This is a genomic window from Janthinobacterium sp. SUN100 (assembly GCF_030397705.1).
In the GTDB taxonomy this organism is placed as follows: domain Bacteria; phylum Pseudomonadota; class Gammaproteobacteria; order Burkholderiales; family Burkholderiaceae_D; genus Janthinobacterium; species Janthinobacterium kumbetense.
On the sequence record NZ_JAPUBU010000007.1, the window covers coordinates 1 to 115,343 of the forward strand.

Consider the following 115,343-nt stretch of genomic DNA (forward strand, 5'->3'; position numbering starts at 1 on the left):
GTAGGTCTTGCCGCCCGACAAGATCAGGTCGGCCTTGTGGATGGTGGCCGTCACGCCGGCCGGCTGCACCAGGTTGTAATTGCCCGCATCGGCCCCCGTCAGCGCGTAGCCGCTGACGGTGACAGTTTTCCCGGTTCCGGCATTGGCGTCGGCGAACGTACCAGTGGCGGCGCCCCCCGCCAGGGACACGATATCGCCACCCACCAGATCTGACGACGAAATGCCCGCCCCCGTGAGCGTGGCGCTGGTGGTGCCATCATAGGTCTTGTCACTGGCAGACAAGCCGCCGACGTTGATGCTTTTGGCTGTGATCGTCCCCGTCTTGCTGTCGAGGCCATTCAGATAATAGTTCTGGCCATTGTGGGCAATCGTGGTGCCGCCACCACTGAACTTGACACCAGTGATCGTCACAGTCTTATCGATGCCAGCATTCTTGTCGGCAAAAGTAGCCGCCTGGCTGGCAGTATCGAGCGTCAGCCCGCCCGGCATGGTCAGCAGGCTGCTGAGCCCGGCCAATCCGGCGTTCGTCGTACCGTCATAGACCTTGGGTGCTATCGTACCGCTCAAATTGACTGCCATATAGGCGGTCAGCTGACCGGGATTGTTGATGTACGCAGTATAGTCCGTCGGGGTGTCATAACTGCTCGGGTTGTAATAGATGCTGACGGCGCTTGCGCCACCTACGAGAAAAATATTGCTTTGAATGGCGCTGGGGTCGTCAAATATGACGGTGCCCATGCCCCTAGCGCCATTGTCGGCCCGCAGCACGATGTTGCCGCCCCCTTGCGCCTCGATGCCACCGCCAATATCGTTGAGCGATCCGCCGAAAGTGACGCCATTTGTCAATTTGAACTGAACATTGCGATAGGCGCTCAGCGTCAGCGTTGTATTGCTGGTCCAGTTAGGTATGCTGGGATAGCCGACAACGGAGTAGTCATTGCCGAAACCGATACCATCCAGGATGATGATATCGCCATTGCCGCCCCCCCAAGGAGTACACGTCGTGCCCGTACAACTGGCCGATGAGCCTGTTGTCTTGATGGTCACATTGCCGTTATTGAGCGCCGTCGACAGGACGCGCGTGTCGACATTGATGCCGTATGAATTGCCCCAGATACTTGCATTGCCAATCAGGATATCGTCCGGATCGAGCAGCCATTCTCCCACCGTGCCACGGGGCGCTGCGGTAGTGACGGAGGCGCTGGCGTTGATCTTCAAGGCCTTGCCGGAGGTCTCCACCTTGCCGCCGTTGCCCGACACCATGCCGCCACGCGCCGTGATACTGCCGTTGAATAGCGTGCTGTTATCGGACCAGACCGCGACGTTGCCGCCATTGCCGCGGGTGATCGCATCGGCCTTGATCGAGGCGCCAGCGTCGACCGTGGTCGTATGCGCACGTTGCTCGCTGCCGCTGCCGAGGAAGTTACCGCCGACCAATGCCGTGCCGCCGCCTTCGCCCGACACATCAATCGCGCTGCCTGCCGCCAGCCTGACCGTGCCGCCCAGCACCTTCACGGTGCCGCCGCTTAGGCCTTCGCCGCTGCCCGACGCATCGAGCGTTCCGCCATTGGCTGCGGTGCCGGCACCGCCAGCCTCCAGCACAATGGAACCGTTGACATTCCTGACGCTGCGCGCCTGCACGATGCCCGTGTTATTGATCACGCTGGCCAGCACGGCGTTCCTGGCGCCGGCCGACAGCCAGACCGCGCCGCCGTCGGCCTTGATGAGGCCGCCATTTTCGGCCAGGTTGTTCAACGTGCTCTGGTTGACCTGCAGATTGACCAGGCTATCACCGGAAAACGACAGCGTGACGTCGCTGCCCGCGCCCAGCGCCACCGTGCCTGCCTCCACGTTGATGCTACCCGGATTGCTGACCGTATTGCCGACGAAGGCGACATAGCCGCCCTGGGCCGCATTGATGGTGCCCTGGTTGATGATGCTGCCCGTGCCGGTGCCGCTGAAACGGCGCGCCGCGCCATTCAGGCCCGCATCGCTGATGTCGAGCGTGGAGGCAACCAGGCCACCGACATTAACTTGCGATCCGGCGCCAAACAGCACGCCATTCGGATTGATCAGGTAGACCTGCCCATTGGCATTGAGCCGGCCGAAGAACTGCGTGGCGTTTGTGTCACTGATACGGTTGACGGCAATGGCACTGGCCGATGGCTGGACGAAATTAACCGTCTCCTGGCTCGTAGTATTGAACGACTGCCAGTGCAAAGACAGGTTCTGGCTACCTTGCGTCACCGTGGTGGTGGCACCGTTCTGGCTGATGGAGCCGTTGCCGGCGGTCACCTGTCCGCCTGTCGGCCCCGCCATTGCGACAGGGGCGACCGCCAGCAAGGCGCTGAAGAGAATACTGCGATTGGCTGCCTTGCCCCGGCCCCTGGTGCGTTCCGGGACGATCACCCAGGCGTGGTGCACATGGCTCCAGATGAGTCGATAAATTCTGTTCATGGAAGCATGGCGCATGGTGGTTTTCTCGGGTTGTCGGTTCGATGCTCAGATGGCATGCCGCTTGTTGTATAGACGTTAGTTAGCAGAAAATCTGCCGAGATGCTCGGCAACCCGGCGGTCAAGCGCGGGCTTCCACTCTGCCGGCATCACTTGATTGACCAGCCGGGCAATACGTTCGATTTCGGCAAGTTCCGCCGCATTTTTTATGGTGGCTCTGGCAGCGCTGTTCCACATATATATCTTCGCCAGGCTGACAGGCGTCAGCGCGCCAGTAGCCGGGTCCGGCGTGCTGTTGGCGTACAGAATGGCCACTGGCAAATAGGCCGGTGCATACCCTTCGGAAGCGGCATGTTCCAGCCAAGACAAGGCCAGCGCCGGATTGGCGTCGCCACCCTCGCCCTGCCCCAGCATCACGCCCAGGCGGTATTGCGCCAGATGGTCGCGGTTTTCCGCGGCCTGTTGATACCAGGAACGCGCGGCCGCTAGATTTTGCGGCACTTCCGTGCCCTCCTTGTAATAATCGGCGATGCGCAGCATCGCCGGTGCCGAACCTGCCTGCGCCGCTTGCGCGCACAGTCCCAGGCCGTGCTCGACATCCTTGCCGACGACCTGCCCGCGGATGTACAGTTGACCGGCAGAACACAGCGCATAGACGATGCCCGCCTGCGCCGCCTTGCGGTACCAAGCTTCGGCCGCCTTGCCGTCGGCCGCCTGGCCGATCCCGTCAGCCAGGCAATCGCCAAAAAACTGTTGCGCAGCAGGAATGTTGCCCTGTGCCGCCTTACCGAACCAGGCACAGGCGGCGGCTGGATTGCGCGCACGCCCCCACCCTTCGCGCTCGATCAATCCCAAGCTGAATTGCGCCAGGGGGTTGCGGGCGGCGACGCGCATGTATGCTTTGTAGGCGAGCGCATATTCGTGATCAGCCAGTGCCTTGTCGGCCTGCTTCAATTCAGTGCTCAGCTCGCGCGGCGCGGCGCCGGCCTGTAACGCGACAAGCAGCGCTGCAATCAGCGCTGCAACAGCCAGGATACGCAAAATAAATACTCCAGATAAAGTCATCAGCGGTGGCATGCGCCTCTACATGCCACCTGTTCAACGACGATGAGATCGTCAAGGGCAAGCCTAGTCCCGGCTTGGATACAGGCCATTGGTGGCCGCGATGTAGTACGTCAATGCAATGTAGGACGGTCTGTTATCAAATGCTTCACCACTGCCGACGATGCTCGTTTGGCCAGTGGCCGTTGCGGTGCCGCTAATGGTGCCTGTCAGCTTCTTGGCGGGTATCGACATACTGGCCGTGGCGGCAGGAACCGAAACCGAAACGCTGCCGCCGCTGATGGCGCCAGCATTCAGCGTCGCATCCGGTGCCGACGAGGAATAGATGCTGGAGGAAGCAGCAGGAGCCTTGCCCAGGTAGGCACCCGACGGCGAAGCGACGCCGTTGGTCGTATTGGCCACATTCATTTTCAAGTCCGTTACCGTGCCGGTGGCCGTGGCAGCGGCAATGGCTGTCGTGACGTTCAGCGCAGGCAAGTCCACGCTGACCACCATATTGCTCAGCCCGACGGGAATGGCGCTCACCGTGAACAAATGCGGTGGCAACTGTGCGACCGACAGCTTAATGGCATCGTTCCCCGCCGTATTGCCGGTCAGGTAGGTCGTGCCGTTGGCGCCAACCACGAACCTGCCGCGAAGGTCTGGCAGCTTGAACGTCGTATTGGTAGTGGGGCCATAAGTATTGCCGATCAAAGAATACAACGCCGCATTCGTACTGATAAGCATGTCCTGGCCGGCGGCCACCACGTACTGCCGATTGAAACTGCCAAAATGGAACGGCACGGCCATGATGCAGATGCTCGCCAGGACCGGGCTGTCGGTACAGGCATAGCTGTTCGGCGTCCAGGCGGCCGATACGATGCCGGCGATCAACGCGGCGCAAGAAAAGTGCTTTTTGACTACAGATTTCATTTCTTATTTCCCTTGATGTAAAGCAAACGTTTTATGTGATACATAAACTTTCTGCATTGCCAGTGCGCTTTGACGCCATCGATGCACCTTCCCTTCACTAGCCGCTAGCCGCCGGCGCCAGGATGAAGAATTTTTTCCAGGAACCTGACAAGCTCCGCGATACGGCGCTGTGCATCCACGAATTCGATGACGCCAGGAACAGTTGGCGCATGTTCAATAGCAAGAAAATCCGAGCCGAGAATTGCGGAGATATACGTCTTGACATGCTGGATCCCTGCCATGCTTAGATACTCGACGGCAGTTGCAGGGGCAGGCCCTGGAGACCCGCACGAAAATGCCGCGTTTGGCAAAGCGGCGTAGAGTGTTTTCGAAGCGGCGGAATCGGCCAATGCGGCAAGCACCACGCCATAAATCTGCTCAGGCAGTTTTACCCCGCCCTCGGCATCGGAATTGCCGTAAACAGTCAATAATTGAAGAAGCGTGCTCAGGCTCCATGCATGTGGCACGATATCGTACTGATTGTGGATCAGGACATTCCAGCTCTGCCAAGGCTGCTCTCCGGCAGATTTCCGCGGAAAGGCTTGGCCAAACCGATTGGAAAAGGTTTTATTTCCGGGAGATGCTCCTGCGGTCGGGTAAACCTGTATCCGCTCAAATGCCGACAATGCGCCATGTTCCTTCAGGTACAAGGCAAAAGTTGGAGCCAGCGCACCGGCAAGGCTATGCCCGGTGAAGATAATGCGCGCGCCGGCGCCTGCCGTGCCGTTGAGCTGCCCGATAAAATCGGAAAGACTGGTCTGTCCGTGGGCCGGATCCGTCGGCGTCAATGCGGCAATGTGCCTGACGCCCGTCGCGGTCCCCTTGGAAATGACCGGCATGAGAGAATTGTGCGAAACGACGGTGGCAGGCTGTCGTGCCGGGTTATAGTGCGTCCAGCTAACGGTAGAAGACACCGTAAAATCTTCCACGATCCAGTCATAGCCGGATATCAAATTGGTTGCGGCAATAGCAACCACATAGCTTGCCGTCGTGGTCCCATCTTCAAACGTGACTTCGGGATTGTAGAAAACAGCCGCGGCATTTTCCATGACTCTGGAATCTGCTCCGCGCCAGACAGCTGGCCCCCATGCGATTTTCCAGTCGTCCCCCAGGCCTGCCACCACCACTGGCGTCGACAATGCCACCTGTATATTTTCCGCAAGCTGGGCTTCAAGCGGGTCGCCATGCGTGCCCGGAACATAGCGATCTTTTGCTATATAGTTGGAAGCTAGATTGGATAATAAAGACAGGGCAAACGTTTTCTGAAAAACATCGAAATTTGGTGGCATAATTTCTTTCTTGGTCAAATTTTTACAGGAAGAAGACTACGTACCAGCAGGTAAAAAACTATTTTTCTGTAGGTATTTTGAGATCTTGTGTTCGCGTTGATATTTTGATTCACCTATATCGCTAGGACTCCTACAAAGGCGTTCCCGCGCGAATATTGCATTGTTGTTTTAATTGGTGACAAGTAAGAAAGAAGCGGAATCTACAGATGAGGAGCATCATTGAATAACATTCCCTCTTGTGTTGGACTTAACCATTGCCTTGCTGACGATGGGATTTTGTAAGTATAGTGACTGAGTTACTGAAGTGACAAACCACCAATACCCACCAGAAGTGACCAATTGTGACGAACGTATTTTGTAGCAAGAAGCAAGGCAGAATAAAACGGCGGTTTGCACGAAAAAAATCAGAAGAGTACTGTCGCTTTATTCATCCGAGAAAGTAATTTCTCAAGCGGAGAATTGCGGCGTTTTAAAGTAGACGGACCTACGCCTCCAGTGCATAGAGTTTGCCTGTAAACGATATTGCAATCGCGCCGTCAAGTGCGAACTGGCCCGTGCGGATCCTATACATGAGTTCGATGCCCGCGAGCAGGTTACCAGCGCATCGGAACGACTTAAAGTTGAGCATTGGCCTGGTCATTCGCTTGATGGAACAATGCTCCGGTTCCACGATGTTGTTAAGGTATTTGACTTGGCGCACGAGAATTGGCACGCTCCGGCAGGTATTGACCGCGTCAGCTGCAGCCATGTTGGCTCAGCTCTTGTCCATTGCGACCTTTTCGGGATAGTCATTCATACCTAGAGCCTTGTTAACAAAGCGCTTTGCAGCAGCCAAATCGCGTTTTATCGTCAGCAGAGCGTCGACAGTCTTTCCCAGTTTGTCGACAGCGCGATATAGCAGCAGTGTGCCTGCTTCGGAGCACTACGACGGCACCGTTGGATATAACAGCCTGGTCCATCACCTGCATAAAGCGCTTGATGAGATCGATGATTTTTCTCGCTGGCGGTGGACTTGCCATCACGCCCGGCGCAGCATGATGCTCCAGTGCGCCATGTCAAAATAGAGGCTTGCCTGGGACGCTTAATGAATCGCCACCCGTCGCTTACACTCTCCTGATCCATAGTTCTCAGAAGATGAAAGATCGATGGATCGTGTTGGGCATGGGCGTCTTGCCAGGCGCCTGGTGCGCGATCTCGTAACTGCTAGATCCAACGACGAGATCGGGTCTAGGTCTATCTCCCCTGCCCCGTACAGGCTCCTACCGCGCGCTAGCACTAGCTCCTTGAGCTTCGGCGGGTTCCTGCATTAACGTTCCAGCGGCAAAACGCCTTGCGACGGTAATCTCGGATTTCGCGGGTCGCGGCGCCATTGATTCGATTCTTCGTTCGCATCATTTCCACTTTGCAACGATGCATTTAAGTTAAAGTGTTGCGTTGATAGATGGAATCCGCAAGCGGCACCCGCCAACGACCGCAACCGGCCAACAAGCGGTCATTCGCGACAGCGTGACAATGTGTGAGTTTTGCTGCTTGGCAATCCGCTATGCTCTGGTGCCGCTATCGGCGAGAAGCGGCAAGAACCTTTAAATATCACCTTACAAAAACTATGAAGATACGCTCTAGTCAATATGGGGCTCTCATTTTCTTTGTTTTTCCAACTATAGCTATGGCTTACGATCTACACATTACAAAAGCCGGGGAGTGGTCGCAGAGCTCGCAAACGCCAATTTCCGAGTTGGAATGGAAGAGTGCTGTCGCCGCCGACGGATTGCTGAAAATGGATACAACTGCTACGGCTGCGAACCCTCAAACACGTGAAATAATTCAGGTCAGCAATCCATTGATGGCGGCATGGATTGATCCAAAGACGAACGACAAGCACTATTTCTACTATCATCGTGGTGAGATTTCGGTAAAGAATCCGAGTGAGAATGCGATCAAGAAAATGAAGGAATTAGCGGTAAAGCTCGATGCCCAAGTTTTTGGCGATGAGGGCGAGCAGTATTGAGGAACGACAGCAATCGCCCATAAGTGCAAGTTCACGACGTTATTGAAGTGTAGTTAAAGGTTGTCCTATGATTAGTAAAGATAACGCTCCAGCAGCATGGGCCACACTGATGTACGAACTTGAAGATGCGCAAGAACACTTGGCCACGCTCATATCGGAGATGAGTAGCCAGGTTGACTATGGTGAGGTAAATCTTCGCGTTGACCTCGGCCATGTGTTTACGCACTTGAACAGGGCTTGGCATCTGCGTGACTTAACGGAAGACCTCGATCAAGAGCAATGGCAGCGAGCCAGCCAATTTCCCAAGGACTTAGACCCGATATAGATCGTGGACGATGGGCTGGATACTGCCCAAAACATACATTCGCGTTCATGTGACAATGTGTGTTTTTTTCGTTTGGCAATTCGTTATGCTCTTCGGCGGCTACTGGTATATTTTGATTCGGACCGTTACCACTAGCTGCCAATCACTGACATTAAGGAGTTGAGTTTGGGATTATCTACAGCGGGGTTGGCATTTCGGCCTAACGCATTCACGATGGACGAGCAGGAGCTAGTGCAGAGGGTCTTTGGAAGTAGCTCTTTCAAGCCGCCAGAAACGCAAAATGCGCATGATATCCGTGTGCCTGGTAATGTGGCAGTCGAGTCAAAGAACGGTGCGACCTTTCTTTATAACGGTGAGATTGCGGGAGAAATTCTCTTCGATGGGCAATCGCTCGAGCCTTCAGTATTTGCGGCACTCGGGGCGCCAGAGCTAATTGTCGTTTTCTGTCATTATGATTCGGGCGGCTCGTTTGGCTATGCCATCGTTAAAAACGGCATCACGGTTCGCTCACGAGTTCACACCATGGAAAAGACGACGGATGTAGGAACGCCAAATAAATTCGAGCTGCCGTGGCTGCAAGCAGAGCCGTTTATTGAGGAAGAAGGTGAGCCACCGGTTTACCGCAATCTAAGTACGGGGGAAGTCACCTCTGATTTCTACCTTACGGCGCTTCTGCTCGTTCAGGTGATGAATGCGTTCTTTGGCCTCGTACCTTGGGATGAGTGGAGCTATAGGACCAAGCTAAATTTCTACAGTAGTTAGCCTTCTGCGAAAATGGCTGTGTCATCGGCGGGGAAAGCGCGGCGGAAGTTCCTGTGATGGAGTCTCGGAAGCATTCAAGTCGCTATAGCACTTGGCCGATATCGGCCACAAGCGGACGTTCGCATACTTGATGAAAGTGAAGGTATGGACCTAAAGATGAGAGATGCCGATGAAGCATCTCGACTAATAGTTGAACTTGCATCAACGCTCATCAAGACAATGCAGTCGATGCAAAAATCTTGGCTCCGTGCCTTCATGCGCTTCGAAATGACCAGCTCAAACAACTGGGGATGCAATGGTTCATATGAAACGCCTGTTGGGGTGGTGCTGTTTGATCCATTCAGCGACGGCAGAGAGCTATTTGCTGCTGTGAACGATCTAGGACCTAAACTTCGACAAGTTGCATCCACGCCCGAAAGAGAAATTCTGGTTTTTCTTGTCGTCGTGGATAGCGACTTCAACTACAACATACATTTTGACAGCACGGATGCCGACCGCTGGAAAATTTCAAAGCTGAACAGTGCTACAGGCATACCTGTAGGGCTCAGCTGACAATTGCAGGCAAAGTTTCGCCGTTTACCGCCGACAGCCTTAATCCAAAGGTCAGCTTCGGGGCGGAAGCGGACGGTGCCATTGAATCGCCACCAGCAGCTTAGTTTCTCCTGGTCCACGGGTCTTGAAAGATGAAAAAACGATGGATCGTGTTGGGGCCATGGTGTTCTGCCGAGCGATTGGCGTGCGATCTCGTCGCTGCCTGATCCACCGACGAGATCGGGACTGGCCTGTCTAGCCTCCCTGCCCTGCAGAGACTCCTGTCGCGCACCAGCAAGAGCTGGTTGAGCTTCGGCGGATTCCCGTATGAACGTTCCCGCGACAAAATGCCTTGCGACGTTAATCTTGGGCTTCGCGTGTCGCGGAGCAATCGATTCAAGTACTTTTTTGCATCATTTCCACTCTGCAACGATGCATTTAAGTTAAAGTGTTGCGTTGAACGATTGAATCCGCAGGCGTTATCCGCCCATCGTGATAAGCACAATCCGGTTCCCATGACTCAAGCCGTCAGAGCGCGAAGGTCGGCTCGTACCAGCCCGTCATACTCGCCTCTGATTGCCAAAAATACCGGGCGTTGCCCTCTGCGAAGGCGTTTGACTGCGGTTGCTGCGACATTGCACATTTTGGGCGTGGTAGCTTCGCTGCGACGACCTAGCGGTCCTTAAATTCCGGGCGTCTTCAGTAGTTACAACTGCTTACCAGTGATACAGCTCTACAGCTACCGAGTTGACGTGGCGCGTATTACTCTGTCCGTACACTACATCACATGTACATTTACTGGTGCCCCGGCGAGAAATGAATCAAATTGTTGCGGCCATCGGTAGATGGATATGTTGGCAGTGTCGCCAAATGGAATCCCTAAATTTAATCTAAACCAATGCTGCGCGCCCCAAACCAACAATTTTTGGGATATCGATGCGATGGTGATGAGGTTGCCGAACCGTTTCAAATTCATATGATTACCCCCATGCTAAAAACTAAACTCGGCTGGATAGCTGTCCTCGGCCTGTCCTTGACGGGCTGTGCCACCCAATATCGGAGCGCGGAACAGCCCTGGCCCCGATATGGTACCGTTGGACAGCCGGAATACCAGACCTTCGAACAACCACGAACCGAATATCGGACCGTCGAGTCTCCTCGGCAGGATTGCTGGAACGAACAAGTTCCGGTCCAATCGGCAGACTCGGGCTACGGCGGTGCCATTCTCGGCGGTATCGCCGGGGGAATTCTGGGAAATCAGATTGGCCGCGGTAATGGCAGGACAGCCGCCACCGCGGTAGGTGCTATCGCCGGCGCAATGGCCGGTGACCGCATATCTTCGGATTCGGCCGGCTACAGGACGGTTCAGCGGTGCCGCACGGTAATTGACCGGAAACAAATTCCTGTGGTAATCGAACAGGGGCGCGTCCTTCGCGAGGCTCCTGATGAGGAACGTTATTACAACGACCGCGATGACCACCGCCGTCGCAATGAAGGGAACTATTGAATATTCTTGTGTCCCGTGACGGGGGCAGGCAAGTGACTCGCGATTCCGCCCAGAAGGAGGGCGGAATTTTCCACTTTTTGTTGTCGGCGAAATAGTAAAAGCTGTGGTTCTTCAGTTTCGCACTGTGCGGCTTCCTGACATTAAACAAACGGCTGTCAAATTCGCTATCCACATCCACGCCAGCCCGAAAAGCTTGCTGCGGGATACACCAGGGTGTCGGTATTGCCATAGCTTCTGGAATGCCCTCGCGACGGCACATCCATTCTTCTATTTGTACAAGTTACATCCCTCGGGCCAAAGTGCCCCCTACCATTTGCACTTTGCAAACGTCGCACGTTGACCCGATGGTTTAGCGATATTTTCTGCCAAACCGCACGAGCATTCTGGGTCACGCAACTGCGCCAGAACCGTAAGCCAGACTTTAAGCGGATGTTGCCCGCTCCTACCTCACCTCTAGCTTCTGCCCAGTGTGCGCCTTTGGTATCCCGCTTGGCGCTCTTACTTCTGTCGGCCGCGGGGTGTTGAGCCCTCTCCTCCAACAAACTCGTATGCGATTCACAGTTATATCCGTTGGCCTTTCCTCTAGGTGCATAACCCTTCTCAAACCCAAACGGCTTCCGATAGTGCAAGCAGCGAGCCAGCTCAAAGATTCGATTGAAAGAGCACTCTTCTCAGACGAGACGAGAAGGCGCCACGACCGTCGTGCCGATTCACAAGCCGAAGCTCGATTTCTCCGACAAGAAGGTCTTGTGCTCGGCCGTGTGCAAATGCAAAAGCATGCCGGCAATCGGTGCAGACGGCCGGTCGCTTAAACAAGAATGCGTCTCGGCTCGATTGAAAGCTCTCGATGTGGCTCTTGACCACCGAAGTCTATACAAGGCAGAGTTCACATACGATATGACAAAACGGCCGCCAGAGCCTTTTCTGGATAAGGTCGTGGATACGAAGAGCAGAACCCTATGGCCCGGCTGGACGAAGACACTTTGGCCGAAAGACTCAAGCCACCCTGTGCCTTATAAGCCCGGCCGGGGCTACACACGGAGGCCTGACGTCATTATCGTCAAGGACCCGACGAAGCCTCCAACGCAGGACAATATCAAACAAGTCGTAGAAATAAAATTCCCTGGAGACCCGTTCCGCCCCCGCCAGCGAGAGGACTATATCGTCATCGCCGGAGACGAAATGAAAATGGTGCCGTTGGCATCTGATTAGTGTGACTGCGACCGGGCCGAGCTCGAGCCCTCAAAAATCCCGGTCGAGCAGCTCGGGAAGGCAGCCGCTCTTCTTAGGTTAATCTATATGGTTGTTGTTAAAAAACGGCCACCGCTTGGTGGCCTGCCAGCGTATTAAGGAATGAACATGACTGAATTACCATTGGACTTGCTGGAACTTCTGCGCGAGAACCCTGATGCAATGAATGTACCTGGGGGCTTGCTCACTAAGCAGGGGCCACAGGACTATGTCGGCAGCGTGCCCGCAATCGCCGGCACGCTCTTCTTCAAGGATGCACATCTCCCGGCAGTTCGCGATGCCATCAGCGCTTGTTTCGAAGAGTTCCAGGTCAAGGCTGAGCCTAAATTCACCTGGCTCTACCGGGAAGACCCGCCAGAAGGGCCGGATAAGGCGGCCTACGCGGAGGCAAAACCGGTGAACAAAATGCTGGTACGTATGGACCCAGACGATGCGGTGAATTTTCATTACACCAGTGGCGTGCTAGCGCAGGACGCGGGTCCATGGGAGTTTCAGGTCGTCGGCCTACCCGCTTGGCGGGCGGAAATGGGAGGCTGGGGCTTATGCGGGCTGCGGTTTAGCGTGCCCATTTTGTTCGTCGAAGAAAATCCCGGAGTTTTCCAGACGCTCTTCGTGAGCTTCGCCCGACGCCTATGTGCCGTCCACGGGTACGGCGGCCACAGTCTAATACTGTCGGCCGCTCGGTACGACGAAAACCAGGCAATCGAAGCATTCCTGGCGTCCAAGCTCCGGGGGTTTGATGCCGGCAACCTTGTCAGCGGCGCAGTCAATGCGCACCTGGGCATTAAAACAGTTGGCTGGCTCACAGCGATAGACAATGATTATGTGGATAAAGTCGGAGGTATATCGGCCATTCGTTCGGCATTACCGATGGACTGGTTTGGCCTATTCGATTATGGAACTGGGCTTGTAATCCAGGGCGGCGCCCAACCCGAAGCCGCACCTGCTGACTCGCCGATGCCCGCGCGGCTGGTGCTTCCCAATATGCTCCTCAAGCCCAGCAGGACACCGAAAATCCGGATGCATTACGCATCCGCTGGGAGCGAGCCGCGGTTGATTGGCCACGCTGCGGAGGAATGGCTGAACCGTTTCGATGTGGCGGACAATGAGCTAATGGCGTACAAGGCTAAGCTGCTAGACGAGCCGAAATTTGCCGAGATACCCGACGTACCAACTCGCCTCTGATTGCTAAAAACAGCGGGAATTCTCCCCGGCCGACATGAAAAACCTCCACGGCGGTTAGCCCGTGTCGGGGAAGTCTGGCGGTGTGCGCGCCGGCCACGCCTCCAATGATTGCTGCACCGTGATATAGCACTTGAACCTGCTCGTTTCTCCACTTTAGCGACAAAGTTCGGCTCAAAAAAGTTCGCGCTGCTTTAAAACAGGTGTCTTCGGCGCCGGCTCTCCGCACATCAGGTCGGCCGGATACGGCTGAAGATATGTCCTTGCGAATTCTGGGTCGTTGCAACCAAGCCACTCGTCGTATTCGCCGGTAGGGACAATGACTAACGAACGCTTCTCCTCTCCAGGGCGATGGAAACGACTCATAAAGGGATGGTTGTCGGCGTTAATGGTCAATTGGGTGAACGAAAATGCGCTCTTCCCATCCACCTCGACCCACTCCCGGTAGAGGCCGGCGACGGCAAATGGTTCGCCGGTGGCCATTCCAATAGACCATCGCACATGCGTTGGTTGTTCCCAATTTGGTTCGAAGAAGCGGACCATTGGGACGAGGCAAAGTTGAGATTTTGCCCAAGCGGACTTGTACGTCCTCAATTGGCCAACGGTCTCGGCGCGGGCGTTCATCGTCGTGAGGCGCTGGCCAGGTGGCATGTGCCGCTTGGGGATGAACCCGTATGTGCCAGTCAGACCTTTGCGATTGCTGGCTGCATCATGAACGATGATTGGGCCAACGTAGTCCTGGTAGAGTTCATCACGCCAATCGTCGCTCTCCTCCATGGAAGTGCGGAAGAAGTCGAAGGCCAGTTGCCGTGAGACAGTTGCGTAGTTGACGCACATGGGGTTCTCCGAGTTGAATGCAGATTGGTGATTTTATCTGGCATTCTGGCCGACGTGGTGGCTGTCGTTTAGACTTGCGTGCCCACTTTTCCTGCCGGCGAGGACTGAGCATGTCAGTCTTGGATAACGTACAATTGTCCGCAATCGGCCAGGAGCAGTCTTTTGCAGTGCGGCGGAAACGGCGATGGTGACTAAACAATGAAGAGATTTGCGATTGAAGGTCCACTGCGTGGAGAAGGGCTAATCGTCCGACAAGCTGGCGGCATGCATCGCTACGGTCACGTAATCCTGTCAGTCGAACCGGCGCAAACGGCGCTTTCATTCACATGGGAAGTCTCGCCTACAAGGATCCCTGAGGAATTTAAGGCAGCGATTTACAGAGGCATCGAGGCACAATTCCAGCCTCACGCAAGGTTTGGCACATACAGCACGGAAGGTCTCCTGATTCGAATATTAGATGGGTCATCACATGCCATTGATTCGAACGAGGGAAGCTTTGAAATTGCGGCATCGTTGGCTTTGTTGAGAGCACTGGACCAACTGGCTCAGGGCTCGACATAAGTTAGGCGAGTGTCGGCTATGGGGCGGAAGCGGACGGTGCCTTTGAATCGCAGCCAGTAGCTTAGGCTTTCCTGATCCATGGTTCTTGAATCTTGAAAGATGAAAAACCGATGGATCGTGTTAGTGACCTGGGTGTGCTGCCACACTCCATGTGTGCGATCTTGTAGCTGCCTGATCCAACGACGAGATCGGGTCTGGCCTGTCTATCTCCCCTGCCCCGCAGAGACTACCCTCGCGCGCTAGCAAAAGCTGAGCGTCCATCTCCATAACGGATGGCAAAGATGGCATATCCGACCGTGGTAGTAGCAGAGCGCCTACCGCGGAGCGCTATGACGGCACAGTCAGTGAAGACGGCCTGGCCCATCATCTGCTTTGTGCTCATAACGAGATCGGGAATGTTGCACGCTGGTGGTGGACTTGCCCTTATGAGCTGACTAATATGGCATTTGGTGGCATTACACCAAAACATAAGCTTGCCCTTGCCGCTTAACCTCTACTTTTAGCGCGCTCTAAAAATGGGAAGATTATCGAGGGATAAGTATAATCAAGGTACAAAATCGAACTATGCATGAAAAAAAGCGAACAACGACGAAATTTCTGCTGAGTAAATTGAAAAGCCTTGTTATAGGGATTGTTGCCTTGTGCATATACGCTGAAGCGCACGCATGTGATGGTTTGATCGGAAGTTATGCGGTGCAAGAAGGCGAGCTCGCCCGGATCTGGATAGAACATCAGGAGCAGGATTATGTCTTGTCGACATACGATCCGGAGCAAAAAGCGTGGACCTCTTATCAGGTGCCGCTCACGCCAATGACGCGTGAGCAGTTCAGCCAGATTCCCGTGCAAATGGATGCCGCTTCCTGCGCACTGGCCGGTGCCGGTGTGTTTTTTGTAAAAACCTTTTCTGGGGCTCAATTCTCCGGCGTGGCTGCAAGTCAGAATGTCGCCGCCCCCATGCGTACGAGCAAGACGGGCACCGTCCTGGTTTCATTGGAAGGATTTGCACCGGGCGGCATGGATTTGTTCCCCGTGCGGCAGGCGATCAAGCCACCGGCAGCGGCAAAGAGCGAATATTGTGCCCATGGCATGGCTACGGATATGAGCCTGTCCGCATTCCATGCGCTGCCGCCTGACCTTAAGCGACTCCGTCAGTCCGAGAACTTCCAGCGCGAGGTGATGTGTGGCCAGTATCTGCATGGATTGATGGCAGGGAGCGAAAATCCAACGTCCAGTCCGGCCAATGATGCCCTTGCGCGCGCTGCCGTGCTGCGGCACATCCGTGTTTTGCTGGCCGCTGGATCAGTTCCGCGCACCGCCAACGGCGAATCGGCATGGTGGGAGGCATCCCGGCGTTTCTTGGCGGGCAGCGAGCCGCCAATATTCCCGAACCAGACCATCCCGGCCATGCGGCAAGATTATTATGCGTTTTTTGCCGAGGAGATTTTGCCCCGCCTGGCCGCTAGCCGACCCGATCCGGCCGACCATGGAAATACCTGGCTGCTGGCACGGCACACGGTCAATTTGCCTGACGATGTGGCATTGCGCACGCTCGATGTCATCAAGACCATGCAAGTGCCTGGCGAACTGGTGAAATTCCACAAGTATCTGGTCGATGAGGTGCTGGGAAAAGTCCGCGTCGGCGCGATAGCCAAGCCAGTATTCGACTGGCTGACGCGGGAGGCGGGGATGGCAGCGCTCGACGCCTCCAGTGTGCTTGACCACGTGATCGTCCATGATGATGTCGCTGGCGTGCGGCGCCTGCTGGCTGCGGGCGCCAGCCCTCTCAATCGCTGGGCTGCGCCGAATGTGCTGAGTCAGTCTGCCGCAGCCACGGCGTACAAGTCCGCCCTGATCGAATACATCCATGGCGGCAAAGGCAAGTTGCAGCCTGACGTGGCCAACGATCTGTTGCGGCGAGCGCTGGACGACTGCAATGGCAATGGCAATGGCAATGGCAATGGCAATGATGCCATCTCTCTGGCGTTCCTGCTGGGGGCTGACCCGACGCGTTTTTTCCTGCATCCGACTATTCCGAAAAATGTGCTTGCGGTCAGATTGCTATACTGCCCCAGCGTGCTTGGCCCACTCTTGAAGGCAGGCATGCGGCTGGATCAGCGCTATCCGCTGTCGATCGCGCGCGATGGGGAAACCGACACGCCGCTGGGCGGCTACTTGAGAATGCGCGATCCGGCCGGCCGTTTGTCGGCGCAGTCGGCAGACGTGGTGCGTATGCTGCTGAGCAGCCATAACAATGCCAATGAAGTGGCAAACAATGGCTCCGGCAACCCGCTACTAAAATATGCAATTGACACGGGCAGCATGGATATCGTCAAAACGATGCTCGATTTCGGCGCCGCCCCACAAGCAAAAGACACTGAAGGCTTCCCCGCCTGGCTACGCGTCCTTGATGGCGACAAGGACGATATTCTCCTCCAGATCATGCAAGCTAGACCCGATCTCGACCTGAACGCATCGCCGGATGAGCGGATAACCCCGCTGGCGTATGCCGAGTGCTTGGGTGCGCCGCGCGTAGCATCGATATTGCGCCAGCGAGGCGCACTGGAAAAGGGAACGGCGCTTTGCCGGCAAGCAGGTAAGAGGACCTGACCATCGCCAAAGTTCGCATCCATCGGCGATATGCTCGGATAAAAAATAGGACCTTTGGTCGATTTACAAAAGTGTGACTGTTCAGCAGCTATGCGGTGAATCGCCACCCGTAGCTTAGCTCTCCTGATCCATGGTTCTTGAAAGATGAAAAACCGGTGGATTGGGTTAGTGACCTGGGTGTGCTGCCACACTCCATGTGTGCGATCTCGTAGCTGCCTGATCCAACGACGAGATCGGGTCTGGCCTGTCTATCTCCCCTGCCCTGCAGAGACTCATGCCGCGTTCAAGCAAAAGTTGCTTGAGCTTCGGCGGGTTCCTGCATTAACGTTCCCGCGGCAAAGCGCCTTGCGACGGTAATCTCGGGTTCCGCGGGGCACGGCGCCATTGATTCGGTTCTTCTTTCGCATCATTTCCACTCTGCAACGATGCATTTAAGTTAAAGTGTTGCGTTGAACGATTGAATCTGCAGCCAGCAGCAGACGTTCAGTTCTTAGCCTCGGAGACCGAAACCTTGCAAGGAGCGTAAGTGGATTTCACGGAATTAGCTTTTAGGAGAGTTGATGATCGTTGGATAAAAGCCGATGACTATGTGGATTGGGCAAGTGAATTACTCGAATGTGGTTGTGACGCCCCGAGCATTTGGGAGCTTGCGGCTTGCCGTTGGGATGCCTATGTCGCCCCGGATCAAGTTGAACGATTATTTCTTTCTTCCGTAGTAGAGTTAGGTTTCGAATTGCCGAACGACTGGTACGCTGCTCTATGCGCATATTCCAGTAGCTTATGTGAAAAAATGTTAAGTGGTGTTACTCAACCATGGGACTGCTTGAGCGAAATGCTGGCTCTTGCGGAGGATCATAACGAACCATATATGCATTGGATATGGATAGACCTATCAAGTGACCTTGAGCCGATCGAAAGGAGGGGACAGGGGTACGTTAGATTCAATGACGCATTGGACCTTAAGAACCCTGATGACTGCATTCGCAAAGTTGCGCAACAGTTCATTGCCCTTTGTGCGATGCCTCATCCCGATAAATTCCCATGGGTCTGGATTTGCCAAGAATGCGACGCAATTAGCGATAAAAGCACATTTACTGAAATAAGCGCCTGTACATGCCAAGTGTGTGGCGCTATTTCTGGAATGAGAAATTTGCGCTACTTCGAGCACCGAGAGGAATTTGTTAAGCGCTGCGCAATGCAGTGAGCAGGAAGGGCGACTGGGTTAATTTGTAGATTTCAATCACTGCGCCAATGTCTGCAATGGGGCGGAACCTCGCAACGACGGCAACCGGCCGGCAAGCAGCGGACGCCCAACTAGCAACTTAAAGGAACTAAGTGGCCTATCATCTGATGATATTTAAACAGTCTACAGCGATTGAGCCAACCATCGATCTCTACTTAGGTTCCGCTCGCACGGTGAATCTCTATTGGGAAGCCGCCAGCATCGATATCGGACTGCCAACGATTAGTGCAATTACGGAACGAGCTGATTCCGAGGCGGGATTCTGCCTTTCGGGTACCATGCTTACTGCTTTTAAGGTGGAGTTGGAGCTGCTTTACAAACACTGGAATACATCACACAAAGGCCACGAATTACCACCTACGCATTCTGAACTGATGCATGCCGTGATTTTAGCATTGGACGATGAGTCGTTTGATAACGCAACGCTGATGATCGCATAGCTCGCTAGTAGATTCGAGAGGCCGCTTTATAGCGTAACCTGCCAACGACGGCGACCGGCCACAAGCAGACAGCCAGTACCTTACTTCAACCTCATCAGATTTGTAATGACCTCAACGTTCGTATTCTCACCGGATTCATTTTGGCTACGTATTCCGGCACAAGTAGAAACTATTTCGATAAAGCCGTTTGTCACGTCCTTCGGAGAGACTGACGAATTGCTTTGCTATGTGGGCGAGACTTTGATTGGCAAGCTTGTGAGGTGTGGCGATGGTGAGGGAAAAGTGATTGCTCTACTCCCTACACTTGATCGTAATCGTGCATATCTCTGGCCAAGCCCAGATATGTTTTTGCAAGCGTTGTTGCATGTTCTGCGCTACGAATCCAACGCGGTCTTGTCTTGTGAGCGTGATACCGATCAAGACAAGGTTTTGTCGCTGACCGAGTATCATGACGTCGCCGCTGTGCTAACTCAGGTGGTTAAATTTAGCAAAGATGGGGCGGGAACGTGTCCAACATTTCTGTATCAGAAACTGTGATGCCGGTTCCGGCCGAAAGCGAACGGTCCATGTCCGCTCACAGGGCATTAATTATTACTTTGGTACCTGCGACCAGAAAGAATGACGATGTGTATTGATAGTTCTGACGTTGTCGACGGGTTAGGAATATCGAAGGCCGATCGAAAAGCCGTCCTTATAATCTCGGATCACCTTCCTTGGGACGATCAAGAGGCGCACTTCAGTCTGATCGAGAGAAAAATCGGAGCCTATCTCGCGCTTATTGCCAGTGGACAGGTGGTCGAAACGTTGCCAGCAGCAAAGGGCAAAGCTGTTCGAATTGAGCTGGTCTACGAGCATGTACCTACTACGGCAGCAGGACGATTCTTGACGGCGACCCGAACCCAACTGCAGTCCAATGGAGTCGAGTTCATTGCAATGAGTCTGCCCAACGTGTATTGATGCCAGTTGCAATCAGTCAAGGGAAGGTCTGCTGTGAGGCGAAAGCTGCCAACGACGGCAACCGCCCAAAAACGGAAATTCTCCTTAGCAAAAATATTTTGTCGCTACCTAGAGCTTGATGGTAGCGTTTTGCCCCTTTTACCTAAAGCGATGCACTAATGTTTCAGAAAATACTCGCCGCTTTCGGCATGTCTGCACTAAAGACACCTGCAGCAGCAACGGATCGCACAGCGATAGAATTCATTGAGGCCGCGAAACACGGCTTGATGCAGCAGACTTCAGCTCATGCAACTACCTGGCACCTAGGGGAGGAGGACCGTTGGTCTGCTGACCTGGATGACGGTACGATCACATTGCATTTTAAAAACGGCATGGTCGCGAGCGCGTCGATTCAGGTCGTTGGCACCTATAACATGTCGGATGGGACGTTCCTTTGGGGATGGGATCATCCGTCGGTTCCCGAAAATTTACGTCACCACGCACAACTCGTGCAGGCGTGGGGCGATGAAAATAAAATAACGGCCTTTACCACACGGACAGTACAGTGCTCCGAAGACGACGCCTGGGCCTTTGCGGCAGTAGCGAACCGCTTAGGGAACGCCAATGGCGTATATCGTGGCCCAGATGGCACCGCATTGGTCTTTATGACTTTCGGAGAAATCCAGCTTAAAACTTCTGATCCCTGTTAATTCATGAACTGGCTGTAGCCGGCCAGAAGCGGACTATCGAAAGTGAAGCGCAGCAAATGGGGGATGCATGTCTCACGTGACCAAATTGATTCTGATATGCCTGGCTCTTATCATTGCGATCACGCTGGCGCTCCTGTCAGCATATGTCGAGCGCATCGGTCCTGAATTGGCCGTGTATGGGAATCTGTGCGGGCCGAGTGGTTCCGATTTCTGCTACAAGCCGGTATTGAAAGGCGGTTTCCCGTTTGCGTATCTGTTCGATGCGACAGGCGTTTCAGTCGAGCGACAACTTGCGTTCGTCGAAGACGATCTGTCCGTTGGTGCTCTGATCCTCGACATTGCCACCTATCTCGCGATTGTTTTGTCGACGATGATGGCTATCTCTCGTTGGCGGTCAGGTCACATGCAAAGCGCAAGCTTTGATAGAACGTGACGTAAAACCCATGTTTCAGCTTGGTCCGCTTCGGGTCGGATGCTCCCTGTCGCGCCACCCCACCAACTTTTTAAGTTGGCCATCAGCTATGCTGGACCCAACAGCCGAGTCCGGCCACAAGCGGCCAGTCAGCATACATCCTTTGGACCGATGATTATGAGCAATCTTGAACGGATCGATGAGTACAAGTATCTATGGGATGGATCTCAGCCAGGGTGGGTTTTGAAGCGGTTCTGCGGTAACTATATCGATCTTTCGCTGGCTTTTCCTAGCACCGGTCCATCGACACGTGAGCTAATGGCTGTAAGGCGGACTGTTGCGCCCTATAGGGCCCTGCCAGTGAAAGAAATAGTGACCCAGTTGCGTGGGCAGGAATCGCTGCTTCTAGGGCGATTTGAGCCGAAAGAAGCCCGCGTAATTGCTGCAGCGTGTCGCCGCGAGGATTTGAACCTCGTCGAGAGTATCGTCGACGCGCCAGAATTTCTACCGATGAATGAGTTAACCGGCGTCGCATTGATCATCGAGGATGATCTACTTGCCGAGCATGTATATACCGAAGCGCTACTTCACGGGATACCTGTGCGTCAGGTTGAATTGTGAGAGCAGTGACTCACGCAAACAACGCGAACGGCTGCTATGGGGCTATTGTGTTGAAAAACGCGAGTACGTTGATATTTAGATAGAAATCTGGCCAGCCTAGACTGGCCAGAACCGCCGCTATTGAACGATCACCGACTGCTTGGAGCTCTGAGGCATCCCGAAATGGTTGCCGCTCGACATTTTCAACACAATAGGGCGAAAACGGACGGTGCCATTGGTGCAAATCGCTGCAGGTACCTACGGCACACCTGATCCATCGTTCTTGGCTGATGAGAATCCGATGGATCTTGTTAGGAGCCTGGGCGTGCTGCCAGGCACATGGTGTGCGAAACTCGTAGCTGGCTGATCAAACGACGAGATCGGATCTGGCCTGTCTATCTCCCCTGCCCTGCAGAGACTGCGGCGGCGCGCTATTACTAGCGCCTTGCACTTCGACGGGTTTCTGCATTAACGTTCCTGCAGCAAAACGCCTTGCGACGTTAATCTCGGGTTTTACGGGGCGCTGAGCAATCGATTCGAGTTATCTCTCGCATCGTTTCTGTTCTGCAACGATGCATTTAAGTTAAAGTGTTGCGTTGAACGATTGAGTCCACAGCCTGAAGCGGACATTGCACGACCAATATCTATATCCCTATGACAAACGACGAACCGCTCAGCAACTCGGATCTCATTGCGTATCACAAGGCAACCGGCTGCCCCGTGATGACGGCAAAGACAGCATTGTTGTCAATGGAACCCTTGTTGCGGTCGAGAGTACTCAAGGCTGCACTAAACCAATCTGGAAAGAGCCAGTTGTACGACCCAATCGAAGATGAACCAACGCTGTGGGAACAAATTCGCGCTGCGAAGGAGGAAGCGAAGATCGTTGCTGGAGCGGTAGCCAATCGTGGTCAATGTCACCAAATATGGGTTGAGCAAGCACGTATATTGACTGCACAGGGAATAACCTGGTTCTCTCCGGCAGTAATGAATCCCTGGACGGTCTTTGATTAACGCCATGGTTCGCTCGGGTACGACTGCTTAGGGGCGGAGCCTGCCAACGACGGCAATCGGCCCAGGCTGTGTAAAAACGCAAAAACTTGAAATTTTCATGGGTAGGGTTACCCTTCCCGACCCTGAGAAAATCGCATAGCGAGCGTTTTGAGAGGCCGATTTTTTTGTTCGCGGTTTTTCCTCACGTTTTTACACAGCCCGGGCCAGAAGCGGACAGTCGGCAATTGACCAATAAAGCTTTACTCAGAAAGTCAGCATGTCTCACCGTGATCCTTTTGATGTTATTTCATCCACCGTTGATCTGGATGATCCGGTAGAGCACGGTGATGCTCAACGCTTTATGGTTAACGCCCTGGCTCGGGTGATCGAATGTCTACCCGTTACCGCGCAGTCTTCTGTTTTGGCTGCTAAACGATATCTTGAGGGCGCGGCAACGGATAGCGAGGCCTTAGCTGTCCGGGTGAGGCTTTGGGAGACCATCCGAGGACGCGATATGTCGGATGACCCTGAGGTGTTGCGTATCAGAACCACGATTTGTGCGCTGCACGGCATGGACGCTGAAGCACCTTACGACAAGTTGGAATACTTTCTGTTTTTTTGGGAGCGCAGCGGCTTAAGCATGGTCGAGCTAGCTGGAGCTATGTTCGACACATACGGCGTTGTTTATCACGACGCTTAATCGGCTGCGGTGGCATATGTCGAATGCGTCAGATCTATGTCTGCTTCGGGGCGGAAGCGGACGGTGCCACTGAATCGCCGCCAGTCGCTTAGGCTTTCCTGATCCATGGTTCTTGAAAGATGAAAACCCGATGGATCGTGTTAGGGCCGGGGTGTCCTGCCTGGCGCGTGGCGTGCGATCGCACAACTACCTGATCCAGCGATGAGATCGGGTCTGACCTGACTATCCCCCCTGCCCTGCAGAGCCTTCTGCCGCGCGCTAGCAAATGCTGGCCTTCCCTACCCGCAACCGCCGGAGAAGGATGGTTTATCCGATCGAGGCAACAGCAGAGCGCCTGCTTTTGCGCGCGATAGCGGCACAGTTGGCTACGATAAACTAGCCCGTCATCTGCTTCGTGCGCTCGGCCAGATCGGAGACTTTGCGCGCTGGCGGTCGAATTGCCATCACGGCGGCTGGATATGGCACCTGACGGCATCACGCCAAAACAGAAGCTTGCCATGGCCGCTTAACCGTAAGCGTCTTCCCTGTGCCGTCTGGACGGCCTGAACCGCGTCATTTATGATCGACTTTTGTCACAGTATTTGTGCCCACAATTTTCGATTTTAGACACAAATTCTCAAACGATCATTTCCACGAATACACGCGGCCACTATCGCCAGCATCCCTTGGAGTTTAAACGCGCATTGGTGGCGCTGTCGCTGCTACCGGGCGCCTCGGTAGCTCGCACCGCCCGCGAACACGGTTTCAATGCCAACCAGGTGTTCAGCTGATGCCGTCTTTACGAGCAAGGGCGCCTCGGCGTACCCGCGTTAATGCGTGACGATGTGATCGGTCGGCGGGGCGTGACCAGGGTAAAGCTGGTCGCACCCATAGTTCCAGAGAGGGGACGGTCGAAGCGTCGAAGTAGGCGGCGTGCCCGTCTCTTACTAAGGCCGTATCAAATCCGGTCAGCGTGCAGCTACTGCAGATTAGGACGATGTACCAAAGGCCAATTGACTTGACCTTGTTGTCGAACAGTGATTGTCCCCTGCATGGCAGGACATTTTCGTACCATCGAAGTGAGTTATCCTTCGTCAAATATCGACATAGCGAGGCAGCAAGTCCTGATCGACCAGGCGAATTTCAATGGCATTAGCGATCTTGACGTGCTCGGGATTCTCATCAGAAAAAGGCTCGTCGGTGACACTCACGATGATGGTGCCGATCTGCTGGTCTTTACCTTGCTCGCCCGTCGCCATGACCGGTACCAAGGCGCGGGCTTCTGGCACTTGCTGGGTCGTCAGTACACGCGGCAGGTACAACATCCAGCCAACACCTGGACGATCCTTGAAAACTTGTTTTTCAAAATAATCGTTACGTGCAACTGTGATCAATACCGGCCGCAGAGAACCCGCGATAATGGACAGTAGCTCTTTCACTCCATGTATGCCAAGCCGTTTCGCCCCGACGCCTTTGTAGCTGATCTTAAACGACCAAGCGGGCCAGTCACTGTCGCTAAACCCAAGCGCCATAGTCGCGCCCTCACCCTCTCCGAGTTCGCCATTCCAGGCGCTGAGAAAACGGAATTTCTCGCCCTTGAACTCCGTCTCAAGTACGGCTTCGGCCGCTGTGGTGAGCTCTCCCGAAGCGTCGAAAACCGGATACAGAAACGACTTCTCTTTAGTATCCTGCGACAAAAACCAGTTCTTTCCAAGCGTCTCGGTTTTCTGCAAGAAACGGGCTACCATTGCGATTTTTTTGACGGTAGGTCGGAACGCAATGGATGGGTTCACAGCATCACGTTTAAATAAAGATTTTATTATCATGTTATGGAATGTAAAAAGTGGTAATACCCAGCTCAGTTAACTGGGGGCGCATGTGCTTATAAGCGAGTGGCGTTTGGAAGTACCATGACAGCGAAGCTGGCGGGTTATTCTTGACAATGTTGGACTGAGCCGCGGCCTGCTTCAATGCCATATTCTCGAATATTTGTTCTTGAAAGTCGTATTTAAACTCACCGTTTGACTTAAAAAACTGGTCATAATCCGCTTTTGCTTCCTGCAACAAGCACAAGCGGGATTGGAAGCCGTCAAAGTCTCTCTCCTCAAACAACCATTCCATGCCTATCAGAAAACCAGTGATACGGGCTTGATAATCACGCGCGGCGGGCGACATGCTGTGTTTAACAGCCATAAGCGTACCCTTGTCTGGCGGGCACCGGCATCTTTCCTTGGCTTCGCTTCGCGTCTCGGCACGCGCAATGGGCGTGACGCGGGCGTCTTTTGCCTCTTCTGCCTCTTTTTTGCGTTTGCGCAATGCCTCGTCCGTGATCACGGCTCCTGCGGCGGCGACACCCAAGGCTAACAAAATTTTCTCCACGACTGCTGGTATAACTAATATCGGTAGCGCGGGCATTATTGCTCCCCTTCCAGTTTTTTATCCATTACCGCGATCAGTTCGTCGAACCGCTGCTCCGGCGTGGCGCCGGGCTTGCGCAGGTAGGCATCGACCAGCGGGTCGTCATGGATCCCGGGCGCGTCGGCTGACAGGTACATCAGATGTACGATATGCGGCGTGGACCTGAAACCGATTCGAATGGCGTAGGTGTACGCCGCCAGCATGCGCTCGATCACGGTCGCCCGGCCTGGCTGGCTTGCCATGTCGGCACGCTTGGCCAAAAATTGGTCCGCCACTGCGATGACGAAATCGCTCATGTCGCCCGTCTGCACTGCACGCCATTGCTCCTCGCTAAACGTCAGCATCGCGCCTCCCTATGATTGCCCGCTTGCCGTCGAGCAGCAAGTGCCATTCGTGAATATGACCAAACATCGCCTCCCGCTGTGCCGGCTCAAGTATTTGTGCCAGCTTCACCAACACGCGCGGATCCCAAAAGCGAAGCAGCGCTGCGCGGCCGTCCGGTAGCCGTGTTTCCAAGTGTAGTTGCAGCAACTGCGCCAGGCCACCAAGGTCCTGCACGGCGAACAGCCAGGTAACCGAAGGTGTTTCTTGCTCCAGTGCGGCCAGGTCTTCAAGAAACGAAGGCGCTGCTCCCGCCATGTCGACCAACCAGGGGCCTGCATGCGCGAGCGCAGCGTCGGGTGTGCCGGTAAATAGCGGGTAGCGCGTCCCATCCTCCCTCATGCGCGTTTGGCGGTGTGTCTCATATTGAACACCGTCGACCAGTGCGTATAAGCACAGCGCCGAGTGATGTTGCTGAAGTTGCTTCAGGCGTTCTGTGACGTCGAGCAACATTGTTACTCCCGGATAACGGTGGTCGCGCCGGCGGCCGCCGCAGACATCAAGCATTCGAGGCAAATGCCGGAGTCGGTATTTGCGGCAATGTTGCCGGCGGTTTCCATCACGTCATTGTCGTCGACATCAGCCGGGTCGCCCACGCTGGACTGGTCCAACCAGATCGTCGTGATTTGGCCGGAAATCAGTTTTGCACCGCAAGCGGTCGAATCCATGTGACGCGCATAACCATTGCCACTGCCGTCCACGACGTCGGTCGGTCCAGATGTGATGGGGAACGTGCCCTTGCATTTGGGGCATACCGTCATGTCGCCGACGCGCGCTATATTCTTGCCATTGATGTCACAGGTGAAATCGGCGCCGATGACCGTACCGCCATGACTAGTCTTGTCGCCCATGACAATGAAAGGTCTGCTCAAATGATGCTCCTGAATGTGTGCTGCAACGCAATAAGTTGCATTTATAGCATATTTTCCAGATACGTCAGGTAAGCACGATTCAAAATAAATAATAATGCGGTTGGATCGGAGCGCAATGAACTTTTCTTTGTTCTAAATGCGACTTGGGACATTGATGCCGATGTAAAAGGTAGACTTGGACCTTCCCCGGCATAACGGATGGTAAATGGTGTTATTTTCGATCGAGCAACCACGGCAGAATGCCTGCTTCTGAGCGGTATAACGACACAGTTGGCTTCGACAGCCTACCCCTCATCTACTTGAGGCGCGAAATGGGATCGACGATTTTGCATGCTGGCGGTAGAGTTGCCATCACGGCTGACGCGACATGGCACTTGGCGGTATCACGCCAAAACAGAAGCTTGCCATGGTCGCTTAACCTCTACTTTTATCGCGCTCTAGCAGTTGGTGTATTCATTTAGAGTAGAGTGTTGCGGCCCCTGATTGAATCCGCAAGTCGTTGGTGATTTTCGAGTAACGACTTATACTATGCATCTCTACTAATAATATTTAATCTGTCGCCATGTTTAAAGTCCACGTTTTAATGTATTGTGGTTACTCTGTTTTTAGTAGCTATAGTGCGCTTGTGAGTAAAGATGGAAAATTAAAGATCCATGAGGTCAATAAATCCCATCCGCTAACGCACTATATGATATGTCAGTCTAATAGACTAATATTTAAAAATCAATTCATATCTGATTCTAATCCACGGTGCGTGACTTTGCAGTTCTTGGAGCACGTATCAACAACTGGGGTTGTAGAGCATGAGTTGATACTTCCAACCACGCTTAATGGAAAGAACTTGGCCGTTTACGTCGCGGCCCATCTCTCTGGTTTTGTTGTCTGGTCGGATAATGACGAACCAGCAAATACATATTCAACGTTCTTTGAGGCGTTAGTATCCATAGCGACACCATTTCATTTCGATGAAAGCCACATGCTTACTAAGTTATTGAGTTTGGAAGTGCTGTATGTTGGCCGGACTGAAATAAAAAAGAACTATCTTAGAATAGATGGGCATGAAAAGTATGCGCGAGCAGCTGATGATATTATTCGAAGCCGTCCATATAAGGAACTTTTCCTGAAATTGCACAATTTCGAAAACCCAACATGGATGGTTGCAGAGAATGAAGAAAGTGCAGAAAGAAAGCTGAGGTCGATTCGAGATCTGGCAAAAAAGCATGACCATCCGGCTTGGGTTACGCTTTTTGAGGCAGCGTTGATTTATCATTTGAAGCCATACTTGAATGTTCATTTTAAGAATATTTTTCTTTCTCCAAAACACATCGGGTATAAGCATCTATTAGACATAGGAATCAATACCGCGGATATTGTTATCGATGAGAGCTTGCGCTCCTATTGCACAAAGCTTACCGATAATAGCTATACTCGGAAGCTTCAATTTACTTTCCCGCTTGATTCATAAATATCAAACTCTATTTGAGCGTAGGCTTGTTTAACGGGAAATCACGAACTTCCTAGACGTACGTGAAGTGCATAAAATATTGCTTTTCGAAATCAGCCGGGAGCAGCTTGTTGTTGAAGCTATGACGGAGTTGCAGACTGTGGAATATCTCGGCGTTCCCTTACTACAACGGACGGTGAGGGACGACATATCTGGCCGAGGCAGCATCATCACGCCTGCTTCACAGCACTATAAAGGCACAGTTGGCTACGACAGCCCGCCCATCATTTGCTTGAAGCGCTCGATGAGATTGCTGATTTTGTTCACTGGCGGTGGAATTGCCGGCATGGCTGGCCCAGTATGGTATTCAGTTGCGTCACTCGCTATGCAACGACATAAATCCCCTTCCCTAGTTTTACAACGTTTTCTGCCCGTAGATGTACGTTGATTGCCAACGCAACAGTGCTACGCCATCTGGCGCTGTTAAAACCAAGCTCCTCTAAATCTTGGTGATAGGTTCCTATTGAAATCTCGGAGAGCTCGAATTTCGTACCCGCGGACAGCAGCATCAGCCATGCGGTGACAAGAACCTGTGCTGCGCGATAGATTGCACTTTCTCCTGACGGCTCAAATCCATCAAATACCTGAGGTCGACGGTTGTTCCTGAAGGCATACTCTCCCAAGGCCGCAGTCGCGAGAAAGAATGGAAGTTCGTTTCTCGTCGCTAGTATTTCGCTCCAGGAGGATGAGTTCAATAGGGAACGAATTTTTTCATCGAAGTCAATCAGTTTTAAAGCCAATCTTTGCGTTAGTGAGGTTGTTTGGTTTCCCATATCCCCATCGCAAACGAGGCACGAACGCGCAGGCCATGTTGCTGGAGTCATACGATCACAGGCGACACAATATTCCAAGTCCAACTCTCTAAAGTACGCTTCTTTGTCCGAGTCAGCGCGTGCCAAAACGACGCTTCGCAGAGAGTCTTCGAACCATGTTAATGCTGGCCACGGATGTGAGCGAACTAAGTGTTCAAGCCACAGAGACATCGAACTCCCCCGCTCATGTTGTACCAGCCAGCATTCCAAGGAGTAGCACCACGTCAGATTGATGGTCTCAATCCCCGTGAGTTTTTTTGTCTGATGACCGGCCAACAGTGTTCTAGGGTGTAGCCTGTGCCTTATGTTGGTCAGCGCATTGATGTTTGCAGGCATTGTGAGGATTTTTTCCAAAAAGCCTCTCGCCCCGGAACGCCCAATATATTCCGCAGAAAACATTGACATGCAAACGGTCGTGGCCCGGGAATATGCGCAAAATAATTCTATGTCTGATAGCTCTTCTGCGCATATGATCATGACGATGGGTGACTCCATGCCGCGAAAACGAGAAATTGCCTGAACCTGAATGCCATCATGTTCAAGCAAGAAATGCTGTATTGACTTGGGTAATCGTTCGAATCCGAATTTGCTCAACACAGTGATTTCACCAGGTGCGATTCCTCGTTCAAACAAGTCGCCAGTGATGATAGGCAAGACATCCTCCCAGTGCTCCACAACCATCTCTCTAACGGTATCAATCTCTAGCATGCGGGGAGTGCTTAACTGCAATTGAGTCGATCGAACCTCTTGCAAGCGATCGGTGACAGCTTTCGGCATGCGCATTACTACTGTCATGTGAAAAGGCAGGACACCATCGAGTAAAGTGCTAAGTGTTGCCAGTGTCGTAGAGTCCTTCTCAAACGCAAAAACCTGGGTTTCATCACAAAGCGCAATCATTTGACGATCTGCAAACCAGGTGGCAAGTACTGCGCACCAACGAGGTTTCAATGCCTGCGCTTCGTCCAAGATCAGTGAATCATATGAATCAAGAAGACCTTGATCAATTGCCGCCGAGAGATCCCCGACGCAATCACCTTGACTCCATTCACGAAACTCTGCATCGTCCAATAACGACAATCCCAATTTCGATCTAGCAATTCGGCACAATTTATGCCATGTTAAAACCGTGCAATTCGTCTCATTCAGCTGATTTCCCCAGTACTCACTTAACAGTGAATTGAACGTCAAGACGAACACACGACGTCCAGCTTTGTGAAGCCGGCGCGCTGCTTCGATTCCAATCAGCGTCTTACCAGTTCCTGGCCATCCGGTTACAATAAATTTTTCTGACGTCAAAATTTTGTTGGTTACCGATGCCTGTTGAGGCGTAAGTCTCAACCAAAAATGGTTGTCATATTGAACCTTCAGCCCCCAATCTGGAGTGCCGTCAAAGTTAGGGCATAGCGCCTTTACTAGCTGTGCGATTTTTACGGGGCCAAGTGGCCGTGTCTGCAGCGCTCTCCCCCAGTACCTCATCAATCCGAGTACTTTCGCGCCCAGGTCAACCATGGCGCTCATATCAAGCACTATGGATTGACTTTCTTCTATACTTGCATCTACAAGGGATGGCGGAAGGCTATCAGTTGGCAGTGAGCTATCTGGAAAACACATGGCATATCCAATACGGCATCGTAGCGAGCTGTTACCTGCGAGCCAGCGTGCAAGGCCGTGGACGTTATCACGGGTTTGTTTTACAACGCCAATATGTTGATTATTTCGCATTAATACAAAAGCCGCACCTTCAATCCTGTAGCGCCCCCCCTTTACTTCGATTGCCAAAATACCAAGATCGGGATGCAGGATTAAGAAATCAATTTCACCTGTGGGCGGCCTAAATTCTCCGCCAAGTTGACGAACTGCCGCCGAAAGCCAAGGTAGACTGTGTATAACGATGAAATCGTCGGAGAGTTGCGACTTAAGCTGACTGTAAACAAGAGGTTCACTCGGGCTATCAGTTTCCGCAGGCCCAAAATCGGGAATCATTTTTGCCATGAGCTATTCATTTTTTTGCATTACTCAATTTTTTGGGGGCATTCAACGCGATTCGCTACCAGTAGCTTAGACTCTCCTGATCCATGGTTCTTGAAAGAGGAGAACCCAATGGAGTGTGTTAGGGGCCTGGGTGTCCGGCTAGGTACCTGGTGCGCATTCTGGTAGCTGCCTAATCTAACGACGAGATCGGGGCTGGTCTGTCATCCTCCTGCCTTGCATAGGCTTCTGCCGCGCTCGAGCAAGAGCTGCTTGTGTTTCGGCGGGTTCAGGCGCTGTCGCGAGGTTTGATTGCTACGGCTCAGCGCTGCGATGGCTTGAGTTGGAGCGCGCCATCCGTTCCTTGAGTTGGATATCGGATAGCTTGGCAAACCCAAGTTATTCGCTGTAACGTTATCCTTTAATGCCGAAGTCGGCGGTTTTGATCTTTGCCATTCGCCCGTCAGGATGGTGCCAAACAACGCCCTCAATGCGTCTTGTCGCCAGATAATCGCGGATTCCCTCGAAGGTGCGCGGGCAATCTTCGAGTATGTCGCGCCCATGAGGCACAAGAATGTGTTCGGTTAAGTTTTCAGGATTAGGGCCATGCCGTGTGCCAATCTTCGGGCCGCATACCTCATAGGTACCATCGGGAACCGACAGGTTGTGAAACAGGTTTTTGCTACCCCATGCAATTCCCTCCATGATTCTGGCAGAATCAGGGCCGATAGCTGGTACCCACCCCGGCCAATGTCCGCTGACAGGGTCGGATTCAGGCTGAGCTGGAACAAATTCGGGCGGTGGCTTGCGCCCAGCTTTGGCATCGTAACGTTTAAATACCTTACCCGATTCCACCAGGACGGCCATCCCGTCCCATTTGCGCGTAGCTACGCCATGCCCTTCCATTACCCATTCCGATCCTGGCACCACCTCGTTGCGAACGCAGCGGTCGCCATCATAGTTGCGCTGAAAAACTGAAGCGATCTTTTTCACGTATTTCCAATACAAAATTAAAAAGTCGAGTATGTTAGTTTGCAATCAATAGTAGATGATACTCCAGCCGCCGTCGAAATTGAATTGCCGGAAACTTTTGCATTCTGGTCAGGCCACACAGATTTAGGATATGGAGATGGAGCAGTTGATATTTGGTTGCTTAAAGTTTAACCAATTCGGCAAAGGCGGTTAGATGTTGATATGTGCCCACAATCCGAAATGCTGTCACAGGATTGGTAGCAAGCCTATTCTAGTCGGTTACAAAAAGAAGCTGCTTAATCGGCTAGTCAGAACTTAGTGAGCTCGTGGCAGTTCAACACTCATGCGACACCTAGCCAACGATGATGTATGTCAAGGGAGAGGTAATTTTCTTCGAAAAATTCCATTGCCAACCTTGTATGTATCTGAAATTATGGCGCCCTTCGGAAATTTTTCATCATTGCAGGGTAATTCGCAATCTATTGTTGCGATCCGCTCAAACTCATTAAGATCAATTTCAGTTGAGATGGATGCATTAATCGGGTATTCAGAGTTCGGTTGGCTCCATGTGCCGTCTGATCTTTTTGATACACGCTCTGCTTTTGTCATCATGACATTTTCTCCTTGTTCATGTTCCACATTTCCTTCCTCGTTGATTGCTTCAGTCGTGCGAGACCTATAGATTGATAATACGTTAGGACTGTCACGTAGGAGAGGAGCTGAAGGTCTCGAGTCTTGCCTTCCTGGAGGAAACTAGATATGGATCGCCAGGTGAATCTTCCTGCCAGAGGCTCGGGTACCGGCGGCTCCACACCAAAATAGACACTTGCCCGGGCCGCTTGATTAATCGCCATCAGTAGCTTAACCACTCCTGATCCTCGGTTCTTGAGAGATGGAACACCAATGGATCGTGTTAGGTGCTGCCAAGCACTTGGTGTGCGATCTCGTAGCAGCCTAATCCACCGACGAGATCGGGTCTGAGTCTATCTCCCCTGCCCCGCAGAGACTCCTATCGCGACCTAGTAAAAGCAGGCTTTCCTTGGCTATAGCTGCCGGCGAAGGATGGTTTATCTGATCGAGGCAGCAGCAGAGCGCCGGCTTTTGCGCGCCATTGCGGCACAGTTGACTACGATAAACCAGCCCGTCATGTGCTTCGTGCGCTCGGCCAGATCGGGCACGTTGCGCGCTGGCGGTGGAGTTGCGATCACGGCCGGCGCGACATGGCACCTGACGGTATCACGCCAAAAACAGAAGCTTGCCGTGGTCGCTTAACCTCTACTTTTAGAGCGCTCTAAAAATGGGGGATTACCCGTCGTGCTGATATCCACCAGACTTTTTTCTCGATTGTCTGGGTACTTATCTGCTGGCGATATATTCGGAGATTTTCCTAGGCCTTCTTAGTCTATCTTGTCTTGGCATCGATATTGGTTAATGAGACTGAACCGTGTAAGGTGTGGTATACAGCGGTGAGCCGCATTCCAATTTTTCTTATTTGGCAACTTGCCATCGTCGTAGTTTGGAGCAATATGAGGCATCCGTATCCACCGTATTCTGCCATTGAGCTTGCGCTGAACGAGGTTATTCTAGCTGCTCGCTTGAAAGGGGTGAGCTTCAAGAATACTGAATTGATTACTACATCAGAGGAGTGGGATAGAGAACTTGTAGTTTTATTTTTTTATCAAAATGACACTGATGTGCAATGGAATCAAGAAACCGGCATTAATGAATGGCTGCAGCGAAAATTCGTTCATGAACTGAATGCCACCAAAGTCCGCTATGGTTTTTCTGAATTTCCAGAGATCACTTTCATGTTTGACTCTGAAGAAAATGTTAAGGCGAATTTTCAAGGGGATTATTTTTTGCGGCTAAGGTAGCGTCTCGCGACCACCGTTTAGTTCGCAATCCAGTTGCTGACACTCATTTTGGAAGGGGTGAATTGCCACCCGTCGCTTACACTCTCCTGATCCATAGTTCTCAGAAGATGAAAGATCGATGGATCGTGTTGGGCATGGGCGTCTTGCCAGCCGCCTGGTGCGCGATCTCGTAGCTGCTAGATCCAACGACGAGATCGGGTCTAGGTCTATCTCCCCTGCCCCGTACAGGCTCCTACCGCGCGCTAGCACTAGCTCCTTGAGCTTCGGCGCGTTCCTGCACTAACGTTCCCGCGGCAAAACGCCTTGCGACGGTAATCTTGGGCTTCGTGTGTCGCGGAGCAATCGATTCAAGTACTTTTTCGCATTATTTCCGCTCTACAACGATGCATTTAAGTTAAAGTGTTGCGTTGATCGATGAATCCGCAGCCAATAGCAACCGTTGAGTACCTCGACTAACTGCGAAGAGTCAACAAGGTAAAACTATTTGCTCAACCGGACGGCGATAGCGCTATGCGCCTCCGCCGCCAGTTAACACAACGTTGATTGATCCAGCATGGACATTATCGCCATCTTACAAAAGAAGATTTCCTTACTTGAATCTGGGGTACACTCGGCTGGGCTTAAGGCGACGCTTTCCCACATTGAGATTGCATTCCGTCACCTAAGGCGCGGTCAAAAAGATGAAGATCAAACTGCATTCACCGATGCTGTTTACAGAACGAATCAAGCGTTCGAGGGGGGCATAAAGGAAGCATATCGTGTTCTTACCAAGAAAAACCCTGAGAATGTCCGCCCGTATGACATTGAGTTGCATTTCTCCAAATCTGGAACATTCAGGCAGCGCGTTTTGGATCAATTCACTAACTACAGGAAGGAATGGAGAAATCCATCAACACATGACTACAAGTTGGATTTTAACGAGAGCGAAGCATTTCTGGCGATAGTCTCTGTTACTGCATTTTCTTGTCTCCTTCTAGATGAAATAGCCCGACAGCTTGCGTACGATAGGGAGGTGATTGCAGTACAAGAAATTGCAGGCAAAGTAAGGCAAGAAGTTAACGTTAGCAATGGTGATCTCCTTACGAGAACTGTAGAGGCCCTAAAAGTCTATTTCTTGCGACGCACTCATGAGCATGTCAAGAGTGGTACAGCAGCTCAATGGCTCGGGTCTATTAGTGGCTTTTTGTCTGCGATCATTCCAGACGTAGCAATTACGATCGATGCACCGCTGGGAAAAGAGAGCCTTCATATAACTGCCGATCTGTTGATTGAGTGTGGCAATGAAAGAGTGATAGTTGAAATAAAGAACAGGTTAAACATCCTGACTTACAAACACCTTCTCAACCAAGTAGAACAATTGATGCTTTCATCTGGAATCAGCGACGGAGTGATATTTTTCCTACCGACAATGCTCGAATCAGAAAAAATATACGAGGCCGAAAATGTACTTCTTGATGGAAATGGTAGACTGCGCACCATTAGTCCGATAGCAATCTAATTTGGCGCTTAACGTCGCTCGCTATGGTCACTGGACGGTGCGCGATGAAACGGCGCAGTGCCGGTTAGCTCCATGTCGAACGAGCACATTGTAGAACTGCGACCGTCCGAAAAGGGGCCATAAACAGACAATGCTCATGACGTTGGGACGCCTAAAGTTCACCACAGTTCAGTTTAGCCCAGTGAGGCTAGCTTAAAGTGTGTTATTGCGTCATACTGGAAATCTCAAAGGCGTCATTTTGAGATCCGCTTTACGTTAGAATGTAAGCACAAACTGTAATTTTTGAGCCACAAAGGAGAGCATTCATGGCACTTAAACCAGGACCAAAGCCGATAGCAAAATCAACAGGGCAGCCGGATCAGCGCCGCCGTGATAACAAAACCACACCAGGGAATACACCATCCCTCAAACCTAGCAAATCTAGCAATCCCCCAAAAAGTAAATGATAAGGGGGCGTTAACCCGGCAGTCGACCACGTGTCCTGCACACACTGTACGCTGGGCGATAAAGCCGCACGGCGCAGGTCACGACTACTTTGGTCATCTATGCCCTGTGAGTCCGCTTTGGGGCGGTACCTGCCAACGACGGCTACCGGCCGTGAGCTGCCGGTAGCGAGAGACGGGTTTGGTTGATCCACAATTGATAAGAATATTGGAAAATGCCTGTTGAGTTTTTTCAAGCGCCATCCGGAACCCGAGTTAAACAATCCTTCGATTCCCCGACGGTATATCTTGATCATTGGGCTATTCGGCTGTTCAGTGATGATATAGCCCTGCAAGATCGTCTAGTGGCTGCTTTGCTGGGTAAAGGAGGCACGTTACTTCTTTCCATGATTTCACTCGGTGAATTTGCTGGACCGAGTGATCCTCGACATGTCGATGATGCGGAGGCGTTCATCGAACGCTTACTTCCCAACATATATTTGACGGATTTTGCGTTTGACAAGGTTCTTGATCGGGAACACTTAGAGGCAGACAACTCGACTCGTTTCTGGCCATCTGCAGATCTGCCGCAGTTGAAGCTACTTTCCGAACGGCCGCAAAATCCTCCGCTTGGTGTCACGATGCACGGTTTCATAAGAATGTCATATGAAAACCGCGAGGTTATCGGGCAAATGATGAAAGGACTGGCTCAACAAATCGCAGGTGGGATCAAGGATGCCAGGGCTGACCCTTCCTACATTTCCAAAGCCAAAATGGTCAAACCTGATGACACTCGCCCCCGAACGCATGTGATCATCGGCGAGCTAATGCGCGAGTACTACCTGAATCCGGGCCTCCCAATTAAAGAGAACGATATCGTCGATATGCTGCACACCGCTATGCCGATCAACTGTTGCGACTACGTTCTTCTTGACGGTGCCTGGGAAGAGCGTGTGGCAAAGATGAAGAAACGAGTTGAAAAAAATGGCTCGCATATGCCGTTGGCCAAGTGCTTTTCAAGGCGAAATGACGGTGTTCGTTCGTTCCTCAGCGATCTCGAAGCATTTGATCAACATAGACTGCTGAAGCCTGCCCTCCCATATTGAGAGTAACGCTCTGCCCTTGCGGCCCAAGCTCATCTTTAGGAAAACCAAGAATTGGGCGAAGGTCTGAAATGGGGCGGTAGCGGACGGTGCCACTGAATCGCCGCCAGTCGCTTAGGCTTTCCTGATCCATGGTTCTTGAAAGATGAAAACCCGATGGATCGTGTTAGGGCCGGGGTGTCCCGCCTGGCACCTGGTGGGCGATCTCGTAGCTGCTTGATCCACCGACGAGATCGGGTCTGGCCTGTCTAGCCTCCCTGCCCTGCAGAGACTCTTGCAACGCTGAAGCCATAGTTGCTTGAGCTTCGATGGGTCCCACCATGAACTCTACCGTGGCTAAACCTCTTGCAACGTTAATCCCTGGAATTGCGGGGCGCGGAGCAACCGATTCAAGTACTTTTTCGCATCATTTCCACTCTACAACGATGCATTTAAGTTAAAGTGTTGCGTTGATAGATGGAAGCCGCAGCCAAGAGCGGACGAATGGGAATCCAATCCACATGGCGCATAACGCTAATTTTGTGAATATGGCGGCAAGATGAAATGTCTCACCTGCGGAAATTCCAGCTTTGATAGACCAGTGGACAAATCGAGCCTGGAGATTTGGTACTGCAAAGTGTGTGGCAATGAGTGCGCCGTACGTTGCCACCACATCCCGGATCTATCGGAGATGCAAATAAGTGATCTCTTCATTGGAACAGCCTGTATCGATCCCGGACCTAACGCTCTGAAATCTCTTATGAAGTTAAAGAAGGTACTTGCGTTTTCCGAGCGATTTGAGCCTGCTCTACTTGAAGCGCAATACAAGGCAGGCAAGCTTAAATGGGAGCTTGGCTACTTCTTGGATTTTGAGGTCGCGCAAGCATTCGCGATGTGCCAAGCTATCGGCATTCCAGTAACGTTTGAAATTGTTCGCTCACCACCGTATGCGACTGCGGCCGGCGAAACGCAATGATCTGTCTATGTCCGCTTTGGGGTGCGGAAGCGGACGGTGCCGTTGGGGTAAATCGCTGCTGGTACCTACGGCGCACGTGATCCATCATTCTTGGCTGATGAAAATCCGATGGAGCGCCTGAGGGCCCGGGCGCCCTGCCAGGCGCTTGGTGTGCGATCTCGTAGCTGCCTGATCCACCAACGAGATAGAAGCTGGCCTGTCTATCTCCCCTGCCCTGCAGAGGCTTCTGTCGCGCTCAAGCAAGAGCTGCTGTAAGCGTCAGTTCAGCGCCGTCTTGAACTTCTTGCTGGTCGCCGATCTGCGCTAGTATCTCGCCTAGCCACTCTTCAACACGGTTTATAAGGGAACGATGAATACTAACTCTAAACGGCAGGTCACCGAGGAAGAGGTCTTATATGTTGAGGAAGCATTTTCGGAGTATGAAGCAAAGGGACGTACGCGGAAAAAATGTCCCTGGTGCTCTGGAGAATTGAAGTTCAATGCTTTGGTCTCCGGTTACAGCATTCTATGCATCACCTGCGAGTTTAAGATATCAGCGCGTGGCGTATAGATTCGCCACCAAATGATATGGTAATCCCCCATTTTTAGATCGCGCTAAAAGTAGAGATTAAATGTTTAGTTTCGCGTGATCATATTCCTCGTCGCAGTATGGCCCTGTTCCGTGCCAGAACCGTGCTTGACGAGTTGATCGGCGGTTTACCACCGAGATCGTCCCACCGATTGCAGCACATCGCATAAACCTCAGTCCATAAGCTCACGCATTCATCCCCAAGCCTGCCCCTCCCCGAACATCCGCCAGGAAATCAAGGAGTCTGGACTATCCGACAGCGAGGCTGCCACGGATGCCGGCAAGGCCAATGCTTCGCGCGCACATCGGGCTTGGGTGTCCTGCCAGGCACCTGGTGTGCGTTCTCGTCGCTGCCTGATCCACCGGCGAGGTCGGATCTGGCCGGACCATCTCCCCTGCCCCGCAGAGACTCCTATCTCGACCTAGTAAAAGCAGGCTTTCCTTGGCTATAGCTGCCGGCGAAGGATGGTTTATCCGATCGAGGCAGCAGCAGAGCGCCTGCTTTTGCGCGCGATAGCGGCACAGTTGGCTACGATAAACTAGCCCGTCTTCTGCTTCGTGTGCTGGGCCAGATCGGGGACTTTGCACGCTGGTGGTGGACTGGTCATCACGGCTGACGCGACATGGCACCTGACAGTATCGCGCCAAAACAGAAGCTTGCCATGGTCGCTTAACCTCTACTTTTAGCGCGCTCTAAACCAGCCGTCGCCGAAGAAAAACTTAACGTAGTGTCCGGGATGGGTTGACCACTACAGTCGCGGCGCCCAGAGACACGCGTATCATGGGGGCGGGCGTCTCCGGTTGCTCGTTTGGCCGCAGTACGCCGGTGTTGCCACTGGCTGCGTCGGTGGCGGGTGAGCCTGGCGGCGCGTTGCCGCCTAGTGGCGTGCCGGGGGGGTACTGCGACGGAGCGGCCACAGGTGGCTGTGGTGTTGGCGGCGTAACGGACGCAGGCGGCGCTGGTGGGGGCCCTTGTTCTGCCGTGGCGGCGGTTTTTGCTTCCAGATCCGCCAGACGCTTGAGCAAGGCTGCTTCGACAGCCTTGCGATCGCTGTTGATTTTGTCTTGCGCTTCCTTGTCACTGTCATATTGGGCCAGCTTCTTGCCGGCATTGCCGACCCATTGATCTTCTGGCGAGATCTGGCCCGGCACCATCATGCTGGCATCATCCACATTGACGGTGGCACGTTTATCGGTCGACTTGGGAAGCTGCCGGGCGGGGCTGCCGGACTCGGAATAGGCCAGTACCGCCCACAAGACGCCAATGCAGGCTGTCACGATACCGGCGGCGGCCAGGTACTGCTGCTGCCTGGGCGTCAACCGTGCCGTGCAGGATTTCAGTGTTTGCATGATGCGCATGGCGATTCACTCCCCTGCCCTGATGACATAAACCCGCGTGCTCTCGTTCGGACGCAAGTTAAGGTTGTCGATGGCGACGGCCAGGACATCGCCATCGTCGCGGTCAAATTCCTGTTCTGCGAGCACCAGCGGCGCGCCGCTGACATTGCTGAGTACATAGGTCTCGCCGATGAGGCCACGGCCTTCAAACTGGCGGATGAGCGTCATTTCCGCTTCCGCCCACAGCAGGCGCGCTTCGTCGCGCTCTTCCATCCGGACGTCGTCGGGCACCTGCTCGGAAGCCATGAACATCAGCATCGATTTCAGGGAGCGGATGAATGTGGCGGACCTCGCTGGCGCCGCGCCGACGGCATTGGCTGCCCTGGCCTGGCGCCTGGCCGACTTGTCCGAGATCACGATGGTGTCTGCGGGAACCTCCGCGCGGTTCAGGCGCAAGGTGTAGGTGGCCGTAGCGGAAGAAATAAACAGGTTGATCGGCTTGGCAGCAGTGCCCACCGGCTGAATATAGATCTCGCCTTTTGCCAGATCGCAGGCAAGCGACAGCTGGCCGCCGGGATTGACGGCCGTGCCGGCGCCTGGCGCTACGGGCAGGCTGGCGTCGGCAGGTTTGGACGCACAGTTGCTGCTCGAATAGATGTTGCCAACAACGTCGATGATCTTGCCGCCCTCGATGCGGATGCGCGTCGGTTCATGCGCGGCGATGACCGCCTCGATGGTGGCGCCGTCCCTCACCTCTCTGGTCTGGTCGGCCCAAGCGGGGAGCTCAACGAGCCCCAGCAGCAGCCACGCCAATGGCAGTATCCGGTTTTCCATCTTTCAACTCCTTAAAATCTTTCAAATGCACGCGCGCGCCACGGAAGACGAAGTCCGCACGGTAGGTCTTGAGGTTGTCAGAGGTATTGGCCCCGTTCACCTGGGTTTTGAGGTAGCCGGTCATCGTGACCGATTGCGTTTCTTCGTCCGGCACCAGTTGCTGCATCTGGAAGTAGGTGCTGGCATTGAGCTTCTTCAGTCTTGCCGCCTCCAGGTCCTGGCGGGTCTTGATGCTGCCGGCGTTCTCCGGCAGGCACCAGCTGAGCAGCATGTCCTTCTTCCATTCGATTGACTTCGGCGTGACGTCCAGCATCAGGTAGGCGATATAGCCGGACATCTGTACCAGATAGTCGTTGCTGGCCCGGCCATCCTCGATCCAGAATGTTTTGTTGATAGCTGGCGGCACAATGACAGTGCGTTCCGTGCCGGCGATACGTACAATGATCATCAATGCCAGCATCAGGCAGACGGACAAGATACCGATGGCCAGGCGCTGGTCGAACACGCGGCGCCGCAGGGCAGCCAGGTCATCCTGATAGGTTTCCAGTTTCACAGAGGCCTCCTTTTCGCTATCCAACCATCTTGCGGATATGCGATGGCGGGGTTGAGCGCATGGACGTCAGCGGAGTGACAGGCAGGTACCAGTACGCCCAGTGCAGGACAAAGGCCGGATGCTTATCCGCTTTTTTGCGACTGAGCCAGCGCGACACGGCGACGCCGGCGCAGACCGCGAGGAAAAATCCGAGTTTGCTACTGGCCAGATAGCCGACAAAGATGGAGAGGAGGACGGGAACGGCGACATCAAAGTCCCATAGACCAATCTTCCATTGGTCGTCCAGCCGTCGCGGAATATAGGTGTCGGCTTGCATGGCGCCCTCCTTTTCCCAATGTGCGGTGTCTGCACCAGCCTGGTTCAGATCGTGGCGCCCATGATGGCGCCGCCAATGACCAGCCCGACCGAGCCGAAAATCGCCATGCCGACGTAGAACAGCACCGGACCGAAATTGCGCAGGGCAGTCAACGAGATCAGGGCCACCACGAAGCCGATGACGCCGACCACTGCTTTAACGCCGGGTTCCAGCACGGCCAATTGCATCAATGCTGGCGTCAGCGGACCGGTGATGCCGGTGAATGCGACGAGGTCGATGGCAGTGGCGGGAATAGCGGCGAGCAGGCCCAGGGAGATCAGGGTGAGCAATGCCAGAACCTTGGCCGCTGTGGAGACGCGCAGCCCAAGCGGCCGCTTGCCGTGTTGTTTGAAAGGGAGAACTGTGACGTATTGCAGGGTGTTCATGTGCATTCCAATCGTGATCGTGAATAAAATTGCCTAAAACTGTCTGTGCGGGCGGCTAGGTGATGCGGCATGCCGACCTAGGAGGACCACGGACGGGGCATTGCCACGCGATCGCGCCCGGCCGGCACGCTCCCCGTGCCGAAGTCAGGTTGATCAGGTGAGTTGGGGTTCTCATCTCTGCACCTGCCGAGGTGCGTCGGCGGTGAGGCTGAGCTCTACCCTCCGGTTGTTCTGGCGGCCCGTTTCGGTCGCATTGGCGGCGGTGTAACAGCAGGCGCCGCTGCTTTCCACCTCCAACTGAACTGCAGGAACGTGCAGATGGCGGCGCAGATAGCGCTCGACCTTGGCCGCGCGCTGGTGTGCGATGGCATCGTTCAGGGCCGGCGTTCCGGTGTTGTCTGTTCTGCCAGCGATACGGATATGGGACGCTGGCTGCACCAGCGTGAGAAATTGCTGCAGAACGTGTTGCGCCGTTCTATCGAGACGGGAAGAGCCCGGCGCAAAGTACACCGCAAGCTCGGTGACATCGGACAAATCATTGTCGTTCGCCGCACCGGTTCCCACGGGTGTCCCAGCCAGTGTCCGCTGCGTGCTGGCTGCCGCGATCGTCGTTTGCGACACCTCTTCAATATGCGCATCCCGTCTTACCAGCGTCTTGGGCGTGCGCGTAGGGCAAGCTGGATCGATACACAGGCCGTAGCGTGCCTGTCTACCGTAGTGAAGCTGGGTGATGATCTGCATGTGGGACCCAGGCGTGGCTGCGCGGGAAGGCTGTCCTGCAGGTTGTGGCTCGGTATGCACATTTACGCAGGAGGCCATCAGCAAGCTGACGGCAACCATTCCTGTGGCGGCTAGGGTGGCATGAGCAATAGAGCGTCTCATGTCAGCCCCACTGCCACCAGCGCAGGCTGCGTTGGGACGACCGACTCAGCTCGCGCATTTTTCTGCGTCCGGTACCTGCCCCGCGGCGTAGCGCGGCGCACTGCCGGCGGCTTGGTATGGGTGAGAAAGCCGTATACGCGCCAGGCGTAGCGGATTCGCGTAGCCTGGCATTGGGCCGCATCCAGTTTGGTACACGAGGCGTTGTATGCACCGATCGCCTCCCAGGTATTACCGTACCTTTGCAGCTTTTCCACGAGAATTCGGGAACCAGCATGAATGTTTTTACAGGGTTCATGCAGTTCTAGCTCAGTCACCCCCAAATTGCGTAAGACCCGTGGATCAGAATTGACACCCATATAGCCGATATCCACGGTACCGGTTTGGCGCAGATGGCGGCGATTGACTGCGTTCGGATCCAGTGACGATTCCGCTTGAGCGATCGCATAGAGCAGCGGTGCCGGCACATGGTGGCGCACGGCGGCCTGTTCCCAGCAAGCCCAGGCAGGACCCGGACAAACAATGAGGATCGCAATGATGCATGAAAGATGTCGTTCCATGGCAGGAAGCAGGCATAAACCCGAAAGCGTTGATCTACCCGGCGCGCGCAGGCGCCAGACCATCGAGGGTGCACATCGGGTAAGCCTGGCATCAGCCTGGCAAGGTCACTTCGGGTCGCATATCCGTTTGCGATATGCCTTGCGATCTGCCTCTTATGGCAGGTGCGATACTGCCCGCTCGGCGATATTGCGCCGGGCCTGTTCAAATATTTTCCCTTGCGCCCCCTCTTCCTGCAAGGCCAGGGCGATGCACGCGGTCGTAAACTGTCCCAGGTCGAATCGGGGATAGGGATGCCGATTCATTTCTGACTTCTGCAGCGCCAGCAACAATACATACTGTGCGCGCCAGATTTCCTCTTGTCGACGCGGCATGCATTGGTCGCGCAACACCATCCGTGTATGCAAAAACGAAAAAATATGCTTCGCCGGTTCCGGTTGTACAAATACTCTTGCAATACAAGCACTAATCAGATCGGGATACCGCAATTTCGGCGAACAATTGTGCTGATGGTTGAACAACCGGTCGAGTTGATGAAATTCCTCCATCCATACCAACGTACCGATCGTTTCGTCACACCGCGAGGATGAGGCCGCAGAACGATGCGTAGCGGCCGTTTGAGCGGAAGATGAGGGCGGCATCGAACGAAATTCAGTATTCATGGCGACTCGAAATCAAAAATGACTGCGTACGACATCATGCTAGCGCATCGCAACACCAATGTTTGTCCAAAAAGTCGCGCTTTTTAAGGCCTATTTGGATTAACTCGCGCCCCGGTCGGTGAATAGCGAGAGCTGCGAGGCCGTTACCTGTCCGCTCACGCATAGTGCACCACTATTCGCCCTGCCAGCCACGCCACCCCACCCAACATCGCAGGCAACAGAAGCGGAGACAGTTGAACAGGCAGCACACACGCTACTGCCAACAGACAAACGAGCAAGATCGCTACTCCCATCGCTGCCGCAAACCACTCCGGGTGCGGCCTGGCGAAGCCCAGGCGTTTAATTCGCCGGCGCACCATCGCATCCACGATGAAGGCCATCATCAGCACCGCAAACGTCGCCCACCACTGTACAATGCCTGCTAGTCTGTACAGCGCCAGCATGGTCAGCGTATCGAGTGAGCGAAAATAGCTGCTCTGGAACAGCTGTGAGCGTACCCGCCCAAGGCTATTGGCGATAGGTTGTGCTACTGGGTTCACCTGCACATCCTGGACGTGAATCGATGCCGGTTGAGCGGCCAATGCAGCTTGATACTCAAACAATCGACCCAGCACGCGCCCTGCATATGGATTACCCCAGCAATCCGCACTGGCGATATGCTCCGCGCGAATCTGCGCGACAAATCGCTGCGGTGGAAAGGCTGAGGGCAGGTACAGCACCAGAATTAGCAGTACGCTCAGCGAGACGATAGCCGTCAACCGAATCAGCATGTCTCCCCCGAATCCTTGTCTTCAAAACAGGCATCGTCCGCGCCTGGGTCGACCAGCGTAAACCGCCCCTTGTAGACATGTCCACCAGAAACGGAAGCGAAGAACTGCAAATTGGGTAATTTACCCAGAAGCGATGGCGGCACTAATTCGTTGACCTCCTCGCTCAATTGGGTCGAATCGACAGCCGTAAAATCCGTGAAATGGCCGTCTCTGGCCGTGTTATGCCCTACTTTCATGTTATGGATGGTGGTCTGCCCCAGTGTTTCATTGATGAACTCCTGAGTGGGCTGATCCTTGGTCCGGAAGGCGATGAGGTTATTCAGGTTCCCCAATGCCATGCGTGCCGCCTCCTGGCTGCCAAGGCGTTTGGCCAGATCGGCAATCGTCTGCATGGCGGCCGTGGTGTACAGCCCGCCCTCGGCACCTTTGTTCAATATCTCGATCAACGGCTGATTAATCACGTTGGATAGCTCATCTACAAACAGGGCGATGCGCCGCTCTCCTCCCAGGTTGTAGCGAATACCGGAGCGGGCCGCCAGGTCGGCCAGCGCCATGGCGCCGATAGCCGTGGCAACGGAAGGATCCGGTAATGAGTCCAGACACAGCAGCAGTACATGTCCCGCGCGCTCGATCTTTTCCAGATTCATGATCGGGCGCTGGTCATCGGCATCAAACGGATCCGGCGACAGGCTTTTGCCCAGATCTCCGGAGGTCAGCATGGACAAGATCGGTAAAAGATTGGCGGTTATTTTCTGATAGTGTTCGCGGTTATGCTGAAATACCCGGACCTGTGAACTGACCACCGGATCACGCCGAGCTTCATGCACATGATGATCGTAGTAAGTCACGTACGCCAACAGCTCCTGGCTCGCGGCTGGCGTTGGCGACTTGATCTGGCCTCTCCGCGCTTTATCAAGCAAGCGCACCATCTCGGGTGTGCTACGCCACTGCATGCCAAGAAGCTGTTCGTAAAAACGCTGGAACGCCTGTTCCAGGATGGGTTCGACGCCTCCCTCAATATACTGCTTTAGTTTTTCCAAGTTCGGGCGCTTCTCCAGTTGCACCATCCCTTGCACGACCACATTCACCGCATCCCAACCAAATGCGCTGAACGTTCCAGCTGTGTCCGGTGGCATGATTGACTGAATCCGCGAAGCGACTTCAGTCGGCTTTTGCCAGTTGAACGTGAAGTCAAGACGCACACCCGTTTCCGGAAAAGCAGGATGAAACCAAAGAAAACTATCTGGCTCCCGATACATTTGACACGCCTTCATGACCAATCGCTTGAGGCGACGTGAGTTTTTCGGATCAATAATAATGACGACATCACCACGTCGGATGGCTTGAAAAATCAACCAGCCAAGGCATACCCCTTTGCCGGACTGCGTGGTTCCGACCACCAAGGTTCCCCCTTCAAAGTTCTGCAGCGGACGTATCAACAAGCGCTCTTCCGACTCGACGCCATGAATCCAGGGCAAGCCAATCTCTGCGTCGGATTGTGGATTGGGCTGGTACCCCAGAGCGCGTATGAACCAGGGAGAAATGGTCATCGCGCGATAATCGATCTTGATCAGCTCATAAAGCCGCTGCGAGTGCAGTGGCAACCAGATAAAGCCCAGGCCGAATACGACCTGTTCTGGATCGCCTGTCCATCTGGCGAGCCGGGAAATTGGAACCATTTCCATGGCGCGGCCAGACAACGCGGCACGAATACGCACAATACGCAGGGCTTGCTGGCAGCGAATCAAGGCAATGAGAAGTGAAACAAAAATGAGCGGAACGCCCGCACGCGGTGGTAAATGATCAGGTATTAGAGAGTAAAAAATGGCGGCGGCGAGAATCCATGCCAGGGCGGCGGCCCCCTCAACGGGACTACGCCATGGCATTTCATACTGTCGCAGCAACATGATCAACCTGCGTTCGAATTGATTGAAGTCTCCCCTGCTCCATCCAAGCCCTCGATGAATTGGAGAGCGATGACCATTCCTACCAGTTGCTTGCCATGCAGGTTGTGATACTCAACAGGCTCGGTTCCTGCTGGCCCTGTGACCAGCATGTTGGCATCGGCAAGGGCGCGTAGCGCCATCTTCCCATCCGCCTGTCGCGCCACGAAGGCGTCCAGGGGCACAAACAGGCCTGACACCATGGGATAGCATGCCGGAGGCAAGGTCGTATCATTGAGAGTCTGCACGATCGCTTGCAGTATCTTGGCAACACCTGGATTCAATCGAATCGGCGCGCGTAACGCGTATGTTGCCGTTGCTGGCTGGCTTGGCTTGGTATCGTTGACTTTCTTCAGCTTTCCTTGGCGGCCATCGGTACGTGGTTCGATACCGGCACTCCCCTCCACTGCAGGGATAGGTGGGATGGTTGGCAGCGACAACTGACGATCGCTAGCATCCGGCGGCGCCTCTGGTCCAGCACACCCTTCCTGAGCCTGGGAAGGTGTCGTCCCCGCCTGCCGAAGCTTGGAGTCGCGCTCCCTGGTTTGCCCCGCCGCACGAGAGCCATTGAAAGCAATATCATTATCCAGCGCCACTGGTGGCGGGTGTAAGACAGCAAGGACACAACCTGGCGTTACCAACTTCAACGCCTCCAAGGGTTCAGGGGTACCTGGTGGCCGGATAGACCAAACACTCTCGTCCGAACTCATTGGCAGGATGATCCCGGCATCACTCAAAATTTCCATGGCATCTGCTGGCGAGGCCGGCAAGCCATACAATCCCTCATCTTGCAGCAAGGTGAGTACGTCGCTGATACCATTCGGCCACACCAGAAACAAACCATCCCGCCCAAGCCACATGCGGGACCGATCCGAATTGGGCACCCATCCCTGATGAGACTGCACCAACTCGCGCATCGCGTTCAGGAGAAACCTCGCAAGATAGGCTCTCGCCCGCGCTCTACCTGCCGGCGCATCTGCATCGCGCAAGTCGCGGTGTATCACCAAAGTCGATGCTCGATTCACGAGATGATCAATGACATTATGATCGTGATACCTCACCTCACCGCTGATCGCTGCGAGCATGTGGGCGGCGATCATTGAGCCGTCGTGTGTCAGGTAGGCCAACGTGCCGATCGGCAGGATCATCGGCAACGCAAACAGCGACAGGGAGCGGCACTCCTGCCTGGCCTCACTCCACCTGACGAACAGACTACCAACCTCGTGTTTGTGGATCCAGTCTTCGAGGGGTGTCAGGTATGGCTGCCACACCGTTCCATGCGCATCACTCACGACGACAGTGTCCAAGGCGCGGTAGAGGTATGCACATAGGCCCGCGACGAAGGTGCCAAAGCGCCAGCGTGGCTCCAACTGTCGACGAGTAGAAATCGTCGCTCTGCCAGCAAAAATCTGCGAATCGGTCGCTTGTAATGCAAAGAACGCCGTCTCCAGTCCCAGGCGTGCTAGCCCTCCAGGGCGAGCAAAAAAACTGTCCTGCGTCGCTGACAATACGTTCACGTAAGCGATGTACTTCCTGATGACCGGAAGCATTTCCTTGGCAAAGGCATTCGCATCGCCGCCATAAGCCAATTTGATGCGCCCCAGGATATCCCGATTATCGTCCAAGATCGCATCGACACTACGGGGACGCATCCCGCCGTCACGCGTATGAGCAGTTTGGGGCAGTGAACGTTGCGGACAGATGGGCGTGGCTTGACGGCAGCGATCACGTCGACGATGGTGGCCAAGCCAACCCAGGTATTTGAAGAGACTCACTGTGGCCATAAGGAACACTCACGTGGCTATGTGAGCATTATCGCTATGCAGATCAACGTACGTCCAAGTGAAAGCCTGCCTTTACTGCGATCATTCATCGACATTATGACGATGAATTCACCGATGCAACGCCCCTGCCGGATCCTGGCTGATATACGTTCCTATAGCCGCCGCCAGCAGGGCATGCCGCGCCTACACCCGAGCTCGCGCAGTAGGCAAATAAGCCAAGCTCGGAGCACGAACAAGGCAGTGCTCAACACGGTTTGGTCATTAATACGTAGCAAACCACCTTTTTGGTGATGTTAGATGTACCGAAAGGTGAGCCGCGATATTGGACCGGAGCTTATCGCTCTACAATACTGATTCCGAAAGGACTTCCCTGTAGAAACACCGTCTTCGTTTTATCCCGGATCGCCGTGTACGTCCGCTTTCGCCTATTCTAGAGCGCCCGTGACCGGTGCTGGAAGGTGTAGCGCGCCAGCGCGGCCTGGAACGCCGTCGTGTCGCCCGCCGCGCTCCATTCGATGACGGTGCCATGCCGCTCATCGGCGCGCGCTTCCAGCGTCAGCAGTTCGAGCTGCAGGGCGCTGGCCTCCGCCTGCACGACGGACAATATTTCGCGCCGCAGCAAGTCGGGCTTGAAGATCTTCCCCACCGTCGTGGTCGGCAATGCCGCCATGATATGGATAGTCTTGGGCAATGCAGCCCGTTCCGGTATATGCTCCAGCGCAAATTGCTGCAGCTGCTCCGGCGTAGCCGTCGCGCCCGGGTGCAGCTGAACATACGCGACGGGCAGCTCGCCCGCATAGGCATCGGGCCGTCCCACGGCGGCGGCCAGCGCCACCGCCGGATGGCGGCACAACGGCTCTTCGATCCACTTCGGATCGATATTGTGGCCGCCGCGGATGATCAATTCCTTGGTCCGGCCAGCCAGCCAGACATGGCCATCCGCCTCCATGCGGCCCAGATCGCCCGTGTTGAACCAGTCCTGCTGCATGCCCTCCCCGTCCGGGCACGTCACCCAGATGCCCCGGTTGTGCACGGGATCGAGGTAGCCCTTGAACAGATTCGGGCCGCGGATCAGCAAGGCGCCTACTTCGTCCGCCGCCGCGTCGCGCACATGGCCGCCATGCGCATCGAGGATGGCGATGCGCACGCCCTGCCACGGCAGGCGCAGGCCGATCGAGCCATAGCGGTAGTCGCCGCCCGGGATGTTCAGGGTCGATACGCAACCGCCTTCCGTCAAGCCATAGCCTTCACCAATGCGGATGCCGAAGGTGTCCATGAAGCGCTTGAACAGCTCCTGCGGCATGGGCGCCGCGCCGCAGATGCCGAGTTTGACGCAAGACAAATCCAGTCCCGCGCTGGGCGCCTGCAGCAGCGCCGCATAAATCGTCGGCACGCCCGAAAATGCCACCACCCGGTGGTGCGCGACGATTTCCCAGAACAGGGAAATGAGCTGCGGCGCGCGGTAGCCTTGCGGCGTGGCCAGCAGCACGTGGCCGCCGTGGCTCCAGCTCGACAAGCCCGTCACCAGCTGCGCATTCACGTGAAACAGGGGCAAGCCGCAAAACATGGTGTCGCCCGGGCCCATCAGCGCGTCGCCGATCACGGCCGTCACCTGCAGCGCATTGGCCACTTCCGTCAGATGGGTGCGCACGGCGATCTTCGGCATGCCGGTCGTGCCGCCCGTGCAGAAGCAGGAAGCGACATCATCCAGTGCCGGTGCGGCGAAATCGAGCTGCCGCGCGCTTTCGCGCATCAGCAGGCTGTGGAAATCGTGCACGGGCAAGTCGACCAGCAGCGGCGTGGCCTCGCCCGCGTCCTGCGCCGCCGTCCCATAATGCTCGGTCGACACGGCCACGATGGCTTGCAGGCTGGCGATGCCGGCAACGGCTTGCGCCACCTTGTCCCACAGATCCTGGCCGCTGGCCGGTGCCACGGTCACCACCAGCCGCGGCTGCGCGGCCTGCAGCAGTTGCCCGATGGTGCCGGCTTCCAGCATGGGATTGATCGCCATCACGACGCCGGCCGTTTCTCCGCCCCAGATCGTCCAGTGGGTTTCCGGCAGATTCGGCAGGATGAAGGCGACCAGCGCACCCCGCTCCAGGCCCAGCTTGCGGAACATATTGGCCGCGCGCGTGATCTGCCCCAGGTTCTCGGCATGGCTCCAGACATGCGGTTGCGCATAGTCCTGCGCGCGCATGAAAAAGGACAGCGCCGGCGCATCGGGAGCAAGCGCCGCGCCCCGCCGCAGCAAGTCATAGGTATTGGCGACGCCATCGAGCGGCAAATCGCGGGCAGCCTCAAGGGCCAGCAAGTCGCCGACGCTGGCGAGGGAAGTCAAGGAAGGCAGGGAAATTGGCATCATGAGTCCGTTACAAGGTAGGCTGAACAGCTGTCAGCGGGGAGCATACCGCAATGCCGGCGCGCCTGGCCAGCGCACCGTCGGCCAGGCGTGCGCGCACATGACCGTAACCGCGTATGCCCTCGGGCCAGGAAGCCAGTTCCAGCATCTGCCCGCCGCTATCCCGCCCTTGCGCGATGCGCGCCAGGTCGTCTTCATACAGGCTGCGGACGCGCCGGTTCAAGGCCGCTTCCGCGCCGCGCGCAAACGGGTCGAGCTTCCCGCCGCGCAGGAAACGCAAGCTGGCCAGCAAACGGAAGGCGGGCAACACCCAGGCGCCCACGGCTGTCTTGCGCGCCTGTCCCGTGGCCGCATCCGTCTTGCCGAACGGCCCGCCCGCCAGGTGGAAGCGGACCAGGAAGTCGCCCTCGAAACTGCCGGCCAGCGACTGGCGGAACTCCTTGCGGCTGTACAATCGCGCCACCTCGAATTCGTCCTTGACGGCCAGCACGCGAAAATACTGCGTGGCGGCCTGGCGCAGGATCTGTTCCGACGCCGGTTCCTGGCCCAGTGCTGCGCGCAAGCCCTGCATCCGCTCGCGATAGGCTGCGGCCAGCCCGGCATCCTGGTACGCCTGCAGCCTGGCGCAACGGTCTTCGATCAGCGCGGGCAAGCTCAGTTGCTGGACCCGCGCGAAATGGACTTGTTGGGCCGGCAGCACTTGCCGCCGCACGGCGGCCGGGTCGTGGATCAGCCAGCGGCCCACGTCGAACGCGCGCAAGTTGACCTTGACGGCCACGCCGTTCAATTCTATCGCCCGGCGCATCGCGTCCAGCTTCACGGGCAGCAAGCCCTGTTGCCAGGCACACCCCAGCAAAAGCATGTTCGACAGGATGGCGTCGCCCAGCAGCGCCTGTGCCAGCGCCGAGGCATCGACGAAATGCGCACGCTCGCCCAGCACGCTACGCATGCCTTGCGCCAGGCTGTCCGCATCGGCGGACCAGTCGGGCTGGCGCGTAAAATCGCTGGTCGGCACCACTTCCGTATTCACGATGGCCCTGGCCACGCCCGGACGCAGGCGCGACATGGCCTCGACGCCGGCCGCCACGATCAGGTCGCAGCCCAGCAGCACATCGGCTTCATGCTCGCCGATGCGCGCCGCATGCAGCTCGCCGGCGGTGGGCGCCAGGCGGATGTGCGACGCCACCGCGCCGTATTTCTGCGAAATGCCCGTCAAGTCCAGCGAACTGCCCGCCTTACCATCCAGGTGGGCCGCCATCGTCAGCACGGCGCCGATCGTCACGACGCCCGTGCCGCCGATGCCCGCGACGAGCAGCGACACCGGCTCGAAGCGGTCGGCGATGACGGGGCCCGGCAGCGGTGGAATCGCCAGCGCCGCCGCGCCACCCGCCTTGCGCAAGGTCGCGCCGTGCAGGGTGACGAAGCTGGGGCAAAAACCCTGCACGCACGACAGATCCTTGTTGCACGACGATTGATTGATCTTGCGCTTGCGCCCCAGCGGCGTATCCAGCGGTTCGATCGCCAGGCAGCCCGACTGTTCGCCGCAGTCGCCGCAGCCTTCGCACACGTCCGGGTCGATATAGGTGAGCACCTGGGGATCGGGCAGCTGGCCGCGCTTGCGCAGGCGGCGCTTTTCCGTCGCGCAGGCCTGGTCGTAGATCAGCACGGACAAGCCGGGATAGGCGCGCAGCTCCTGCTGCACGCGTTCCATCGCAGTGCGGTCCCATATGGGCACGTTCAGCGCCTGGCGGCGCTGCGCATACGCGGCCACGTCGTCCGTGACGATGACGATCTTGCGCACGCCTTCGGCCTGCAGCTGCGCCACCGCCTTGTCGACGCTGATGTCGCCATCGATGGGCTGGCCTCCCGTCATCGAAACGAAGCCGTTGAACAGCAATTTGTAGGTCATCCGCAAGTTGGCCGCCACGGCCTGGCGAATCGCCAGATAGCCGGAGTGGAAATACGTGCCGTCACCCATGTTGGCAAACACATGTTCCTCGTCCGTGAACGGCGCCTGTCCCATCCACATCACGCCCTCGCCGCCCATGTGCGATACCGTATTGGTTTTCAGGGGGTCGTTCAGCATGGCGATGGTATGGCAGCCGATGCCCGCCAGCGCCCGGCTTTCCTGCGGCAGCCGGGTCGAGATATTGTGCGGACAGCCGGCGCAAAAACTCGGCTTGCGCAGCGGCACGGCGCCGGCCGGCGCCTGGCAGGCGGGCGCGCTCCCGGCCGTCACGGCCATCCCCAGCAGTTTCGCGATGGCGGCGCTGATCTGCCCCGTGTTGAGTTCGTAGCAGATGGGCAATTCCGGCCGTCCCCGCAAGTCCGACCATTCCGGCGCACCGTCGAATTTCCCCCGCACCAGGGGCGGCGGCGACAGGCGCGCGTCGAACAGGATCGATTTGAGCTGGGCTTCGAGCAGCGGGCGCTTTTCCTCGACCACCAGTATGGTTTCCAGCCCTTGCGCAAAGTCGCGCACGATCTGGTCTTCCAGCGGCCACACCATACCGATCTTCAGCAGGCGCAGGCGCTGCCCGGAAGGCCCGTCCGCGGTGACGCCCAGGCGCGCGAGCGCCTGCATGGTGTCGGCATACGACTTGCCGGCCGTGATGATGCCCACGCGCGCCTGCTGGGCCGGCCACACGAGCTGGTTCAGGCCCGCCATCCGGGCAAACGCCACGACGGCCGGCAGCTTATGCACGTACAGCCGCTCTTCCGCCGCAGGCGCCATTTCGAATGGGCGGATGTGCAGGGAAGTGCCCGGCGTGGCCGCGGCCGGCGCGGGCTGGGACAGCGGCGCCAGCTGGCCCACCGTCACTTCCGCCGCCGATTCCACCACATCGGTCACCAGCTTGATGCCCACCCAGCACCCCGTCTGTCGCGACATTTCAATGCCGCGCAGGCTGAAATCGAGGATATCCTGCACGTTCGCCGGATACAGCACGGGAATGCCGGCCGCGATCAGCGCAAAGTCCGACTGGTGCGCCGTGGTGGACGACTTCGCGCTATGGTCGTCGCCCGCCAGCACCAGCACGCCGCCCAGCGGCGAGGTGCCGGCCAGGTTGCCATGCTTGAGCGGATCGCCGGCGCGGTCCACGCCGGGGCTCTTGCCATACCAGATGCCGAACACGCCGTCGACCCTGGCGCCGGGAAAACTGCCGACGAACTGGCTGCCCCAGACGGCCGTGGCAGCCAGGTCTTCATTCACGCCGGGCTGGAAGTGGATATTCGCCGCCTTCAGGACGGGCGCGACGCGCCACAGCTCCATGTCGAAGCGGCCCAACGGCGAGCCGCGGTAGCCGGAAATGAAGCCGGCCGTGTTCTTGCCCCGGGCGGCGTCGAGGCGGCGCTGGTCCAGCGCGATGCGCACCAGCGCCTGGTTACCGGTCAGATAGACTTGCCCCTTTTCCAGCAGGAAGCGGTCATCGAGGGACGTGGGCTGGGCCTCGGCTTGTGGTGTGATGCGAGCGTTCATGGGATCCGGATTTTCAAGGTGGTCAATGGAAGGTCAAGAGGGATAATCAATAGCCTTGGCTGTATTGCAGGCCGATGATCTGCTGGTGCGTGCCGATGCTTTCCCGGCCGGCGAAGCCCATGGCGGTGGCCAGCGCGGAGGGACCGCTGCGCGCGTCCTGCGGCGCATACAGGTAATACGCGGACCACTGCGCGCCGCCGCCCGCATAGCCGGCACCCAGTGTGTAATGGCGGCGGAACGTGGATGGCGAATTGATGTTGGCCGAGGTGCTGGCGCTGGCGAATGCGGCCGTGTTGTACGACATGCCAGCCGACAGGTGCAGGCGCGGCGTGGCCTGGTAACGCACGCCGCCCTTGTAGACATCCATGTTTTCCCAGCCGTTGCCGGCACCGCCCGCGCTGCCGAACGGATTGCCGCCGTCAAAAGGCCGGTTCGCCAGCGCCGCCACGCCCTTGTAATTGATGCGCTGGTAATCGACCAACAGCGACAGCTGCGGCGTGGCCGCCAGCGACAGGCCGAGCAGATAGTTTTCCGGCACGTCGAAGCGTCCCGCGTCGGCCAGCAAGCCCCGGTACTTCCCGAACTCGCTCATGCGCACGCGGGGCGACCAGGAAGCGCCCAGGCCCAGCCGATCGCCGGCGCGCCAGTAGGCGCCCAGGCGCAGCCCCAGTCCGTGGGCCGTCGCCGTGCCCTGGTTGCTGACCCGCTCCGGCGACTGCGACGAGGCGGCCAGCATCTGCAAGCCTTCCGCCTTGAACAGCTGCCCCACCAGCAGCAGCGAGGCGCCCAGCGATACGCCCGGCGCCACCTTCGCCGACACGGTGGGCGCGACGATCAGCTGGCGGATGCTGACGCCCGTCCTGCCCGTACCGCACATGGCATTGCCCGTCGTGCCGGGACAGGCCGTGGTCGACGCCGGCAAGAAGGTCGACGCGCCATTCGCATACGCCACCACGCTGGCCGACAGCGCGGGACTGATCAAGGTGCCGTAGGCGAATTCACCCACGGGTTCGAAAGCCCGCTCGCTGTCCGTGTGCGTGTCGAGCAGGGGCGCGGCGGACGTGCTGCGCGACATGCGCGTCCTGCCCTGGATGATGGCCATGCCCGCTTCCAGGCGTTCGCCGCTCCCCTCGATCCATATGGTGGTGGCGGGATTGCTGGCGCCGCCCAGCACTTCGCGCGCGGCGGCCGCCGCCGCGCCGCCGACGCCGCGCGCCTCGGCGCCATAGCCGACCTGGAAAAAGCCATTGTCCGCCTGGGCCAGGGTGTGCGCGAGCGCGCCGGCCATCGCGATGGCCAGATGTTTCGTTTGCATGCAAGTCTCCGTTATTTATAGTTTTGGATGCCACTCTTCCTGAAACGCCTGCGCCTACCGCCCTCCTTCCTGTTTGCCAATGAGGTTCGTCAGCGATCCCAGCCCGTCGATGGCCACCTCGACCCGGTCGCCGGCCGCCAGGAAGCGCCACTGCTCGATGCCCGCGCAGTTGGGCACGCAGCCCGTGGCCAGCAATTCCCCCGCCTGCAAGGTCTCGTTCCACGACGCGTACTCGACGATGCGTTCTATCCTGTGGCTCATCGAGGCCGTCGTGCCGCTGCCCCGCAATTCGCCATTCACGCTGACCGTCACCTGCAGCGCGTGCGGGTCGGCGATCTCGTCGCGCGTCACCAGCCAGGCACCCAGGCTGTTGCTGCCATCGAAGTCCTTGCCCTTGGCCGGTCCCGCGCTGGGCCGTGAACCCATTTCCTTCATCAGTTGCGAACGTTCGGAAAAGTCATTGAAGATCAGGTAGCCGAACACATGCCGCATCGCCTGGCCGGCCGCGATATTCTTGCCGCCAAGGCCGATGACCACGCCCAGTTCCGCCTCGTAGTCGAGCATGGGGCCGGACGATGGCGGCGCAATCGTGTCGCCCGGCCCGGACAGGTTCAGGCGCACGCCCTTGTAATACGCGGGCGCGGCGTAAAAGGACGGCGGAATCTTGAACAGGGCGCGCAACAGCAGCGATATGAATGGATTCTTCCTGCGCTTGAGTATCTGGCCGAAGGCATTCTTCAGATGCTGGGCGTAGACGCTGAAACAGCGGATTTGCGGCGGCTGCAAGGGCAGTTCCAGCGTCACGGCATGCACGGCGCGGATGTGCGCGCTGACGACCGCCTCGGTCAGACGGCCCAGGCTGGCCCGAATGGCGGGCAAGGTGGCCGCCTCGTGTTCGATGATGGCCAGCAGGCTGGCAAAGCGCGCATCGGCCGCATGCAGGGCCGTGATGTCGAGCAGGCGGTTCCCGTCGAGCGCGACGCCCGCATGGCGCTCGACGCCTGGCGCGGAAAAGGTGCACAGCCTCATGGCAGCGTGACGAAACGGCGGCTGACGACGTTGCCCGCGCCGAGCAAGACCTGCTCCGCCTCGCCCTGGCGGTAACGCTCCAGCAGGTAATCGGGATCGAATTCCACGCCGATGGCGTTCTTTTCAAAGGCCCCCGAGTGAAACCACACGTCGAGTTCTTCCTGGCTGGAGAAGTTATCTACCTGCAGCTCCACCTGCACGCCGTCCGGGTCGCGGAAATACATCGACGTCGTCGGCCCATGGTTGATGCACCAGACGGGCGCGATATCGATCTTCTTCAGGCGCTCGTAGGTGTGCAGCAGGTCGTCGAGCGAGGCGTAGGTGAACGCCACGTGGTCGAGACCCGTGCTTTCGCGCCGCTTCGCACTGAAATTGGCCGTATTGATCAGGGCCAGGCGGTGGTGTTCCTCGTCATACGACAGAAAGCACAGCAGCTCGTTGCGGAACATGATGCGCGCGCCCAGCACGACGGCCCACCAGTCGATGGTTTCCTCGAAATGGCGCGAGGCCAGCACGATGTGCGCGAGCTTGGCCGGCTGGCGCGCCTGCGGGTCGGGACAGGGAATCGGGAATTGCTGCATGGTATGGCTCATGGTGTCTCCTTGGTGGGGTCTGTCCTGCGCATCAGGATTGGTAGTTATTGTGGGAAAACAGGGTGGCAAAGACGTCCGCCAGCGCTTGCGCGGGCGCGGCGCAGCGGCGGCGGCTGCGCCACACCACCACGCCGTCGCCGCGCACCAGCAGCGCGCCGTCCGGCTCCATTTCCAGCGCCTGCGCAAAGGCTGGCGCGGCGAGGCGGAACTGGGCCGCGTCGCTGTCGTCGACGCGGGGACAGGCGACGCGTATGCCCCATTGCGCATTGACGGCATCGAGTGCGGCCAGCCATGCAGCCTGTTGCGACGCCTGCACCAGCAGGGTCAGCGGCTGCTGGCGCGCCAGGTCGCGCGTGGAAACGTCGCTGCCGCGCTGCCCGCTCCACGCGTGGGGAATCAGGCCGCCAGGGCTGGTGGTGGGCCAGTACTCGGTATGTTCGTTCGGCGAACGGGGATGCGGATGCGGCTCGCGGCAGACAAAACCGCAGGACAGCGCGTGACCCAGGTCCATGCCCAGCGTGACGAACACTTCGCGCTGCCTGTCGATGGCGCGCCGCACGCGGGCGCGCAATGCGGCGCCGTCGTCCGACACCTCGGCCAGCCTGGCCAGCGGTTTCAGGCCGCCCGACAGCAAGCCGCCGATCAGCTTACGCGCCAGCGCGCGCGGCAGCAGGCGCACGGGGGCCGATGCCGACAGCGCGGCCAGCTTGCCCAGTCCCGCGGGATCGAGGCCCGCCGCGCCCATCACCTGGTCCGACAGGCCGGACAGCTCGCGCGTGCGGCGCGCATGGTCGTCGATACTCTGCTGGCGCTCCCTGACATAACTGTCCAGCAAGACGTCGCGCAAGGCGGTCGCATCGCCGGCGCGCAGCAGCAGCGCCAGGCGCCAGGCCAGGCTGGCCGCATCCTGGATGCCGTGGTTCATGCCGAAGCCGCCGATGGCGGAAAAGCCGGCCGCCGCGTCGCCGATCAGCAGCGCGCGACCGCGCCGCAGCGTCGCCGCGCGGCGCAATTCCATGTTCCACGGGCGCACCGACATCAGTTCCACCGGCACCCCGGCGTCGCCGATGGCCGCGCGCACCATGGCCAGCGCCTGCGCATCGCCGATGTCGGCGGCCGCCACGTGCGGCGGCAGCACGGCGCAGCTGAGCACCCATTCGCTGTCGTCGGCCTTGTGCGCGGACAGCGCGCCGGCCACGTCGGCGTTGAGTATCCAGTACAGGGGACTGGGACGGGCCGACGTCAGGTGCGCCAGATTTGCCCGGAAATGTATCTGCGCCACCGCCTGCAAGGGCGTCGTCGCCGAGGCGATGCCCAGCGCCTCGCGCGTGGCGCTGGCAGCGCCATCGGCGCCGATCACGTAGCGCGCCGCGCGCCGGCTCGTCGTGCCGCTGGCGCGGTGCGCCAGGGTCAGCGTGGCCGCTTGCGCTTCCTGCGACAGCGCGACCAGCGCATGCCCGGGCAGAAATTCGATCAGCGGCTGCGCCAGCACTTGCGCACGCAGGATAGGATCGGCCACATTCTGCGACAGGTGCAAGGGACGGCACGGGCTGCATGCCAGCAAGGCCGCCGTGTGGGCGGGATCGCCGAGCGGCACGCAGCGGCCCAGGTCCACGCCGGCCAGCGAGGTGCACCAGGTGATGTACCGCAGCTTGAGCGGCGGCGCGCTCGCTTCCCGGAAATCGTCCGCCAGCTCCGGCGCGATCGAACGCAGTACTTCCATCGAGCGTATCGACCAGACGTTGCCGCGCGGATGCGGGTCGGCTTGCGTGCCGCGCTCCACCAGCACGCTGCGGATGCCATATTGGGCCAGCAGCAGCGCCAGCACGGAGCCGGCCGTGCCGGCGCCGACGATGGCGACGGGCGCCGTTTCGCCGCCGCGCGCGCGGTGGCTATCTGTTTGAGTTGAAATCACGGTGATACCTTCAGTGAAGAGCGGCCGCCCGGGCGGGCAGACCAAGATGGAACAGGCTGGCAAAGATGCCGATCAAGTCATCCGCGTGCGGCAGATCCGCGTGCGCATGGCGCCACGCGACATGGCCGTCCGGGCGCACGAGAAACAGGCCATCCGGCTGCTGCTGGTTGAAGCCGGCCAGGCGGCTAACGTCGTCCGGATGCACGAGCGCGTCGAGATCGGCCCCGTGCAACGCCACGCCCAGCGCGGCGGCGGCCTGGCGCGCCAGGTCATGCGCGGTGCCTGCGTGGCAACCCATGCCCGCCAATACGAAGCGTTCACCGCCGAGCAGGCTGTGCGACGACAGTTTCACGCCGGCGGGCGCCGCCAGATGAAAGTGGGGAAAGCGCGCGCCGGGATGGAACGACGGCAGGTGCTCCAGCACCGGATCGCCGGCCTGCGGCGCGCGGCTGCCGTCCCCGCGCACGGCAGCGCTGCGATATAGGTAGCCCAGATCCAGCCCGATCGTATTGAAATGGGCGAACTGGTTTTCCGCCGCCTGCTGCACCCGCTGCCGTTGCCGCGCATGCCGGCCGCCAGCAGCCAGTTGCACCTTGTCCGTGCGCGCCTCGATGGGAGCTACCAGCAGCCGCTTGACGCCGCTGCGCACGGCGCGCGGCAGGCTGCGCGCCACCAGGCTGGCGCGCAGCCTGGCCAGACGCGGTAAATGGTCCATGTTCAAGCCCAGGGCATCGCTCACTTCGCGCATCTTGTAGTGATTCACCGTGCTGGCCTGGCCATTGGCCAGTGCCACCGGCCGCCGTTCCTCTTCGTAGGTCTGCAGCAGCGCCTGCCCCGCCTTGCCCTGGATGACCAGCGCCAGCTTCCAAGCCAGGTTATGCGCATCGGCCGCGCCCGTGTTCAGGCCCAGGCCACCCGTCGGCGGAAAGCGGTGTGCAGCATCGCCCACGAGGAAAACCCGGCCTTGCGCATAGCGTTGCGCCGTGTGCGACTGCATGGTCCAGCTGGAAGTGGAGGTGACCCGCAGCGGCATGGCGTCGTCGCCCAGCGCGGCGCGCACGATGCGCTCGCAGCGCTCGACGGGATAGTCGCGCGGCGATTCGCAGGCGGGGAAATACGGCGTCATGAACACCGAATAGCGGGCCGCGTCGTGCACGATGAACGTACCGGGACAGCGGGCCGACATGATCCAGAACAGGATCGACGGCCGGTCTTGCACCAGATGGCGGATATCGCCCTCGAAATTGATGGTGATCAGGTTGGCCAGGTCCGTCTGCCCCTCCATCGCGATGCCGCACTCGCGCCGCACGCGGCTGCCGGCGCCATCGGCGGCGATGATCCAGTTGCTGCGCACGCGGTACTCCTTGCCCGTGGCGCCATCCTTCAGGCGCGAGATGGCGTGATCCTCGCCGTGCTGCGCGCCCAGCCAGGTGTGGCCGAACGCCGTGCGGCACGGCACGCGCCGCGACAGGTGCTGGAAGAGCAGGCGCTCCAGCTGGTGCTGCGGGATATTGCGCGTGACCTTGCCGCTGGAGCGCGCCAGCTTCGCCGCATATGCGGGGCCGCCGATATCGATGCTGGCCAGGTCGCCGCCGGCCAGGGTGCGGCGCCACGTCACATGGCTGGCGCCATCCGCATGCGTGGCGATGCTGGCCAGCTCGTCGTCGCCGATGCCGATTTCCGCGAGAATTTCCAGCGTGCGGCTGTTGATGACATGGGCCTGCGGCGCCAGGTGCAGATCGTCGCGCTGCTCCACGATCAGAGAGGCGATGCCCCGGTCCGCCAGCAAGGCGGCCATGAGCATGCCGATAGGGCCGGCGCCCACGATGAGCACCGGTACGTCTGTTTCTTGCATGTCTGTCTCCTGTCATGGCGCTGCGTCCGCCACGTCAATTTATATAAGTATCAGCGAAGCTTATATAGTTATAAGTTTGAAGTCAACAGCAATTACGCGGCACGCATCGGACGACGGCGCACGGCGCGCGCGCCGTATAATGGCGCGCAAGTGGGCAGCGTTGCGGCTGCGCGACAGAATGAAATGGAAACCGGGCAGAACAATCCGGCGGCGCGACCTTGAATGAAAAATATGACAGCAGACGACAAGCAATCCACACCAGCCGCCCCTGCCTGGCGAACCCCGCTCTTCAATGCCGGCACGCCGCCGGCGGCGGCGCCAGAAGCGAATGGCAAGCAGAGGCTGATACAGGCGGCCGAGATCGAGTTTTCGCAGAAGGGCTATGAAGGCGCGTCGGTGCTGTCGATCGCGCAGCGGGCCGGCGTCAAGCAGCCGCTGTTGAATTACCACTTCGGCAGCAAGGAGGGGTTGTGGCGTGCCGTCGTGGCGGGCGCGTATGCGGAAGCGGAAGAGTTTTCCCGCACGGTGGACCGGACGCTGGCGTCGGCCGACCCGCTGACGCACTTGAAGGCGCAGCTGAAGACGTTTGCCGTGATCAATGTGCTGCACCCGGCCGCGCATGCGCTGGTCTTCAAGGAAGTGGCCCAGGGTGGCCCCAGGCTGGACTGGATCATCGCCACGTACATGAAGCCCTTCCACGCCCGGCTCGACGCGCTGATCCTCGAGTGCCAGGAACAGGGACTGCTCAAGCGCTATCCTGTCGAGTTTGGCAGCATCATGATGACCGGCATGCTGACCTCCGTGCAATCGTCGATGAACCTGCTCAAAGGCATCTACGGCATCGACTCGATGACGGCGCAACAGGCGGAACTGCACGCCGACCAGCTGATCGACGCCCTCTTCGACGGCGTCGCACTACGTCCGGCCTAGTTTGGCCTGATTCTTACCCTGGGCGAATGGGCCAGCATCGGCTTGCAATCGCGATTGCGCCAGGCACAGTTCCAGCCTAGCGATCAGGGCGGGCACTTCGTCGTGGCTCTGTTGCACAAATTTCCGCCAGCGACGCCTGAATCGCGGCTCGGGTAAACTGTCGGCATGTGCGCACCTGGCAAACCGAAGTATCGAAGGACCAACTGGACGGAGTGCAACGCGGCGCTGAAGGCGCGGGGTTCGCTGCTCAATTTGGCCGGACAAGGACATGTGCTGGCGCGGCGGTGATAGGCGTGGGCTAGACAGAACGACAGCGAGGCGGAGATTCCGTTTTACCTGACCATCAAAGCCCTTTTTAACTCGGCAATAAAGAACGACAAGAAAACTCTGAACAATCCATTCAATGACTAATTTTGCTTTACGGCCAGACGCAGGTCAGGTTTGCCAGCAAAGCTCGATTGAATACGGGAATCAGTGGCATAGCGTTTGATGAGCTTGCAGAACACACACCCGGAGTGGTCCGCCGATGTATCCCCGAGTGCAATCAGATAACGGCAGCGGCACCGAGGGCAGGTGTGCAGAGTCAATTGCGATGAATGGTGGGTCCAAATGCCCTCCACGCTCGCGATCAGCTCGAAAGCACGGTCAAACGAGATGCTGGAACGGCCACTCCACCGCTCTCGATACATCTTGTAGGCGCAGACCAAGGCCTTGCGTGCCGAACAGGCGTGCTGTGTGCGCAAGAACTGAAAAATACTAGCAATCAGTGACGCCTCAGCACGCTGCACCAGTGTCGCCATATGGTACCAATCCTGCGAACTGGGCCATCGACCACCGGTGGCTGGCCGGTCATTATAAAAATATTCCCGCAACAGAGACCCACTCAATCCAGTCAAATAAGCGACGGTTTTCATACGCGCACCGTGTTCGACGCAGGATTTGGCGAGCTGTAGGGCCTGAATGTGTCGCTCAGCATGTTCGTACGCCATACGTCACCTATGCAACGCGCACACGGGCCGCAGTTGTCTGGCCGGCACGCGATGGTCCACAGGATGCATCCTGATCCACAGCGCCGACCCGGCACAACGTCATGGCCAATACGGGCGGTGTTTCAAGGAGAGTTTTAAAATTACCTATTGGCTTAAACAGACTTTCGTGCGACATGCTCGCGGCCAGCAGCTGCAATGAGTCCACGCTCATTGCAGCAAGCGTCTCGGCTGAGGCTGTGTCGAGGTGAAAGGTACAGCAAGTGGCCAGGGGATCATGCTTCAGACCCACCTGGATAGTGAGTAAGTAATTCAAGTTGAGGTACTGCACTTCCGTATATCGAATCGCGTCTTCCATGGTCCACCCCGCTTTGCCCCGCGATGGCGGGGCGTGGTCATTAATCCGGTTTCCGCTGTGCAAATCTGCCAGGTCGGCCAACTGAATAGCGAAGTCATGGGTAAGCCGACTACGCACGAAGGCAATAGCACATTAAAAAAAGACTACTCCGCAAAATTTCAAAGGTCAATAGCAACTGCTAATCGAATCAAAATATTTATATGTACTTTGGCAAACTTTCACTGGAGGAAATCCGATTCTCGCTCTAAAATCAAGCTCTGCCCCATAAAAATACGCCTGTAACAACTGCTACAAATAATCTACAAACAAACAAAGGTCTCTCACTTTACCCCGGCCTGGAGACAAAAATCGTGACAATAAGCAATAACATCCCGCTTACCAGAGAGGCCGTCCGCGAACTTGACATTGATATCGTCCCTGGTGTCCGGCAACGGCTCATTGCAGAACTCGACAGACGGGGGATACATCCAGGACAACGCGAACACTTCCTGAGCCAGATTACCGGCCGGGCGCTGCAAACAGTGGCGCGCTGGATCGATCAAGAAAAACCAGGTCTGCCCGATCTCAAATCGCTCGCCATTGTCTGCCTGCAGTTCGACATGGATGCGAACTGGATCTTGGGATTAACGTCGCATCGCATCCCTTTCCCACGGCAACAATTAACGCCTGGCGTGCGCCAACAAGTGTATGGCCAAGCGGCCCCGCCCTTTGACTGGATCGGCCATTTACTGGTACAGGCAGCCTTGCTCAATGACAACGACTTAGCGGGCCTAATGCGTGGCGACGATATGGCCCCATTAATCCCGGAAGGATCCTTGTATTTCTTTGATGCGTGTGTCCACGAAATAGATATCAATGGTATCTACGTACTTGAGTATCAGGAAAAGGTGCTTGTGAGACACGTAGAGATCGCGGTGGGCGAGGGACTCCTCCTACGCTGCGAGAACACGCGCTACAAACCAACCACGGTAAAAATGGCCAAAGTCGCAAACACGTTAAAAATCGTCGGGCGCGTCAAAAATGTACTGAATTTTTCGACCCTCTGACATCACAATCTGCGGCCCGATTGGCAGCTAACGTCCATTCAATATCTTGCAATAATCCATCTAATTGAGAACACATGCACAGCGTCGTATCTTCGGTTTTACTTATTATTGGTCTTATTTCTACAGGAACCGCACTCTGGCATGGACAGTTAATCGCTGCACTTGCAATTGCTCTGGCAACCGCATATGCCGTTCTTGCTTGGTATTCAGGCATCATTGAATCCCTGACGAACCCGATCTTCCAACTAGCAGGCGCAGTCGTCATTCTTCCCATTGGGCTAGTAGCAATTCTATACAACAACAGGGCTCTAAATGTGGATCTTCAGGTCGCATATAGTGCCGTTCTTTATGATCTTGGCACGATGGACTTGCACTGCGATGACATGTCAGCAGAGCTTCGAAAACTACAGGAATTCGGAGTGATGGCTTGTATCATGCAGGGCAATTCGGATCAGCTAGGTGCTTTGAGTGAGCTGAGCAAGGGAATCCATTTCGGTCCAACGCTCACAGTGCTAGATAGCGGCGCAGCGCTGCTAGAGAGCGACAAGCCAAACTACTGTGCTAAAACCTTCAAAGCAGCTGAAACCCTATGTCCAACAGCATTCATGTCATTGAAAAAATCATATCGCAGCGCGTTACTTGAAGCAGCGCAGTAATCATCTACCGTCCAAGACGCCCCCCCTTCAGTCCTTTGATTTAAAAACACTTATAGGGGATCAAATTCTGTTCCACAGATGAACACGACATCGATCTAGGGTGTGACAGCAATATGCGGTGCTCCGCAGGCGATTAATACCACTCCCCGGTGGCGAAAAGATGCCCCCGGGGATTTTTCAACCATGCCACGACCAACTTATGCAGCTTCGACGATCTGTTGCCATTCCCTACCCGACAACTCCAACATCTTTCCACCGATCTCCTCGAACTCAGTGGCACGATCATAGTCATCCACTTCCTGCGAGTAGCCTGTCACCGCATTGAGCAAGCCGTAACCGTTCATTTGGTGTTCCGCAATGAAATGGCGCAATACCCCTGCTCGCTCCGCCTCGTTCAATACGAAGCGATTCGCCAACACCTCCACAGCCTTCACCGGATCACCCGTCAATGTGATGCCCATGGTCTTGCGCATCTTGTCCGATATCAGTTGAAAGGTTGTCTCCGACACAGCGGTCTGCACCATGTCCCGCGCTTTCAGAAAGATCGCGCGATCTTCGGCCTCCACTGTGTCATCTTGCAGAATAACGTCATCGCCACACTCCAGCAAACGCCCAGCATGGTTTTTCCGCATCGAGCGCTCACAAGCGATGAGCCCGTTGCTACATTTCAGGCGATAAATCAACGGCTCCACACGCAGCCGTCCCACCCCGATCTCCGAATTGCTGACCACGACGCCGGCCTGCAACACGTCTCCTGGCGCGATCTCATGGGTCACCTCGGCACTGACCACCTTCAAATACATCTTGGTTTCAGTCAGCTCCACCGACTCAAAACGAGCGCCCGGCAGTTTAAGCAAGATCGGCAAAATGCTGTCGGCCAAGTCGATATTGTCGAGCCGACGGAAGCGCGATGACAAGAATGCCCTAGCCCGCCCCGCCATGGTCCGTACCATATAACTATCGGCGACATTGATTCTGAGCCACGCATTGACGTTGTCATCGAGCAGTTCGGTATCAAACAAACGCATGCGTTTAAAGTACAACAACGGTATATCCAGTTTCCTGGCCAGCTGCGCGCAGGTAAACTCGTTCATCAGGTATCGCTTCTTGCCGCAGGGTTCATCAATCACCAGATTGCATTGCCCTGCCGCTGTCGTCTCACTCACCAGCTTCGTTGCCGGCACAATCATGTCCTTCTTAAGTACGGCCTGCCGCTCAAGTTCGACGATAATTTGATCCAAATGACGTCCTGTTTTCATCACAACCTCCATGAAAAAAGCGGGCGATGCAACTCCCTGGCGGGAGCGCATCCCCGCAGGGTCAAGCACGCGGAATGTACTCGATTCCACGTGGGCGCAGCATTGCGCCAACATGCGGCGACCAACCGGCCACCGCGCCAGATTCACTGTTTTGCTCTCTGCACCTCACGCCGCACGACAAGTGCGGTGTGAAATTTTCAATAGCACCTCTGCCCAATCGGCGCCAGCCGACTTCGGCACAAACACCTCGGCCGATCGCCCTGCCCGCCGTGCATGGGATTTCAGGTAGCGACGCGCGAGGCTATAGGCTGCGGCCTGGCCATCAAAAAATGCGTGCGCATCGTTGTCAGCGTAAATGCGCAGGCGTTTGACTGTTTCCGGAATCCATAGCTTTTCCAGGTTCCCGGCACTCACCCCCGCCCACACTGGCTGATGCGAACGTTTCATGACCGCCAGCGCTGTCTCGATACCCTCACACACCGCCAATTCGTCTGTGGATGGCGCCAGACGAATGGCAGCGCCATCGATGCCAGCGCACAGTAACTTCTTGACTGCGCATTCGCGGGCCTTCTCGCCATTGCTCAAATATGTCCGATGCAACGACACCGTGTGACCACTCTTATCCTGCACACAGGCCACCATGGCAGGGTAGCGGCGCACCACAACAGGTTTACCCGTAACCAAATGACGCTCGTAGTAACCCAACGCAGGATGCATGCGCAGCGTCGACGGGTAGCGTTCCAGGTTCACGCCCCGGTTCCGCAGATACCTGTCCACCTCATCTCCTGGCATCACTGGCATCGTTTCAGCCAGAATCTTCCGAATCAGACCATCGCGTTCGGCACGTGAATCCTGCGCGAGCGAGATCGGTGGCCTCGGCGCACGCATACCCAGGTAGCTGTCCACTTTGCCAAGTGCATCAACAGCACTCAGCCCTAAGCAGCCCATCAACAATTTGAATCCGCCACCGGCGCCGCAGCCACGGCAAATATAGTTGCCGTGGCCAAATTTGTCCGTGTATTGAAACCGGTCAGTGCCACCGCAATCACCCAAGGGACATGGCTGATTACGTTGATTGAGCACTTTCGCATCCACGCCCAGCGCCAGCAGAATTTCCGTCCACCGTCCAAACGCGCGCTGCTTAACCCGCTGAAAATGCGCGTTAAATTCTTCCTCGTTTCTGGTCATGTTGACCTCCCCATGTCAGGCCCCAAGAAAAATTGCCTTCGCACGGGTACGTTACGCGGCGTGCAAACAGCCACCCCTGATCCATGGCAACGCCAACTTCCCCAGACAGCAGTTCATTTACAGTGAAGGACATCGCTCTTCTGTCCGGACGTCCACGCTGGGGATCGACCTGAAAACCGCCCGGCACTAAGGACAAGCGTATTAACCGCAGTTCTTGACCGAGGTAAAAAACCCGACCTGCCTTCCCCACAACAATCTCGCTTTCCTTGATTCTGAAAATCAATTCATCGATGTCCCGCACCCGACAGAAGCGAACGGAAGGGAATGCAGCGGCAATGAAGGCATCAAGCATGGCGCCCTCCCTTCGTATTTACCTGGCGTCCAGACTTACCGACATGTCCACGCAAGCAATCCTCATCTTTTGCTGCACCCAGCGATGTAAAAAGATCGGATTGATGGAGCTTGATCTGCTCATTCATCCACTGCGGGTTCTTGAATAAATTGTCGGAAATCCAGTCTGGCTTTGCCAGTACCGCTTGGCGGGCCCACTCGGGGTAGTCCTGCAGCGAACTCAGAAACCAACAGCACAACTGGGAACCAATCCAATCGCGCACCTCCTGCGCATCAATAGCGCCGATGAATGGTAGCTGCGACAACGGACTGCCACTTACCACCTTCATACAATTGACGAAGGAAAACGGCTGCGTATCCCGAACCGGATCCGTGAACACCCAACGAACCAGTTCAAACTTCTCGTCCAGGGGCGTGCGCGGGTCGCTGAGCAGACTTACTTTGCGTAATAGCCACCAGTGCAATGCCACCAACTCCTCTTCTGAAAATTCAATCGCGTCATCATTCGTCTCGCGCGCGGATACCTTGTTCGCAGGTGCGCGCGGCACGCCAGGATGGAAAGAAGCGTCCCTATCCTGGGGGACGCGACAATAGTTGATCTGATATCTGCTCATGATTGCCTCGCACAAAAAAAGGGACAAGGCAACTCCCTCTCGGGATGCATCGTCCCAAAGGGGGAAATAGATCATCCGGTTGCTACGACGCACCGGAACTTCAATTGACTGGCTTGATACTGACGGCTGATGCCGTTTCGGCGGGGATGCCAGCTACCGTCCTGAAAACGCATGCAAAGTGTTTTGACGTAACGGCGCGGTGCACGCGGCGCGTCAAAACACTCTCGTTCTTCAGAAACACGGTCGCCGGGCCTGGAAACAGGAGACGATCCAATCGGTGCTGCGGCGCGCTGGGCGCAATTGACAGGCTTGCCGGACGATGCAGGGCTAGCTGCTGCGATGATGTACTGACTTTAGGCCGCCCTCACCTGCCTGTCAACACAGGTTCGACGAAAAATGCCATCAGCAAAGTCACCTGCGGTGGGAACCCCGGTTGCGTACGCCTCAATGCGATTATCGGCCGCCCACACTAGCGAGCGCAGTACCCGCAAATACGCTTCCAAAGCTCCGTGCATTCCTCTTGAATCAGCATGATGGCGAGTCCACCATGTCATGTAGCCCCATGGGCATTTTCAAGGACATCATCATGAACCACCCAGCTCCCACCCATTTGATCGTCACGCGTGATCACGGCGAAGCCAACAGGAAGTTGCTGGCCAAGGAGGCCGCCGCCGATCTGACGCGTGTCGAATCTGCCAGCCGCAAGGTCAATATCACGCTCGCCAGTCCGGAAGGCAAGCGTTTGTACTTGCGATGCTTCTACGTCTCACAAGCGAGTTTCCATTTTATTTCCGTCTTTGCCAGGATGAAATTACCAGCCGAGGATGTCGATAAAGTAGAACAGGAATTGCGCACCATGCTTGACGCGCGCATTGCCTTGGCCAACCAGAGTATCGTCACCTTCGAGAAACTGTGCCATCAACATGGCATCACGGACTTGGCCAGCTATGACATCGAACCTCTTGCCATCGAAGCGAAAGTATTTTCCATGTTCGGCCGGCGATTACTGGAATTGATCAGCAAAGTCGACCAGCTCATGCCCATGCTCGAAACCCTGTGCATTGACGAGGCACTCTCGACAAGCCAGCTCATTACCGAAAAATCGCAGATCAAGAAAACCGTGCGTGCAGTGACCGCAACCACGCGCGCGCTGTCCCTGGGCCTGCTCAAACGCATCAATGCCCTGCCCGTATCCGAACGCAAAGCCACCACAACGAACAGCCATCCATCCCCTGGAGAGGGATCCGCCATGCACACATCGTTCAACGGAGCACCTCAACAATCAGGCGCCCCAGAGCCCAATGCGGCCCCTGAGAGCGTTTTGAGCGATGCTGCCACGGAGATGAGCGAAGAGGCGTCCGCGAGCCCCTGACAGGCTTAATAAGCCTTGCTACCCGCATCGCGGATAGGGAGACTAAAACCACTGCGCCGGTACGGAGGAAGCCATGTGCATAAAAATGATGCTCTGCAGTGAACTGCCTGTGACCCAGGCATGGTGTATCGCTGCGATGGAAACCGCGTTTGGGCCGGCCTATCGCATGGCCCCAGGGACCGCCTGTATGTCTCCCCTGGACACACCCCTGATACACAACGGCATTGCAATGATCGTGATCGAGCAGGCATCGAGGTTCGCCCCGAAGGATGTCCGGCAACTGATCAAGTGGTGCCATGCCCACGACAAGGCTCTGCTGGTGTGCGGAGCGTTGTCTGAGGAAGAGCGGGAAATCTGCGGATTAAGCCATTGCATCGCGATTGACATCACTGCCCTACAGGCGCCGGTATGTATCCAGTGGACGTCCTGCGCCGGCACGCTCCAGCTGTTCGAAGAAATGTTCGTACCTACGCTGAAAACCGTCCAGCGGACCGCCCATCTCTACTGTTCCGGGCTACGCTGCCGGCACCATCGTCGTAGAGAGGTAACAGGTACTCAGCGGATACAGACACTTCTCAAGGGACCGGAGCGGCGGAAAAGTCTCATAGGCCATTCACATTCCAACGCTTTCCCACATGATCACGACCGATCGGCTACACGCCACTGACGGCCGCCGCTACAGCATCCATCAATTGCCGTGAAATGCTACCAAAATATGCCTGTTTTCAACTTGATGACCACGATCAGCGCAGCCACCATGGCTCAGGATCATCCGTCATCGGTCATGGAGACAGTTCATCATGAAATACAATCCCCCTTCGAACCAATCGCCCTTTGCCCCCTCGGTGTATCCAGCCTTTGGTCAGCGGGCAATTATCGGCGGCATCAAGCGCCAGCGTCAGGCTGCTCAGAAAGCCAGCCGATCACCCCGCGCAGCACGTACGCTTACCGAGAGCGACCTCAGGATACCTGGCCGGGTCCTCATTAAACGCCGCCAGCTTTTGCAAAAGGTGCCGCTATGCGAGCGGACCATCCTGAACCTTGAAAAACGAGGGCAGTTTCCACGGCGCTTTAGCATCACCTCGCGTTTGGTCGCCTGGGACCTCAAGGAAGTGGACGCCTGGATCGCAGAACAGCAAGCGGCGGCACGCCTGCCAGCGGTGCCGCAAGCACAGCCTGTGCAACGCAAAGCGCTCAGGTAGTCTCTCACTCTTTCAGCTTTGTCCAGGCGTCGATCATGTCTGCCCACTCCTGCAGCATGGTTCGGCGCTGCACCGAATACTCAGCCTTGTTGTACACGGCTCGCACGCCCCTCTGCTCGTGGGCAAGACATTTTTCGATCCAATCGGTGTTGTAGCTGGCTTCGTGCAGCAGGGTCGATGCTGTTCGCCGCAAATCGTGCGGCGAAAAATCGGCCAGTTGTTTCCCACAGTCTCGTGCCGTGGCGCAGACTGACACCAGGATGCGATTGAGCGAAGCACCATTCATCGGCACATCAGGGTCATATCGCGATGGCAAAATATAATCGGATGTGCCAGCACAGGTACGCAACGCAACGAACATATCCAACGCCTGGCGCGACAGATAGACATTGTGGGGGTTGCGGCGCTTCATACGTCGGGCCGGAATAGTCCATAGAGCATCGGTAAAGTTCACCTCACTCCATGTTGCGTCCGTCAATTCGGATTTGCGCACCATGGTGAGCAACAGTAATTTGCAAGCCAGGCGCAAGGTCGGCGCGCACTGCACGTATTCGATATGTTCGTAGAACAGCGCGATCTCTTCGGCCCCCAACGCGCGGTCGCGTGGTTCAAATACGGCAATGGATGAGGGAGCAACCAGATCCGCCGGGTTGATTATCTGTTGTCCCCGTTGTTCCGCATACTTGAAGACCAGTTTGACGATATCGCGCGCGTGCACGGCCGTCGCAGGGGCGCCACGTGCGAGGATGGCGTCGCATACGGAACGTAACTCGTTGTGCGTTATTTCATGCAGCAAGAGACTGCCAAATGGGCGCTTCAGATCGCGTTCATACACCGAGCGCCGCATTTCCCGCGTCGACTCCGCCATTTTGTACTTTATTAGCCAACGTTCTGCCCAGACGCTGAATGGTTCTCCAGCGGCCAACTGATGGCGCGATTGGGCTTTGAGGCGCGACGGGGACTTGCCTTCCGATTGCGCTTTCTTCGCTTCCTGCAAGCGTTCCCTCGCCTCGTGCAAACTCAAGCCACCCGCCCCGTAGCGTCCGAGCACCAAGGTTTCGTACCGGCCATTGACGCGGTAGTTATAGCGAAACGAGATCGTGCCACTGGGGAGCACCGTCGCATACATGCCATCACGATCTGGCACCTTGTAGGCTTTCTCTGCTGGTTTCAGGTTTTTCAATTTTGTATCGGTCAGCATAGACACCTCCCATTCATACAAAGTCTGTATTGGCACCGGATGTATTTCAAACAATCAATCACTTAGCACGAAAAAAAAGTGACATCTGCTGCTACTCACGAGGTCCAGATACCCTCGCCGCGACGAGCGCGCCAGGGATCCATAAATACTTTTAAAATCATATACTTAGCCTAATAAACACCCTCACCGATACCCTCACCGTGCCAAATGGGCGGTGGGAACCAAATGTGAAATATTCCAGGCAGCAAGTTGAGTACCCATAACCGTACCCACAAAAAAACGTGCTTGGCTCTGCCGTGGGTTGCTTGCGTTTGCCAGACAAAATAAAAAAAGCCCCTGAAAAATCAGGGGCTTAGCTGTTTCATTGACCCGGCGTTACCTTACGGTGCCGGACGGGAGATTATTCCCATTCGATGGTCGCCGGCGGCTTGCCCGAAATATCGTAGACGACGCGGTTGATGCCGCGCACTTCATTGATGATGCGGTTGGAGACCTTGCCCAGCAAGCTGTGCGGCAGGTGCGCCCAGTGGGCCGTCATGAAGTCCTGCGTTTGCACGGCGCGCAGGGCCACCACGTATTCGTAGGTACGGCCATCGCCCATCACGCCCACCGATTTGACGGGCAGGAAGACGGCGAACGCCTGGCTGGTCGCTTCGTACCAGTTCGCTGGCAGCGCGTCCGGGTCGACGGCCTGGCCGGCGACGAACTCGTACGGCGTGTTGCGCAGCTCTTCGATGAAGATGGCATCGGCGCGGCGCAGCAGGTCGGCATAGTCTTTCTTGACTTCGCCGAGGATGCGCACGCCCAGGCCCGGGCCCGGGAATGGGTGGCGGTAGACCATGTCATGCGGCAAGCCGAGCGCGACGCCCAGTTTGCGCACTTCATCCTTGAACAGTTCGCGCAAGGGTTCGAGCAATTTGAGCTTCATGGTGTCCGGCAAGCCGCCCACGTTGTGGTGGCTCTTGATGGTCTGGCCCTTTTTACCTTTGCCGGCCGATTCGATCACGTCCGGGTAAATCGTGCCTTGCGCCAGCCATTTGGCGTTGACCAGCTTGCCCGACTCGACCTGGAAGACTTCGACGAATTCGCGGCCGATGATCTTGCGCTTTTGCTCGGGATCGGTGACGCCGGCCAAATGGCCCATGAACTGGTCTTCCGCATCGACGCGGATGACTTTCACGCCCAGGTTCTTGGCGAACATGTCCATCACCATCTTGCCTTCGTCCAGGCGCAGCAAGCCGTGGTCGACGAAGACGCAGGTCAGCTGGTCGCCGATGGCGCGGTGGATCAGGGCAGCCGCAACGGACGAATCGACGCCGCCGGACAGGCCCAGGATGACGTCGTCGCTACCGACTTGCGCACGGATCTTTTCCACCGCTTCGCTGATGTAATCGGGCATGTTCCAGTCCGACTTGCAGCCGCAGATTTCATGCACGAAGCGGCCGATCATGGCCTTGCCCTGCACCGTGTGCGTCACTTCCGGGTGGAATTGCACGCCGTAGAACTGGCGCTCTTCGTCGGCCATGGCGGCGATCGGGCAGCTCGGGGTGTTGCCCATCAGCTTGAAGCCAGGCGGCATTTCCAGCACCTTGTCGCCGTGGCTCATCCACACTTTCAGCATGCCGTGACCTTCGTCAGTGACGAAGTCGGCAATGCCGTTGAGCAACTTGGTATGGCTGCGGGCGCGCACTTCGGCGTAGCCGAATTCGCGCACCAGGCCGTTTTCCACCTTGCCGCCCAGCTGGGCTGCCATGGTTTGCATGCCGTAGCAGATGCCCAGCACGGGCACGCCCAGCTCGAACACGGCTTGCGGCGCGCGCGGCGAATCGCCGTCCAGCGTGGAATTGTGGCTGCCCGACAGGATCACGCCGGCGGCGCCATAGTTGCGCACGAATTCATCGCTGACGTCATACGGGAAGACTTCGGAAAACACGCCGGAATCGCGCACGCGGCGGGCGATCAACTGGGTGACTTGGGAACCGAAATCGAGAATGAGGATTTTAGAGTGCATGGTCGGAGCTTTATTCAGGGTCAATTGCAAAACCGGCGCACTGGGCGCCGGTCTGGACTTTCGCTACCACAATAGCGTAGCTGGAAAACTGTTCAGGGCAAGGCGCAGTGCCGAAGACAGTACGAATAGTACGGCGAGGCACTGGAACGCAGCCATGGACAGTTTCTCCAGTACGCTTACTCGGAGCGGTAGTTAGGCGCTTCTTTCGTGATCTGCACATCATGGACATGCGACTCGCGCATGCCGGCCGAGGTGATTTCCACGAATTCCGCCTTCTCGCGCAGTTCGTCGATGGTGGCGCAACCGCAGTAACCCATCGATTGACGCACGCCGCCCACCAGCTGGAAGATGATCGCCAGCACGCTGCCCTTGTAGGCCACGCGGCCTTCTATACCTTCAGGCACGAACTTGTCGGCCTTCATCGTGGCGTCCTGGAAATAACGGTCAGCCGAACCATCGGACATCGCGCCCAGCGAACCCATGCCGCGGTACGACTTGTAGCTGCGGCCCTGGTACAGGATCACTTCGCCCGGTGCTTCTTCCGTACCGGCAAACATGGAACCCATCATGACGGTCGAGGCGCCAGCGGCCAGCGCTTTCGAGATGTCGCCCGAGAAGCGGATACCGCCGTCGGCGATACATGGCACGCCCGTGCCTTCCAGTGCTTCAGCCACATTCGAGATGGCCGTAATTTGCGGCACGCCCACACCGGCGACGATACGCGTGGTGCAGATGGAGCCAGGGCCGATGCCGACCTTGACCGCATCGGCACCGTATTCCACCAGCGCCTTGGCGGCAGCGGCCGTAGCGATGTTGCCGCCAATCACTTCGACTTGCGGATACTTGGTCTTGATCCAGCGTACGCGGTCGAGGATGCCTTGCGAGTGGCCGTGGGCCGTATCGACCACCAGCACGTCGACGCCGGCAGCGACCAGCAGGTCGATGCGTTCTTCATCCTTGGCGCCTACGCCGACGGCAGCGCCGACCAGCAGTTTGCCCTGGCTGTCTTTCGACGCGAACGGGTGGGAAGTCGACTTCTGGATATCCTTGACGGTGATCAGACCGCGCAGTTCGAACGCGTCGTTGACGACCAGCACGCGCTCGAGGCGGTGCTTGTTCATCAGGCGCTTGGCTTCGGCCGTATCGGCGTCTTCCTTGACGACCACGAGTTTTTCGCGCGGGGTCATCTTGGCGGAAGCTTCCGCGTCGAGTTCCTGCTCAAAGCGCAAATCGCGGTTGGTGATAATGCCGACAACTTCCTTGCCCTTGACGACAGGGAAACCGCTGATGCCGTATTGTTCCGTCAGGGCGATCACGTCGCGGATTTTCATTTCCGGCGGAATCGTGATCGGGTCGCGCAGCACGCCGGCTTCAAAACGCTTCACGCGGGCCACTTCACGCGCCTGGTCTTTCGGATTCAAATTCTTGTGAATGATGCCGATGCCGCCTTCCTGGGCCATCGCGATCGCGAGGCGGGCTTCCGTCACCGTATCCATGGCTGCGGACAGCAAGGGAATATTCAGGGTGATATTGCGGGTCAGACGAGTTTTGAGGGACGTATCGGCGGGCAAAACGTTGGAGTAGGCTGGGACGAGCAGCACGTCATCGAATGTGAGTGCTTTTTGAAGTAGACGCATAGCATTTCCTATTGGCGCAAAAGCAGATTATACAGAAAAAAGCGCCCTCCGTCCTTGCAGCATAGAAAAGATATTTGGAAATAGCAAAAAAATGTCCCGCCAGGGCCAGCCGCAGCCCTGCCCTCTCCCAGACCCGTCAGGTCTTGGCGGGCTTGCCGCTGGCACGCCGGCGGCGCGCTTCTTTCGGGTCCGCCTGCAGCGGACGGTACACCTCGATCCGGTCATGCTCGCGCAAGACGGTGTCCAACGGCTTCTTCTTGCCATAGATGCCGACCATATTCACGGCCAGGTCGATGCCGGGGACTTCCTGCAGCAAGCCGCTCTGCTCCACCGCCTGCCTGATGGTGGCGCCTGCAGCCACCGTCAAGGTGCGCAGGAAGCTGCTATCCGGCAAAGCATGGCAAACTTGCACCTGGATGCTCACTTCAGCCATACACCGTCTCCGCGCGCTTGCAGAAGGAATCGACCATGCTGTTGGCGATCATGCCGAAGACGGGGCCGATGATCTGCTCGAGCACACGGCTGGAAAACTCGTAATGCAGGTCCAGCTCGATCTTGCACGCATCTTCACGCAGGGCCTTGAAGGTCCACACGCCGTCGAGGGTCTTGAAAGGACCGTCTACCAGCTTCATCTTGATGGAGCTCGGCGGCACGTTCTCGTTGGACGTGGTGAAGCTTTGGCGCACGCCGTGGTAATGTATGCCCACGCTGGCGACGACCGTGTTCTCGCCCCGCTCGCGAATCTCGACCGCACCGCACCAGGGCAGGAATTTGGGATAATCCTCCACCGCCGCCACCAGCGCGAACATTTGTTCGGCGCTATAGCCGAGAAAAACTGATTTATGTACTACTGCCATTGAAGAACCATTTGCTATGATGTTGGATACATTTGATTTTATCGCGCTTGCGCGAGACAGTAGTTTAACCGACCCGCGCACATTTACCATCTCATGACCATAGCAGACAACAGAAAAGCCTTCCACGACTACTTTATCGAGGATCGCTACGAAGCCGGCATCGTGCTGGAAGGCTGGGAAGTCAAAGCCATCCGCGACGCCCGCGTACAAATCAAGGAAGCCTACGTTGTCGTCCGCGGCGATGAACTCTTCCTGTTCGGCGCGCATATCAGCGCCCTGCCGACCGCCTCTACCCACATCCACCCGGAAGCCGTACGCACGCGCAAGCTGCTGCTGCACCGTGCGGAAATGGATAAACTGATCGGCAAGGTGGAACGCTCCGGCTATACGCTGGTGCCGCTCAACCTGCACTACAAGGGCGGCCGCGTCAAATGCGAAATCGGCCTGGCCAAGGGCAAGAAACAGCACGACAAGCGGGCAGCGGAACGCGACCGCGACGGCGCGCGCGAAGTGCAGGCGGCAATGAAGTCGCACCGCCGCTGATCCGGCACCACGCGCAGCGATCTGCGCCAATACCACCAAGCCCGGCTATATGCCGGGTTTTATTTTGCCGGTACCTGCGGCAAACGGAAATGCACAGCGCAATGGGATGAAAACAGGAAAAGGAAGAGATACTGCGGGAATAAGACAAGTATTATCGAAAATACCATGGAGATAAACGAATGAATCAGCTTTGCCTGCCTGGCCAAAGACGATTAATCAGGAAAGTTCCGGATGCTTGCATGCTGCCTTGTACTACACCTGTACTACTCCACAGGACAAGCATCCGAATGAACGGTTTGTTAAACCTTCAGGATCAAACCTTCAGCAGATCGCGCGACTTGCCCGAATCGGTCCACTCTTTGACCCATTTCGGTTGACGGCCACGGCCAGTCCATTGCTGCGTCGCATCATCCGGATTGCGATAGCGTACTGCGACCGTGCCGGTTTTAGCGCGGATACCGGTACCAACCAGATCTTTTACGGAAACGCCAACGCTCTGGGCGATTGCCAGGATTTGTTCACGCGCTTTGGACAGATCGTCCTGTTCGCGTTTCTTCATTTGCTTCTTGATGTCGTCCTGCAAGGTGCGCAGTTCGGACAGGGATAAGCTGGACAGATCCATGATATTTCCTTGTGTGAGTTGAAAAATATAACTGAACAGTTAAATTCTATCCAATTGTAACGCGACTGAGGTGATTTTTCTTGAGATTTGATTGTTTTTTACAATTCTTTTACCAAAAACCCGACTTCCCCGACCTTCAGATGATGTAAGTCTTCAATCCAGGGAGCGGACATCGCGCCGGACCGACTGTCTGCGCCGACTTCCCTTCCTTGTGCGATCGCGATTCAATGCAGCACCATCGGCAGTATTTATTTTGCAGCACTTTCTGCTTCATTGCAATTTATAGTAATCATAAATTGCAATTCAAAATATACATGGGAGCAATACTATCGCCAATTATGCACCGACTTTCAAACACTACCCAAGTATCCGCCGCGGATATCGGCTCAATCATCGCAATGCATGAGCAGCAGATTCTACTTCAATCAAAAAGATAAGCGTCGCACGACAGCATATAATCCCGAAAGTGCGCACAGCATAGCATAAAGAAAATATTTTCAACATTGCCATTTAAAGCGCAGATACTCGGGCCCTGTCGCCAGCATATATTCCAGCAGCGCAAATGAAAACTGCCCGCGATATGGCGGGCAGTTTTGACGACTAACTTGCTACGAGTTTGCTATTCACCAGGCAATCAAGGAATAGCCACACCGCTTTTCGGCTTTTGCGTTTTCACCACCTGCATCGCCGTGGCGATCAAACCGCTCATATCGCCCAGATTGGCCGGCACGATAATCGAGTTATTTGTTTTCGCCAATTGCGCGAACGCGCCCACATACTGCTCGGCCACTTTCAGGTTGACGGCATCTTCGCCGCCCGGCTCGCGGATGGCGGCGCCCACCTGGCGCAGCGCTTCGGCACTGGCTTGCGCCAGTGCGACGATGGCCGTGGCCTGGCCTTCGGCGCGGTTGATCGACGCCTGCTTTTCGCCTTCCGAGCGGGCAATCGCCGCTTCGCGCTCGCCGCTGGCGATATTGATCTGCTCCTGCTTGCGCCCTTCCGAGGCGGCAATCAGCGCACGCTTTTCGCGTTCAGCCGTAATCTGCGCCTGCATCGCATGCAGGATTTCCTTGGGCGGCGTCAAATCCTTGATTTCATAGCGCAATACCTTGACGCCCCAATTCGCCGCCGATTCATCGATGGCATTCACGATGGCCGTATTGATATGGTCGCGTTCTTCAAATGTCTTGTCGAGTTCCATTTTACCGATCACCGAACGCAAGGTCGTTTGCGCCAGTTGCGTAATGGCGGCGATATAATTCGACGAGCCATACGAAGCACGCATGGCGTCGGTAATCTGGAAATACAGAATGCCATCGACCTGCAATTGCGTATTGTCGCGCGTAATACATACCTGCGGCGGCACGTCGAGCGGAATTTCCTTGAGCACGTGCTTGTAGGCGATACGGTCGACAAAAGGCACGACGATATTCAAGCCAGGGCCCAATACCGCATGGAACTTGCCCAGGCGCTCCACCACCCAGGCATGCTGCTGCGGTACCACATTGACCGTCTTGAAGACAAATACCAATGCCAGCAATAACAAGATCAACGACATGCTTCCGATGCTTACTTCCATAATCTACTCTCCAGGTTATCCAACAATCAAACGGCTGCCACGCACGGCGCATATGGTGTAATGGCCGGCTTGCGTATCGCTGCCGGGAATCAGTTCCACATCCCACAAGGCGCCGCGGTACATGACGCGCGCCGCGCCATCGACCCAATGCGCGACCGCCACGCTTTGGCCGATATCGAGATTGACATTCGGATCCTGCGCCGCATCGCGCCGCGCCGCCTTGCCAAAACGGCTGCGCCGCAATAACAGGGTGGCCGCCACGCCGACAATGGCGGCCGTCAGGGCTTGCCAGCCGCCATTGCCGCCCGCCAGCGCCACCAGTCCTCCGGCACTGATACCGATGGCGATCATCAGCAAATAAAACGTGCCCGTAAACAGCTCCAGGATCAATACCGCGCCAGCCGCCACAAACCAGCCTACCCATTCAGCCATGATGCCTCCATCTTTGCGAATCCGAAAATAAAAAACCCCGCAGCCTATATAAGCGACGGGGTTTAATGCGTATTACTGCCTGATATTATTCTTGCCAAACACCTATATACAAACAGTCTAACGCAATTCCTGATGGCGTCAATAGGCAGGGGCGAATTAGCGCCGCAGGCCCGGCAATTACTCTTCCAGCAGGCTGCGCAGCATCCACGCCGTCTTTTCATGCAAATCGAGGCGCTGCGTGATCAGGTCGGCCGTCGGCTGGTCATTGGCTTTTTCCAGCAGCGGGAACAGGCGGCGCGCCGTGCGCGCAGTCGCTTCCTGTGCCGATACCAGGTGGCTGACCATGTCCAGCGCCGGCGGCACGCCGTCGATTTCCTTGATCGAGGCCAGCTTGACGAATTCCTTGTAGGTGCCCGGCGCAGGATAGCCGAGGGCGCGGATGCGCTCGGCGATCAGGTCCAGCGCGGCCCACTGTTCCGTGTATTGCGTCATGAACATCAGGTGCAGGGTGTTGAACATCGGCCCCTTGACGTTCCAGTGAAAATTATGGGTCATCAGGTACAAGGTGTAGCTGTCGGCCAGCAGGCCGGACAGGCCTTCCGCAATCTTCGCGCGGTCCGCCTCGGAAATGCCGATGTCGATCTTTGCCACTTTGCTCGGTTTCTTGCTTGCCATGAGAACTCCCGTTTCAATGTATTGGTGGAATCATTTTAGCTGATCTGGCGCAATGCCATCGAATACAGGCGTGCGCCGCATGGCAGGCATAAAAAAACCCGCTGCCGGGTGAGCGGCAGCGGGTTTTCAGAGGGCGGACAAGACGCTTACGCTTTCAGCGCAGCGAGCTTTTGCCAGGTATCGATCACCGAGTCCGGGTTCAGCGACATCGATTCGATGCCCTGCTCCATCAGCCAGACGGCGAAGTCCGGATGGTCGGAAGGACCCTGGCCGCAAATGCCGATGTACTTGCCGCGTGCCAGGCAAGCCTTGATGGCCAGGGCCAGCAGGGCTTTCACGGCAGGATCGCGCTCGTCGAAGTCGGCGGCCAGCAATTCCATGCCGGAATCGCGGTCCAGGCCCAGGGTCAGCTGGGTCAGGTCGTTCGAACCGATCGAGAAGCCGTCGAAATGGTCGAGGAACTGGTCGGCCAGGATGGCGTTCGACGGCACTTCGCACATCATGATGACGCGCAAGCCGTTCTCGCCGCGCTTCAAGCCATTCTTCGCCAGCAAGTCGATGACTTTCTCGGCCTGGCCCAGGGTGCGCACGAAGGGCACCATGATTTCCACGTTCGTCAGGCCCATGTCATTGCGCACACGCTTCATCGCTTCGCATTCCATGTTGAACGCTTCGGAGAAGTCGGCCGACAGGTAGCGCGCCGCGCCGCGGAAGCCCAGCATCGGGTTTTCCTCGTCCGGCTCGTAGCGCGAACCGCCGATCAGCTTCTTGTACTCGTTCGACTTGAAGTCGGACAGGCGCACGATGACTTTTTTCGGCCAGAACGCGGCGGCGATGGTGGCGATGCCTTCGGCCAGCTTGTCGATGTAGAACGCTTTTGGCGAAGCGTGGCCGCGCGCCACCGATTCCACGGCCTTTTTCAGGTCGGCATCGATGTTCGGGTATTCCAGGATCGCGCGTGGGTGCACACCAATATTGTTATTGATGATGAATTCCAGGCGCGCCAGGCCCACGCCCGCATTCGGCACGGACTGGAAGTCGAACGCCAGTTGCGGATTGCCCACGTTGAGCATGATCTTGGTGTCGAGCTTCGGCAATTCGCCACGCGACACTTCCGACACTTCCGTTTCCAGCAAGCCATCGTAGATCTTGCCTTCGTCGCCTTCGGAGCACACCACAGTGACGAAGGTGCCGTCCTTCAGCACGTCGGTGGCGTTGCCGCAGCCGACCACGGCAGGCACGCCCAGCTCACGCGCGATAATTGCCGCGTGGCAAGTACGGCCGCCACGGTTGGTGACGATGGCCGAAGCGCGCTTCATGACCGGTTCCCAGTTCGGGTCCGTCATGTCGGCAACGAGCACGTCGCCTGGCTGCACGCGTTCCATGTCGGCCGGGTCGTGGATCACGCGCACGGGGCCGGCGCCGATCTTCTGGCCGATGGCGCGGCCGGAGGTCAGCACGGTGCCGGTGCTTTTCAACTTGAAGCGCTCTTGCACGTCGGTCGCCTTTTGCTGCGACTTGACGGTTTCAGGACGCGCCTGCAGGATGTACAGCTTGCCGTCGCGGCCATCCTTGCCCCACTCGATGTCCATCGGACGGCCGTAGTGGTTTTCGATGATGACGGCGTATTTGGCCAGTTCCACCACTTCGCTGTCGTTCAGCGAGTAGCGGTTGCGCATTTCGACGGGCACGTCGACGGTTTTCACGGAACGGCCGGCTTTCGCTTCGTTCGTGAATTCCATCTTCAGCAGTTTCGAGCCGATATTGCGGCGGATCACGGGCGACTTGCCTTTTTCCAGCATCGGCTTGTGCACATAGAATTCGTCGGGATTGACGGCGCCCTGCACCACGGTTTCGCCCAGGCCATAGCTGGAAGTGACGAAGACCACGTCCTTGAAGCCCGATTCGGTATCGATGGTAAACATCACGCCAGCCGCGCCCAGGTCGGAGCGCACCATGCGCTGCACGCCGGCCGACAGGGCCACTTCAGCGTGCGTAAAGCCCTTGTGCACGCGGTACGAGATGGCGCGGTCGTTGTACAGCGACGCGAACACCTGCTTCATGGCTTCGAGCACGTTGTCGATGCCGACCACGTTCAGGAAGGTTTCTTGCTGACCAGCAAAGGACGCGTCCGGCAAGTCTTCCGCCGTGGCTGAGGAACGTACGGCAAACGACATTTCGGTATCGGAATCGGCCACCAGCTTGGCGTAGAACTGGTCGATTTCGGCGGCCAGGCGGGGCTGGAATGGTGTTTCCACGATCCATTGACGGATCTCGGCGCCGGCTTGCGCCAGCGAGCGCACGTCATCGATGTTCAGCCCTTCGAGGCGCTGGGCGATGCGTTCGGCCAGCGGCAAGCCGCCGTTGGCGCTATATGACAGGAAATCGCGGAATGCCTGCGCCGTGGTGGCAAAGCCACCGGGCACGCGCACGCCGGCTTCCGCCAGTTGGCTGATCATTTCGCCCAGGGAGGCGTTCTTGCCGCCGACGGATTCGACATCCGTCATGCGCAAATGCTCGAACGAGGCAACATACACCGCGTCCTTGTCTTCCTGCTGTTGCGATACTGCGTTGGTCATAATGACACCCTTACTGATGATAGAAATCTTTACGCGCGGCGCACAGACAGTCTTCTTGTTATTCTTGGCGTCGTGCAGCACAATCATACCGTTGCAGCCATTTTACCTTGTGCGGCGCAAATTGACGACGCACAATCTTGATCCGAAAACCCATGACACAAGAACCACGCCCTCCTCTGCCCTCCGCGGCCCGCACCGTCTTCTTCGTTTCCGACGGCACCGGCATCACCGCCGAGACGTTCGGCCACTCGGTGCTGACGCAGTTCGATCTGCGCTTCCGCCAGATCCGCCTGCCCTTCATCGATACCATGGACAAGGCCTACGAGGCGGCGCGCAAGATCAACGAAGCCTTCGCCACCGATGGGCAGCGCCCGATCATTTTCTCGACCCTGGTGAAGAACGACCTGTCGGCCGTGATCCGCAAGTCCAGCGGCATGCACATGGACCTGATCCAGACCTTTGTCGCCCCGCTGGAGCAGGAACTGGGCGTGATGTCGACCCATACCATCGGGCGCTCGCACAACATCGTCGACAGCGAGGAATACAAGAACCGCATCGAGGCGATCAACTATTCGCTGGCGCACGACGATGGCCAGTCGCACAAGAACCTGTCCTCGGCCGATGTCATTCTGGTGGGAGTTTCGCGCTCTGGCAAGACCCCGACCAGCCTGTACCTGGCCATGCAATATGGCATCAAGGCGGCCAATTATCCGCTGATTCCCGACGATTTCGAGCGCGACAAGCTGCCATCGGCCTTGCTGGAATTTAAGAATAAAATTTTCGGATTGAGCATTACGCCCGAACGTTTGTCGGAAATACGCAACGAAAGACGCGCTGGAAGCAAGTATGCGGCCATCGAAAACTGCCGTTACGAAGTCAACGAGGCGGAAAAAATGATGAAACGCGAGGGTATCCGCTGGCTGTCGTCGACCACCAAGTCGATCGAAGAGATCTCCACGACAATCCTGCAAGAGATCAAGCCGAACCGCCGCGAATACTGAGAACACCTGACCAAACCTGCTGCGCGTCGGTATAGGCGGCTTGCGATGCTCACCGGCTCGGCGCCCCCGTACCAAGTACGGTTGCGCTTCTCGGCCACCTCTCCCTTCCGCTCGCTACGGTTTTGTCAGGCGTTCGTTTCGCTCGAAAGCACCGTCAGCGCGGCGACCAGCTGATCGAGTTCACTGGTCTGCGTCGTGATGGCCACCGTGGCGCGCACGATGTCGGTATCGCCGATATTGCGCTCCACCGTGAAGATGCCAAAGCGCTGCAGCAAGGCTTGCTGCAACTGGCGCGCGCTCATGCCGTCGACGGCAAACGCCACCAGTGCCGTGCCCCGTTTCGCATCGAGCGGCGACAACATGCGCACGCCGGGCAGTTGCGCGGCGCGACTGACCCAGTAATCGCGCAGCCAGGCCAGACGCTCCCTCTTGGCCGGCGTACCGCCCAGGCGCGCATGGAAGTCCAATGCGGCAGGCGCGGCCAGGATGGCGCCGATCGGCGGCATGCCCATGTGCAGCCGGCCGCGGATATCATCCAACGGATAATCCTCGTCGCCAAAATGCGGCTCGATCTTGTGCAGCTGCGATGCGCGGATATACACGACACCCAGTCCCGCCGGCGCCCCCAGCCATTTGTGCAGATTGAAACCGGCGAAATCGACGCCCAGGGCCTGCACGTCCACGTCGACCTGCCCCAGCGCATGGGCGCTGTCGAGCAGCACGTCGATACCATGCTCGCGCGCCAGCGCCATGATCTCCCGCACCGGCAGTTGCTGGCCGCTGGCCGGCGTCACCTGCGACAGCAGCAGCAATTTGGGCTGGACGGCCTGGCGCATGGCTTGCGCGTAACGGGCGACGATCTCGGCATCGCTGATGGGCAAGCGCAATGTGACTTGCGTGCTGGTGACGCCACGGCGCTGCGCCAGCCAGCGCATGGCCGTGCGCATGGCCGGATAGTCGAGATTACTCCACAGCACCGTATCGCCGGGCGCCAGGCCGTGGTATTGCGTGATCAGCACCTGCATGGACTCGGTGCCGCTGCGGGTCAGCAGGATTTCGTGCGGTTCGGCATGGATCAGTTCAGCGACGCGCCGGCGCACAATATCCACATGCGTGCGCGTGAACTCGCCGCGCACGAAAGGACTCAGTTGCTCATTGGTGTAGCGCACGGCCTGCTCGAAGGCCGCTTGCACGGGCGCGGCCATGGCGCCGAAATAGCCGTGTTCGAGATTGACGATGGCGTCCGGCGGCGCAGGATAAAACGCGGCCACCTGACGCCACCAGGCTTCGTCCCGGGCCGCACCGTCGGCAAGCAGGGGGAAGGACATGGCTACCCTGTTCAGGCCTGGCCCTGGCGCAGCTGCTCGAAGAAGCAGACGGCGGCGCAGGCGGCCACGTTCAGCGATTCGATCTGGCCCAGGTGGGGAATGACCACCTGGTGCGTGGCCATCGACAATAAATCGTCGGCCACGCCCTGCCCTTCATGGCCGAAGAGCCAGGCGACGGGTTGGCGCAGGTCGACGTCGTACAATCGCTGCGTGGCATAGCCGCTGGTGGCGAGCGTCGCCACCTTGGCGCCGGAAACGAGCGCTGCCAGGTCGACGTTTTCAAAGATGTCGAGCACGAAGTGCGCGCCCATCGCCGCGCGCAGCACCTTCGGCGACCAGCAGAAGGCCGTGCCGGCGCTGCAATACACCTGCGTGATGCCGGCGGCCGCCGCGCTGCGCAGGATGGAACCCACGTTGCCCGGGTCTTGCAGGTTATCGAGCAGCACGGCCGACACGCTCAGCGGCTGCGTGACGGCCCGTTCCGGCGTCTCGATGAGAAACATCACGCCCACGCCGTGCTCAACCTGGCTCACGGCGTGATACAGCCCGTCGGGCAAGCCCAGCACGTGCGCACGCTGGCTTTCCAGCTGGCCGACGATGTCCGCCACTTCCGGGTTCTGCAAGGCGCTTTCGCTGACGATGCACTGCTCCGGCATGCCGCGCAGTTGCAGGTAGGACTGGCACAGGTGCACGCCGTCGAGCAGGGTGCGGCCCGACTTGCGGCGCGCCTGCGAACTGCCCGCCAGTTTCAGCAAATCCTTGTATTGCGCATTGTCGCGCGAGGTAATCGTCTTCATGCCACCACCTCCTGTCCGCCAAACAAGGCGATCACGTTGCGCACGGGCGCGAACGAGCGGCGGTGCACGGGCGAGGCGCCGTGCAGGTGCAGGCGCTCCAGGTGCAATTTCGTGCCATAGCCCTTGTGCTGATCGAAGCAGTATTCGGGATAGGCCGCATGCAGGTGCACCAGTGCCGCGTCGCGCGCCGTCTTGGCCAGGATCGAGGCGGCGGAAATCGAATCGACCTTGTCGTCGCCGCCGATGATGGCCATGCCGCGTATCGGCATCACGGGGCAGCGGTTGCCGTCGATCAGGGCCAGGGTCGGCACGGTAGTCAAAGCCTCGACGGCACGGCGCATGGCCAGCATCGACGCCTGCAAAATGTTCAGGCGGTCGATTTCCTCTTCCGACGCTTCAGCGATGGCCCAGGCCAGGGCCTTGGCCTTGATTTGCGGCGCCAGCAGGTCGCGCCTGGCTTCGGTGAGCTTTTTCGAATCGCGCAAGCCGTCGATGGGCCGGTTCGGGTCGAGGATCACGGCGGCGGCGAACACGGGGCCGGCCAGCGGACCGCGCCCTGCCTCGTCGACACCGCAGATGATTTCATCGAGCGAGAATGGCAAGTCGTCAAACAGGCCGGGATAGATATTTTTCACGTTGAATCTTTGGTTGGTACTGCAGTTGAAGCGGTGATCGGGAGTTACTTGCGGTTGGCGGCGATGACTTGCATGACGGCGTTGGCGCTTTCGCGCGCGCTGTCGCGCAGCAAGCTGTGGTGCATGTCCGTGAAGCGCTGCACCAGGCGCAGGCGGCCCGGCACGTCGCTCAGCTGCTGCCACATGGCCTCGGCCAGCGCTTCCGGGCTGGCCGCGTTTTGCAGCAGCTCGGGCACCAGGTAGTCGCGCGCCAGGATATTCGGCAAACCAATCCACGGCTGGTAACCCATGTGGCGCATGATTTCCCACGACGCCCGCATCATCTTGTAGGCGATGACCATGGGTTTCTTGTACAACGCTACTTCCAGCGAGGCCGTGCCGGACGCCACCAGCACCGCATCGGCGGCGCAGATGGCCGTATGCGAGCCGCCATCCGTCAGCAGTATCTCGACGTCCTGCAGGCCCGCTTCGCGGATCAGCTGCAAAAAGTAATGGCGCTGTTTTTCACCGGCCATGGGCGCGACGAAACGCAGGGAGCGGTCGCGCGCCAGCAGCAGCTTGCAGGCGGCCACGAACGCCACCGTATTGTATTTGAGCTCGCCCATGCGGCTGCCCGGCATCAGGGTCACGACGTTCGCGTCGTCCGGCAAGCCCAGGGTGCGGCGCGCGGCCGCTTCGTCGGGCTGCAAGGGGATCATTTCGGCCAGCGGATGGCCGACATAGGTGACGGGCACGCCCGCCTTGCGGTAGATCTCTTCCTCGAACGGGAAGATCACCAGCATGTGCGAGACGGCCTTGATGATTTTCTTGATGCGCCCGCCGCGCCAGGCCCAGATCTGCGGCCCGATGTAGTGCACGGTGGGGATGCCGCCTTCCTTGAGCTGCTGTTCCAGGCCCAGATTGAAGCCGGGGTAATCGGCGCCGATGAAGACGGCGGGACGCTCGGCCAGCAACTGGTCGCGCAGCGCGTTCTGGATGCCCTTGATTTCGCGGTAGCGGGGAATGATCTCAAACAGGCCCCGTACCGTCAGCTTGTCGAGCGGCCAGTCGGATACAAAGCCCTGCTTGGCCATGTGCTCGCCGCCGATGCCATGGAAGCGCGCGCCGGGCAGCTGCGGCACGAGGCCGGACAGCAGCCGGCTGGCCAGCAGGTCGCCCGACACCTCGCCGGCGACGATGGCGACAGCGAGGCCGCTGGCCTGGTCAGCGGACGATGCCACGCGAGGCCACGCCAAGGAATTCGCGCATGGCGCGAATGTTTTCCGCCACCTCGGGCGACGACGCCGCTTCCTCTTCGAACAGGGCTGCCTTCGATTCCTCCAGGGTCAGTCCCGAGCGGTAGATGAGTTTATACGCGGTGCGTATGCCGTTGATCTGCTCGCGCGTAAAGCCGCGGCGTTTCAAGCCCTCGATATTGACGCCATGCGCCTGCGCCGGATTGCCGTTCAACAGCACAAAAGGCGGCACGTCCTGCGTCAGGCTGGTGCTCATGCCGACAAAGGCATGCGCGCCGATCTTGCAGAACTGGTGCACATTGGCGAAACCGCTCATGATGACCCAATCGCCGATCTCCACGTGGCCCGCCAGCTGGGCGTTGTTCGAAAAAATCGTGTTATTGCCCACCAGGCAGTCATGCGCCAGGTGCACGTATGCCGAAATCCAGTTGTCGTTGCCCAGGCGCGTCACGCCGCCGCCCTGCACGGTACCCGTGTTGAAGGTGCAGAATTCGCGGATGGTGTTGCGGTCGCCGATTTCCAGGCGCGTCGCCTCGCCCGCCCATTTTTTATCCTGCGGCTGCGCGCCGATGGAAGAAAACTGGAACAGGTGGTTGTCGCTGCCGATCGTCGTGTGGCCGTCGATGACCACGTGCGGGCCGACCCTGGTGCCGGCGCCGATGCGCACGTGCGGACCGATGATGGTGTACGGACCCACCTCGACCGAACTGTCGAGCTCGGCCTTCGGGTCGATCACTGCCGTGGAGTGGATGGCCGCCATATTACTGCCCCGCTGGCTGGCTCGCAGACTGGCTCGCATCCTGCGCGCTGCGGATGGTGCACATCAGTTCCGCTTCCAGCGCCACTTTGCCGTCGACGGAGCCAACTGCCTTGTATTTCCAGATGCCGCGCGAGACGCGTAGGATTTCCACATCCATCTTCAGCTGGTCGCCCGGTTCGACAGGACGCTTGAAGCGCGCATTGTCGATGCCGACGAAGTACACCACCGAATTTTCGTCCGGTTTCACGCCCATCGACAGGAACGACAGCAAGGCCGCCGTTTGCGCCAGCGCTTCGATCATCAGCACGCCGGGCATGACCGGTTTGTGCGGGAAATGGCCCTGGAAGAACTCTTCGTTAACCGTCACGTTCTTGATGGCGGTGATGGTTTTGTTCGCTTCCCAGTCCAGCACGCGGTCAACCAGCAGCAGCGGATAGCGGTGCGGCAGCAGCGATTTGATGGCCAGGATGTCGAGGGTCTTTTTTTCAGTAGTCATTTTTCGTCTTGCGTGGTCAGTGTTTTAATTGTTTTTTCAAGCGCGCGGATCTTCTCGCGCATGCTTGACAGGTTGCGCACGATGGCGGCGCTCTTTTCCCAGTCGGCGTTCTTGGCCAGCGGATAAAAACCCGTGTACTGGCCCGGCTCCGCGATCGAACGCGAGACCATGCTGCCCGAGCCCACGTGGACGCGGTCGGCAATGGTCAGGTGGCCCAGCACCATGGCGGCGCCGCCAAAGGTGCAGTACTTGCCGATGACGGCGCTGCCGGCCACGCCGACGCAGCCGGCCATGGCCGTGTGTGCGCCGATATGGCAGTTGTGGCCGATCTGGATCTGGTTATCGAGCTTGACGCCATCTTCGATGATGGTGTCGGCCAGTGCGCCGCGGTCGATGGTGGTGTTGGCGCCGATATCGACATCGTCACCGATCACCACCCTGCCCGTCTGCGGAATCTTGATATACACGCCGCCTTCGTTGGCGAAGCCGAATCCGTCGGTGCCGATCACGGCGCCCGAATGGATGATGCCGCGCTGGCCGATCACGCAGCGCGCATGGAAGGTCACGTTGGCCAGCAGCTGGGTGCCCGCGCCGATGACGGCGTCGCGCCCCACCACGCAGCCAGGCCCGATGACGCAGCCGGCACCGATCACGACGCCCGCTTCGATCACCGCATGCACGCCGACGGAGGCGCTGGCGTCAACCTGCGCGCTGGCGTCGACAAAGGCGCCCGGATGGATGCCGACCGGGGCCTTGATCTCGTGCAAGGCGGCGAAATACTGCGCCGCGCGCGCGAAATACACATAGGGATTCGGTGTGACGATGCGCGCGCCGGCGTACTCGTCGCCGATCAGCGCGTCGTCGGCCGGCGTGAGGATCAGCGCGGCAGCGCCGCTGCTGGCCGCCTGTGCGCGGAATTTGCTATTACTGAGAAAGCTGATGTGCGAAGCGCCGGCGTCGGCCAGCGGTGCGATGCCTGTGACTTCCAGGTTGGGATCGCCCGCCAATTGCCCGCCGAAGCGTTCGACCAATTCTCCTAGTCGAGTGCCCATCTGATTACCTTTATAAATACGCCCGCCAGTGCACGCAGAGCATGCACTGGCAGGCTTGAAACCGTTTCGATTACTTGTCCAGCGCCTTCAAGACCTTGTCGGTGATGTCGATGCGCGGGCTGGCCCACAGGGCTTCCTGCAGCACGATGTCATATCCTTCGATATGCGCCATCTGCTGGATGATGGTGTTGGCTTTTTCCGCGATGGCGCTGCGCTCTTCGTTCGTGCGCTGGCTCAGGTCTTCGCGGAACTCGCGCTGGCGGCGTTGCAGCTCCTTGTCCAGCTCGAAAAACTCGCGCTGGCGCTTGGCGCGCTCTGCCTCGCTCAGGGTCGGCATGTCCTTTTCCAGGGCTTCGTTGGCGACCTTGAAGCGGCTGGCCAGTTCCTGCACGGCTTTTTCACGCGAGCGGAACTCTTCGGCCAGCTTGGCGCTGGCCAGCTTGGCCAGCCTCGATTCGTTATAAATACGTTCGCTGCTGATCCAGGCGATCTTCGACTCCTGAGCCTGCGCCTGCACCGGCAACAGCGAACTCCAGCACAATGCAATCATGGCAAGGGACTTGGGCAGGGTAGCGGATGCGGTGTTCATGATACTCCATGGTCAAAAAGTAAAAGCTGTCGCCCCGGTTCAGATGGCCGGTTAGAAACCGGTGCCCATCTGGAACTGGAAGCGCTCCAGGCGGTCCGTCGGCTTGGCGTTCAGCGGCTTGGCATAGCTCAGCTTGAGCGGGCCCACCGGTGAAATCCAGCTGATGCCCAAGCCAGCAGAATAGCGCAATTGCGAAATCCGCATTTTTTCGCCTTCCTGATAGACCTGGCCGCCGTCAAGGAAACCGAACCAGCGCAGACTGCGGTCATTGCCCGAACCGGGGAATGGCATCTGCAGTTCCGCGTTACCGATCAGGCGCGAAGCGCCGCCCAATGCATCGTTGGTGCTCGGTTCAACCGCGCCCAGCGAAGAACTCAGGTAGCCGCGCACCGAACCGATGCCGCCGCCGTAGAAGTTCTTGAAGACGGGGTACACGTGATTGCCGATACCGTGGCCGTAATCGATCTCGCCCTTCAGCGCCAGGGTGACCTTGCTGAACAGCGGACGGAAGTACTGGTGCTCGTAGATGGCACGGAAGTACTTCTGGTCGCCGATCACGTCAGCCTCCAGGTTGATGCGCTGGTAGCGGCCGATCGATGGCGTCATGGCGCTGTCGCGGCTGTCGCGCTGCCATGCCGCCGTCAGCGGGATGGAATTGGTGGTGGCCGAACCGATACCGTCGGACGGGCCGCCATTGTCGACCACGTACTGCTTGAAGCGGATCGGGCTGGTGACGTCGGTCTCGATGCGCGAGCGCTCGGCGCCGATACCGAAGAAGACGGTGTCGACTTCGGAGAACGGCACGCCGAAACTGACGCGGCCACCGGTTTGCTTGATCTTGTAGCTGCCGATGTTCAGCGCCGGCGGTTCCGTCGTCCGCAGGTAGACTTCAAAGCTGCGCGAAATGCCGTCGTCCGTGAAGTACGGATTGGTTTGCGAAAACGCAATCGTGCGGCTGTAATGGCTGGTATTGAGTTCAATGCCGACCGTGTTGCCGCTACCGGCAAAGTTGGCCTGCGAAATCGACGCCGACAGGGTGAATTTTTCCGATTGCGAGAAAGCGCCGCCGATCAGGAAGTTACCCGTTGGTTTTTCCACCACCGTCACGTTGACGTCGACCTGGTCGGTCGTGCCCTGCGCTTCCGGCGTGTCGATGGTCACGTCCTTGAAGTAGCCCAGACGGTCGACACGGTCGCGCGACAGCTTGATCTTGTTGCTGTCATACCAGGACGATTCGAACTGGCGGAATTCGCGGCGGATGACTTCATCGCGCGTGGTGGTATTGCCGGCGATATTCATGTGGCGCACGTAGACGCGCTTGCCCGGATCGATGAAGAAGGTGAAACCGACTTCATGCTTTTCACGGTTGATTTCCGGATTGGCGTTGACGTTGGCAAACGCGTAGCCGAACGTGGCCAGGCGGTCCTGGATGCGCTTGTTCGTCGCCGTCAGGCGCGCGCCCGAATAGATTTCGCCTTCGCGCATCAGGTTCAGGGCTTTCAGCTCTTCTTCGCGGCCGAACATCTCGCCTTCGAACTTGGTGCCGGCGATCTTGTACTTTTCACCTTCGGTGATATTGATCGTCAGGTAAATGTCTTTTTTATCGGGCGTGATCGACACTTGCGTCGAGTCGACCTGCATCTCGATATAGCCGCGGTCCAGGTAGTAGGACTTGAGCGACTCGATATCGCCCGTCAGCTTGGTCTTCGAATATTGATCGGCCTTGGTGTACCAGCTGAACCAGCCGCCCGTGTTCAGGGCCAGCTGCTCGCGCAGTTCCTTGTCGGTGAAGGCCTTGTTGCCGACGATGTTGATCTGCTTGATGCGGGCCACGTCGCCCTCGTCGACGGCGAACACCACGTTGACGCGGTTGCGCTCGATCGGCGTGACGGTGGTGGTGATCTTCACGCCGTACAGGCCATGCGACAGGTACTGGCGCTTGAGTTCCTGTTCCGCGCGGTCAACGGATGCCTTGTCGAAAATCTTGGCTTCGCCTACGCCGATTTCCTTCAATGCCTTGACCAGCACATCCTTTTCAAATTCCTTGGTACCCGTAAATGCCACGGAAGCGATGGCCGGACGTTCCTCGACCAGCACCACCAGCACGTCGCCCTCGGCTTCCAGGCGCACATCCTTGAACATGCCCGTCGCATACAGGGCCTTGATGGCGGCAACGCTCTTCTCGTCGGAGAACGTTTCGCCGACCCGCACCGGCAGGTAGGCAAAGACGGTGCCCGCTTCGGTACGCTGGATCCCTTCGACCCGGATGTCCTTGACAGTAAATGGCTGGACGGCCAGCGCGTGGCCGGAACAGATGGCCATGACGGCGGCGCCGATCAGGCTGCGACGAAAGGAAGGCAAGGCAAAACGAGCAGAATGTAATTTCATTGGGGTTATTCAATGGGTAAATCAATGGACAACATACACAAAAGATTGCTTGTGCGACTCACGCAATGGCATCAACCACGGCCCTAATTCAGCAATCGCAACACGTCATTAAAGACGGCAAGCACCATCAAGGTCAGCAACAAACCGATCCCCAGGCGCTGGGCAATCTCGCCTACGCGCTCCGGCAAGGGGCGTCCGGTCAAAACTTCCAGCGAATAATACAGCAAATGCCCGCCATCCAGAACAGGAATGGGTAGCAAATTCATCACGCCCAGACTGATACTGATGAAGGCAATGAAGCTCAGGTAGCTTACCAGGCCGATGCGCGCCGTCTGGCCCGCGTAATCGGCGATGGTAATGGGACCCGTCACATTCTTCAGCGAGACCTGGCCGGTGATCATTTTGCCCAGCATTTTCAGGCTCATGACACTGGTATCCCAGACCTTGGCGGACGCCTTGCCCACGGCAGAGAACGGTCCGGAGGCCACGGTGATCATATCCGGCACCTGTCCCAGCTTTGCCTGTATCTTACCAACTGTTACAGCTCCCTCTGCCCCGGCGCCCGGCACGGCGTCCGGCGTAATGGACAGGGTCAGGTCCTGGCCCTGGCGCAAGAGCTGCAATTGCAAGGTCCGGCCCGGCGCCTGGCTCAGAGTGGCGATGACGGCCGCCACGTCGTGCACGGGCTGTTCGTCGATGGCCAGGATCTGGTCGTTTTTCTGCAGGCCGGCGCGCGCGGCGGCGCCATCGGGCATGATTTCCATCAAGGTGGGCGCGGAACGGGCCAGGGTCAGGCCCAGCTTGCCCAGCACGTCGCCTTCCAGGTCCGCTTCCGTCAGGCTGGCCGTCGGCAAGGTCGCTTCCTGCTGACCACGGTCGGGACGGCGCACTTCGATGCGCGCCGGCTGCTTGTCGAGGGTGGCCTGGATCAGTTCCCAGCGCAGCTCGGACCAGCTGGCCACGGCCTTGCCATTCACCGCTTCGACCGTATCGCCGCTGCGCAAGCCGGCCGCATAGGCGGCGGTCTGCTCGGCCACGGGGCCGAGCTTGCTAGACGGCTCTTCGATGCCATGCATGAACAGGCCCGCGTACAGCACGATGGCGACGAGGAAGTTGGCCAGCGGGCCGGCAGCCACGATGGCGATGCGGCGCCACACGCTCTGGCGCGTGAATTCGCGGCGCAATTCGCTTTCCGGCAAGTCGCTGAGGTCTTGCGCGCGGCTGTCGAGCATGCTGACATAGCCGCCCAGCGGCAGCGCGGAAATCGCCCATTCCGTCTGGTCCTTGCCAAATTTGCGCGAATACACCACTTTTCCCATGCCGATCGAGAAACGCAGCACTTTTACGCCGCACCAGCGCGCCGCCAGGTAGTGGCCCAGCTCGTGCAAGGTGATCAGCGAGCCCAGCGCGACGATGAACGCCAGCAAGGTGGTAATCAGGGTCATGCGGCCAGCCTGTGGGCGATGTACGCGTGCGCGGCCGCTCTGGCCAGGCGGTCCTGCTCCATCACGGCCTCGATGCTCGAAGCGGCGCCGTGCGGCACCGTCTCGATCACGTGCGCGATGACCCGGTCGATCTGGCGGAAGCCGATCTGTTCGTCGAGGAAGGCTTGCACGGCCACTTCATTGGCCGCGTTCAGCAAGGCCGGCGCCGTGCCGCCCGCGCGCAAGGCGTCGAAGGCCAGCGCCAGGCAGGGGAAGCGGCGGAAATCGGGACGTTCGAACTGCAAGGTGGCCACTTGCGCCAGGTCAAGCTGCGCCACGCCAGAGTTGATACGCTGTGGATATGCCAGCGCATGCGCGATCGGCGTGCGCATGTCCGGATTGCCCAGCTGGGCCAGCACGGAACCGTCGATGTACGAGACCATCGAATGGATCACGCTTTGCGGGTGGATCAGCACCTCGATCTGCTCCGCCGGCGCGCCGAACAGCCAGTGCGCCTCGATCACTTCCAGGCCCTTGTTCATCATGGTGGCCGAATCGACGGAAATCTTGCGCCCCATGGCCCAGGTCGGATGCTTGCAAGCCTGGTCCGGCGTGACCGTGTCGAGCGTCTCGACGTCGCGCGTGAGGAAGGGGCCGCCTGACGCCGTCAGCACGATTTTCGCTACGCCCGCGGCGCCCGGCGCGCGACCATGAGCATGCGGCATGCATTGGAAGATGGCGTTATGTTCGCTGTCGATCGGCAGCAGTACGGCGCCGTTGTCATGCACGGCATCGATGAACAGCTGGCCGGACATGACCAGCGCTTCCTTGTTGGCCAGCAACACTTTCTTCCCGGCACGTGCCGCCGCCAGGGTCGGCGCCAGGCCGGCCGCGCCGACGATGGCTGCCATCACGCCCGTCACTTGCGGCGCGCTGGCGATGGCGCACAGTGCCTCCACGCCGTACTCGACTTGCGTATCGACGCCCTGCCCGCGCAGCAAACGCGTCAGCTCAAGGGCGGCGTCAGCCGTGCCGACGACGGCGCGCTGGGGACGGAATTGCAGGCACTGGGCGGCCAGTTCGGCCACACGGCTGTGCGCGCTCAACGCGTACACGCTGTATTGCTCCGGGTGACGCGCGAGCACGTCCAGGGTGGACACGCCGATCGAACCGGTCGCGCCAAGGATGGTGATGTATTGCATGAGTTTCCTTAAAGCCAGCTGGCCACGAGGGCGGCAAATGGCAGGACCGGGATCAGCGCGTCGATACGGTCGAGTACACCGCCATGGCCAGGCAGCAGGTTGCTGCTGTCCTTGATGCCGGCGCGGCGCTTCAATTGGGATTCGAACAGGTCGCCGACGATGCTGGCGGCGACGATCAGCAGCAGCACCAGCAAGGCCACCAGCCAGCCGCGGCGCAATTGCAGCTGCACGGCAAAGGTGTCTTGCAAGACCGGCAGCGCTGGCGCGGCGAAAATCGTGATGGCGGCGATGACGAGCACGGCGATGCCGCCGCCGATGGCGCCTTCCCAGGATTTACCCGGGGAAATGCTTGGCGCCAGCTTGCGCTTGCCGAAAGCCTTGCCCGAGAAATAGGCGCCGATATCGGCGATCCACACGAGGGCCATCACGGACAGCAGGTACAAGGGACTATGCAGGAACAAGGCGATGATGGCGACGAAGCAGCCGACGATGGTCACCGGATACACCAGGCTGAGCAAGGTATTGCCCAGACCTTCGGTGGGCGGCAAACCCGTCGCCAGCGAAGGCACGAAGCGGATCAGCCAGATGGCCACGCACAGGGCGAACCAGAAATTGAGCTGCACCATGCCGTTGCCGACAAAAAACGTATAAGCGAAGGCGGCAGTCCAGATGGCGGCAATCAAGAGCGCCTGGCGATTTTTGAAAATGCGGAAGCTTTCCCAGATGGCGGCGCCGAAGAACGCCGTGGCGATCACGGCGAAGGCGGGGAAATAATTCAGATACAGAACCGGCAGCAAGACCGCCAACAAGACCAGGGCGGTGATTATCCGTGTTTTCAGCATCAGTTTGTCTTTTCAGTTAATTGCGCGCTGGTACGGCCAAAGCGCCGTTCGCGCTGCTGGTAAGACGCGATTGCCGCGTCGAGGCACTCGTCATTGAAGTCGGGCCAGAAAGTCTCGGTGAAAAACAACTCAGTGTACGCCAGTTGCCACAGGAGGAAATTGGAAATGCGCTGCTCGCCGCCCGTGCGGATGAACAGGTCGGGCTCGGGCGCGTAAGCCATGGCCAGGTGCGGCGCCAATTGCTCTTCCGTGTAGGCGTGCCCGGCGCTCTGGCCATTGGCTGCCGCCTCGGCCGTCATTTTGTTGACTGCCTGCATGATATCCCAGCGGCCGCCGTAATTGGCGCAGATGGACACCGTCAGGCGCGTGTTGTTCGCCGTCTTGCGTTCCGCATTGGCGATCAGGGTTTGCAACTGCTCATTGAAGCGCGACAGGTCGCCCACGACCTTGAGGCGGATATCATTGGCGTGCATCTTGACCACTTCGCGTTCCAGCATGGTAACGAACAGGCGCATCAGCATCGACACCTCTTCTTCCGGGCGGCGCCAGTTTTCCGAACTGAAGGCAAACAAGGTCAGGTACTCGACACCACGGTCGAGGCAAGTCTCGACGATGCCGCGCACGGCGTCGGCGCCCTTGACGTGGCCAGCCACGCGGGGCAGGAAGCGCTTGGTTGCCCAGCGGCCATTGCCATCCATAATGATTGCCACATGGCGCGGCACCGTGCCCACCTCAGGTACTGCCGTTGTCGAACTCGAATAGATCATGAAAACACGAATACCAAAAATAAAAGATAGCTATTATGCGCCAAATAGCACTGCCCGGAAAAGCCATGCTTTTCCGGGCAGCGTCAAAAGAACTGAAAACTAGACCGTCAGCACTTCTTTTTCTTTGTCGACCACCATCTTGTCGATGTCGGCAATAAACTTGTCCGTCAGCTTCTGCACTTCTTCCGACGAGCGGCGCTCATCGTCCTCGGAGCAGGCTTTTTCCTTGACCAGTTTCTTCAGCGACTCGTTCGCATCGCGGCGAATGTTACGCACGGCAATCTTCGCGTCTTCCGCTTCGCTCTTGACCAACTTGACCATTTCCTTGCGGCGCTCTTCCGTCAGCGGCGGCGTCGGAACGCGGATCAGGTCGCCCTGTGCCGACGGGTTCAAACCCAGGTCGGCGTCGCGGATGGCTTTTTCGATGGTGTTGGCCATCTTCTTTTCGTATGGCTGCACACCGATGGTGCGCGCGTCGATCAGGGTCACGTTGGCGACCTGGGTCAGCGCCGTCGGCGAACCGTAGTAATCGACCATCACGTGGTCCAGGATACCCGTATGGGCGCGGCCGGTACGCACTTTGGCCAGGTCGGCCCGCAGTGTTTCCAGCGACTTCGTCATGCGTTCCTGGGTGTTCTTTTTAACGTCAGCTAAGGACATTACCTACTCCTTGTCTTGATAATAATGAATATTCTATTGCGCTTGCGGGTTGAATGGTACCGCAGCCGGGAGTGCCGAAAACCGTTCAGGGCAAGGCGCAGCGCCGAAGACAGTCTTAATGTACGGCGAGGCGCTGCAACGCAGCCATGAGCGGTTTCTCGACGCTCCGCTTCCCTTATACGTGAACCAGCGTGCCTTCGTCTTCGCCCATGATGACGCGCATCAGCGCGCCCGGCTTGGTGATCGAAAACACTTTGATTGGCAGTTTCTGGTCGCGGCACAGGGCGAATGCGGTGGCATCCATCACTTGCAGGTGCTTGGCGATGGCGTCGTCGAACGTAATCGTGTGGAACAGGGTGGCGTTCGGATCCTTCTTCGGATCGGCCGTGTAGACGCCGTCGACCTTGGTGGCCTTCAGGACGATCTCGGCGCTGATCTCGGAACCGCGCAGGGCGGCTGCCGTGTCGGTGGTGAAGAACGGATTGCCGGTACCGGCGGCGAAGACGACCACTTTACCTTCTTCCAGGTATTGCAGGGCTTTCGGGCGGACGTACGGCTCGACCACTTGCTCGATGCCGATGGCCGACATGACGCGCGCGGTGATGCCGACGTGACGCATGGCATCGGCCAGGGCCAGGGCGTTCATCACCGTGGCAAGCATGCCCATGTAGTCGGCGGTGGCGCGGTCCATGCCTTGCGCACCAGGCGCGACGCCGCGGAAGATATTGCCGCCGCCAATCACGATTGCCAGTTCCACACCCAACTTTGCCACCTCGGCCACATCGGCCACCATGCGCTCGATCGTGGCGCGGTTGATGCCGTAGGGATCATCACCCATCAGGGCTTCGCCGGACAACTTGAGGAGGACGCGCTTGTAGGCTGGTTTTGACATGAGCTGGGGCTCCATAAATGAGGTTATTCGAGTATGACATGGCGCAGCGCCTTGCAGCGCCGGATAGGCGGGAGGAAGCTGCCCATGCCGCCGCCCGGCACGACAGGTGCGGGCGGGCCAAAAAAACGGGCCTCTCGGCCCGCTTTACTTACGCTCCCTGGGAGGCAGCCATCTGTGCTGCGACTTCTGCTGCGAAGTCGTCTTGCTTCTTCTCGATGCCCTCGCCCACTACGTACATGGCGAAACCTTTGACGCTGGTGTTAGCCGCCTTCAGCATTTGCTCAACCGACAGCTTGTCGTTTTTCACGAAAGCTTGGTTCAGCAGGGAAACTTCTTTCAGGAACTTCTGTACGGAACCTTCCAGGCGCTTGGCCAGGATTTCCGGCGATTGCGCTGGCTTGCCTTCGGCGGCCGCTTTGGCTGCGTCTTCTTCGGCTTTCAGTTGTGCAACCGAACGCTCTTTTTCGATCAGTTCCGCAGGAACTTCGTTCGACGACAGCGACACTGGCTTCATGGCAGCGATGTGCATGGCCACGTCTTTGCCGACTTGCTCATCGGCGCCGTCGAATTCGACGATCACGCCAATGCGCGAACCGTGCAGGTACGAAGCCAGCTTGGCGCTGGTTTCGAAACGCTGGAAGCGGCGGATGGTCATGTTTTCGCCGATTTTGCCGATCAGGGCAGCGCGCACGTCTTCCAGGGTCTTGCCATCGAGTGGCAGGGCCAGCAGGGCAGCGACGTCAGCCGGGTTGTGTTCTGCTACCAGACGGGCAGCGTTGTTGGCCAGTGCCAGGAAATCGTCGTTTTTCGCAACGAAGTCGGTTTCCGAGTTCACTTCGACCAGGGCGCCTACGCCATTGGCGATGTAAGTTGCCACGACGCCTTCAGCGGTGATGCGTGCCGATGCTTTCGATGCCTTGCCGCCCAGTTTGACGCGCAGGATCTCTTCCGCACGAGCCATGTCGCCTTCGGCTTCGGTCAGTGCTTTTTTGCATTCCATCATTGGTGCGTCGGTTTTGCCGCGCAATTCGCCTACCATCGCTGCTGTAATCGCTGCCATGTGTTTCTCCTGATTCGGTGAGTCGATAGTCGCGGCCGGGCATGCATGCCTCGCCAGCGGTCACTATCGTTTTTTTGTTAAAAAAAAGGGGGAGCTGCTGCCACCCCTTTTCCCTTACTGCTGTGCTTACAAACGGCTATCCTGCGATAGCCTGGCCATTAAGCCTGTTCGTTTACTTCGACGAATTCGTCGCCAGCGGCTGCTTTAACCATTTCAACAACTTCGTTACCGGCAGCTGCACGGCCTTCGATGATTGCATCAGCAACACCGCGAGCGTACAACATGATGGCTTTCGAGGAGTCATCGTTACCTGGGATCACGAAGTTCACGCCTTCTGGGGAGTGGTTGGTATCGACAACGCCGATGACCGGGATACCCAGTTTAGCTGCTTCGGTGATCGCACCTTTGTGGTAGCCGACGTCGACGACGAAGATTGCGTCAGGAATGCCGCCCATGTCCTTGATGCCGCCGATCGATTTTTGCAGCTTGATCATTTCGCGGGAGAACATCAGCGCTTCTTTTTTCGACAGCTTCTCGATCGAACCGTCTTCGATCATCACTTCCATGTCTTTCAGACGCTTGATCGAGGTTTTGATCGTTTTGAAGTTGGTCAGCATGCCGCCCAACCAACGTTGATCAACGAAAGGCACGCCAGCGCGTTGTGCTTCAGCAGCGATGATTTCGCGAGCTTGACGCTTGGTGCCAACCATCAGGATGGTGCCACGGTTTGCAGCCAGTTGACGCACATGCTTCATTGCGTCCTGGTACATCGCCATGGTTTTTTCCAGGTTGATGATGTGGATCTTGTTGCGATGGCCGAAGATGAACGGTGCCATTTTTGGATTCCAAAAACGGGTTTGGTGACCAAAGTGGACACCAGCTTCCAGCATTTCGCGCATTGTTACGGACATTATTAACTCCAGGGTTGGGTCTGGAATCCGATCAGTCACCATACAGGCACCCTTGTCGACCGGATTCGCGTGTTTATATAAATTAAAGACACTGTTTTACTACATTGCTTAAAAGAGAATTCAAGCAACCCAGGATTCTACACCGAAATGCCCATTTCATCAAGTCCACGGCGCAAATCGCGCGCGCAGCGACGGCAAGCGTTGCACCACGCTGGTGCAAGGCGTATCCGCCATGGCCATTCCCGCAAAAAACGCCTGCCCGCCCTAGGATGGAGGCGGCGGATACAGGGCGCCTCGTTTATAATTTCGACATATTTGCAGACTTTTCCTCCTACGCTGAGATTCGTCTGTGCTTTTCACCCGAACAACTTGCAGATTGCGAATTACATCATGTCCACCATCCGTATCAATACCGCCGCCGACATCGAAGGCATGCGCGTTGCCGGCAAACTCGGCGCCGAAGTGCTCGACTACATCACTCCCTTCGTCAAGGTCGGCGTCACGACCGGCGAACTGGACCGCCTGTGCCACGAATACATGGTCAACGTACAAGGCACCATCCCTGCCCCGCTGAACTATTGCCCGCCCGGCTACACGCCCTACCCGAAAGCCATCTGCACCTCCGTCAACGACGTCATCTGCCACGGCATCCCCGGCGACAAGGTCTTGAAAAGCGGCGACTCCGTCAACCTCGACATCACCGTCATCAAGGATGGCTACCACGGCGACAACAGCCGCATGTTCCTCGTCGGCACGCCCACCATCCTGGCCAAGCGCCTGTCGGAAATCACCTATGAATGCATGTGGCTGGGCATAGCCCAGATCAAGCCGGGCGCCCACCTGGGCGATATCGGCCACGCCATCCAGCAGCACGCGGAAAAGGCCGGCTACAGCGTGGTGCGCGAATTCTGCGGCCACGGCATCGGCAAGGTCTTCCATGAAGAACCGCAAGTGTTGCATTACGGCAAACCAGGCACCCTGGAACGCCTGGAAGCGGGCATGATTTTCACCGTCGAACCGATGATCAACTCGGGCCGCCGCGAAATCCGAGAAATGAACGATGGCTGGACCATCAAAACCAAGGACCGCAGCCTGTCGGCGCAATGGGAACACACGGTGCTGGTGACGGAAACGGGCTATGAAGTGCTGACCGTCTCGCCCGGCATGCCGCCGCCACCGGCCTTGATCCTGAACAAAGCCTGATTCTCCACCCCACGCACCGCCACCCAGGGCCCAGATGAAAAAGCAAGTTCGGGAACAGCTGAAACAGCAACTGAAAGCCGACCGCCAAGTCGTCATTGCGGCCTTCCAGGCCGACGGCAAGCCTGAAAAACTGCTGCGCAGCCTGCGCCACAGCGTCGACGGCGTACTGGCGCGCGCCTGGCAGGAAGCGGGCTTGCCGCCAGGCACTTCCCTGGTGGGCGTGGGCGGCTATGGCCGCGGCGAACTGTTTCCGTATTCCGACGTCGACCTGCTGATCCTGCTGCAACAGGCGCCTGATGGGGCCACGCAGGAAAAGCTCGAGGAACTGGTGCAACTGCTGTGGGACCTGGGCCTGGAAATCGGCCACAGCATCCGCACGGTCGATGAATGCCTGGTCGAATCGAAGGCCGACATCACCGTGCAAACGAGCTTGCTCGAAGCGCGCCTCGTGTGCGGCAACGCGGACTTGTTCGCGCAATTGCAGCAACGCTATGACGCGGCCATGGACCCGCAGGCGTTTTTCCAGGCGAAAACGGCGGAAATGCGCCAGCGCCATGCCAAATATGAAGACACGGCCTTCAGCCTGGAACCGAATTGCAAGGAAAGCCCGGGCGGCTTGCGCGACTTGCAGGTCATCCTGTGGGTAGCCAAGGCGGCCGGCCTGGCAAACTCGTGGCGCACCCTGGCCACGGGCGGCCTGATCACCCTGACGGAAGCGCGCCAGCTGATGGAAAAAGAGCGCGCCTTCAAGGATATCCGCGTGCGCCTGCACCTGCATGCGGGGCGGCGCGAAGACCGCCTCGTGTTCGACGTGCAGACGGCCATCGCCGAATCGCTGGGCTTGCAGGCGACGGGCAGCGGGCCGCACATGCGCCGCGCCAGCGAATTCCTCATGCAGCGCTACTACTGGGCCGCCAAGACGGTGACCCAGCTCAACACGATCTTGCTGCAAAACATCGAAGCGCGATTGTTTCCACAAGACAATGTGGCCGTGCCCATCAACGCACGCTTCAATGAAGTCAACAGCCTGATCGATATCAGCGCCGACGATACCTTCGAGCAATACCCATCGGCCATGCTGGAAGTCTTCGTGCTGATGACGGAACGCCCCGCCCTGAAGGGCATGACCTCGCGCGCCACGCGGGCCCTGTGGCACGCGCGCTTCAAGATCGACGCCGCCTTCCGCCAGGACCCCGTCAACCGCGCCCTCTTCCTGCGCATCATGCAAGCGCCGGTCGGCATCATCCATGCGCTGCGGCGCATGAACGAGATGAGCATCCTGGGGCGCTACCTACCGAATTTCCGCCGCATCGTAGGCCAGATGCAGCACGACCTGTTCCACGTGTACACGGTCGACCAGCATATTTTGATGGTGGTGCGCAACATGCGCCGCTTCACCATGAGCGAACACGCGCACGAATACCCGTTCTGCAGCCAGCTGATGGCCGATTTCTCGCAATCGTGGCTGCTGTACGTGGCGGCCCTGTTCCACGACATCGCCAAGGGTCGCGGCGGCGACCATTCGAAGCTGGGCGTGGCCGACGCCACCCAGTTCTGCCAGGAGCATGGCCTGTCGGAAGAAGACACGGAACTGGTGGCTTTCTTGGTGGAAAATCACCTGACCATGTCGCAAGTGGCGCAAAAGCAGGATTTGTCCGATCCCGACGTCATCGCCGCCTTTGCAAAAGTGGTCAAGGACGAGCGCCACCTGACGGGCCTGTACCTGCTGACGGTGGCCGACATCCGCGGCACCAGCCCGAAAGTGTGGAATGCCTGGAAGGGCAAGCTGCTGGAAGACCTGTACAAGATCACCTTGCGCGTGCTGGGCGGCGAGCCGCACACGGCCGACCGCGAACTGAAAAACCGCCAGCAGGAAGCGCTGGCCACCCTGCGCCTGTACGGCTTGCCGCCGGACGCCCATCTGAAACTGTGGCAGCAGCTGGACGTGGCGTATTTTCTGCGCCACGACGCGTCCGACATCGCCTGGCAGACGCGCTCGCTGTATGACAAGCTCGACAGCAAGTTGCCGGTGGTAAAATGCCGGCTGGCGCCCATCGGCGAAGGCTTGCAGGTGGCAGTGTACATTCCCGACCAGCCCGACCTGTTCGCGCGCATCTGCAGCTATTTCGACCGCAAGAACTTCAGCATTCTCGACGCGAAGATCCACACGACCAAGAATGGCTATGCGCTCGACACGTTCCTTGTCACGGAGCAAAATTTCGCCAAGAGCTACCGCGACATCATCAGCCTGATCGAGCATGAGCTGGGCGAGCTGTTGCAGTCGCAAACGCCGCTGCCGCCGCCGGGCAAGGGACGGCTGTCGCGCCTGTCGCGCACCTTCCCCTTCCAGCCGACCGTGGATTTGCGGCCCGATGAAAAGGGCCAATACTATTTGCTGTCGGTGGCGGCCAACGACCGCACGGGGCTGCTGTATGCGATCGCCAACGTGCTGACCAAGTACCGCATCAACTTGCACACGGCCAAGATCATGACCCTGGGCGAGCGGGTCGAAGACGTTTTCCTCGTCGACGGTCCCGCGCTCAACAATGCCCGCAACCAGATATTGCTGGAAACCGATTTACTCGATGCGCTGAAAGTGTAGACTTTCCGCGCAGCGCCTACCTTACTGAAACTGAAACAACATGACCGAAGAATTATTACGCTTGTCCAAACGCATGTCCGAACTGGGCCTGTGCTCCCGCCGTGAAGCCGATGAATGGATCGCACGTGGCTGGGTCCGTGTGGATGGCAAGGTGGTGTCCGAGCTGGGCAGCAAGGTCTACCCCAGCCAGCGGGTCACCGTGGAACGCCAGGCGGCGGCCGAGCAATCGAAGCGGGTCACCGTGCTGATCAACAAACCCGTCGGCTACGTCAGCGGCCAGGCCGAAGACGGCTACACGCCAGCCGTGGCCCTGATCAAGGCGGAAAACCGCTGGGCGGAAGACCGCAGCCCGGAACAATTCCACCCCACCCAGCTGCGCAGCCTGGTGGCAGCGGGCCGCCTGGACATCGATTCCGTCGGCTTGCTCGTCCTGACGCAAGACGGCCGAGTGGCCAAGCAGCTGATCGGCCACGATACCGATATCGACAAGGAATACCTGGTGCGCGTGAGCTACACCAAGGGCGGCACCCTGCCCGACAGCGAACTGAAAAAGCTCAACCACGGCCTATGGCTCGACGGCAAACCGCTGCTGCCGGCCAAGGTGCGCTGGCAAAATGAAGACCAGCTGAGCTTTACCTTGCGCGAAGGCAAGAAACGCCAGATCCGCCGCATGTGCGAAGCCGTCGGCCTGAAAGTGCTGGGCCTGAAACGCGTGCGCATCGGCAAGGTCAAGCTGGGCGACTTGCCGACGGGCCAATGGCGTTACCTGAGCGCGGACGAACAGTTTTAAGCGACGGCATCAAGGTGGCATGCCGCGTGGCATGCCAAGCCATATAAGCAACAGGAATATAGTGATATAAAAACAATTATTGTGATTTACTTAGTAAATATTGCTTTAAACCTATACACTATTCCCCATCAGAACAAAAGAGATACGCTGTCGTGAACGATCCCATCCCCAATCCCCTGCGCAAAGGCGCGCCCAGCCTGGCTGACGTGGCCGAGCCGATGGCGCCAGGCACCAAGCCGCACCATATGAGCGATCCGTGGGATATCGGCGAAACCCTGTGCAGCCTGGCAGACAACGGCGACGCCATTTCCATCTACCCGGCGGGCGGCGAAGACGTCATCATGGCGCGCATCCTGTCCGTCGACGACGACTTGCCGCAATTCGTGCTGGAACTGAATGAAGGCGCCACCCTGCCCGAAGGCGGCGCCACGTTTGTGTCGTGGGTGCAAAGCGCCAAGTTGCAATTTACCATCAATGGCGAATGGGAAGCGTATCCCGAGCGGCCGAACGTGTATCTGACGAACTTCCCCAGCCATTGCCTGGTGCTGGAACGGCGCGAATCGGCACGCCTGGAAACGCCGCTGGGCGTGTACTACCTGGCCGCCTTCGTGCTCGAGGGCCGTCCGTATGAATTGCAGCTGTATGATTTCTCGGCCGGCGGCATCGGCATGCGCGCCCATCCACGCGACACGGTAGGCCTGTACGTGGGGCGCAAGCTGTCGCGCGTGCGCCTGGAGCTGGGACCGAACAAGGTCATGATCGCCGACCTGGAAATCCGCCTGTCGCGCACCTTCCGCTCCTTCCTGCTGGGCGAGCAGGTGCAGATCGGCTGCCGCTTCCTGAACCTGACGGAAGCCATGCAGGATGAATTGAAAGTACTGCTCGATAACCTGGGCAGCAGCCGCAAGGTGCGCTAGTTTCGCTTCACGCATGAAAAATGGCCGCCCAGCTGATGCTGCGCGGCCATTTTTTGTTTAACAGCCAAAGTCACGAGGCGCCTGAAAAACGTTCAGGGCAAGGCGCATTGCCGAAGACAGTACGAAGAGTACGGCGAGGCAATGCAACGCCGCCATCGGCGTTTTCTCAGCCGCCGATCAGTCGTCGTCGTTTGGATCTAAATCCGGAAACATGACTTCCGTATAACCGAATTGCGTAAAATCAACGATACGCATCGGATACAAAATGCCATGCAAGTGGTCCACTTCATGCTGCACCACGCGCGCATGGAAACCGTCACAGTCGCGGCTGATGGGCTGGCCGAACTGGTCCACGCCTTCGTAGTGCAGCTCGCTCCAGCGCGGCACGCTGCCGCGCAGGCCGGGCACGGACAGGCAGCCCTCGAAACCCTCTTCCTTGCGTTCCGACAAAGGCGTCAGCACAGGGTTGATCAGCACGGTTTCCGGCACTTGCGGCGCATCGGGGTAGCGCAGGTTCTGCTTGAAGCCGTAGATCACCAGCTGCAGGTTGACGCCGATCTGCGGCGCCGCCAGGCCCGCGCCATTGGCCGCATGCATGGTGTCGAACATGTCGGCGATCAAGGCGTGCAGTTCGGGCGTATCGAATTCACGCACGGGCTCGGCCATGCGCAGCAGGCGCGGATCGCCCATCTTGAGGATGTCACGTACCGTCATTTTGTTTCCAGTGTCGCTTGCAGTTGTTGCAGATAGCTACGGAAAGCGGCGCCCGTTTCCGGATGTTTCATGCCCATCGCCGTCGTTGCCTTCAGGTAACCAAGCTTGGAGCCGCAATCATAGCGCTGCCCCTGGTAGCGGTAAGCCAGCACGCGCTCTTCGCGCATCAGGGCGGCGATGCCGTCCGTCAACTGGATTTCGCCGCCGGCGCCCGTGCCGATATTTTCCAGATGGTTAAAGATACGGCTGGTCAGCACATAACGGCCCACCACGGCCAGGGTTGACGGCGCCTCTTCGGGCGCAGGCTTTTCCACGATGGCCGAGACCAGCTCCAGGTCGGGCTGATAATTCTTTGCCGACACAATACCGTATTGCTTGGTTTCCGCGCGCGGCACGTCCTGCACGGCCAGCAGCGAGCAATTTTCATACTGGAAGACATCGGTCATCTGCGCCAGCACGGGGCGCACGCCCTCTTGCACATCCATGAAATCGTCGGCCAGCAAGACGGCAAACGGCTCGTCGCCGATCACGGGACGGGCGCACAGCACGGCATGCCCCAGGCCCAGCGGCGCCGACTGGCGGATGTAAATGCAATTGATATGCTTGGGAATGACGTTTTGCACCATGTCGAGCAACTGGCGCTTGCCGGCCGCTTCCAGCTCCGATTCCAGCTCGTAAGCCGTATCGAAATGGTCTTCGATGGCGCGCTTGTTGCGTCCCGTGATGAAGATCATTTCCGTGATGCCGGCCGCCACGGCTTCTTCCACCGCGTACTGGATCAGCGGTTTATCGACGATAGGCAACATTTCCTTCGGTTGTGCCTTGGTCGCTGGCAAGAAGCGGCTGCCCAGGCCGGCGACGGGAAAGACTGCTTTTCTGATTTTTTTCATGGGTCTTCTGTAATATTTTAAGAATTAATCCTGCGCGAGCAAGGCCAGCAAACCAGCCTCGTCGAGGATGGCCACGCCCAGTTCCTGGGCCTTGGCCAGCTTGCTGCCGGCGTCCGAGCCGGCCACGACATATCCTGTCTTCTTCGAAACAGAACCGCTGACCTTGCCACCGGCCGCTTCGATCAGTTCCGCCGCCTCGTCGCGGCTCATGTTGGGCAAGGTGCCCGTCAGGACGAAAGTCTTGCCGTCCAGCTTGCCGCCAGCGGCTGGCATTTCAGGCAATTGTGACAGTAATTCATGGCGCAGGGCGTCCAGTTGACCAAGCAGCTTGACATTGCCCTCATCGGCCAGCCATTGCGCCAGCGACTCGGCCACGGCGGCAGGCAAGCCCGCATGGAAGCTGGCGCCCTGCGCGGCCAGGCTGGCCAGGGTCACGCCCCGCTCCACCAGCTGCTTGCTGCGCGGCTCCGTCAGCTTCGGGATGCCGATGGCGGCCAGCAAGGTGGTTTGTTCGAGCTGCGTGCGCAGCTTGGCGCTGGGCGCATGTTCACCTTGCGGCGCGACGCCCGCGTCCAGCAACGCCTGCAGCGCCTGCTGGTTCTTTTCTTCGGCAAAGAAATCGGCAATCGACTCGGCCACCGTGCCGCCGATGTCGGGCAGCACGCGCAGCAAGGCTGCGGGCGCTTGCCGCACATACGCCAAGCTACCCAGCCACTCGGCCAGGGTCTTGGCCGTCGATTCGCCCACGTGGCGGATGCCCAGCGCGAACAGGAAACGCTCAAGCGGCGGGCGCTTGCTCGCTTCTATACCGGCCAGCAAGTTTTCCGCCCACTTGGTGGGAATCTTGCCTTGTTGCACTGTTTCTGGCGTCGAACCGTCGCGCTCGTCGGCGCGCACTTTCATTTCCAGCAATTTATCCAGGGTCAGGCTGTACAAGTCGGCCAGGCCATGCACGTATTCCAGTTCGACCAGGGTGTCGATATAACGTTCGCCCAGGCCTTCGATATCCATCATGCGCCGGCCCGCGAAATGGCGGAACGCTTCCTTGCGCTGCGCCGAGCAGAACAGGCCGCCCGAACAGCGGGCAATCGCCTCGCCCTCTTCGCGCACCACGTGCGAGCCGCACACGGGGCAGCTTTCCCGCATCTTGAACGGCGGCGGCGCCGGTTCCGGGCGCTTTTCCAGCACCACGGACAGCACCTCGGGGATCACGTCGCCGGCGCGGCGCACGATAACCGTATCGCCCACGCGCACATCCTTGCGCAGCACTTCATCTTCATTGTGCAAGGTGGCGTTGGTGACCGTCACGCCGCCCACGGAGACGGGCGCCAGGCGCGCCACGGGCGTCATGGCACCCGTGCGCCCCACCTGGATATCGATGCCCAGCACCTGCGTCAGCGCCTCTTCGGCGGGGAACTTGTGCGCCAGCGCAAAACGCGGCGCGCGCGACACAAAGCCCAGCTCCTGCTGGTCTTCCGTCGCGTTCACCTTGTAGACGACGCCGTCGATTTCATACGGCAAGGCGGGACGGCGCGCGCCGATGTCAGCGTAGTAATCGAGCAAGCCTTGCGCGCCCTGCACCACACGGCGCTCCTTCGACACGGGGATGCCCAGGGTTTCATACCAGTCCAGCAAGGCAGAATGCGACACGGGCATGGCGGCGCCATCGAGGGCGCCGATGCCGTACGCATAGAAACGCAGCTTGCGCTGGGCCGTGATGCGCGAATCGAGCTGGCGCAGGCTGCCGGCCGCCGCATTGCGGGGGTTGGCAAATTCCTTCTGGCCCGCTTCGCGCTGGCGTTCGTTCAGGCGGGCAAAATCGGCCTTGAACATCATGACTTCGCCGCGCACGTCGAGCAAGGTCGGAATCCGGTCGCCATGCAGGCGCAGCGGGATGCCGGAAATGGTGCGGATATTCGCCGTCACGTCTTCGCCCGTGGCGCCATCGCCGCGCGTGGCCGCCTGCACGAACAGGCCGTTTTCATAGCGCAGGTTGATCGCCAGGCCGTCGAATTTCACTTCGGCAGCGTAATCGACTTCCGCGCCGTCAAGGTCCAGGCCTTCGCGCACGCGGCGGTCGAAGTTGACGATATCGTCATCGGTGAAACCATTGTTCAGTGACAACATCGGCACCGTGTGCGTGACTTGCTCGAATTGCGGCAAGGGCGCCGCGCCCACGCGCAAGGTGGGCGAATCGGGCGTGCGCAATTCGGGATGGGCCGCTTCCAGCGCCTGCAGTTCGACGAACAGCTTGTCGTACTCGGCGTCGGGGATGGTGGGATTGTCGAGCACGTGGTAGGCGTGCAGATGCCGATTGAGTTCGGCCGTGAGTGCCAGGACGCGCTGGGCGGCATTCCGCTGGGCGGCGTCCTGGTTGATCGGATCAGTCATTGTTGCGGGATTCTTCAGCTAAATAAACGCAGGGCGCGGGTGGAACCGGCCGGAATGTCGGCCGCGTCCATTTCCTGGTAAAACTCTTGCACCTGGCCGGCGATCTCGGCCAGCGCCGCATCGGACAAGGCCTGGTTGTAATCGTCGACGATGGTGGCGTCCAGGCGACCCACCAGTGCCTTGGCGCAAGCGACCATGGCGCCGAAGCCGTCGCGCGCGGGCGCCACGCATGGCACGTCCAGCAGCAGGGTCAGGCGCGGCGTCGTTTCCTCGGCCAAGGTGACATTCGTCGACAGCGAGAACAGATAGCCGCCTTCGCCGTCCGGCATGACGAAACGGCCGTCCGGACGTACGTCGAAGCCCTGCTTTTCCAGCGCGAACAGCAAGGTGGAAATGGCCCATGGCGCGCCATTCGTGTGCAGGTTGACGCCCAGCTGGGCATCGTGACCGGCCACGAAGCGGTGCAGATTGCGCGCTTCGGCCATCACTTCCATCATGTCGGGCACTTCCGGCTCGGCGCCGATCTCGTCGGCGACGCCGCGCAGGCGCGTGACCAGTTCCGAGTATTCCAGTTCATTCAGGGCCGTGCTGCGGCTGGCCAGCTGCACGCCGCCCTGCATCTTGGTGTAGACACCGCCATGCGTGATCGGTTCCCAGTCGCCATTCACGTGCAAACCGATGAAGTGGACGGGCTTGTTGCCCACCAGGCGCAGGGTTTGCAGCACGGGCAGGATCTTGTCGCCACGCACGGGCGCTTCCAGCGACAAAGGCAGCAGGCAATCGATCAGCGGGTCGACCAGGCTGGTCGCCTGTTCGCTGGCGGCGCTGACTTCCGGCTGCGCCGGCGCGGCAGGAGCGGCGGGTGCGGGGTCGGCATCGGCCAGCGACGGTTCCGCATGCACGGGCGCGTCCGGCACCACGGCCGCCGGCGGCGCGCCGAACGACGGTTCGGCCTTGGCGGCGGGCGCCGCGTCGAAGCGCGGTTCCTGGCGCAGCACGGGTTCCTGGGCTTCCACGGCAGGGACGTCGCCCTCGCGCATCAGCACGTCGTCGTGGTCGGTGGAAAAAGCCCGTTCCACGCTTTTCTTGGCCTTGTATTCCTGCCATTTGTTGTACGAGAAAACACCGACGATAAAGACGCCGCCGGCGCCGAACAAGGTAATTTGAAGGTCTGTCATGCTGCTTGTGCCTCGGTTGCAAAATTTGCGGCGGACTCCATGTCCACCGCCACGATGCGCGATACGCCCTGCTCCTGCATCGTCACACCGATCAATTGATGGGCCATTTCCATCGCAATCTTGTTATGCGAAATGAAAAGGAATTGGGTCTGGTCGGACATGCGCTTGACCATGCGGCAGAAGCGTTCCGTGTTCGAATCGTCCAGCGGTGCATCGACTTCGTCGAGCAGGCAGAACGGCGCCGGATTCAGGCGGAACATGGAAAACACCAATGCGGTCGCGGTCAGCGCCTTCTCTCCACCCGATAACAGGTGGATGGTGGCATTTTTCTTGCCGGGAGGCTGCGCCATGACTTGTACACCGGAATCGAGAATCTCGTCGCCCGTCATGGTCAGCCTGGCCTGGCCGCCGCCGAACAGAATCGGGAACAGCTCGGAAAAGTGATGGTTGACCTTGTCGAACGTGTCTTGCAGCAAGTCGCGCGTTTCCTTGTCGATCTTGTGGATCGCGTCTTCCAGCGTGTTGATCGCTTCCGTCAAGTCGGCATTCTGGGCGTCGAGGAAATTCTTGCGCTCGGATGCCTGCGCCAGCTCGTCCAGCGCGGCCAGGTTGACGGCGCCCAGGCCCGTGATGGCGTTCGTCAGGCGCGTCACTTCGCCCTGCAGATACGATGGACGCATGTCCGGGTGCAGCTTTTCCGTCAGGGCCGCTTCATCGGCGCCCGATTCCAGCAGTTGCTGGGCGAATTGCTCCTGGTTCAGGCGCGCAGCCTGTTCCTTGAGCTGCATTTCCATGATCTTGTCGCGCTGCGGCTGCAAGCTGCGTTCCGATTGCGTGCGCGCATCTTCGGACAGGCGCAGCTGCTGCGTAATCTGATCGAGTTCGTGGCGCGCGTCCGCCAGCGCCCGCTCCTGCGTCGTGCGGCGTTCGAGCAAGTCCTGCAAGCCGTCGGCGGCCGCGCCGCTTTCCAGGTTGGCCAATTCCAGTTCGCCCGCCTGCAGACTTTCCGTCACTTGCTGCGCCTGCGTGCTGGCCGTGGCGATGTTGCGGCGCAATTCCTCGATCTTCGCGCGGTGGGCTTTTTCCGCGTATTCCGTATCCTTGGCGGCCCGCTCCAGGTCGCGCAAGGCTTCGCGCGCTTCGGCCAGACGCTGTTCCTTCTGCAGGAAATCCGTGTGGCCGTCTTCGTGCGCTTCCTGCAAGTTGCCCAGCTCCATGTCCAGCTGTTCGAATTTCTCTTCCGATTCCAGCTTGGTCTGCATCTGCTCCGCTTCCTGCGCGGCGATCTCGGCCAGGTCGGCGCCGATCTGCGTGCTGCGCTGGTTGAAACGCGCTTCCACTTCCGACAGTTTCACCACGTCCAGTTGCAGAGTATGCACGGAAGACGTCAGTTGCTGTATGCGCAAGCGCAAGTCGGACAGATTGCGCGTCAGGGTGGCAACGGCCGCATCGGCCCGCACGGAACGGGCGCGCGCCTCTTCGGCCAGCAATTGCTGGGCACGCAACTGCTTGCCGATATTGTCGATTTCCTGCTGGCGGCCCAGCATGCCTTCCTGCTCCGAATCGGCCGCATAGAAGCGCACGCTGGTGGCTGTCACGACGTGACCGGCGCGCGTGACGAAATAGCCGCCCGGCGGCAATTTAGCGCGTTCGGCCAGGGCTTCGGCCGCGTCTTCCACGGCATAGGCGTTGTACAGCCAATCCTGCAGCAAGCCGCGCAAGCCCGGATCGTTGAGTTTCAACAAGTTCAGGAACGGTTTCAGGCCGGCGATTTCCGGCAGCGGCAGGGGCGCCACCGTGGATGGCGCGTACAGGGCCAGCTTGGCCGGCGGCGCGTCGGCAAAGAAGGCCTTGGCCCAGTCGATGTTCGACAGTTGCAAGGCCGACGTGCGCTCGCGCAAGATCGACTCCATGGCCGCTTCCCAACCCGCTTCGATCTGCAGCTTTTGCCACAGACGCGGCAAGGTGTCGAGCTCGTGCTTTTTCAGCCAGGGCTGGACCTTGCCCTGCGTCTGTACCCGTTCCTGCAATTGTTTCAAAGCGGAAAGACGCGCTTCCAGCTGGGCATTCGCCGCCGTCTCGGCATTGACTTGCGCCTGCGCCTCGGCCCGTTCCTGCTCCAGCTTGGGTTGCTGCTCCAGCGCTTCTTCCAGGTAGAAACCCTGCTCTTCCAGGGTTTGCTGCTTTTCTTCCAATTGCAGCTTCAGGTTTTCCAGGTGGCTGCTGTCGGGCAGGCTGAGGCTGTTCTTTTCCTGCTGCAGGCGCTCGCGGCGGCTCAAGAGGCTGGCCAGGATGTTCGAGGCGTTGCGCTGGTGCGCCGATTCCAGTTCCAGCTGCTGCTGGGCCTGCATGATGCGCGCGCGCGATTCCGTGCTCTTGTTTTGCGCGGCGCGCCAGGCGGCGTCCAGCTCGGGCAATTGCTCGCCCTTCTGTTCCGCCATCATTTGCGATTGCTCAACCTTCGCAGCCAGTTCCTCGAGGTGGAATTCCGCCTCTTCGATCTGTTCCTGGTATTCGCCACCCTGGCTGGTCCACTGGTCGCGCTGGGCCGTCAGGGTGGCCAGCTGCGCCTGCAGGCGGGCGCGCGATTCGATGACGAATTTGATCTGCGCTTCCAGGCTGCCGATTTCCGCATTCGTCTGGTACAGATGGCCTTGCGCCGTATGCAAACGGTCGCCCACGGCAAAGTGCGCCTGGCGCATCTGCTCCAAGGTCAGTTCCACGTTGCGCAGCTTGGCCGTCTGCTCTTCCAGATCCGTCTGCGCCTGTTCCACTTCGCGGAAATAGCGCGTCTGCTCGTTTTGCGCCTCGTTCTTGCGCAGCAGCCACAACAGCTTCTGTTTTTCTTCCTGGTCCGCCTGCAAGGCGTGGAAACGGGTGGCGACAGCGGCCTGCGCTTCCAGCTTTTCCAGGTTGGCATTGAGTTCGCGCAAGATATCTTCCACGCGCAACAGGTTTTCGCGCGTGTCCTGCAGCCGGTTTTCCGTCTCGCGGCGGCGTTCCTTGTATTTCGATACGCCGGCCGCTTCTTCGAGGAAGACGCGCAATTCTTCCGGGCGCGATTCGATGATGCGCGAAATCATGCCCTGGCCGATGATGGCGTAGGCGCGCGGACCGAGGCCCGTGCCGAGGAAGATATCCTGGATGTCGCGCCGGCGCACGGGCTGGCCATTGATGTAATAGGTGGAGGTGCCGTCGCGCGTCAGGGTGCGCTTGACGGCGATCTCG

Annotated in this window: 104 protein-coding genes and 2 pseudogenes (1 of these 106 running past the window's edge); 37 read left to right on the forward strand and 69 right to left on the reverse strand. The window is 58.0% G+C overall.

What is annotated here, in order from left to right; translation table 11 throughout:
• From O0881_RS26885 to O0881_RS26905, 5 genes and pseudogenes are all read right to left on the reverse strand, one after another.
• On the reverse strand, window positions 1-2,472 hold a 2,472-nt coding region (locus tag O0881_RS26885), incomplete at its 3' end, for a YDG domain-containing protein (RefSeq protein ID WP_289913693.1).
• Window positions 2,473-2,532: 60 nt separating this feature from the next.
• Window positions 2,533-3,531 carry a tetratricopeptide repeat protein gene (locus tag O0881_RS26890; RefSeq protein WP_289913695.1) on the reverse strand — a complete coding sequence of 333 codons (999 nt, stop codon included), beginning with the start codon at window positions 3,529-3,531 and terminating at the stop codon, window positions 2,533-2,535.
• Window positions 3,532-3,582: 51 nt separating this feature from the next.
• A complete protein-coding gene (locus O0881_RS26895) occupies window positions 3,583-4,428 on the reverse strand; it encodes a tail fiber protein (protein WP_289913699.1) in 846 nt (281 codons plus the stop codon).
• Between the two features lie 104 nt (window positions 4,429-4,532).
• Window positions 4,533-5,774, reverse strand: coding sequence for a hypothetical protein (locus O0881_RS26900; RefSeq protein ID WP_289913701.1), 1,242 nt, complete (start codon window positions 5,772-5,774; stop codon window positions 4,533-4,535).
• A 466-nt stretch (window positions 5,775-6,240) separates the two neighbouring features.
• Window positions 6,241-6,654, reverse strand: a pseudogene (locus O0881_RS26905) (DDE-type integrase/transposase/recombinase); the annotation flags it as partial.
• A 618-nt stretch (window positions 6,655-7,272) separates the two neighbouring features.
• Here O0881_RS26905 and O0881_RS26910 point away from each other — a divergent pair.
• The 7 genes from O0881_RS26910 to O0881_RS26940 all read left to right on the forward strand — a co-directional run bounded on the left by O0881_RS26910 (window position 7,273) and on the right by O0881_RS26940 (window position 13,325).
• On the forward strand, window positions 7,273-7,764 hold the full coding sequence (locus tag O0881_RS26910; protein WP_289913703.1) for a hypothetical protein: 492 nt from the start codon (window positions 7,273-7,275) through the stop codon (window positions 7,762-7,764).
• A gap of 67 nt (window positions 7,765-7,831) precedes the next feature.
• Window positions 7,832-8,089: a hypothetical protein gene (locus O0881_RS26915; RefSeq protein ID WP_289913705.1), complete on the forward strand. Its 258-nt coding sequence runs from the start codon at window positions 7,832-7,834 to the stop codon at window positions 8,087-8,089.
• 213 nt (window positions 8,090-8,302) lie between these two features.
• Entirely contained in the window at window positions 8,303-8,851 is a 549-nt protein-coding gene (locus O0881_RS26920) for a hypothetical protein (protein ID WP_289913708.1), read from the forward strand.
• 156 nt (window positions 8,852-9,007) lie between these two features.
• Window positions 9,008-9,403: a hypothetical protein gene (locus O0881_RS26925; protein ID WP_289913710.1), complete on the forward strand. Its 396-nt coding sequence runs from the start codon at window positions 9,008-9,010 to the stop codon at window positions 9,401-9,403.
• Window positions 9,404-10,280: 877 nt separating this feature from the next.
• On the forward strand, window positions 10,281-10,889 hold the full coding sequence (locus tag O0881_RS26930; RefSeq protein ID WP_289913711.1) for a glycine zipper 2TM domain-containing protein: 609 nt from the start codon (window positions 10,281-10,283) through the stop codon (window positions 10,887-10,889).
• A gap of 654 nt (window positions 10,890-11,543) precedes the next feature.
• Complete coding sequence (locus O0881_RS26935; RefSeq protein WP_289913713.1) at window positions 11,544-12,101, forward strand: VRR-NUC domain-containing protein; 558 nt, start codon at window positions 11,544-11,546, stop codon at window positions 12,099-12,101.
• A gap of 147 nt (window positions 12,102-12,248) precedes the next feature.
• On the forward strand, window positions 12,249-13,325 hold the full coding sequence (locus tag O0881_RS26940) for a type VI immunity family protein (RefSeq protein ID WP_289913714.1): 1,077 nt from the start codon (window positions 12,249-12,251) through the stop codon (window positions 13,323-13,325).
• A gap of 171 nt (window positions 13,326-13,496) precedes the next feature.
• Here O0881_RS26940 and O0881_RS26945 read toward each other — a convergent pair whose 3' ends face one another.
• On the reverse strand, window positions 13,497-14,159 hold the full coding sequence (locus O0881_RS26945) for an SOS response-associated peptidase family protein (protein WP_289913716.1): 663 nt from the start codon (window positions 14,157-14,159) through the stop codon (window positions 13,497-13,499).
• 198 nt (window positions 14,160-14,357) lie between these two features.
• Here O0881_RS26945 and O0881_RS29255 point away from each other — a divergent pair, with 198 nt between their 5' ends.
• The 12 genes from O0881_RS29255 to O0881_RS27000 all read left to right on the forward strand — a co-directional run bounded on the left by O0881_RS29255 (window position 14,358) and on the right by O0881_RS27000 (window position 24,131).
• Entirely contained in the window at window positions 14,358-14,720 is a 363-nt protein-coding gene (locus tag O0881_RS29255) for a hypothetical protein (RefSeq protein ID WP_354670229.1), read from the forward strand.
• A gap of 564 nt (window positions 14,721-15,284) precedes the next feature.
• Complete coding sequence (locus tag O0881_RS26950) at window positions 15,285-17,327, forward strand: hypothetical protein (protein WP_289913718.1); 2,043 nt, start codon at window positions 15,285-15,287, stop codon at window positions 17,325-17,327.
• Between the two features lie 526 nt (window positions 17,328-17,853).
• Window positions 17,854-18,531, forward strand: a complete 678-nt coding sequence (locus O0881_RS26955) for a hypothetical protein (RefSeq protein WP_289913720.1) — start codon at window positions 17,854-17,856, stop codon at window positions 18,529-18,531.
• 131 nt (window positions 18,532-18,662) lie between these two features.
• Window positions 18,663-19,010 carry a hypothetical protein gene (locus tag O0881_RS26960; RefSeq protein WP_176374600.1) on the forward strand — a complete coding sequence of 116 codons (348 nt, stop codon included), beginning with the start codon at window positions 18,663-18,665 and terminating at the stop codon, window positions 19,008-19,010.
• Between the two features lie 105 nt (window positions 19,011-19,115).
• Window positions 19,116-19,547 (forward strand): hypothetical protein, encoded by a 432-nt coding sequence (locus O0881_RS26965; RefSeq protein ID WP_289913724.1) that lies wholly within the window; start codon window positions 19,116-19,118, stop codon window positions 19,545-19,547.
• Between the two features lie 87 nt (window positions 19,548-19,634).
• On the forward strand, window positions 19,635-19,967 hold the full coding sequence (locus O0881_RS26970) for a DUF6572 domain-containing protein (protein ID WP_289913725.1): 333 nt from the start codon (window positions 19,635-19,637) through the stop codon (window positions 19,965-19,967).
• Between the two features lie 158 nt (window positions 19,968-20,125).
• The gene (locus O0881_RS26975; RefSeq protein ID WP_289913726.1) at window positions 20,126-20,656 is read left to right on the forward strand and encodes a DUF6882 domain-containing protein; all 531 of its coding nucleotides are present in this window, start codon (window positions 20,126-20,128) and stop codon (window positions 20,654-20,656) included.
• Between the two features lie 67 nt (window positions 20,657-20,723).
• Complete coding sequence (locus tag O0881_RS26980; protein ID WP_072453951.1) at window positions 20,724-21,089, forward strand: hypothetical protein; 366 nt, start codon at window positions 20,724-20,726, stop codon at window positions 21,087-21,089.
• 156 nt (window positions 21,090-21,245) lie between these two features.
• Window positions 21,246-21,689 (forward strand): hypothetical protein, encoded by a 444-nt coding sequence (locus tag O0881_RS26985; protein ID WP_289913731.1) that lies wholly within the window; start codon window positions 21,246-21,248, stop codon window positions 21,687-21,689.
• A 633-nt stretch (window positions 21,690-22,322) separates the two neighbouring features.
• Entirely contained in the window at window positions 22,323-22,682 is a 360-nt protein-coding gene (locus O0881_RS26990) for a hypothetical protein (protein WP_289913733.1), read from the forward strand.
• A 256-nt stretch (window positions 22,683-22,938) separates the two neighbouring features.
• The gene (locus O0881_RS26995; RefSeq protein ID WP_070259160.1) at window positions 22,939-23,361 is read left to right on the forward strand and encodes a hypothetical protein; all 423 of its coding nucleotides are present in this window, start codon (window positions 22,939-22,941) and stop codon (window positions 23,359-23,361) included.
• Window positions 23,362-24,026: 665 nt separating this feature from the next.
• The gene (locus O0881_RS27000) at window positions 24,027-24,131 is read left to right on the forward strand and encodes a transposase (RefSeq protein WP_268992011.1); all 105 of its coding nucleotides are present in this window, start codon (window positions 24,027-24,029) and stop codon (window positions 24,129-24,131) included.
• Between the two features lie 303 nt (window positions 24,132-24,434).
• On the opposite strand, the gene O0881_RS27005 is transcribed toward O0881_RS27000, so the two are convergent.
• The 5 genes from O0881_RS27005 to O0881_RS27025 all read right to left on the reverse strand — a co-directional run bounded on the left by O0881_RS27005 (window position 24,435) and on the right by O0881_RS27025 (window position 27,011).
• Entirely contained in the window at window positions 24,435-25,088 is a 654-nt protein-coding gene (locus O0881_RS27005; protein ID WP_289913740.1) for an immunity 52 family protein, read from the reverse strand.
• A gap of 79 nt (window positions 25,089-25,167) precedes the next feature.
• Entirely contained in the window at window positions 25,168-25,719 is a 552-nt protein-coding gene (locus O0881_RS27010) for a Tox-REase-5 domain-containing protein (RefSeq protein ID WP_289913742.1), read from the reverse strand.
• Between the two features lie 35 nt (window positions 25,720-25,754).
• The gene (locus tag O0881_RS27015) at window positions 25,755-26,102 is read right to left on the reverse strand and encodes a hypothetical protein (protein WP_289913744.1); all 348 of its coding nucleotides are present in this window, start codon (window positions 26,100-26,102) and stop codon (window positions 25,755-25,757) included.
• The gene (locus O0881_RS27020) at window positions 26,089-26,592 is read right to left on the reverse strand and encodes a DUF4123 domain-containing protein (protein WP_289913745.1); all 504 of its coding nucleotides are present in this window, start codon (window positions 26,590-26,592) and stop codon (window positions 26,089-26,091) included. The genes O0881_RS27015 and O0881_RS27020 overlap by 14 nt, the downstream gene beginning before the upstream one ends.
• Window positions 26,593-26,594: 2 nt before the next feature.
• Window positions 26,595-27,011: a PAAR domain-containing protein gene (locus tag O0881_RS27025; RefSeq protein ID WP_289913747.1), complete on the reverse strand. Its 417-nt coding sequence runs from the start codon at window positions 27,009-27,011 to the stop codon at window positions 26,595-26,597.
• A gap of 841 nt (window positions 27,012-27,852) precedes the next feature.
• On the opposite strand from O0881_RS27025, the gene O0881_RS27030 reads away from it, so the two are divergent.
• Complete coding sequence (locus O0881_RS27030) at window positions 27,853-28,476, forward strand: hypothetical protein (RefSeq protein ID WP_289913750.1); 624 nt, start codon at window positions 27,853-27,855, stop codon at window positions 28,474-28,476.
• A 362-nt stretch (window positions 28,477-28,838) separates the two neighbouring features.
• Here O0881_RS27030 and O0881_RS27035 read toward each other — a convergent pair whose 3' ends face one another.
• From O0881_RS27035 to O0881_RS27045, 3 genes are all read right to left on the reverse strand, one after another.
• Entirely contained in the window at window positions 28,839-31,319 is a 2,481-nt protein-coding gene (locus tag O0881_RS27035) for an AAA family ATPase (protein WP_289913751.1), read from the reverse strand.
• A gap of 390 nt (window positions 31,320-31,709) precedes the next feature.
• Window positions 31,710-32,288, reverse strand: a complete 579-nt coding sequence (locus tag O0881_RS27040; protein ID WP_289913753.1) for a hypothetical protein — start codon at window positions 32,286-32,288, stop codon at window positions 31,710-31,712.
• A gap of 351 nt (window positions 32,289-32,639) precedes the next feature.
• A complete protein-coding gene (locus O0881_RS27045) occupies window positions 32,640-32,906 on the reverse strand; it encodes a hypothetical protein (protein WP_289913754.1) in 267 nt (88 codons plus the stop codon).
• A 423-nt stretch (window positions 32,907-33,329) separates the two neighbouring features.
• On the opposite strand from O0881_RS27045, the gene O0881_RS27050 reads away from it, so the two are divergent.
• From O0881_RS27050 to O0881_RS27070, 5 genes are all read left to right on the forward strand, one after another.
• The gene (locus tag O0881_RS27050) at window positions 33,330-33,539 is read left to right on the forward strand and encodes a hypothetical protein (protein WP_289913756.1); all 210 of its coding nucleotides are present in this window, start codon (window positions 33,330-33,332) and stop codon (window positions 33,537-33,539) included.
• 194 nt (window positions 33,540-33,733) lie between these two features.
• Window positions 33,734-34,141 (forward strand): hypothetical protein, encoded by a 408-nt coding sequence (locus tag O0881_RS27055; protein ID WP_289913758.1) that lies wholly within the window; start codon window positions 33,734-33,736, stop codon window positions 34,139-34,141.
• Between the two features lie 553 nt (window positions 34,142-34,694).
• Entirely contained in the window at window positions 34,695-35,639 is a 945-nt protein-coding gene (locus O0881_RS27060; protein ID WP_289913760.1) for a hypothetical protein, read from the forward strand.
• Between the two features lie 658 nt (window positions 35,640-36,297).
• Complete coding sequence (locus O0881_RS27065; protein WP_289913762.1) at window positions 36,298-37,167, forward strand: hypothetical protein; 870 nt, start codon at window positions 36,298-36,300, stop codon at window positions 37,165-37,167.
• Window positions 37,168-37,702: 535 nt separating this feature from the next.
• A complete protein-coding gene (locus O0881_RS27070; RefSeq protein ID WP_289913764.1) occupies window positions 37,703-38,119 on the forward strand; it encodes a hypothetical protein in 417 nt (138 codons plus the stop codon).
• Window positions 38,120-39,407: 1,288 nt separating this feature from the next.
• Here O0881_RS27070 and O0881_RS27075 read toward each other — a convergent pair.
• From O0881_RS27075 to O0881_RS27160, 18 genes are all read right to left on the reverse strand, one after another.
• Window positions 39,408-40,046: a hypothetical protein gene (locus O0881_RS27075; RefSeq protein ID WP_289913765.1), complete on the reverse strand. Its 639-nt coding sequence runs from the start codon at window positions 40,044-40,046 to the stop codon at window positions 39,408-39,410.
• Window positions 40,047-40,052: 6 nt separating this feature from the next.
• The gene (locus O0881_RS27080; protein WP_289913766.1) at window positions 40,053-40,859 is read right to left on the reverse strand and encodes a type-F conjugative transfer system secretin TraK; all 807 of its coding nucleotides are present in this window, start codon (window positions 40,857-40,859) and stop codon (window positions 40,053-40,055) included.
• Window positions 40,810-41,412: a type IV conjugative transfer system protein TraE gene (gene traE / locus O0881_RS27085; RefSeq protein WP_289913768.1), complete on the reverse strand. Its 603-nt coding sequence runs from the start codon at window positions 41,410-41,412 to the stop codon at window positions 40,810-40,812. Before traE ends, O0881_RS27080 begins: the two co-directional genes overlap by 50 nt.
• Window positions 41,413-41,428: 16 nt before the next feature.
• A complete protein-coding gene (traL, locus tag O0881_RS27090) occupies window positions 41,429-41,728 on the reverse strand; it encodes a type IV conjugative transfer system protein TraL (RefSeq protein ID WP_289913769.1) in 300 nt (99 codons plus the stop codon).
• A gap of 44 nt (window positions 41,729-41,772) precedes the next feature.
• Window positions 41,773-42,153 carry a hypothetical protein gene (locus tag O0881_RS27095; RefSeq protein ID WP_289913771.1) on the reverse strand — a complete coding sequence of 127 codons (381 nt, stop codon included), beginning with the start codon at window positions 42,151-42,153 and terminating at the stop codon, window positions 41,773-41,775.
• Between the two features lie 171 nt (window positions 42,154-42,324).
• Window positions 42,325-42,894, reverse strand: a complete 570-nt coding sequence (locus O0881_RS27100; protein WP_289913772.1) for an OmpA family protein — start codon at window positions 42,892-42,894, stop codon at window positions 42,325-42,327.
• A gap of 137 nt (window positions 42,895-43,031) precedes the next feature.
• Window positions 43,032-43,592: a lytic transglycosylase domain-containing protein gene (locus tag O0881_RS27105; protein WP_289913773.1), complete on the reverse strand. Its 561-nt coding sequence runs from the start codon at window positions 43,590-43,592 to the stop codon at window positions 43,032-43,034.
• A 153-nt stretch (window positions 43,593-43,745) separates the two neighbouring features.
• On the reverse strand, window positions 43,746-44,252 hold the full coding sequence (locus tag O0881_RS27110; protein WP_289913774.1) for a hypothetical protein: 507 nt from the start codon (window positions 44,250-44,252) through the stop codon (window positions 43,746-43,748).
• A 155-nt stretch (window positions 44,253-44,407) separates the two neighbouring features.
• A complete protein-coding gene (locus tag O0881_RS27115; protein ID WP_289913775.1) occupies window positions 44,408-45,022 on the reverse strand; it encodes a DUF4400 domain-containing protein in 615 nt (204 codons plus the stop codon).
• Window positions 45,016-46,929: a conjugative transfer system coupling protein TraD gene (gene traD / locus O0881_RS27120; RefSeq protein ID WP_289913776.1), complete on the reverse strand. Its 1,914-nt coding sequence runs from the start codon at window positions 46,927-46,929 to the stop codon at window positions 45,016-45,018. Before traD ends, O0881_RS27115 begins: the two co-directional genes overlap by 7 nt.
• A gap of 2 nt (window positions 46,930-46,931) precedes the next feature.
• Window positions 46,932-48,749, reverse strand: coding sequence for a MobH family relaxase (gene mobH, locus O0881_RS27125; protein ID WP_354670230.1), 1,818 nt, complete (start codon window positions 48,747-48,749; stop codon window positions 46,932-46,934).
• A 430-nt stretch (window positions 48,750-49,179) separates the two neighbouring features.
• On the reverse strand, window positions 49,180-51,111 hold the full coding sequence (locus O0881_RS27130; RefSeq protein WP_289913780.1) for an acyl-CoA synthetase: 1,932 nt from the start codon (window positions 51,109-51,111) through the stop codon (window positions 49,180-49,182).
• 7 nt (window positions 51,112-51,118) lie between these two features.
• Entirely contained in the window at window positions 51,119-54,586 is a 3,468-nt protein-coding gene (locus tag O0881_RS27135; protein ID WP_289913782.1) for an indolepyruvate ferredoxin oxidoreductase family protein, read from the reverse strand.
• Between the two features lie 46 nt (window positions 54,587-54,632).
• Window positions 54,633-55,901, reverse strand: a complete 1,269-nt coding sequence (locus O0881_RS27140) for an outer membrane protein transport protein (RefSeq protein WP_289913783.1) — start codon at window positions 55,899-55,901, stop codon at window positions 54,633-54,635.
• 54 nt (window positions 55,902-55,955) lie between these two features.
• The gene (locus tag O0881_RS27145; protein ID WP_289913784.1) at window positions 55,956-56,930 is read right to left on the reverse strand and encodes a fumarylacetoacetate hydrolase family protein; all 975 of its coding nucleotides are present in this window, start codon (window positions 56,928-56,930) and stop codon (window positions 55,956-55,958) included.
• Entirely contained in the window at window positions 56,927-57,523 is a 597-nt protein-coding gene (locus O0881_RS27150) for a VOC family protein (protein WP_289913785.1), read from the reverse strand. The genes O0881_RS27145 and O0881_RS27150 overlap by 4 nt, the downstream gene beginning before the upstream one ends.
• A 31-nt stretch (window positions 57,524-57,554) precedes the next feature.
• Window positions 57,555-59,438 (reverse strand): FAD-dependent monooxygenase, encoded by a 1,884-nt coding sequence (locus O0881_RS27155; protein WP_289913786.1) that lies wholly within the window; start codon window positions 59,436-59,438, stop codon window positions 57,555-57,557.
• 10 nt (window positions 59,439-59,448) lie between these two features.
• Window positions 59,449-61,293 (reverse strand): FAD-dependent monooxygenase, encoded by a 1,845-nt coding sequence (locus tag O0881_RS27160; RefSeq protein WP_289913788.1) that lies wholly within the window; start codon window positions 61,291-61,293, stop codon window positions 59,449-59,451.
• A 231-nt stretch (window positions 61,294-61,524) separates the two neighbouring features.
• On the opposite strand from O0881_RS27160, the gene O0881_RS27165 reads away from it, so the two are divergent.
• Both O0881_RS27165 and O0881_RS27170 read left to right on the forward strand, forming a co-directional pair.
• Window positions 61,525-62,223 (forward strand): TetR/AcrR family transcriptional regulator, encoded by a 699-nt coding sequence (locus tag O0881_RS27165; RefSeq protein WP_289913789.1) that lies wholly within the window; start codon window positions 61,525-61,527, stop codon window positions 62,221-62,223.
• Between the two features lie 165 nt (window positions 62,224-62,388).
• Window positions 62,389-62,580: pseudogene (locus O0881_RS27170) on the forward strand (IS5/IS1182 family transposase); the annotation flags it as partial.
• A 50-nt stretch (window positions 62,581-62,630) separates the two neighbouring features.
• On the opposite strand, the gene O0881_RS27175 reads toward O0881_RS27170, so the two are convergent.
• The gene (locus O0881_RS27175; protein WP_289913791.1) at window positions 62,631-63,212 is read right to left on the reverse strand and encodes a FlhC family transcriptional regulator; all 582 of its coding nucleotides are present in this window, start codon (window positions 63,210-63,212) and stop codon (window positions 62,631-62,633) included.
• 705 nt (window positions 63,213-63,917) lie between these two features.
• Here O0881_RS27175 and O0881_RS27180 point away from each other — a divergent pair.
• Both O0881_RS27180 and O0881_RS27185 read left to right on the forward strand, forming a co-directional pair.
• Entirely contained in the window at window positions 63,918-64,613 is a 696-nt protein-coding gene (locus O0881_RS27180; protein ID WP_289913792.1) for a S24 family peptidase, read from the forward strand.
• 74 nt (window positions 64,614-64,687) lie between these two features.
• Window positions 64,688-65,269 carry a hypothetical protein gene (locus tag O0881_RS27185; protein WP_289913793.1) on the forward strand — a complete coding sequence of 194 codons (582 nt, stop codon included), beginning with the start codon at window positions 64,688-64,690 and terminating at the stop codon, window positions 65,267-65,269.
• Window positions 65,270-65,466: 197 nt separating this feature from the next.
• Here O0881_RS27185 and O0881_RS27190 read toward each other — a convergent pair whose 3' ends face one another.
• The 4 genes from O0881_RS27190 to O0881_RS27205 form a co-directional block, all read right to left on the reverse strand.
• Window positions 65,467-66,528, reverse strand: coding sequence for a DUF932 domain-containing protein (locus tag O0881_RS27190; RefSeq protein WP_289913794.1), 1,062 nt, complete (start codon window positions 66,526-66,528; stop codon window positions 65,467-65,469).
• Between the two features lie 165 nt (window positions 66,529-66,693).
• Entirely contained in the window at window positions 66,694-67,716 is a 1,023-nt protein-coding gene (locus O0881_RS27195) for a toprim domain-containing protein (protein ID WP_289913795.1), read from the reverse strand.
• On the reverse strand, window positions 67,691-68,068 hold the full coding sequence (locus O0881_RS27200) for a hypothetical protein (protein WP_289913796.1): 378 nt from the start codon (window positions 68,066-68,068) through the stop codon (window positions 67,691-67,693). The genes O0881_RS27195 and O0881_RS27200 overlap by 26 nt, the downstream gene beginning before the upstream one ends.
• On the reverse strand, window positions 68,061-68,681 hold the full coding sequence (locus tag O0881_RS27205) for a hypothetical protein (protein WP_289913797.1): 621 nt from the start codon (window positions 68,679-68,681) through the stop codon (window positions 68,061-68,063). Before O0881_RS27205 ends, O0881_RS27200 begins: the two co-directional genes overlap by 8 nt.
• A 586-nt stretch (window positions 68,682-69,267) precedes the next feature.
• Here O0881_RS27205 and O0881_RS27210 point away from each other — a divergent pair.
• Together O0881_RS27210 and O0881_RS29260 are read left to right on the forward strand one after the other, a co-directional pair.
• Window positions 69,268-70,053, forward strand: a complete 786-nt coding sequence (locus O0881_RS27210) for a DUF1845 domain-containing protein (protein WP_289913798.1) — start codon at window positions 69,268-69,270, stop codon at window positions 70,051-70,053.
• Window positions 70,054-71,018: 965 nt separating this feature from the next.
• Window positions 71,019-71,255: an AlpA family phage regulatory protein gene (locus tag O0881_RS29260; RefSeq protein ID WP_354670232.1), complete on the forward strand. Its 237-nt coding sequence runs from the start codon at window positions 71,019-71,021 to the stop codon at window positions 71,253-71,255.
• A gap of 4 nt (window positions 71,256-71,259) precedes the next feature.
• Here O0881_RS29260 and O0881_RS27220 read toward each other — a convergent pair whose 3' ends face one another.
• From O0881_RS27220 to O0881_RS27240, 5 genes are all read right to left on the reverse strand, one after another.
• Window positions 71,260-72,456, reverse strand: a complete 1,197-nt coding sequence (locus tag O0881_RS27220) for a site-specific integrase (protein WP_289913800.1) — start codon at window positions 72,454-72,456, stop codon at window positions 71,260-71,262.
• Window positions 72,457-72,856: 400 nt separating this feature from the next.
• Window positions 72,857-74,467, reverse strand: coding sequence for a glutamine-hydrolyzing GMP synthase (guaA, locus tag O0881_RS27225; RefSeq protein ID WP_034777714.1), 1,611 nt, complete (start codon window positions 74,465-74,467; stop codon window positions 72,857-72,859).
• 176 nt (window positions 74,468-74,643) lie between these two features.
• Entirely contained in the window at window positions 74,644-76,104 is a 1,461-nt protein-coding gene (guaB, locus tag O0881_RS27230) for an IMP dehydrogenase (RefSeq protein ID WP_034752206.1), read from the reverse strand.
• 136 nt (window positions 76,105-76,240) lie between these two features.
• Window positions 76,241-76,537: an RnfH family protein gene (locus O0881_RS27235; RefSeq protein WP_289913801.1), complete on the reverse strand. Its 297-nt coding sequence runs from the start codon at window positions 76,535-76,537 to the stop codon at window positions 76,241-76,243.
• Window positions 76,530-76,961, reverse strand: a complete 432-nt coding sequence (locus tag O0881_RS27240; RefSeq protein ID WP_034752216.1) for a type II toxin-antitoxin system RatA family toxin — start codon at window positions 76,959-76,961, stop codon at window positions 76,530-76,532. The genes O0881_RS27235 and O0881_RS27240 overlap by 8 nt, the downstream gene beginning before the upstream one ends.
• A 93-nt stretch (window positions 76,962-77,054) precedes the next feature.
• Between O0881_RS27240 and smpB the strand changes: the two genes are divergently transcribed.
• Complete coding sequence (gene smpB, locus O0881_RS27245; RefSeq protein ID WP_034784131.1) at window positions 77,055-77,504, forward strand: SsrA-binding protein SmpB; 450 nt, start codon at window positions 77,055-77,057, stop codon at window positions 77,502-77,504.
• A gap of 313 nt (window positions 77,505-77,817) precedes the next feature.
• Here the strand turns inward: smpB and O0881_RS27250 are convergent, their stop codons facing one another.
• The 5 genes from O0881_RS27250 to ppsA form a co-directional block, all read right to left on the reverse strand.
• Window positions 77,818-78,126, reverse strand: a complete 309-nt coding sequence (locus O0881_RS27250; RefSeq protein WP_010397665.1) for an H-NS histone family protein — start codon at window positions 78,124-78,126, stop codon at window positions 77,818-77,820.
• A 634-nt stretch (window positions 78,127-78,760) separates the two neighbouring features.
• The gene (locus O0881_RS27255; protein ID WP_099664320.1) at window positions 78,761-79,705 is read right to left on the reverse strand and encodes a stomatin-like protein; all 945 of its coding nucleotides are present in this window, start codon (window positions 79,703-79,705) and stop codon (window positions 78,761-78,763) included.
• Window positions 79,706-79,720: 15 nt separating this feature from the next.
• Window positions 79,721-80,137: an NfeD family protein gene (locus O0881_RS27260; protein ID WP_289913802.1), complete on the reverse strand. Its 417-nt coding sequence runs from the start codon at window positions 80,135-80,137 to the stop codon at window positions 79,721-79,723.
• Window positions 80,138-80,314: 177 nt separating this feature from the next.
• Window positions 80,315-80,812 (reverse strand): Dps family protein, encoded by a 498-nt coding sequence (locus O0881_RS27265; RefSeq protein ID WP_034752224.1) that lies wholly within the window; start codon window positions 80,810-80,812, stop codon window positions 80,315-80,317.
• A gap of 146 nt (window positions 80,813-80,958) precedes the next feature.
• Window positions 80,959-83,391 carry a phosphoenolpyruvate synthase gene (gene ppsA / locus O0881_RS27270; RefSeq protein ID WP_289913803.1) on the reverse strand — a complete coding sequence of 811 codons (2,433 nt, stop codon included), beginning with the start codon at window positions 83,389-83,391 and terminating at the stop codon, window positions 80,959-80,961.
• A gap of 152 nt (window positions 83,392-83,543) precedes the next feature.
• Between ppsA and O0881_RS27275 the strand changes: the two genes are divergently transcribed.
• Window positions 83,544-84,392: a pyruvate, water dikinase regulatory protein gene (locus O0881_RS27275; protein ID WP_035818186.1), complete on the forward strand. Its 849-nt coding sequence runs from the start codon at window positions 83,544-83,546 to the stop codon at window positions 84,390-84,392.
• A 125-nt stretch (window positions 84,393-84,517) separates the two neighbouring features.
• On the opposite strand, the gene O0881_RS27280 is transcribed toward O0881_RS27275, so the two are convergent.
• The 17 genes from O0881_RS27280 to rpsB form a co-directional block, all read right to left on the reverse strand.
• Complete coding sequence (locus tag O0881_RS27280) at window positions 84,518-85,720, reverse strand: aminotransferase class V-fold PLP-dependent enzyme (RefSeq protein WP_289913804.1); 1,203 nt, start codon at window positions 85,718-85,720, stop codon at window positions 84,518-84,520.
• Between the two features lie 11 nt (window positions 85,721-85,731).
• Window positions 85,732-86,517, reverse strand: coding sequence for an RNA methyltransferase (locus O0881_RS27285; protein ID WP_289913805.1), 786 nt, complete (start codon window positions 86,515-86,517; stop codon window positions 85,732-85,734).
• The gene (gene rnhB / locus O0881_RS27290; RefSeq protein WP_289913806.1) at window positions 86,514-87,152 is read right to left on the reverse strand and encodes a ribonuclease HII; all 639 of its coding nucleotides are present in this window, start codon (window positions 87,150-87,152) and stop codon (window positions 86,514-86,516) included. Before rnhB ends, O0881_RS27285 begins: the two co-directional genes overlap by 4 nt.
• Before the next feature lie 44 nt (window positions 87,153-87,196).
• Window positions 87,197-88,372, reverse strand: coding sequence for a lipid-A-disaccharide synthase (gene lpxB / locus O0881_RS27295; RefSeq protein ID WP_289913807.1), 1,176 nt, complete (start codon window positions 88,370-88,372; stop codon window positions 87,197-87,199).
• Window positions 88,356-89,147 carry an acyl-ACP--UDP-N-acetylglucosamine O-acyltransferase gene (lpxA, locus tag O0881_RS27300; RefSeq protein WP_289913808.1) on the reverse strand — a complete coding sequence of 264 codons (792 nt, stop codon included), beginning with the start codon at window positions 89,145-89,147 and terminating at the stop codon, window positions 88,356-88,358. Before lpxA ends, lpxB begins: the two co-directional genes overlap by 17 nt.
• A gap of 1 nt (window position 89,148) precedes the next feature.
• Window positions 89,149-89,643, reverse strand: a complete 495-nt coding sequence (fabZ, locus tag O0881_RS27305) for a 3-hydroxyacyl-ACP dehydratase FabZ (protein ID WP_071077748.1) — start codon at window positions 89,641-89,643, stop codon at window positions 89,149-89,151.
• Window positions 89,640-90,695: a UDP-3-O-(3-hydroxymyristoyl)glucosamine N-acyltransferase gene (gene lpxD, locus O0881_RS27310; RefSeq protein ID WP_289913809.1), complete on the reverse strand. Its 1,056-nt coding sequence runs from the start codon at window positions 90,693-90,695 to the stop codon at window positions 89,640-89,642. The genes fabZ and lpxD overlap by 4 nt, the downstream gene beginning before the upstream one ends.
• 70 nt (window positions 90,696-90,765) lie before the next feature.
• Complete coding sequence (locus tag O0881_RS27315; RefSeq protein ID WP_099379860.1) at window positions 90,766-91,284, reverse strand: OmpH family outer membrane protein; 519 nt, start codon at window positions 91,282-91,284, stop codon at window positions 90,766-90,768.
• Between the two features lie 51 nt (window positions 91,285-91,335).
• A complete protein-coding gene (gene bamA / locus O0881_RS27320; RefSeq protein WP_289913811.1) occupies window positions 91,336-93,672 on the reverse strand; it encodes an outer membrane protein assembly factor BamA in 2,337 nt (778 codons plus the stop codon).
• Between the two features lie 83 nt (window positions 93,673-93,755).
• Entirely contained in the window at window positions 93,756-95,117 is a 1,362-nt protein-coding gene (gene rseP, locus O0881_RS27325) for an RIP metalloprotease RseP (protein WP_289913812.1), read from the reverse strand.
• Window positions 95,114-96,298, reverse strand: a complete 1,185-nt coding sequence (gene ispC / locus O0881_RS27330) for a 1-deoxy-D-xylulose-5-phosphate reductoisomerase (RefSeq protein WP_099664329.1) — start codon at window positions 96,296-96,298, stop codon at window positions 95,114-95,116. The genes rseP and ispC overlap by 4 nt, the downstream gene beginning before the upstream one ends.
• Before the next feature lie 8 nt (window positions 96,299-96,306).
• On the reverse strand, window positions 96,307-97,140 hold the full coding sequence (locus tag O0881_RS27335; RefSeq protein WP_289913813.1) for a phosphatidate cytidylyltransferase: 834 nt from the start codon (window positions 97,138-97,140) through the stop codon (window positions 96,307-96,309).
• Window positions 97,140-97,907, reverse strand: a complete 768-nt coding sequence (gene uppS / locus O0881_RS27340; protein WP_099664331.1) for a polyprenyl diphosphate synthase — start codon at window positions 97,905-97,907, stop codon at window positions 97,140-97,142. Before uppS ends, O0881_RS27335 begins: the two co-directional genes overlap by 1 nt.
• A gap of 99 nt (window positions 97,908-98,006) precedes the next feature.
• On the reverse strand, window positions 98,007-98,567 hold the full coding sequence (gene frr, locus O0881_RS27345; protein WP_034784152.1) for a ribosome recycling factor: 561 nt from the start codon (window positions 98,565-98,567) through the stop codon (window positions 98,007-98,009).
• Between the two features lie 175 nt (window positions 98,568-98,742).
• Complete coding sequence (pyrH, locus tag O0881_RS27350) at window positions 98,743-99,459, reverse strand: UMP kinase (RefSeq protein WP_034752258.1); 717 nt, start codon at window positions 99,457-99,459, stop codon at window positions 98,743-98,745.
• Between the two features lie 148 nt (window positions 99,460-99,607).
• On the reverse strand, window positions 99,608-100,519 hold the full coding sequence (gene tsf, locus O0881_RS27355) for a translation elongation factor Ts (protein ID WP_034752260.1): 912 nt from the start codon (window positions 100,517-100,519) through the stop codon (window positions 99,608-99,610).
• Between the two features lie 158 nt (window positions 100,520-100,677).
• Window positions 100,678-101,430, reverse strand: a complete 753-nt coding sequence (gene rpsB / locus O0881_RS27360; protein WP_010397614.1) for a 30S ribosomal protein S2 — start codon at window positions 101,428-101,430, stop codon at window positions 100,678-100,680.
• A 390-nt stretch (window positions 101,431-101,820) separates the two neighbouring features.
• On the opposite strand from rpsB, the gene map reads away from it, so the two are divergent.
• From map to O0881_RS27380, 4 genes are all read left to right on the forward strand, one after another.
• Entirely contained in the window at window positions 101,821-102,633 is an 813-nt protein-coding gene (gene map, locus O0881_RS27365) for a type I methionyl aminopeptidase (RefSeq protein ID WP_099668116.1), read from the forward strand.
• A 34-nt stretch (window positions 102,634-102,667) separates the two neighbouring features.
• A complete protein-coding gene (locus O0881_RS27370; protein ID WP_289913815.1) occupies window positions 102,668-105,235 on the forward strand; it encodes a [protein-PII] uridylyltransferase in 2,568 nt (855 codons plus the stop codon).
• Window positions 105,236-105,275: 40 nt separating this feature from the next.
• Window positions 105,276-106,025, forward strand: coding sequence for a pseudouridine synthase (locus O0881_RS27375; RefSeq protein ID WP_034752263.1), 750 nt, complete (start codon window positions 105,276-105,278; stop codon window positions 106,023-106,025).
• A gap of 152 nt (window positions 106,026-106,177) precedes the next feature.
• Window positions 106,178-106,942 carry a PilZ domain-containing protein gene (locus O0881_RS27380; protein ID WP_289913817.1) on the forward strand — a complete coding sequence of 255 codons (765 nt, stop codon included), beginning with the start codon at window positions 106,178-106,180 and terminating at the stop codon, window positions 106,940-106,942.
• 177 nt (window positions 106,943-107,119) lie between these two features.
• Here O0881_RS27380 and def read toward each other — a convergent pair whose 3' ends face one another.
• The 5 genes in view from def to smc are tightly spaced (at most 24 nt apart) and all read right to left on the reverse strand, a layout consistent with a single transcriptional unit that may run on beyond the window.
• A complete protein-coding gene (gene def, locus O0881_RS27385) occupies window positions 107,120-107,656 on the reverse strand; it encodes a peptide deformylase (RefSeq protein WP_076569759.1) in 537 nt (178 codons plus the stop codon).
• The gene (galU, locus tag O0881_RS27390) at window positions 107,653-108,546 is read right to left on the reverse strand and encodes a UTP--glucose-1-phosphate uridylyltransferase GalU (RefSeq protein ID WP_077403348.1); all 894 of its coding nucleotides are present in this window, start codon (window positions 108,544-108,546) and stop codon (window positions 107,653-107,655) included. The genes def and galU overlap by 4 nt, the downstream gene beginning before the upstream one ends.
• Window positions 108,547-108,570: 24 nt before the next feature.
• Window positions 108,571-110,937 carry an NAD-dependent DNA ligase LigA gene (gene ligA / locus O0881_RS27395; protein WP_289913819.1) on the reverse strand — a complete coding sequence of 789 codons (2,367 nt, stop codon included), beginning with the start codon at window positions 110,935-110,937 and terminating at the stop codon, window positions 108,571-108,573.
• 14 nt (window positions 110,938-110,951) lie between these two features.
• The gene (locus O0881_RS27400) at window positions 110,952-112,115 is read right to left on the reverse strand and encodes a cell division protein ZipA C-terminal FtsZ-binding domain-containing protein (protein WP_289913820.1); all 1,164 of its coding nucleotides are present in this window, start codon (window positions 112,113-112,115) and stop codon (window positions 110,952-110,954) included.
• Window positions 112,112-115,343: the 3' portion of a chromosome segregation protein SMC gene (gene smc / locus O0881_RS27405; protein WP_289913822.1), read on the reverse strand. It continues 296 nt past the right edge of the window; only the last 3,232 of its 3,528 coding nucleotides appear in the window; its start codon lies beyond the right edge, outside the window; it ends in the stop codon at window positions 112,112-112,114. The genes O0881_RS27400 and smc overlap by 4 nt, the downstream gene beginning before the upstream one ends.

What these genes read in the sequence shown, in the direction of transcription:
- O0881_RS26890 (WP_289913695.1), bottom strand. Translation starts at nt 3,531, where the DNA reads ATGCCACCGCTGATGACTTTATCTGGAGTATTTATTTTGCGTATCCTG.
- O0881_RS26895 (WP_289913699.1), bottom strand. Translation starts at nt 4,428, where the DNA reads ATGAAATCTGTAGTCAAAAAGCACTTTTCTTGCGCCGCGTTGATCGCC.
- O0881_RS26915 (WP_289913705.1), top strand. Translation starts at nt 7,832, where the DNA reads ATGATTAGTAAAGATAACGCTCCAGCAGCATGGGCCACACTGATGTAC.
- O0881_RS26920 (WP_289913708.1), top strand. Translation starts at nt 8,303, where the DNA reads ATGGACGAGCAGGAGCTAGTGCAGAGGGTCTTTGGAAGTAGCTCTTTC.
- O0881_RS26925 (WP_289913710.1), top strand. Translation starts at nt 9,008, where the DNA reads ATGAGAGATGCCGATGAAGCATCTCGACTAATAGTTGAACTTGCATCA.
- O0881_RS26930 (WP_289913711.1), top strand. Translation starts at nt 10,281, where the DNA reads ATGCTGCGCGCCCCAAACCAACAATTTTTGGGATATCGATGCGATGGT.
- O0881_RS26940 (WP_289913714.1), top strand. Translation starts at nt 12,249, where the DNA reads ATGACTGAATTACCATTGGACTTGCTGGAACTTCTGCGCGAGAACCCT.
- O0881_RS26945 (WP_289913716.1), bottom strand. Translation starts at nt 14,159, where the DNA reads ATGTGCGTCAACTACGCAACTGTCTCACGGCAACTGGCCTTCGACTTC.
- O0881_RS29255 (WP_354670229.1), top strand. Translation starts at nt 14,358, where the DNA reads ATGAAGAGATTTGCGATTGAAGGTCCACTGCGTGGAGAAGGGCTAATC.
- O0881_RS26950 (WP_289913718.1), top strand. Translation starts at nt 15,285, where the DNA reads ATGCATGAAAAAAAGCGAACAACGACGAAATTTCTGCTGAGTAAATTG.
- O0881_RS26965 (WP_289913724.1), top strand. Translation starts at nt 19,116, where the DNA reads ATGACCTCAACGTTCGTATTCTCACCGGATTCATTTTGGCTACGTATT.
- O0881_RS26970 (WP_289913725.1), top strand. Translation starts at nt 19,635, where the DNA reads ATGTGTATTGATAGTTCTGACGTTGTCGACGGGTTAGGAATATCGAAG.
- O0881_RS26975 (WP_289913726.1), top strand. Translation starts at nt 20,126, where the DNA reads ATGTTTCAGAAAATACTCGCCGCTTTCGGCATGTCTGCACTAAAGACA.
- O0881_RS26980 (WP_072453951.1), top strand. Translation starts at nt 20,724, where the DNA reads ATGTCTCACGTGACCAAATTGATTCTGATATGCCTGGCTCTTATCATT.
- O0881_RS26985 (WP_289913731.1), top strand. Translation starts at nt 21,246, where the DNA reads ATGAGCAATCTTGAACGGATCGATGAGTACAAGTATCTATGGGATGGA.
- O0881_RS26990 (WP_289913733.1), top strand. Translation starts at nt 22,323, where the DNA reads ATGACAAACGACGAACCGCTCAGCAACTCGGATCTCATTGCGTATCAC.
- O0881_RS26995 (WP_070259160.1), top strand. Translation starts at nt 22,939, where the DNA reads ATGTCTCACCGTGATCCTTTTGATGTTATTTCATCCACCGTTGATCTG.
- O0881_RS27005 (WP_289913740.1), bottom strand. Translation starts at nt 25,088, where the DNA reads ATGGTAGCCCGTTTCTTGCAGAAAACCGAGACGCTTGGAAAGAACTGG.
- O0881_RS27015 (WP_289913744.1), bottom strand. Translation starts at nt 26,102, where the DNA reads ATGCTGACGTTTAGCGAGGAGCAATGGCGTGCAGTGCAGACGGGCGAC.
- O0881_RS27020 (WP_289913745.1), bottom strand. Translation starts at nt 26,592, where the DNA reads ATGTTGCTCGACGTCACAGAACGCCTGAAGCAACTTCAGCAACATCAC.
- O0881_RS27035 (WP_289913751.1), bottom strand. Translation starts at nt 31,319, where the DNA reads ATGGCAAAAATGATTCCCGATTTTGGGCCTGCGGAAACTGATAGCCCG.
- O0881_RS27050 (WP_289913756.1), top strand. Translation starts at nt 33,330, where the DNA reads ATGGTTTATCTGATCGAGGCAGCAGCAGAGCGCCGGCTTTTGCGCGCC.
- O0881_RS27060 (WP_289913760.1), top strand. Translation starts at nt 34,695, where the DNA reads ATGGACATTATCGCCATCTTACAAAAGAAGATTTCCTTACTTGAATCT.
- O0881_RS27065 (WP_289913762.1), top strand. Translation starts at nt 36,298, where the DNA reads ATGCCTGTTGAGTTTTTTCAAGCGCCATCCGGAACCCGAGTTAAACAA.
- O0881_RS27070 (WP_289913764.1), top strand. Translation starts at nt 37,703, where the DNA reads ATGAAATGTCTCACCTGCGGAAATTCCAGCTTTGATAGACCAGTGGAC.
- O0881_RS27075 (WP_289913765.1), bottom strand. Translation starts at nt 40,046, where the DNA reads ATGCGCATCATGCAAACACTGAAATCCTGCACGGCACGGTTGACGCCC.
- O0881_RS27080 (WP_289913766.1), bottom strand. Translation starts at nt 40,859, where the DNA reads ATGGAAAACCGGATACTGCCATTGGCGTGGCTGCTGCTGGGGCTCGTT.
- traL (WP_289913769.1), bottom strand. Translation starts at nt 41,728, where the DNA reads ATGCAAGCCGACACCTATATTCCGCGACGGCTGGACGACCAATGGAAG.
- O0881_RS27095 (WP_289913771.1), bottom strand. Translation starts at nt 42,153, where the DNA reads ATGAACACCCTGCAATACGTCACAGTTCTCCCTTTCAAACAACACGGC.
- O0881_RS27100 (WP_289913772.1), bottom strand. Translation starts at nt 42,894, where the DNA reads ATGCAGATCATCACCCAGCTTCACTACGGTAGACAGGCACGCTACGGC.
- O0881_RS27105 (WP_289913773.1), bottom strand. Translation starts at nt 43,592, where the DNA reads ATGGAACGACATCTTTCATGCATCATTGCGATCCTCATTGTTTGTCCG.
- O0881_RS27110 (WP_289913774.1), bottom strand. Translation starts at nt 44,252, where the DNA reads ATGAATACTGAATTTCGTTCGATGCCGCCCTCATCTTCCGCTCAAACG.
- O0881_RS27115 (WP_289913775.1), bottom strand. Translation starts at nt 45,022, where the DNA reads ATGCTGATTCGGTTGACGGCTATCGTCTCGCTGAGCGTACTGCTAATT.
- traD (WP_289913776.1), bottom strand. Translation starts at nt 46,929, where the DNA reads ATGTTGCTGCGACAGTATGAAATGCCATGGCGTAGTCCCGTTGAGGGG.
- mobH (WP_354670230.1), bottom strand. Translation starts at nt 48,749, where the DNA reads ATGGCCACAGTGAGTCTCTTCAAATACCTGGGTTGGCTTGGCCACCAT.
- O0881_RS27130 (WP_289913780.1), bottom strand. Translation starts at nt 51,111, where the DNA reads ATGATGCCAATTTCCCTGCCTTCCTTGACTTCCCTCGCCAGCGTCGGC.
- O0881_RS27135 (WP_289913782.1), bottom strand. Translation starts at nt 54,586, where the DNA reads ATGAACGCTCGCATCACACCACAAGCCGAGGCCCAGCCCACGTCCCTC.
- O0881_RS27140 (WP_289913783.1), bottom strand. Translation starts at nt 55,901, where the DNA reads ATGCAAACGAAACATCTGGCCATCGCGATGGCCGGCGCGCTCGCGCAC.
- O0881_RS27145 (WP_289913784.1), bottom strand. Translation starts at nt 56,930, where the DNA reads ATGAGGCTGTGCACCTTTTCCGCGCCAGGCGTCGAGCGCCATGCGGGC.
- O0881_RS27150 (WP_289913785.1), bottom strand. Translation starts at nt 57,523, where the DNA reads ATGAGCCATACCATGCAGCAATTCCCGATTCCCTGTCCCGACCCGCAG.
- O0881_RS27160 (WP_289913788.1), bottom strand. Translation starts at nt 61,293, where the DNA reads ATGCAAGAAACAGACGTACCGGTGCTCATCGTGGGCGCCGGCCCTATC.
- O0881_RS27165 (WP_289913789.1), top strand. Translation starts at nt 61,525, where the DNA reads ATGACAGCAGACGACAAGCAATCCACACCAGCCGCCCCTGCCTGGCGA.
- O0881_RS27175 (WP_289913791.1), bottom strand. Translation starts at nt 63,212, where the DNA reads ATGGCGTACGAACATGCTGAGCGACACATTCAGGCCCTACAGCTCGCC.
- O0881_RS27185 (WP_289913793.1), top strand. Translation starts at nt 64,688, where the DNA reads ATGCACAGCGTCGTATCTTCGGTTTTACTTATTATTGGTCTTATTTCT.
- O0881_RS27190 (WP_289913794.1), bottom strand. Translation starts at nt 66,528, where the DNA reads ATGAAAACAGGACGTCATTTGGATCAAATTATCGTCGAACTTGAGCGG.
- O0881_RS27195 (WP_289913795.1), bottom strand. Translation starts at nt 67,716, where the DNA reads ATGACCAGAAACGAGGAAGAATTTAACGCGCATTTTCAGCGGGTTAAG.
- O0881_RS27200 (WP_289913796.1), bottom strand. Translation starts at nt 68,068, where the DNA reads ATGCTTGATGCCTTCATTGCCGCTGCATTCCCTTCCGTTCGCTTCTGT.
- O0881_RS27205 (WP_289913797.1), bottom strand. Translation starts at nt 68,681, where the DNA reads ATGAGCAGATATCAGATCAACTATTGTCGCGTCCCCCAGGATAGGGAC.
- O0881_RS27210 (WP_289913798.1), top strand. Translation starts at nt 69,268, where the DNA reads ATGAACCACCCAGCTCCCACCCATTTGATCGTCACGCGTGATCACGGC.
- O0881_RS27220 (WP_289913800.1), bottom strand. Translation starts at nt 72,456, where the DNA reads ATGCTGACCGATACAAAATTGAAAAACCTGAAACCAGCAGAGAAAGCC.
- guaA (WP_034777714.1), bottom strand. Translation starts at nt 74,467, where the DNA reads ATGCACTCTAAAATCCTCATTCTCGATTTCGGTTCCCAAGTCACCCAG.
- guaB (WP_034752206.1), bottom strand. Translation starts at nt 76,104, where the DNA reads ATGCGTCTACTTCAAAAAGCACTCACATTCGATGACGTGCTGCTCGTC.
- O0881_RS27235 (WP_289913801.1), bottom strand. Translation starts at nt 76,537, where the DNA reads ATGGCTGAAGTGAGCATCCAGGTGCAAGTTTGCCATGCTTTGCCGGAT.
- O0881_RS27240 (WP_034752216.1), bottom strand. Translation starts at nt 76,961, where the DNA reads ATGGCAGTAGTACATAAATCAGTTTTTCTCGGCTATAGCGCCGAACAA.
- smpB (WP_034784131.1), top strand. Translation starts at nt 77,055, where the DNA reads ATGACCATAGCAGACAACAGAAAAGCCTTCCACGACTACTTTATCGAG.
- O0881_RS27250 (WP_010397665.1), bottom strand. Translation starts at nt 78,126, where the DNA reads ATGGATCTGTCCAGCTTATCCCTGTCCGAACTGCGCACCTTGCAGGAC.
- O0881_RS27255 (WP_099664320.1), bottom strand. Translation starts at nt 79,705, where the DNA reads ATGGAAGTAAGCATCGGAAGCATGTCGTTGATCTTGTTATTGCTGGCA.
- O0881_RS27260 (WP_289913802.1), bottom strand. Translation starts at nt 80,137, where the DNA reads ATGGCTGAATGGGTAGGCTGGTTTGTGGCGGCTGGCGCGGTATTGATC.
- O0881_RS27265 (WP_034752224.1), bottom strand. Translation starts at nt 80,812, where the DNA reads ATGGCAAGCAAGAAACCGAGCAAAGTGGCAAAGATCGACATCGGCATT.
- ppsA (WP_289913803.1), bottom strand. Translation starts at nt 83,391, where the DNA reads ATGACCAACGCAGTATCGCAACAGCAGGAAGACAAGGACGCGGTGTAT.
- O0881_RS27275 (WP_035818186.1), top strand. Translation starts at nt 83,544, where the DNA reads ATGACACAAGAACCACGCCCTCCTCTGCCCTCCGCGGCCCGCACCGTC.
- O0881_RS27280 (WP_289913804.1), bottom strand. Translation starts at nt 85,720, where the DNA reads ATGTCCTTCCCCCTGCTTGCCGACGGTGCGGCCCGGGACGAAGCCTGG.
- O0881_RS27285 (WP_289913805.1), bottom strand. Translation starts at nt 86,517, where the DNA reads ATGAAGACGATTACCTCGCGCGACAATGCGCAATACAAGGATTTGCTG.
- lpxA (WP_289913808.1), bottom strand. Translation starts at nt 89,147, where the DNA reads ATGGCGGCCATCCACTCCACGGCAGTGATCGACCCGAAGGCCGAGCTC.
- fabZ (WP_071077748.1), bottom strand. Translation starts at nt 89,643, where the DNA reads ATGACTACTGAAAAAAAGACCCTCGACATCCTGGCCATCAAATCGCTG.
- lpxD (WP_289913809.1), bottom strand. Translation starts at nt 90,695, where the DNA reads ATGGGCACTCGACTAGGAGAATTGGTCGAACGCTTCGGCGGGCAATTG.
- O0881_RS27315 (WP_099379860.1), bottom strand. Translation starts at nt 91,284, where the DNA reads ATGAACACCGCATCCGCTACCCTGCCCAAGTCCCTTGCCATGATTGCA.
- bamA (WP_289913811.1), bottom strand. Translation starts at nt 93,672, where the DNA reads ATGAAATTACATTCTGCTCGTTTTGCCTTGCCTTCCTTTCGTCGCAGC.
- rseP (WP_289913812.1), bottom strand. Translation starts at nt 95,117, where the DNA reads ATGACCCTGATTACCACCTTGCTGGCGTTCATCGTCGCGCTGGGCTCG.
- ispC (WP_099664329.1), bottom strand. Translation starts at nt 96,298, where the DNA reads ATGCAATACATCACCATCCTTGGCGCGACCGGTTCGATCGGCGTGTCC.
- O0881_RS27335 (WP_289913813.1), bottom strand. Translation starts at nt 97,140, where the DNA reads ATGCTGAAAACACGGATAATCACCGCCCTGGTCTTGTTGGCGGTCTTG.
- uppS (WP_099664331.1), bottom strand. Translation starts at nt 97,907, where the DNA reads ATGATCTATTCGAGTTCGACAACGGCAGTACCTGAGGTGGGCACGGTG.
- frr (WP_034784152.1), bottom strand. Translation starts at nt 98,567, where the DNA reads ATGTCCTTAGCTGACGTTAAAAAGAACACCCAGGAACGCATGACGAAG.
- pyrH (WP_034752258.1), bottom strand. Translation starts at nt 99,459, where the DNA reads ATGTCAAAACCAGCCTACAAGCGCGTCCTCCTCAAGTTGTCCGGCGAA.
- tsf (WP_034752260.1), bottom strand. Translation starts at nt 100,519, where the DNA reads ATGGCAGCGATTACAGCAGCGATGGTAGGCGAATTGCGCGGCAAAACC.
- rpsB (WP_010397614.1), bottom strand. Translation starts at nt 101,430, where the DNA reads ATGTCCGTAACAATGCGCGAAATGCTGGAAGCTGGTGTCCACTTTGGT.
- map (WP_099668116.1), top strand. Translation starts at nt 101,821, where the DNA reads ATGTCCACCATCCGTATCAATACCGCCGCCGACATCGAAGGCATGCGC.
- O0881_RS27370 (WP_289913815.1), top strand. Translation starts at nt 102,668, where the DNA reads ATGAAAAAGCAAGTTCGGGAACAGCTGAAACAGCAACTGAAAGCCGAC.
- O0881_RS27375 (WP_034752263.1), top strand. Translation starts at nt 105,276, where the DNA reads ATGACCGAAGAATTATTACGCTTGTCCAAACGCATGTCCGAACTGGGC.
- def (WP_076569759.1), bottom strand. Translation starts at nt 107,656, where the DNA reads ATGACGGTACGTGACATCCTCAAGATGGGCGATCCGCGCCTGCTGCGC.
- galU (WP_077403348.1), bottom strand. Translation starts at nt 108,546, where the DNA reads ATGAAAAAAATCAGAAAAGCAGTCTTTCCCGTCGCCGGCCTGGGCAGC.
- ligA (WP_289913819.1), bottom strand. Translation starts at nt 110,937, where the DNA reads ATGACTGATCCGATCAACCAGGACGCCGCCCAGCGGAATGCCGCCCAG.
- O0881_RS27400 (WP_289913820.1), bottom strand. Translation starts at nt 112,115, where the DNA reads ATGACAGACCTTCAAATTACCTTGTTCGGCGCCGGCGGCGTCTTTATC.